The organism is Palleniella intestinalis (assembly GCF_013166595.1).
In the GTDB taxonomy this organism is placed as follows: domain Bacteria; phylum Bacteroidota; class Bacteroidia; order Bacteroidales; family Bacteroidaceae; genus Prevotella; species Prevotella intestinalis.
Genome location: NZ_JABKKG010000005.1, coordinates 230,686 through 319,247 on the forward strand (window position 1 = coordinate 230,686; position 88,562 = coordinate 319,247).

The following is an 88,562-nucleotide window of genomic DNA, read 5'->3' on the forward strand; positions in this document are numbered from 1 at the left end:
AAGTCCTTGAAGGACTCGAGTTGCACATCGAGGAAATCCGGATATGGCATCGGATTCTTCACACGGGCAAAATTTACTCTGTTATCAATAACTTTTGTAGCCATCTATCTGAAATTGTTGTTAGGATGTCTATTATCACCTATGAACCACTAATGGGCATAATGGAAAACATTCCACATTCATGCCTGCCCTCCAAGACAGCATGCGTGCCGTTGTCTTGTCAAGACTCGCGCCATAAAACACATTCCCGCAACATCGTCAGCGGAGACGCCAGCCATAGGAGACCAAGAATCAGGGGTGTAGAGATAAAGAAAGGTTAAGACCCCTCTATTTGAGAGATCTTAACCAAATGTTTTATATCAAGGAAATCGGAATAAAAATCCGGTTTCTGTCTTTGCAGCAAGTCGTATTACTTCAACTCAACCTTAGCACCAGACTCCTCGATAGCCTTCTTCAGGTTCTCAGCCTCTGCCTTAGCAAGACCTTCCTTCAGTGTTGAAGGAGCACCGTCAACGAGGTCTTTTGCCTCCTTCAGACCAAGACCGCAAGCCTCCTTGACAGCCTTAACGACTGCGAGCTTAGCGCCACCAACCTCAGTGAGGACAACATCGAAAGATGTCTTCTCCTCCACAGCCTCAGCTGCGCCAGCTGCTGGACCAGCAGCAACAGCTACAGCTGCTGCAGCAGGCTCAATACCATAAGTCTCCTTGAGCTCGTTAGCAAGCTCGTTTACTTCTGCAACAGTAAGGTTTACCAACTGTTCTGCAATTGCCTTAATATCTGCCATTTTCTTTAAATGTATTTAATTTATTAATAATCTTTGTGAGTTAATTTTCAGCAACACTTTAGGGCATGTCGCAAAATCCCATATTTAATTTTATGTATAGTATGATTATCCGCGCTCTTCGAGTGACTGGAGAAGACCGTGAATCTTGCCACCAGCATTTGACTGGAGTGCAGAGATAACGTTCTTTGCAGGGCTCTGGAGGAGAGCGACAACGTCTGCGATAAGCTCGTTCTTGCTCTTGATGTTAGCAAGCTGCTCAAGCTGGTCTGCGCCTACGAAGAAAGTCTCCTCAGCATAAGCAGACTTGAGGGCAGGGATTCCCGCCTTCTTGTACTCCTTGAGCATTTTGCCAGGAACATTAGCTGTCTCTGTGAAGAGGATAGCTGTGTTACCTACAAGAGAATCATACAATGGAGAGTAATCAATGTCAGATGCCTCGAAAGCCTTGTGAAGAAGATTGTTCTTAACAACGACCATCTTAATCTGACTCTTGAAGCACTTGCGACGAAGGTCGCTTGTGGCACCGGCATTCAGACCTGTTACGTCAACGAGGTAGAAATGAGGATATGCCTTGAGCTTCTCACCGAGTTCAGCGATGACAGTATCTTTTACTTCTTTTTTCATTTTACAAAACTTTTAGAGTTTATTCAACTGATTTTGGATCAATCTTGATACCCTTACTCATTGTGCTTGAAATAAAGATACTCTTGATATAAGTTCCCTTTGCAGCTGCAGGCTTGAGCTTGATAATGGTTTGGATGAACTCCTTGGCATTCTCGAAGATTTTTTCTGCAGGGAAAGAAATCTTACCAATAGAAGCGTGGACGATACCGGTCTTATCAACCTTGAAGTCGATCTTACCAGCCTTAACGTCCTTCACTGCCTTAGCGACATCCATTGTCACAGTGCCGCTCTTTGGGTTTGGCATAAGTCCGCGAGGACCGAGTACACGGCCGAGAGGACCAACCTTACCCATGCAAGAAGGCATAGTGATGATGACATCAATGTCAGTCCAACCATGCTTGATTTTCTCAACATACTCGTCAAGACCCACATAGTCAGCACCAGCCTCTTTGGCAGCAGCTTCCTGGTCAGGAGTACAGAGAGCGAGGACGCGCACAGTCTTACCAGTTCCGTTAGGCAATGTAACCACGCCACGAACCATCTGGTTAGCCTTGCGAGGATCAACACCAAGACGAACATCAATATCAAGAGACGCATCGAACTTTGTGGTGGTTATTTCCTTCACCAGTTCTGAAGCCTCTTTCAGAGTGTAAGCCTTGCCTATCTCAACCTTACCAGCAACAGCCTTTTGATTTTTTGTCAGTTTACTCATTTTTCTGAAATTTTTCGGTACAAGCGCCAAGCACAGAGGCTTGGCTCCCGGAATTGTTAATTACTTAAGCAGGAAAGTCACCCTTTACAGTGATACCCATACTACGTGCTGTTCCCGCAACAAGACGCATTGCAGCTTCAACAGTGAAGCAGTTCAAGTCAGCGAGCTTATCCTCTGCAATCGCACGAATCTGCTCCCAAGTGACCTCAGCAACCTTTTTACGGTTAGGCTGGTCAGAACCTGTCTTGATCTTTGCAATCTCCTTGAGCTGTACAGCTGCAGGAGAAGTCTTGATTACGAAATCAAATGACTTGTCAGCGTAGTAAGTGATAACGACTGGAAGTACCTTACCAGCCTTATCCTGAGTGCGTGCATTGAACTCCTTGCAGAATCCCATGATGTTGATACCCTTTGAACCGAGGGCAGGACCTACGGGAGGTGAAGGATTCGCAGCGCCACCCTTAATCTGTAACTTGAGTGTTCCAGCAACTTCTTTAGCCATTTTGTTTGTAATTTAATTTATTATATATAAAAAGAGGTGCATGTACGTAACTACACACTACTCTTTTTCCACTTGCATAAAACTAAGCTCCAACGGAGTCTTACGTCCGAAGATTTTCACCATCACCTTAAGCTTATGCTTTTCAGCATTAACTTCTTCTATCAATCCGTTAAAGCCACTGAAAGGACCGTCAATCACCTTCACTGTTTCATTAACCTCATAAGGAACATCAGTTTCCTCTACAATTGTGGTCTCTTCAGCAGTTCCCAGCATGCGGTTTATCTCAGCCTGGCGAATAGGAGTAGGCATGTCTGTACCTCCGAGGAAGCCAAGGACATTAGGCATAAATCGAATAAGAGAAGCCATATCACCGGCAAGATTCGCCTCCAGAAAAACATATCCCGGCAACGACACCTTTTCCTTGACAACTCGCTTACCGTTACGCACAGAAACATGTTTCTCAAGTGGAATAAGCACTTGTGAAACATTATTTGCGAGAAGGTCGTTATGCTTTTGCTCTGCTTCGATATACTCCTTAACCTTTACCTCTTTGCCGCTTACAGCTTTAAGGACATACCAATTCATACCTTTGTTAGCCATTTTTTAGTTCTCAAAAAAAAAGAAATGATTAATTAGGATAAACGGTAGTCATCACAAACTGAAACACAGTATCCATAGCGAATACTACAAGTGCAATGACAAGGGAAGCAGACAATACTACCACTGCACTGTGCGTCAGCTGCTTGTATGATGGCCAAGTAGTTTTATGCGCAAGCTCATCGTAACAAGCCTTGCAATAATTTACTATCTTATTCATATTTATTTCGTTTAGCACGGGAGGAAGGAATCGAACCCTCATTGACGGTTTTGGAGACCGCTTTCCTACCATTGAAAGACTCCCGTAGGTCGGTTTCCGTCACACTCGACGGAAACCGTTATCTGATTTTATAGATTTCAGAAGAATCTTGTTTATACGAGTATTAATCCTCGAAAACCTCTGTGATCTGACCGGAGCCCACTGTACGACCACCCTCACGGATAGCGAAGCGGAGACCTACGTTAAGTGCCACAGCATAGATAAGCTCGACATTAATCTCAACGTTATCACCAGGCATCACCATTTCTACACCTGCTGGGAGAGTGATTTCACCTGTACAGTCCATTGTACGGAGGTAGAACTGTGGACGATACTTGTTTCCGAATGGAGTATGACGACCACCCTCTTCCTTCTTCAGAACGTAGATAGAAGCCTTGAACTTCTTGAATGGCTTAACCTGTCCTGGGTGACAGAGAACCATACCACGCTTGATTTCTTTCTTATCAATACCACGGAGAAGGAGACCTACGTTATCACCAGCCTGACCCTCATCGAGGAGCTTGCGGAACATCTCAACGCCTGTAACGACAGACTTCTTATCCTCACCAAGACCAAGAAGCTCAACCTCATCACCAACGTGGATACGACCTGTCTCGATACGACCTGTAGCAACAGTACCACGACCTGTGATAGAGAACACATCCTCTACCGGCATAAGGAATGGTTTGTCGAGGTCACGTGGAGGATCCTGAATCCATGTATCACAAGCATCCATGAGCTCCATAACCTTGTCTTCCCACTTCTCAACTCCGTTAAGAGCACCGAGTGCAGAACCGCGGATAATAGGAGTATTGTCACCGTCGAACTCATACTGATCAAGGAGTTCACGCATTTCCATTTCAACGAGCTCAAGCATCTCCTCATCGTCAACCATATCACACTTGTTGAGGAACACAACGAGGCGAGGAACGTTCACCTGACGAGCGAGAAGCACGTGCTCACGTGTCTGAGGCATAGGACCGTCAGTTGCAGCAACTACGATGATAGCACCATCCATCTGAGCAGCACCAGTCACCATGTTCTTAACGTAGTCAGCGTGTCCAGGACAGTCAACGTGTGCATAGTGACGATTTTCTGTCTGATACTCAACGTGCGCAGTGTTAATAGTGATACCGCGCTCTTTCTCCTCAGGAGCGTTATCAATCTGGTCGAAAGACTTGAGCTCAGAGAGACCCTTCTTTGCGAGCACAGTTGTAATAGCAGCGGTCAGAGTTGTCTTACCATGGTCAACGTGACCGATAGTACCAATGTTAACGTGAGTTTTATCACGCTGGAAAGTCTCTTTTGCCATTGTTTTCTAATTTTATTATGTTAATTAATATTCTTTACAGAACGCAAGAATCCCTCCCAGAGACCCTCTCGTCTTTTGGAAGAGAGCTGTATCTGAGAGTTGAACTCAGGACCTCTTCCTTACCAAGGAAGCGCTCTACCACTGAGCTAATACAGCATTGTTGTTTTGCGTATTGGAGCGGAAGACGGGGCTCAAACCCGCGACCCCCAGCTTGGAAGGCTAGTGCTCTATCAACTGAGCTACTTCCGCATTTTCTTTGGTAGAGGCGTTTTTCTTACTAAAGGAACACGGTTGAAAAAACAAACCTCATCCGTGTCTTAGAGTGGGTGGTGATGGATTCGAACCACCGAAGGTAAAAACCAGCAGATTTACAGTCTGCCCCATTTGGCCACTCTGGTAACCACCCTTGCTTTCGAGCCTCTTGTCGGATTCGAACCAACGACCCCGAGATTACAAATCACGTGCTCTGGCCAACTGAGCTAAAGAGGCAAAACCTTTGCAGTCACTTAGACTTGCACTGTGCTTTGTTTTCGTAAGCGATTGCAAAGGTACGACTTTTTTTTGAATCACCAAAATTTTTCGGTGTTTTTTTTTGAATTTCCGCTATTTTTCTTGTTTTTTCGCCATTTTGGCACTATTTCACCTCTACTTTCCTTATATAATACGGTTTTTTTAGGCTTACCGTGGTTCTTCATTCTTTTTCTCAGTAACAGCCCTTGGATGGGCATCTCCATATGTTCTTCTCAGCTGTTCAAACGTGGTGTGGGTGTAAATTTCGGTAGTATTAAGACTTTGGTGTCCCATAATTTTCTTTATACTTTCGAGATTTGCATCGTGGTTAAGCATAGCTGTCGCGAAAGTGTGCCTCAACACATGCGGAGTGCATTTGTCAAGATTGCTGACAGCCTGAAGGTTTTCCTTAACAAGCCGGCGCACTTGCGCGTATGTCACGCGGACACCTTTCTCGGAAACGAAAAGAGCATCATCTTCTCTTTCCACAGACTCGTCACGCCGCTTCATATAATAGTAAAGGACTCTTTCAAGTTCTTCTCCGAACGGAATGACACGCTGTTTGTTTCGCTTTCCAGTCACTTTCATCTCACGGCTGACGAAATCAACCATGGAATCGTCAAGAGAAATCAGTTCCGAGACACGGATGCCGGTAAGATAGAACGTATATATAATAGTACGCGTGCGCACATTATAAAATGTTTCATCCTGCCCTTCCCCACCTGTCCACAGCAGTCCCACAAGACTATCCATCTCACTGTCCTTAAGAAACCGTGGCAGGCGTTTCGCCTTTTTCGGTCCCAGGACGCTGCGCGCCGGGTCAACACCTATTGTTCCTTTTGCAAAACAGAACTTATAGAATGTCCTCAGGGCAGCAAGGGAGCGGTTCACATAGGAAGAGGATTTCCCGTCCTCCATAAGTGCCTCCATCCAATCACGGATATTGTCACCGTCTGCCGTCTCAAGAGTCCTTGGCTCAGGCAGTGCTAAGAGAAAGGCTTCAAAAAGCCCCAACGACACTCCGTAAGCCATTACAGTCCCTTCGGAAAGCCGCCGTTCAACGGCAAGATGCTGCAGGAAGTTTTCTTTCACCACTTATTGTATGTGCTGACAAAGAACAATAAAACGAGGATTTTATTCCTCGTTTTGGCGGAGCTTCTGCACGTAAATCGCACGCTCCATCTTCAAGCGCTTAAGAACGGAAGGTTTGTCAAACTGCTGACGTGCACGGAGTTCCTTCACGACACCTGTCTTCTCAAACTTTCTCTTGAACTTCTTAAGAGCGCGCTCAATGTTCTCGCCCTCTTTAACTGGTACGATAATCATACTTTTGTTGTTTTTTGTTTAATGAATTAATTATAGTTATACATAACACTTTGCCACACACGACACATGCGGCGGCATAAAGCGGCTGCAAATTTACATATTTTTATTTAAATAATGGTGAACGCTGCAAACAAAAGCGAAAAGTTTTAAATAAATTAACTATATTTCCTAAACATGAGTTCAAAAGGCATTAAAATGGGCTCTTTTCAAACATGAATAAGCATTGTTATCCGTTTGTGTTTCATTCATTTATCTTTTCAGACAATCATGTCGTCAGAAACAACACAAAGAAACTCCTTTCCCATTATATGGATTCACTGCTTAAAAGAAATTCCTTCATATTCTTGTGTTTCTTAGAGCGACAGAGACACTTGTAAATAAAGCGACAAAACAATATATGCTGCAACAATGCAAACAATAAATTCCAAGGAAAAGCTATTCATGCACGTTCCCAAGTGAAAAACTCTTCACATATCTCCCATTCTGAAATAAGTGGCATGAACTTATTTGCCTGTTTTCGGAATCATCATTCGTCAAAGCGGAATAGAACTCGTCACCATATTTCTGATAATTGTCCGTATCATACGGTGTCAGGTCGATGACAAAAACAGGGAATGTAAAAGTCCGTGGTATGGGAAGAATCCCGTCATACACCGAAGAGATGACTATAAAATCCAAGCCATTCTTATCACAATACTCTTTCATTTCCGCAGGATTTTGGCTTGCTGGGCAGAACGGCAGATAACTGTAGACAAGAACCTTCGGCTTGCTTTTCACATACTCCTTGACTTGCTCCACCTTGACTGTGTACAGGTTGCCGTCATTGCTAACACTGTCCAAAGGACTTGTGCACACCTTCACATGCGACTTTTCCTCTTCCGTAAGCCGCAAATATCCCGAACCGTTAATCTCTATACATGAGCTGATAACGGCTCCGGATATTATACATAATATTATATGAAATAACTTATTCATGTTTTTGACACAACCAAGTGCTGGCACCTGAAAGCAAATAGCCGGGGAATATTAATTGATTTATATAATGTGTCTCCAAGTCTTTTGCTTTCATAAAAACAAGAGCAAATCCTCATGATTCCGCATAAGATCACCCATGGCTGAATCCTTTGTTTCAAGAGTTTCAGAGGCTCAGTAGGGAAACGAAAAACGGCACTAAAGGAGATCTAAATATATCCTTTAGCGCGTTTTTATGTATGCTTCTTTTACAGGTTCAGGGCTGATATGACAGCCTTTGTTGCTCCTGCTTTCGATTCAACGTAGTCATGTGCAGCCTTGGAGCATTCGGCGAGATATTCAGCGTCCGCGCTGAACCTGTCCATTACGGCAGAGAAAGTCCTGTAATCCGTAATCTCTATGCCGCCACCGCAGGCTTTCAGGCCCTGTGCTTCTGCAAATTTGCTGTTCTCTGGACCGAAGATTACAGGCTTGCCCCATACCGCCGCTTCCGGCAGATTGTGGATGCTTACACCGAAACCGCCACCAACATACGTCACATCGGCATAACGGTAGATTGAGGAAAGTAAGCCGAAACAGTTTATTATAATGGCGTTTTTGCCGTTATCCGACACAGCTGCCACCTTGCCCTCTGCAAGTTCGGTGTAGCGTTGGTGAGAATATCCGTTCCTTTCCAGCAGGGATTCTATCCGGCGTAGATGTTCCTCGCCGATGACATGAGGAGCAATGATCAGCGTCCAATTGTCATGCGACTTGAAATAAGGTATGAAAATCTCTTCATCAGGCAGCCATGAACTGCCGGCGACAAAGACCTTCTTCCCCTTGTTTGCTGCAAGGAACCGTTCGACAGCCTCAATCTTCTGTGCCTGTTCCGCTATGGCAATCACACGGTCGAAGCGTGTGTCGCCGGTGACAGAGACATTGTCAATGCCGAGAGTGGCGAGCAACTGCTTGCTTTGCTCATTCTGTACATAGAAATGCGTGAAGCATTTCAGCACCTTGCCATATCCTTTTCCGTACCATTTGAAGAATATCTGGTCAGGGCGGAAGATGCTTGCGACACTGTAAACTGGCACGCCACGATGCTTCAGAATATGCAGGTAGTTGTACCAGAACTCATACTTTATGAACAAGGCGCACACGGGATGTATGGCGTTCAGGAAGCGGCGTGCGTTGCGGAAAGTGTCAAGTGGCAGGTAGCATATTATGTCTGCGCCTTCATAATCCTTGCGAACCTCATAGCCGGAAGGGGAGAAGAACGTAAGCAGAACCTTGTATTGCGGATATTTCTGCTTGATATGCTCAATGATAGGCCTGCCCTGTTCAAACTCTCCGAGTGATGCGGCATGTACCCAGACATATTTTGCCTGAGGATCAAGTTTGCTCTTTATGGTGCCGATAGCCCGGCGCTCGCCACGCCACATTGCTCTTACCTTCCTGTCAAAGAGACTGAGCACTGCCACGGCGCACAAGTACATCCAAAGTCCTATTTGATACACGATTCGAGTATTACTGAGTTGTTGAAGGCTGCTGCCTTGCCGTCATGTCCGTGGATTGCACGGCAAACGGTCAAGGACTGTCCTTCGTTATAGGTTGCCACTGTGCCTTATGCTTCAGCGTTCAGTGCCGCTATGGCAGCGTCGATACGCTTTATGGTCTCTTCCTTGCCAAGGAAAGCGGAAATATCGAACATTCCCGGACCTTTTCCCTCTCCTACAAGGCAAAGGCGGAAAGCGTTCATTACATCACCGAGCTTGTACTCTTTCTCGCCAATCCATGCCATGACAGCCTTCTCCTGAGCCTCCACAGAGAAATCTTCAAGGGCTGCCAGCACATCTTTCAACTCTGTCATCTGCTGTGCTGAGTATTCTTTCCAGCGTTTCTTCACAGTCTTCTCATCATAGCTGTAAGGAGCGATGAAGAAGAAAGAGCAGAGTCCCCAAAGCTCGGAAACGAAGGTCACGCGGTCCTTCATCATCCTTACAACCTCGGTAATGCGCTCCATGGACTCGTCGATGCCGTTGTTTGCCACTGCCGGTGCAAAGAGTGCGGCTATCTCTTCGGCAGACTTCTGCAGCACATAGGCGTGGTTGAACCACTGGCACTTCTTGTAGTCGAACTTCGCTCCTGCCTTGGAACATTTCTCGAGGTTGAAGATTTCAACCATTTCGTCAAGGGTGAAAATCTCCTGTTCCGTACCCGGATTCCAGCCGAGGAGTGCAAGGAAATTGACTACAGCCTCAGGGAAATAGCCTGACTCACGATAGCCGGAGCTAACCTCGCCTGTCTTTGGATCGTGCCATTCGAGTGGGAAGACAGGGAATCCGAGACGGTCACCGTCGCGCTTTGACAGTTTTCCCTTTCCTTCCGGTTTGAGGAGCAGTGGCAGGTGGGCAAAGCGTGGCATGGTGTCCGCCCATCCGAAAGCCTTGTAGAGCAATACATGCAACGGTGCCGAAGGAAGCCATTCCTCGCCACGGATGACGTGTGTTATTTCCATCAGGTGGTCATCGACAATGTTTGCAAGGTGATAGGTCGGGAGTTCGTCGGCACTTTTGTAGAGCACCTTGTCATCCAGGATGTCACTCTTGATATGCACCTCTCCGCGGATGATGTCATCTACCATGACATCCTGTCCCGGTTCGATTTTGAATCGGACGACATACTGCTGTCCGTCCTCGATGAGAGCGTTCACCTCCTCCTTCGAAAGGGTGAGGGAGTTGCGCATCATGAGGCGTGTGTGTGCATCGTATTGGAAATTCTTTATCTCGTTGCGCTTCGCCTCAAGCTCTTCCGGAGTGTCGAACGCAATATATGCCTTGCCGGCATCAATCAGCCGGCGGACATACTCCTTGTATATCTCGCGACGCTCTGACTGGCGGTAAGGTCCCTTGTCGCCGCCGAAACTGACACCCTCGTCAAACTTTATGCCCAACCAGCGGAATGACTCGATGATGTATTCCTCTGCCCCCGGAACAAAGCGGTTGGAGTCAGTGTCCTCTATACGGAACACAAGGTCGCCACCATGCTGCTTGGCAAAGAGGTAATTGTACAATGCGGTGCGCACACCGCCGATATGCAGTGCACCGGTCGGTGACGGTGCGAAACGTACTCTGACTTTTCTTTCTGACATTTTGTTTTTAAGTTTTCTTTCTTTCAGGCACAGAGCACATTGCTCTGCCCCAATGGAATGAATTTCATAATTTTCTGCAAAATTACTATATTTATTGCACAAAACCGAATTTTTTTTCGTATTTTCGCACTCAGTTAGAAAACAAACGGTTGAAAATATGGCAAAATCCTACACTCAGAGTGGCATGTTCTGGAAGAACCTGTTGAAACGCTCTTGGCTCATAGTCGTCACGACAGTGCTTGTGGTACTTATAATGCCGCATGACCCGGGTGTGTCTTTCGTGTACGAACTGAACCACCCATGGCACTACGACCAGCTCATTGCCGAGACGGAAATCCCCATTTACAAAAGTGAGGAGGTGCTGAAGCAGGAGCGTGACTCTCTGCTGCAGGGGTTTGAACCGTATTACAGTGTATCGGTTACTGTGAGGGAGCGTGCGCTGAAGAAGTTCAACGAGGAGTTCCTGGATGGCATCCACGGCCTTTCGCGTTCCTATTCCGCCTATGTGGCAAAGAGGATAAGGAAGGCTTATGACATGGGAATCATCAATGCCGATGTGGCACAGTCTGCGGCAGGAGACAGCACACGAAGCATCCGCCTTGTCTCCGGGAACACGGCAACAAGTGTCCCCGTGCGCCGGTTCATGACGCCGCTGACAGCCTATGAATGGCTGTTCCAAGACCCTGCCATGCAGAAACAGCGGCAGGCTTTGCAGCAATGCAACCTCAATGAGTTTCTCGAACCGAACATCCTGCTTGACAAGGACAGGACGGAAATGGAGATGAACGACCTGCTGAGCAGTATTCCGACCGCTTCCGGCATCATACAGGTGGGTGAGGAGATAATAAACCGCGGCGTCGTTGTCGATGAGAAGGCTTATGCTGCCATAACATCGTATATCCGTGAATACCAGAAACAGAAAGCCACCCATGCGGAAATCCTTACTACCTACGGAGGGCAGGCACTCTTCGTGTTCATAGTGATAGCCCTCTTTACGCTTTATCTCCTGCTCTACCGCAGCGATTATTTCGAGAAGACAAGCTCCTATGTGATGCTGTACACGATAATCATCATCCTTACGGGCATAGTGTCACTCGTAATGCGCCATCATTTTTTCAGCGTCTATGTCATTCCTCTGTGCATGGCCCCTATGTTCGTCCGTGTGTTCCTTGACTCACGCACGGCATTCATAACACATGCAGCGGTGGTTATGCTGAGTGCTTTGGCGGTGCAGAAACAGTTTGACTTCATTGCGATAGAGCTTGCCGGCGGTCTGGCAGCTATCTACACACTCCGCGAACTTTCCCATCGCTCACAAGTGTTCACGGCAGCACTTACGGTGGTGACGACGGAATTCCTTGTGTTTGTCTCACTGCAACTGATTGAGGCAAAGGGTGTGGCGGATATAAATCTCGGACTTTTCCCGCATTTTGTTGCCAATGCGGTGCTTCTGCTCCTTGCCTATCCGCTGATGTTTGTTGTGGAAAAGGCTTTCGGCTTTGTCTCTGCGGTGACGCTCTTTGAACTTTCCGACACAAACAAGGCGGTCCTCCGCCACCTGTCGGAGGTCGCTCCGGGCACTTTCCAGCACTCCATCATGGTGAGCAACCTTGCGTCTGCGATTGCCTCACGCATTGGTGCACGCGCTCTATTGGTGCGTGTCGGCGGACTGTACCATGACATCGGCAAGATGCGACATCCTGTATTCTATACAGAGAACCAGGCAAGCATCAACCCTCATACGCGTATTTCGGAGCAGGAATCCGCACAAGTGATCATCAGCCATGTCACAGAAGGGCTGCGCCTGGCGGATAAAGAGGGACTGCCTGGTGTGATTCAGGACTTCATACGCACTCATCATGGCAACGGGCTTGTTTCCTATTTCTATGTCCAGTACAAGAACAAGCACCCTGACGAGGAGGTTGACGAGGCCCTCTTCCGCTATCCCGGTCCTAATCCATTCACGCGCGAGCAGGCTATCCTGATGATGGCTGACAGTGTTGAAGCTGCCTCACGCTCCTTGAAGGAGTACACGGAGGAGTCCATCGCAGGACTGGTCGACAAGATTATCGACTCGCAGGTGCAGAACGGATTCTTCCACGACTGTCCGATAACGTTCCGTGACATTCAGACGGCGAAGGATGTCCTCATCGAACGCCTGAAGGCTATTTACCACACCCGTATAGCTTACCCTGAACTCCATGCGCCTAAGAAGGACGAGGACTGATACAAAGGATGCCTTACCGGTAAAATGAATATAAGTTAGTCCACAAAAATAACAGCGCCGATAATGCGAAAGACAAATCCATACATAACGATTGAAAATAATGGCGTTTAATTTTGTGGACTAACTTATCTCCGCTTGTGCATGCAATGTCCGGATGTTTTTGTGCAGTAAGAGGGTGTGTCAAAACTCAAACCGATGTTTTCAAAGGTTACCATTTGCAAGTTTAGTACTATAAACTACCGCGTAGCGGTTGAAAAAAGGATTGGAATTATTACTGTCCGGTAAAACTCCACAAGTTGTTATGAAATCACATTTTCATAGGAAATATTTCTCATAAAATGTGGCGGAGCCACAGCCCTTACGGTAACCGCCGGCTTCAGCCGTGCGGACTAGAGATAATCTCTATTAGTTGTGTGGCAGCGCCACACTCCTTTCTGTTTCAATTCCTTACACCCACAATAAAAGAGTGTGGTTCCACCACACAAAGTGAGCTCCTCTGTTTATAGCCGCACGGCTGAAGCCGGCGGTTACCGTAAAGGCTGTGGCTCCGCCACACTTTACAGCGAAATCCTGTTGCTGTATGCGAGGATATGGGCTTGTCACAACTGAAACAGATGAATGATAATGTGTTGTATATGTTTACCGGACAGCAATAGATTGGAATAAGAGCATCTCCAACCGACCGATTTATCGGTAAAACAATAAGCGAATTTTTCCTTTGTTCGACCGATAAATCGGTTGTAATCAAACACTTACATTTATACTCCGTGGGTTGCGACCCACGGCTACTTTCTTCAACAGCTACGCGGTAGAGGCTGAATGCTTGATTGTTTGAGAATTGTTTTTCTACATTGCAGAGGCTGTACTTACAAATTGGAAGTCGGATTTTTGAAAATGGGCATTTTGGCACACCCTCTCACACGGCAAGCCATTTTGAAGAATAATTTTACAGACACCAATAATCTCTAATGCCCCATGCTACTATTGTCCAGGAGCTACTACCCTTTGTGTTCCTCTGCGTCCTCTGCAAGATAAATCTTGCTGTAATCGACATAATGCTGCGCGAAAGACTCCGCTTGGTTAGGGCGCGTCTTCTTGACCATCTTCGCCGGAACGCCTGCCCATATCTCGTGGTCACCCACATGAGTGCCGCCAAGCACAAGGGCTCCGGCAGCAATGACAGCACCTTCACCGATTACAGCCTTGTCAAGGACTGTCGCACCCATACCTATCAATGCACCTTTCCTCACATGACAGGCATGGAGAGTGGCGTTATGCCCTACCGTAACATCGTCCTCCAGCAGGCAGTCATGACCGTTCACAAACTCCTCCGCAGGGCGTTCCTCCCCACCAAAGTTCGTCACATGGACACAAGAACCGTCCTGCACGTTGCAACGGTCACCGATGATGATGCGCGCAACGTCGCCGCGCACGACGGCATTGAACCATATAGAGCATTCATCACCCAACCTCACATCGCCGACAAGAGTGGCATTCTCCGAGAAATAGCAGTCACGCCCCCATTTAGGAGTGACGCCTTTATATGATTTGATAAGAGCCATAGCTTTTAATCTGTATATTATTATTTTTGTTTATAATCAATTTCTCCCTGCCTCTCCTATACACACACGAATGTAAAACATTACATCCACGGATTCAAAACATACACACAGAGGTGCCTAAAAAGAAAAACTGAGTAACAAGTTTCACAACTTATTACTCAGGCTGGTCAACAAAACTGTCAACCTTAGAAAAAGAGAGAGAATTATATTACCAACTTTTGTTGGTCGAGAGTATCAATTCCATACAGTCCGTTTCCGGACTGCCAATCCTCAATTCTTACCAGCCGAAGCGGATTAGAGATTTGGATTGATTTTGCTCCACTCTGAGATAGCAGGAACGATGTTGAGAGTAACAAGCTCGTCACGCATCTTGCAGAGGTGCTCATAGCTTGCGTCAAGCTTAGCCATTTCCTCAGCTGTTCCCTGTGGCATCTTGTATGTGCAGCCATTCTCATCGAGAGTGGTGTCCATAGCCATCATGATGTGGTTGTACTTTTCGTTCTGTACGTAAGTACCTGCAGGCCAACGGAATTTCTCGCCACCCATTACTGAGCGAATCATCTCCACTGAGCAATATGCAGGAGACTGCCATGAAGAGCGTCCGCGAAGCTCGATAATCTTCGCACCACCCTTTGTAACGTCAACCTTCAGCTGCTCCCACTCCTCCTCAGAGCACTTGTCTGTGCCGATAAGGTCGTTAAGCGGTGTGCCATTGACTTTCACTGCAGAACCGAACACTGCCATCTGCTCGCCGTGACCGCCGTAAGTAGCGCAGCCTGTCACCTCATACTGCTTGCAGCCGAACTTCTTTGCGAGAGCTGACTGGAGGCGTGTAGAGTCAAGAGCGGCAAGAGTTGTCACCTGACCCGGTTTCAGACCTGAGTAGAGCAGTGTCACAAGACCTGTGAGGTCAGCAGGGTTGAAGATAACCACAACGTGCTTCACGTCCGGACAGTAAGTCTTGATGTTCTTGCCGAGTTCCTCAGCGATTTTGCAGTTGCCTGCGAGAAGGTCTTCGCGTGTCATGCCTGCCTTACGTGGCGCGCCACCTGAAGAGATGATATATTTAGCATCCTTGAATGCCTCCGCTACGTCTGTTGTGGCAGTAAGGTTCACACCGTCATAACCACAGTGGAACATTTCCTCCATAACGCCCTCCATTCCCGGAGCGTAAACGTCGTAAAGACATACATTAGGAGTCAGCTTCATTGTAAGAGCTGTCTGTACCATAGTAGAACCGATAGCGCCACCGGCACCAACGATTACAAGTTTGTCGTCTGTTAAAAATGCCATCGTTATATTATTGTTTAATCGTTTTTCCTCTGCAAAATTAAGAAAAAAAACATAGAACACAAAATATTTCCCCATAGAATCTTTGCCATTATAACATTTTTTCTTACTTTTGCATATATTAAGTGACTTTTTTGATGAAAAACATGCCTAAAACGACGTTTTTCAACATACACCACTATAAAACAAGGAACATGGAAAACATTGCAGAAAGACTTGCCGCATTGCGCAAAATAATGGCACGGGAGAAACTCTGTGCAGTAATAATCCCAAGCACCGACCCGCACAGCGGGGAGTATGTGCCTCAACATTGGGAGGGAAGAAAATGGATAAGCGGATTCACAGGCTCTGCCGGAACGGCTGTCGTCACCATGTATTCGGCTGCCCTTTGGACGGACTCCAGATACTTCATACAGGCTGACAACGAACTGGAGGGCACGGAATTCCAACTCATGAAGATGAAGATGCCGGGCACACCGTCCATACCAGAGTGGATTTCACAAGAGATTTTCAAGAAAGAGAGGTATGCCGGCGGCAACTCCACGGAGGTGTGCATCGACGGAACAGTGTGCTCTGCGGCGGAAGCTGAGGAACTTGCTGCGGAGCTCCGCACAAACGGAGGGCTGACTTTGCGCACGAACCTTGACGCGCTTGCCGAGATATGGCTTGACCGCCCACCACTCCCTACCGCGCAGGTGGAGGTGCAGCCTGCCGGATTTGCAGGCGAGAGTGCGCACGAAAAACTTTCACGCATACGCAAAGCACTGCGCAGCATGCACGCCGACGGCATGGTTGTGGCCGCCCTTGACGACATAGCATGGACACTGAACATCAGAAGCAGTGACGTCCACTGCACTCCTGTGGCTGTAGCCTACCTGCTCATCGCCTCCGAAAGTGCCACTCTATTTATAATAAAGGAGAAGATTTCCCCGGAAACCGCCGCTTACCTTGAGGGCGAAGGGGTGACGGTGGATGATTACAGGAACATAACAAAAGGACTGAAAAACTATCCGGAATACAACATTCTTGCCGACAAGAATGAGGTAAACCAAAGGCTTTACAAAAGCATAAAGTGCCATATTGTCAACGGAGCGTCCCCGATTCCGACAATGAAATCCGTAAAATCGGAAGCGGAAATCACAGGATTCCGCAATGCCATGCTGCGCGACGGCGTGGCATTGGTGAGGTTCACGAAATGGCTGAAAGGGAACATCGGCACTTTGCCTATGACGGAACTCTCTGCCAGTGCCAAACTTGAAGTTCTGCGCGCCGAGCAGGAACTGTTCCGCGGCGTGTCCTTTGACACCATAGCAGGCTATGGAGCGCATGGCGCAATAGTCCACTATGAGCCGACAGAGGCGACTGACATTCCGCTAAAGCCTGAAGGATTCCTGCTTCTTGACAGCGGAGCGCAATACCAGGACGGCACGACAGACATCACTCGCACCATACCTCTCGGACCGTTGACAGAGGAGGAACGGCTGGTTTACACACTCGTGCTGAAAGGGCACATCGCTCTCGAAAGGATAAAGTTCCCTGACGGGGCAAGCGGGACGCAGCTTGACGCCGTGGCACGCCAGTACCTTTGGCTGTACGGCTACAACTATCTCCACGGCACAGGGCATGGCGTGGGCTCATACCTCAGTGTGCATGAGGGACCCCACCAGATAAGGATGGAGTACCGCCCGGCACCTCTCCATGCCGGAATGACCGTCACCGACGAACCGGGAGTGTACCTCGAAGGGAAATTCGGAGTGCGGATCGAGAACACTCTGCTCACGCGCCACTACACCACACCTCTGCAGAAAGCCGGCAGGGGCTGCGAATCGCCCACGGCAACGTTCCTCGAATTCGAACCGCTGACGCTTTGTCCGATAGACAAGGAGCCTATAATCCTCGAAATGCTAAACAGCGAAGAGCGCGAATGGCTCAACGACTACCACCGCCATGTCTTCGACTCCCTCTCCCCTCTCCTCTCCCCTGACGAAAGGGAATGGCTGAGAGAGGAGTGTGCAGCGATATAGTCCTCTGTCATCATAAATGTTTGCTTTACGCATTTTTACTGTCAAACCGCATAAAGCAAACATTTATAATGACATCTTTAGAAATATCATTGCATTAAAATCCAATATTTCTCCTATTTAATATTATTGCTGTCCGGTAAACATATACAACACATTATCATTCATCTGTTTCAGTTATGACAAGCCCCTATCCTCGCATACAGCAACAGGATTTCGCTGTAAAGTGTGGCGGAGCCACATTTTATGAGAAACATTTCCTATGAAAATGTGATTTCACAACAACTTGTGGAGTTTTACCGGACAGTAATAATTTAATATATACACATTCAAAACACTGCATTTCTGTCTTGAATGTGTGTTCATCCGCATCATCATCCATTGAAAAACAAAAAAAATGGAGTTGGAAGGAATAAATGATATTCCGGCCAACTCCAATCCAAAGTAATGTCACATTATGCTTTGTTCTTGATAATCATTACCTCTATGATAGAGATAGCTGTGCTTTCAGGGATGTCCAGCGACTCCGCCAGCTGATTGATTATGTCCTTCTCTTCCTCTTCAAGAACGCCGTCTGCGAGAGCAATGTCCACGGCACAAGCAAAAGCCGTGAGCTTCAAATCGTCAGAAAGGTTGTCGGTTGAAGCCTTTACCAAAGCTCCTGCACCGTCTTTCTTCAGGATTTTGAACAGCTTGTCGAACAACTTGTCAAAAGCCGGGCCTGAGAAATTGTCGTACAGGCGCAAACGACGAATATAACTTACGATACCTGCCCATTCGGATTCGGCAATGCTGCCGTCCGCACCTGCCATTGCAATGGCGATTCCTGCAAAAGCCTCTTGCTGGGTCAGCTTTGTCTCTTCCGGTGCTGACTGAAAAATTTTGTCAAAAAGTCCCATAATTCTATGTCCTTGCTCTCAGTTCCGGTGAGCGTTTGAATTTAACATCGAAGCGTGGAACCGTACACCCTAATCTTAACACACAATGTCCGAGAAACCTTTGGAAACCGGTGTGGGAATGACTGTCTCACGCATGTGTATGGAGACATCCCCACCTTTCCTACTCCGTTGTTTGGCAGTTTATCAGGCTTTGCATGTACAAGACAAGCATAACGCCTCGAATTTTCTAAATATCTCTTGGAAAGAGTTGCCTCTATCCGGGTGCAAATATACGTATTTTTTCTGTATTAGCAATGATTTTTATCAAGAAATTTAGTGCATGACCTCAAAAAAAGATACAAACCGGACATGCCGGTCATTGTGCAGATCCGGTCATCCCACGACCCTCTTTTGTCCATATGAAAGCAAAACAAGCCGATTGCTTGCAAAACAGCAGGCATTCAAGCATTTTTCATAAACAGAGAATCCAATAAACATTGAAATACTGTTGAAACAGCAAAAGGTAACACTTGACCATGCAAAGTGTTACCTTTTGCACAGTCAAGTGTTACCTTTTACGGGATGAAAGGTTACCTTTCATATTGTCATTTGCAGTCTTCCGCTTTTTCATGTGCCGGCAGGCATGAGCAAAGGCTTTGGCACATTATGTTCCGGCTCTTACCGTACAGTGGTCAAACCGTCACGCGCTATAGTTTGCCTGTTGTCAGCTCATCATTAAGATAACAGTAGACATAGCCCGGATTCTGATACATCAGCCCTGTATGCTCATTGCACATTTTCTCGTATGTCTCTGAATTATACACTATGTCCAAAGCACTTTCCACATCAGTTGCCAAGCCTTCCTGAAGCACACGCTTTGCAAGATCTATCGTCATGGTCTCTATAAAATATGCCTTTTCCATAAAATGTAATTATTTGGTTTGCAATGCAAAAATACAATCTTTTACTGTAATGACCAAACTTTATGTGAAAAAAACGGAGAAATGCAGGGTACAGAAACAACAAAAGGTGACACTTCAATAATGAAATATCACCTTATTACAATGTGAAAGGTTGGCTTTTGCCATATATTGGCTTTTCATGTGCCGGCAGGCATTGGAAAATCCTATTATTGATAAGGATAGTCTGACAACTCTTCAAGTCCTGCCGTAGAGGGCGGGACGTCACCGGAAAGAGGGTCATTCTCACCTCCGCCGAGAGCTGAGCTTATAATCTCACCGTCCATAGGACCGACATTGTCTATCGGAGCATAACGCTCGTTCTTGTTGGCGAAGCGTGTGAACTCGCCACGGAACGACACAAGGACATCCTTTGTGGCACCCTTACGGTGCTTGGCAATGATAATCTGTGCCATGCCGCGAAGGTCTTGGCCTGTGGCACTGTCCTCCAAAATGTGGTAGTACTCCGGACGGTGGACGAACTGCACCATATCGGCGTCCTGCTCTATAGAGCCGGACTCGCGGAGGTCAGACAACTGCGGACGCTTGGAGTCTATGCCCTTGGCATCGCCATCGCCACGGCTTTCCACGGAACGGTTGAGCTGTGAGAGGGCAAGGACGGGGACATCAAGCTCTTTGGCAAGGCCTTTCAGCGAGCCGGAAATCTTTGAAACCTCCTCCTGTCGTGAGTTGAACTTCATGCCGTTGGCATTCATCAGCTGGAGGTAGTCAATCATGATTATCTTGACTCCTTTCTCCTTCACCAGTCGGCGTGCCTTGGTGCGGAGCTCAAAGACGGAGAGTCCGGGAGTGTCGTCTATATAAAGAGGTGCGCCATCAAGCTTGCGGAGGTTCTGGTCAAGGCGTGCCCACTCCTCATTGGTCAGCTGGCCGTTGAGAATCTTGTGTCCCGGAATCTCGCAGACATTGGAGATGAGTCGGTTGACAAGCTGCACGTTGCTCATTTCGAGAGAGAAGAACGCTATCGGAATGCGGTAGTCGACGGCAATGTTCTTAGCCACGGAGAGGGCGTAAGAGGTTTTTCCCATGGCAGGGCGTCCGGCGATGATGACAAGGTCGGAGGGCTGCCACCCTGAGGTGACGGCATCGAGGTCGTCAAGTCCTGACGGCACACCGGTCAGTCCGCCGCTGTTCGCCGCCGCTTTCTGCAGGATTTCGTAGGCTTTCTTCACCACAGGGTCAATCTGTGTGTAGTCCTGCTTCATGTTCTTCTGCGAGAGCTGGAACAGTGCGCCTTCCGCTTCCTGCATGAGCAGGTCGGTGTCGACAGTCTCGTCAAATGCCTTTGTCTCTATGTCACTGGCATAGCTTATGAGCTGGCGCGCCATGTATTTCTGTGCAAGGATACGGCTGTGGTACTCCACATTGGCAGAGGACGACACCTTTGCGGACAATTCCACGACATACGGAGCACCGCCCGCCTCATCAAGCGTGCCCATTTTCTTCAGTTCTTCCGACACGGTGATGATGTCGGCAGGTCGCTCGCTCATGTTCAGGGTCTGTATGGCAGTGAAGATTTGCTTATGGCGTGGGTCGTAGAACGTGTCAGGATGGAGCAGTTCGCTGACCACTCCGAATGCCTCAGCGTCTATCAGCAATGCTCCAAGCACCACCTGTTCCACATCCAATGCCTGTGGTGGCAAGTGTCCGTAAGTGTTGTCTATCGGCGCAGGCTGTTGCCTTCTCGTCCTGCTTCGCCGGCTTGTTTCTTCTGTTGATGGCATAATCGTGGTATAGTCTGTTTGTTTTTGTTTTCTGTCATTATCAGCAAAATGTCCTGACCTGCAATGTTTTCAGCACAATTGCAAGCCTGCCTGCTGTCTATTCGGCTACAAAGTTATAAAATTTAATTCAGAATCAAGAAGCAAGGATTTTATATTTTCATGTAACCTTTGAAAAATATCATTCTGCAAATAATATAATATACATATATTAAAAGGCTGATTCCATGTCTCAGGAACCAGCCTTTCAATACATATTCTGTTTACTTTCTGTCTGAAAGTTGTGCTATTACTTGTGCTTTTTTAGAACTCTGCGTTGTTCGGAGTACGTGGGAACGGAATGACATCACGGATGTTCTGCATACCTGTAACGAAGAGGATAAGTCGCTCGAAGCCAAGTCCGAAGCCTGCATGTGGGCATGAGCCGTACTTGCGTGTGTCAAGATACCATGACATGTCCTTCATAGGAATGTTGCGACGCTCTATCTCTCCCATCAGCTTATCATAGCTTTCCTCACGGACTGAGCCACCGATGATTTCGCCAATCTGTGGGAAGAGGACGTCGGTTCCCTGTACGGTCTCCTCCATTTCCTTGCCCATGCAGACAGGTTTCTCGGCGTCTATCTTCATGTAGAATGCCTTTATCTCCTTCGGATAGTTGGTCATGATGACAGGCTTCTTGAAGTATTCCTCGACGAGGTAACGCTCATGCTCGGAAGCAAGGTCATCGCCCCAATTGCAAGGATAGTCGAATTTCTTTCCGCCCTTGATTGCCTCTTGGAGTATTTCGATGCCCTTTGTGTAAGGCAGGCGCACGAATTCTGTGTTCACGACTCCCTGAAGACGCTCAAGAAGTCCCTTGTCTATCATCTTGTTGAGGAACTCAAGGTCGTCCTTGCAGTTGTCAAGAGCCCACTGCACGCAGTACTTGATGAACTCTTCCTCAAGGTCCATGAGCTCATCCAAGTCCATGAACGCTATTTCCGGCTCTATCATCCAGAACTCAGCAAGGTGGCGCGGAGTGTTGGAGTTCTCTGCTCGGAACGTAGGTCCGAAGGTGTAAATGCCTCCAAGAGCAGTAGCACCAAGCTCACCTTCCAGCTGTCCGGACACAGTAAGTGATGTCTGCTTGCCGAAGAAATCATCATCGTACATAATCTGTCCGTTCTCATCCTTCTTCAAGTTGTAGAGGTTCTTTGTCGTAACCTGGAACATCTGTCCTGCACCTTCACAGTCAGAGGCTGTGATGAGTGGAGTGTGGAAATAGAAATATCCCTTGTTATGGAAGAATGTATGGATGGCCATTGCCATGTTGTGGCGTATGCGCATGATTGCTCCGAAAGTGTTGGTACGCAGACGGAGGTGCGCATACTGGCGCATGTACTCAAATGTCTGTCCTTTCTTCTGCATAGGATAGTCAGCACCGCAAAGACCATAAATCTCAATGTTGCTGCATTGGATTTCAGATGTCTGACCTTTGCCTTGGCTTTCGACGAGAGTTCCTACGGCACAGATACATGCACCGGTGGTAATCTGCTTGAGCAATTCAGCGTCAAACTTGTCAGTGTCACAGACAAGCTGCACATTATTTATAGTAGAACCATCGTTAAGAGCGATGAAGTCAACAGCCTTGCTGCTGCGGTGGGTACGCACCCAACCCTTTACGCAAACATCCTTGCCGAACTCTGTGCTTTTAAGGATGTCTATAACTTTTGTTCTTTTCATAGATGAACGTTATTTATTATATGTATGTCTGGTAAAAAAACACCTTGCCTTTTCATTGGATGTCAGTCCTCGGAAAAGGCAAGGATTGCCATATTTTCATTGTGTACTGTCACTATTGTATGATGCCACACGTAATATTACGTTATTCGCAAGCACCCATGCGCAGCATGTCTACCTCTTTCTCTGTGAGGAATCGCCAGTCACCACGGCGGAGATTCTTCTTTGTAAGACCTGCAAACTGTACGCGGTCAAGCTTGATGACCCGGTAGCCGAGGCTCTCAAAGATACGGCGCACAATACGGTTCTTGCCGGAATGTATCTCTATGCCAACTTGCTTCTTGTCAGTAGGAGAAGCATAGTCCACAGCATCAGCCTTGATTAGTCCGTCCTCAAGTTCAATGCCTTCGGCTATCTTGTTTATGTCATGTGCCGTCACGTTCTTGTCACAGAAGACATGATAGACCTTCTTCTTAAGGAAGCGCGGATGTGTCAGTTTGGAAGCCATCTCACCATCATTGGTAAGCAGCAGCACACCTGTTGTGTTACGGTCAAGGCGTCCTACAGGGTAGATGCGTTCAGGACATGCGTCCTTTACGAGATCCATGACAGTCTTGCGGTTCTGCGGGTCATCGGAAGTGGTGACATAGTCCTTTGGCTTGTTGAGAAGGACATAAACCTTCTTCTCGATTGACACCGGTTGGTCGTGGAAGACAATCTTATCGGAACGGAGAACCCTTGTTCCCAGTTCTGTCACTACGTTGCCGTTGACAGTCACCAAGCCTGCCTGTATGAAGTCATCAGCTTCACGGCGGCTGCAGATACCTGCATTTGCAAGGTACTTGTTAAGACGTATAGGTGCATTCGGGTCAATGTGAGCCTCACTGTACTCTATACGCTTCTTGTGGCTGTATTTTGCATTCGGGTCATAATCAGAGGTACGTGGCCTGCGGAAGTTCCCTCCCTGCTGGTTGGTGTAGCCGCCACGGCTGAAGCCTCCCTGCTGACCATAACCACCGCGGTTATAGCCACCACGGTTATAACCGCCCTGCCGGTCATAGCCTCCATTATTGTTATAGCGAGGTCTTGGCTGGAAGCCGCCCTCTTTCATTTCCCCTTCATTATTGTTGTTATATCTTGGACGGTAGCCCCCCTGCTGGTTATTGTAGCTGTTCTGCTGGCCATAGCCGCCACGATTATAGCCATTTCGGTTATAATTGCTGCTGCCGCCATTGCCCCCGTTGAAACGTGGACGCTGTCCATACGGACGGCGCTCACCCTGCTGGGCATTGTCATGGAAAGCAGAGCCGAAACCTTCCGGACGGAAACTTCCCTCATTGTTATTACTGTAGCGCGGACGGTCTGAGCCATACTGTGGGCGAACGATACGCGTACGTGGTCGTTGTGGACGTCCTTCGCTGCTGTACTCTCTGTTGAATGCCGGCTTGCGGTAGCCCTCACGGCCACTTTCCTCAAAGCCCTTCTCTGTCTTGTCTTTATCAAATTCCTGGTTCATTTTTGTTTGAAGATTAAGTGATGATAGTTCTGTTCAATTACTTTTTCTCTGACTCTCGCGAGCCGTCTCTTGTCTGTTTTTTCTGTGTTTCTGTTATTGTTATTTAGTTTTTAAATTATAAAATTACTTGGTCATGCCCCCTTTCCGACACATTCCTGTTTATCAGATGCCGGTATAATTAGAAGGAGTTATAGCCATCAACTCTTCCTTTACCTTGTCGCTGACATCGAGAGTCTTCACAAACTCATGGATAGTCTCCTCAGTCATCTTTGTGTTTGTGCGTGTGAGAGCCTTAAGAGCCTCATAAGGATGAGGGTAAGCCTCACGGCGCAAGATTGTCTGTATAGCCTCAGCAACAACAGCCCAAGTGTTGTCAAGGTCATTCTGCAAAGCCTCTTCATTGAGAATCAGCTTGCGCAAGCCTTTCAGTGTGCTCTGTATGGCGATGACACCATGTCCGAGCGGAGTACCGATATTACGCAGTACTGTGGAGTCTGTAAGGTCACGCTGCAGACGGCTGACAGGGAGCTTTGCAGCAAGGAACTGCAGGATAGCGTTTGCAATGCCGAGGTTGCCTTCCGAGTTCTCGAAATCAATAGGGTTAACCTTATGCGGCATTGCAGAAGAGCCGACCTCGCCCGCCTTGATTTTCTGCTTGAAATACTCCATGGAGATGTACATCCAGAAGTCACGGTCAAGGTCAATGATTATAGTGTTTATGCGCCTGATGGCATCAAAGATTGCGCCAAGGTGGTCATAGTTGGAAATCTGTGTGGTGAACTGTTCGCGCTCAAGTCCGAGCTTCTCTGCCACGAACCTGTTGCCAAACTCACGCCAGTCATATTCCGGGTAAGCGACATGATGAGCATTGTAATTACCTGTTGCGCCGCCGAACTTGGCAGTGAACTTGCAGTTCTTAAGAAGAGCAAGCTGCTCCTCAAGACGGTAGACAAAGACCATCACCTCTTTGCCGAGGCGTGTAGGAGATGCAGGCTGTCCGTGAGTCTTTGCAAGCATTGAGACATTGTCCCACTCTGCGGCATAGTCACGCAGTTGCTGTATAAGTTCTTCCACCTGAGGATAATAAACCTCCTCAAGAGCCTCCTTTATGGAGAGAGGCACAGAAGTGTTGTTAATATCCTGAGATGTCAGTCCGAAATGGATAAACTCCTTGAATGGTTCAAAATACCCCTCAGCAACGACACCGTCGGCAGCCATAGAGTCCAGTTTCTCCTTTATGAAATACTCCACCGCCTTGACATCATGGTTAGTCACCTTCTCTATATCCTTCACGCGCTGTGCGTCAGCCACAGAGAAATCCCCATAGATGCTGCGCAATGCAGGGAAGAGGTTCTTGTCAAAACCCGCAAGCTGTGGAAGAGGGAGTTCACAAAGAGTGATGAAATACTCAATTTCCACTCTTACACGGTAACGTATGAGAGCGTATTCTGAGAAATAACCGGCGAGGCAGTCAGTCTTGCCACGATAGCGTCCATCGATTGGAGAGATAGCTGTAAGTAGTTCGAGATTCATTGCACCTTATTGAAAATACGTGTTTTCTTTAGTTCTGCGGTCCACAGCCATACGACTGTCCCGCCATTTAATAAAATTAAAGTGCAAATATACTTATTTTCCAAGAAATAAAAGAATTTCCACCACTACTTTTATTTACTGTTAAGTAATAATTAACAATAATCAACAACCTCAACCACCCATACCACAAAATAAAAAAAACTGCAACTCTTGGAAACATTCCGAAGAATCACAGAATCATATTCTCTTTACAACTTCTTATATTGTGCAGATATTGTATGTGTATGTGTACGTGATGTGGGCGCTGAGGGATTCGAACCCCCGACCCTCTGCTTGTAAGGCAGACGCTCTGAACCAACTGAGCTAAGCGCCCGTCGTCGCTGTGACGGTGTCAGGCAAACCATTTCTGAATTGCGAGTGCAAAGGTACACACTTTTTCCGAGCCCTGCAAGTTTTGAAGAAGTTTTTTGTATAGTAATGGAGAAAAAGTTTGGTTTGGTTGATTTAAATTAATACTGATAGTGGAGGTACATTATTATATTATGTGGGAGCATGAGGATTCATAAGGGAACGTGATAAAACATGAGGAAACATGATGCGCCATGGGGAAGCATGAAGGGAGAAGAGTGAAGGGGGAATCATGAAAGGGGGGGGGGGACATTAGAGAACATGATAAATAATTTATGTGGCGGTGGAGGTCACATCTTGTTGCAAGAGAAGATACCATTCACCCTATGCTTCTTCCAAAAAGTCCATGCAACGCACAATAATATTCTTCCAATGCCTGCGCATCCTCTGTCACATCGGTGAAGACTTCAAGCAACAAAGGGCGGTCAGAGGCCATGGAAACAAACGCCTTCATCTGCAGTTCAAGCTCTTCCGCATTACGGACAGAGAGATAGCCGACACCGTGGGCGTCACAGATACCGCGAGCATTTGCCGTATGAGCACCAGCAATATGAGTGCCACATACAGGCGAAGATTCAAGCCCCGGCAACCGGTGGAATATCCCGCCACAGTTGTTGTTCAGCAAAAGAATGCGGAAATTACCCTGCAAATTACTATTCCACAATGCATTACAATCATAGAAAAAACTAAGGTCGCCTATGACACAATACACCGGCGTGTCACAAACCGCAGCGAATCCGGCAGCCGCAGACAACGTCCCTTCTATGCCATTCACACCACGGTTGACATAGACATAACGGTCGGCATAAATATTCGCAAGGCGCACAGCAGAACTGTTGGCATAATGCACAATACAATTGTCACCAACAAGGCTCTCAAACCTCTTCACTGCCAGCATCTGCGAATAGCAAGGAACATGCTCCACAGCATGCTCTGACACACAATCAAGAGCAGTCTTCCACCTCGCAAAGAACGCCTTTGCACTGTTTTCCAAGTACTTGGCACTACCCTCCAACAATGAAGCAATACCACAGAAAACATCCTCTGGAGAGCTTTCGATGACAATAGTCTGATTCATGAATGTGTCATGCACCTCACCGTCTTCGCTCACAGCCCACGTCTCAACGTCCGAAAGCCTGCGAAAGAGTTTCCTCAGACGCTTGCTTACGATTGTGTCACCTGCATAAAGGATGAAATCAGGCATATAGCCAGCATTGTCCATGACACACGACAGCACCTCATCAAAATGTACCGCACCCAATCCAGGACTAAGCGGTTCCTGCAAGACTGTCACCCTTTCTGATACAGCACGCAACGCCTTTGCCAATTTCTCACTATACCTATGCTGCCCGACAACAACCATCGGACGTGACGAGGCACAGACCCTATTGACAATTCCCTCACAAGCCTCAGGCGCAAAGCCACTTACGCCCAACCTGCGAATAACCCTTTCGTCAGGAAGACTGCCGACATTGAACACAAACAAAGGCTCCGTTATCGGGACATTTATATGCACCGGGCAACCACCATTACTGTCTGCCGCAAGCAAAGCCTCATTGACAAGGCGGTTGCAATGCCAACGCTCATCACCACTCTGCGGTTCAGGCAATGCAACACACTTTGCCACAAAACCGCCAAAAGCATCAGGCTGCGGCAACGTCTGCCCATCAAGCTGTCCTATCCACGCCATCGGACGGTCGGCAGAAACAACAACCAACGGCACATGCCGATAGAATGCCTCTGCCACAGCAGGCGCAAGATTAAGCAATGCAGAGCCGGATGTCACACACACAGCTACCGGCCCGCCTGCAGCCAGAGCCACACCTATGGCATAGAACCCTGCCGAACGCTCATCAGTCACAGGATGACAGGTGATGTCATCGCACTCGTTCAGATTATGCACAATAGGAGCATTGCGCGAACCCGGGCACACAACGGCATGCCTTACCCCATGCTTCACAAGCAAAGATGTCAGTATGTTTATGTTTTCCTTGCAGCTATACATCTTATAATCAATGATTCAGAATCTTCCTCATAGTCTCCATTTTCGCCTCTGTCTCGTTCCATTCCTGTTCCTCCACACTGTCTTGCAGCAGTCCTCCTCCGGCATACAAATGGAAATTGCGTCTGTCCCTGATGTGCATGCAGCGCAGCGAGACATAGAGTTTGGTATGTCCGCAAACATCCAGCGGTCCGGCAAAACCACTGTAATATCCGCGCGGAGTGTGCTCATTCCTGACGATAAAGTCAAACGTCTCATTCTTAGGCAGTCCGCATACGGCAGGCGTAGGATGCAGCATGTCGAGCAATCTGCCAACGCCGGCACCCTCCTCAAAAGCGAAACGGAAATCACTGCGCAAATGAACAAGGTTACCGGCACGAGCCGTGCAAGGTCCCGCCTCCGACACATCATGGGAGAAACGCCCTATACATTCCTTTATATATGTCGCGACATACCGCTGTTCCTGTATGTTCTTATCACTCCAAGCCGGACAGTTGTCAGGTGAAAGGCTTCCGCAGCCATTGCCCAAAGGCACATCAAACAGCAAAGCGTCACCTTCAAGCTGCATTGTCCCGGCAAGCGCAATGGTGTGCCATGCGTCACCTTCTTGTTCCAAAAGGACTTCAGGCGTAGCCATAAGCCACGTGCCACTCAGGGGTGTTGAGAACAATGCCACAAACATGCGTGGATAAGTCTCACATGCCTTACGGAACAAGGCAAACGGACTTTTCTCGCAAGAGACTGTCTCTGCGGACATTCTTGCCAGCACAATCTTGCGGAACACACCCGAAACAAGGCGGTCATGGCAGTTCTTGAAATCGTGGGAGTAATGCTCTCGCTCTGCCCCGGATGCTTCTTCATCGGCGGAAGCATCATCAAGCACACTCATCTTGTCAATCAGTTCCGCCACATCCGCAGGGATTTCGCCAACACTACCATAAGTGTTGGTGGTCTCCGGCTGCAGCAGGACTATCGGCTTGTCATCACTAACGACAAAAGGAGCGATGACGAACCCACTGTGTCCGTCAAGTTCTTGGCATGATTCAAGGTGCAGAGGCACACTTTCCGCCTGCATCATGAAGGTGCATTTCTCTTCCTTCGGTAATCTGTAAACAGCATAGCCTGCCATATCAAACTTCCTTGGTATTAGTTTGTTTTGTCATTTCTTCTTCCGTCACAGCATGACGTCGCTTAAGGTAGTTCATCACATTAACCGTCGATATGAGATTCCCTGCAGAGTCCGTGACAGAGACATTCCACACATGCAGCCTCCTGCCTTTGTTCAACAGCCGTGCCCGTGCCGTCACCGTATCGCCTTCGGCAACAGACTTCAGATGATTGCCGCTGACACTCACTCCAACACACATATCGTCAGGACACAGGGCAATGGAACCGGCACCGGCAAGAGTCTCCGCCAATGCCATTGTCGCACCGCCACTGAGGATGCCGAACGGCTGCCTTGTGCGCTTGTCGACACTCATGACCGCTACACACTCGTCAATCTCCGGAGTGGAGACAAGTGTTATACCTAATGAAGTTGACAGACCGTCGATGCGTTCTGTCAACTCTTTCACACTGCTTAAATCCATAAATACACTTTAATTGCGGCAAGCATACTGTCACCGCAGCTTTGCGAACAGCCAGAGCACAACGACCGCACCGACTATGGCTGTTATCATCTCCCCTATCCAACTGTAAGCAGTCAGACCGAAAAGGCCGAAAACCCAACTTCCGACAACTCCGCCCAGTAGTCCCAAGAACAGATTTACAAGGCAACCACTGCCTTCTCCTTTCTGCAGCCGGCTTGCAATATATCCGGCAACGATTCCGCTGATTATTCCGCTGATCATGTTCGTAAAAGTTTTAAATTATTAATATGAATCACTAACTCTATCATGCCTGAAACGGCACAATTCCTTTTTACCTTAATATAATCATTCTATGCACTCCACCCTGTCCTCTTCCGTTATCTCACGCACGACACGGCATGGATTGCCGACGGCAAGAGTGTACGGCGGTATGTCATGCGTCACCACACTTCCTGCACCGATGACAGCACCGTCGCCGATTGTCACTCCGGGAAGGACAACCACATTGGCGGCAAGCCACACATCATTGCCAATGGTGACAGGAGCGGCCTTCATCACGCCCTCGTTCCTCTGGTCCGGCAGCAAGGCATGGGTAATGGTGTAGATGCCGCAGTTGGGACCGATGAACACGTTGTCGCCAATGGTCACCATGCCCTCGTCGAGTATGGTAAGGTTGAAATTCGAGATAAAATTCTTACCTATGGAAATGTTCTTCCCAAAATCGCACCGGAAAGGAGAATGGACACAGAAAGAGTCTCCTATGCTTCCCAAGATCCTGCGCACCAGTTCCTCACGCTCCTCCTTGTTCTCTGGAGGTGTGGCATTGAGCTTGAAGCACAAACTCTCCGTCGCATTCAGCATTTCCAGAATCTCCGGAGCAAAGCCGTAGACCCATTTCCCGGCATGCAAATCATCCATGAGTTTATTCATTGTCAGCAAGTCTAAGTAAACAATCCCTTTGTCGTGACATTCATTGTCAGGTGCAAAGATAATACTTTTTTCCCGTATCTCCGCCAACCTTCACAATTTTTCATTTCCTCTAACAAATCATGCTTTTTGCACAACTATTAAGCAAGCAAGAAATTGAGTGACGGCGCACCGCCTTGCGGCACTTTAGCAGCGTCAGCTTGTCCGCAAAGCAGCATACGGATTCCGATTCCCACCAAGCCGTGACTATGCCGGAAAGCCCCATTTCATGCAAACGTTTATCCTTCAAAAACACCCATTTATCCCATTTTACCCCCCCCATTTTTTCTAAAAAAAATATTACCTTTACAGCGTGTTTCAGAACTCATGCAATTTGAGAGAAATTATTAATCACACTATAAACCATAAATATTGACTAACTTCAAAAAGAATCAGGCATGAAAAAAGCATCTCTTTTATGCGGGCTCATTGTTCTGCTTGCTGCATTCGCCTTTCCTGTAGAAATGTTTGCAGACAATTACAAATCCGTGGTCTCCGTTTCTACGAATCAAACTGCTGACAACAGGAAATTTACAAAGAAACGTGGCGCAGCAGACACATTCTACAGAGACATCATTTTGTCAAATTACGAGGATGTTGACTATCTTGACATCAAATTCAAGGTAACAGACAGCAGTGACAATGTAACCGAACTTGGCTATTACGATACAGACCAGGCGGGTAATCCGAGTAATATTATTGACGATTTCAACGGAACTCCTGAGAAATATTGGTGTTCAACAAAAGGAGATATATACTTCAAATTGTCCATTAAGGAACTAAGAACGAAGTACACTCGATGTACACTTACACTGACTTTCAAAGAGATGGGAAAGGATAGCAATCCATATTGGTATGTTAGTGTCAAAGGAACAGAAATATCTCCTGACGCTGTCTTCAATGACGCCTATTATTTCATAAGCGACCTTTCCGATTGGAAACCACGTGAATGCTTCCGCTTTTCACCGTCACGCATAAGAGAAGGCGGAAATTTAAATGAGCAATATCAAAATTTCAATTTCCGTGATTTCTTGTTGGACGAGAAGCATGCAGACAAAGAATCCATAACTTACTGGATTGCGACAGGCGATGGTAAAGTTGTATACAGACCATATACGGATAATTACGTGTTGGGCAAGAATGCAGCTTATGAAACCAAGAAAGGTAATATCAAATTATATGAGTCTTACGGCTGCCTTAAGAATGGCGATAAAGCATTCAAACTGAACCGTGGAACAGCAGAGTCCTACACAATATTTATTAATACGCAAACCAATGAACTTGAGTTCATAGCCAATGACAAGTATGTCGGACGAGGAAATATTTCCGAGAAAGGCTACTATCTTGTAGGCAATTTCACACAAGCAGAAGCACATATCAATATTGACCCGACCAAGAGCGACAGCCGACGCGAGATGAGGAAGAGCTGGTACAAAGACGGCAGAGAACATCTTGAATGGAACAAGACAGATGAAGAAGCTGACAGCGTACTTTTCAGAGCCACCATCCCTAAGCCTGCGGAAGGCTGGAATCAACTTTACCTTATGGTATTTGACAAGAATGACATTGAAACTTGGAGCAATCTTACCTCAGACATTGAAAGATGGGGAAAGGCTATACGCCCACAATGTCAATGGGTTAAAACAAGCGTTGGTCTCGACTGCACAGCATTACACGGAGGATTGGTTTCACGAAACGAGGGAGGCGATGGCAATGGCTGGAGCGCAAGCCAGGCTCTCAACCCACAAGTTGACGATAGTTATACGTCCTACACGTTCTCAATGAACATCACGACGTCGACATATAACCTCGTGTTCAACAAAGGTATGTATATCATTGGACCGGCGGTCACCGACCAAAAAGACGAAGAAGATTACAGAGACGATGACGGCTGGAGCATATACGACCCTGACCACCAGACAAAACATGCGCTGCGCATGTACTATAACCGTGACTCACGTTGCTATACCTACCGTGGCAAACCGGAGGATGGAGCTACAACGGAAGACATGCTTGCAAAGGATGAGCAGCCTGTGCACTTCGAAGCCGGAGAAAAGTTCGCATTCGTCTACAACAAGGACTTTACGCAAACGTCATTCATGGGCGACCGCGTTTCACCAAAGTCTTTGATTAAAAAGAATGAAAAGGACGAATACGTATCCACTGAGACAGACGAATACAATCTGGCAGACAACGACTACTTGAACGACAACAAGGACACACAGTATGTCAACTATCTGCGTACCGGCAGCGCATCGAAGAAAAAATACAACGAGGAAAGCAAAGAAATCAGAGCATGCGATTTCGGTCTGCCTACGGGTAACTATTTCATCAGACTGTACATCCGCCAGGACGGCGACATGCAGAAAATCTACTATTTGCTGAACCGTGCATACACTTTCTACCGCCCGTACGCTGACAAAGTGGAGGGCTACGACACATTCAAGTCTTTCTGCGACTACCATGCTGTCATCGTTCCTGACGGCATCGACATCCTTTATGTCACAGAAGCCGACTTAAGCACCATGACGGCAAAGGTGGCAAAGTACGAGCCGGAAGTGATTGACAGCAAAAGGATTCTCCCTGCCAACACGCCTGTAATCCTTGCGCAGAAGACAAACAGCGTGAACAAGACTCTCGAGAAACCTGTCATAAGTATGGAGTACTACGAAGAGCCGAATTACAAAGAGGGACAGGATATTCCTGGAAACATGCTTAAAGGGCAGATTTCACGCAAGCATATCGAAATGACTGAGCAGATTGGAGGTGAATACTATACAAACTACCTCTTCGGCTACAAGAAGAGAAACGGCAGCGACAAGCCTGCAACAATAGGCTTCTACCAGCCTGGCGACGGCAATTGCTCTATAAACACAGCCTATCTGCAAGTCAAAGGCAAGATTCCTTCTTCCTCTGCAAGCAAGGGATGGACAATGGCATTCGATTTCGGGACGACAGCCATCGAGAGTGTGAAGGAGGACAATGTCATGACGGATGACAGCTACTACACCCTGCAAGGCATGAAAATAGCACGCCCGACAACAAAGGGCATATACATTCACAACAACAAAAAAATCATCATAAAATGAAAAAGGAGGAACAAAAAAGAATGAAAAAGAAGTATGTCAAGCCTGAAATAAGAATAATCCCCTTGGACATGGAGGAGCTCCTTGCGCCTATCATTTCAAGCACGATTCATCAGGGCGAAGGTGACGACAACGAAGGTCAGATGAGCAAAGGGGACGCGTTCGAGGACGATTGGGGGAACCCGTTCTCTGACAGTCCGTCTGAAGAGGGCTTCTGAGAAGGCTGCAAAAAAACGTCATGAGTTTTCTTATTCTCTATTTATCATAACAGTCAGAAACGAAGCTTTCACAAGCGAAAGGTGGCACTTGGCATTGCCCTCCGTCACCTTTCATGCCGCTGACGGTTACCGCTGACCATGCGAAAGGTTACCGTCTGTAGTGCGGAAGGATAGGAAAAGCACTGTGATTCATTACCAAAAACGTGCGAAAGGTAACGAATTGCAGTGCTTTTTTTGTCAGGACGTCACGGCTTTCCACAACAACGTACTGACATACAGCAACATAGCACAGACGCAAAATCCTGCGATATTTTCCCGTTTATTGTCCCTTGATTGTCTTCACGCGAAATACGGAGGGCAAAAACGCAATGAGTTTTCTTATTGGTGTCAGGTAAAATAACGTGAGTCCGATGAATTTGCGTTATTTGATGCTATCAAAAAGAATGCCATAAAAAGCATCGTGAAACGGTGACTCTTCGTTAACCCCGCATGGAGGCGCAGCCGAACATGCAGGGTGTCCCAGGGCAAGTAATTCTGCACCGTAAGACGGTGCCTCACACTGAAGGGGAGTGTTATGGGCGTATTTATGCATGAGACACCGTCTTACGGTGCAGGCTGACTCCATGCGGTGATTTTACAGCGTCAGCTTGCACGCTGAGCAGCATACGCTGATGTATGTGCCCGGTAAAGAAACAGTCAGGCTATTTGCCCATGCGCGACACTGCACCAGAGCCTGCGCCTGTGCCCTTATACTTGGACTTGGCGGCATTGAACACATAGCGGAGCGACATGCTTATGCGCTGACGGCTGTAACGGTTGTCAAGCGTGAGCGTGTAGTAGCCGCAATCCATTGCCGCAGACATCTTTGAACCCGTATGGAAGATGTCGGCAAACTTGAAGCGCAGGCTCAGGGCATCGTCCTTCAGCCAGCATTTTTGCACCGCTGCATCCATTGACCACATCGCTTTGGTGAGCGACATGTTCATCTGGTCGCCCTTTGACATCACCATACCGTTGAGCTCCAACTGCCATGAGTGCTTCAGGCGGAAAGCATTGTTAAGCTGTCCGAACCAGAATGGCTTTGTCTTTTCCACCAACCGCATGCCACTTTCCTCACGAGGGTCGGCGAGGAGTTGCTTCAATGAGGGTTTCATAAAGCCCACCGTCCAGTTTGGTGTGTAGCATCCGAAGGTAGGCATGGCGGTAATGAAGGCTGACAACTGCTTGTAAGGGTCTTTCAGGTTGACATGCTTCAGGAGGATGACTCCCTCGTCAAGTCCTTCTGCCGGTGTGCCTTCCATGCCTCCGATGTATGACCATTGTGTGATGACGTTCTTCTGATGTATGTACTGCAAGGCAAGATTCAGCCATTTCCAGCGGAAGTTCGCGCCGAGATCCTGCTTGGTGGAGTTCTTCAGCTTAGGGTCACCGGTAACCATGCAGTAGCGGTTCATGTAGGTAACAGCATCGGAAAGCGTGCCATACCATGGGCGTTCAGTCTTCATGCTGTAAGAGAGTGCCGCCTGGACAGGGCCGAGCTGTGTGGAGAACGACGCTGAAGGGAAGAAATCATCGGTATAGCGTGTCATGTTGTTCTTGGAGTCAAGGCAGTCCGTATAGTCAAAACCGACATGCTCATAGCGCAGTCCGACACTGGCAGAACCCACCTTCGGAATCTGGAAACCATACTCCAAGAAGGCTGCGATGTTCTTGTCGCTGACCTCCATTTCGGACGAAGGGACGGTGGTTTTCGTGATAGTGTACTTTGAATCGCGGTTGACGAATGACATCTCCGTGCCGACATTCAGTTCACCTTTCCACACCGGGTAAGAGAAGACGAGCTTTGTGGCAAACATACGGTTCTTGTTCATCTTCTCAGTGGCGATGTTTTCAGCCTCTGTCTCAAGCTCTTCGAGCTGTGCGGTGGTGCTGGTTGTCTTGTTGCGGTAGAGGTCAATGTTCCAGTCGATGCCCAGTTTGCCCACCTTTCCGTTGTAGTAAGCGTTGGCAGACCAGTTGAATGGTTCGTTTTCTTTCTCTGCCGAGTTGGAGAAGATATGCTCCGTGACGACATTATTCGTCAGAATATCCTCATCAAGAGCACTCCATGAAGTGCCATAAAGCTGACTTTTCATGTCTATGCGCATACCGACGGAATGGTTGTCGGCTATCTGCCAGTTGAAACCAACGTTGTAGCTCAGACCGTAATAGTTGGTGTTATTATACGTGTCTCCTTCTTGTGAGACTGTTGCCGCTTTATAGTAACTGTCCTGGCGGAGGGTCTGCGTGTGCTCGTTCCGCCACTGCCAATAGTTGAGTTTGCCGAAAACGTCAACGGAGTTGTGACGGTAGTTGACCTTCACTGTTGACGAAGGGTTGAATGTTTCGTTCTGAACATCGTAGTTGCCATCGGCGAAAGCGTTGAATCCGAAGCCTTCTCCCTGACGTTTCTTGGTGCGTATGCGCACTACGGCCGTCACCGTGGCGTCGTATTGTGCGCCGGGATTGTGGATGACATCGACGTCGAGAATCTCCTCGGAGCGTATGGTCTTGAACTCGTTGATGTCCTGCACCTTGCGCCCGTTGATGTAATAAACCGGCTGTCCTTTGCCTATCACCTCGAGGTCATCGCCGTTTTTCGTCATGCCCGGAACCTTCGCGAGCATCTCTTCCAATGTGCCCGACTGGGAGAGTACCGAGCCTTCAATCTTTGTGAGCATGGAGTTGCCCTTCAGTTTTGTCTTCGGTGCCGTGCCTTTCACCACCACCGCACTGAGTTCCGCCTCTTTGTAGATGCTGTCAAGGGCTGCTGCCTGATCCTGTGCGGTGGCTGTTATGGAAAGAAGAAGTCCTGCTGTTATGAGTGATTTTGTCTTCATTGTTCGTAATTTTTGTATTGCGTAAAGGGAAAATAAATGTGTTTGTGTTGTTATGTTGTTGTGTCTGTGTTGTAAGGTTGATGACTTTTCAGGCTTCATTCACGGCACTGTGAAGGCATTAACTGCCGGAGACATCAGGAGTCTCCGTGCTACCCCCCCCATTTTTTTTCGGCTTCTGCGAAGCGTGATACTCCTTGACGACATCGTCAATGGAGATGCCGAGGAGGCTCATCTGGCGGAACATTTCCGCGAGAGTCTTATGGATGAAAGTCTCTTTGCGCTGCCGGCGGATTGCGCTTTTCGCACCGGCGGTGACAAAATAGCCCATGCCACGGCGCTGGTAGATAATCTCCGAGCGTGACAATTCCTCGTAAGTCTTCATGACTGTGTTGATGTTCACCTGCATGAGTGTGGCGTAGTCGCGCACCGACGGTATGCGTTGGTCTTCGGCATAAGCACCGGAGAGTATCTCGTCACATATTCGGTCGGATATCTGCAGATATATCGGCCGGTCTTTATTGAACATTTCCATAAGCTTATTTGTTGAAGAAACGGTTGTTGATAATCTGGCTGCGGCTGAAGAGACGGAAGGAATACCAGTAGCAGAAGCTGATGAACGCAAGTTCGACAAGCAGCACCACGCATTTCGCAAAGTCCTCTCCGACATACCATTCTATTTCAAGCGCACAGTCATTGGCATCAAGAATCTCGTTGAGCACCCATCCTGCACCTGTCAGCAACGTACCTACGACAAACGGAACGACTATACACCAAAAGACGCAAGTAAAGATAAACTGGTGCTTGCGGAACAGTGTGCCGCCCAGAATGAAGGCTGCGTGCGCAGAGACAAGTCCGAAAATGAAAGCCGTCACGCCCCATATCACGCCCAAATTTGTTATCTCCAAGGCATCTGCCAATATGCCAAGGGCGGCCCATGTGACAGAGGAACTTATGCCATAGACACCTTCAGAGACAATCCTCTGTACGCCGTCACCGGCAATGAGTCCTGCGATACAAGTCCCACCGAGCACCAATGTGACATAAATCCAGTTTGCCACATATTTCTCCAGATTAGTGGCAGGAAGCATGGCATAGTTAAGGAACGCTGTCTTTGTCTTTGTGTTGAAGCTCACTCCTGTAGCATATTTAAGCATTATCACGCTGATGCAGATGAGCATCACCACTGCCATGGACGACACTTCGCCATAGTCGGCAGCCTCATCCGAAAACCAGAACCCGTTAGCCACGCTCATTGCAAAGAGCATTCCTATAAGTCCGCCGATGAAAGTGCGCAGGAGTTCCCCTTTTCTGCCTATGACATTCCAGCGTACTACTTGTAGAAGTCTGTCTGTTTTCATATTCTTCATGTGTTTTGTTTTATTGTATTCAGACTGCTTGTTGCATCTGAAGGAATTCTTACTTTGTGGTTGTTTCTTTCGCTTTCTTGCCTGTCAGCTGCAATTCCTTTGTCTCTATGTCTCCCGAACCGGCAACGCTTTGTGTGAAAGTTCCGAGAGTACCTTTGAGCTTCACATCTCCCGAGCCGGCAATGCTGACAGATGCTTCGCCACAATCATGGAAGTTCAAATCCATGTCTCCTGAGCCGGCAATGCTGAATCCGCTCCAAGCGACGTCCATAAGGCTTGCCTTTATGTCGCCGGAACCTGCTATGTCAAATTCCACGCTGCTTGCCCTTACTCCGGCAAGTTTCACATCTCCGCTACCGGCGATGGACACTTCAAACTTCTTAACCTCAATGGTGTCCTTGCAGATGAAGTCCACCGACCCTGCAATATTCACGTCCTTGAGGTATGGAGCGGTGATGTGGATAATGCGCGTTCCTGTTTTCAAGTAGTTGATGTGCCATATCCTTTTTCTATTAACTATTTGGTCTTTGGTTCCAATGCACAGCGCACCACCTTTCTTTTCCACACCAAGGGTCTTCCAGTCGCCTTCATTAGCTGCCACACGGACGGAGAAACTGTCACCGACAGTATAATAAACATGACCGTAATCAGCGATTTCCAACTCGTCAAAATCCTTGATGTCTAAGGTTTTTTCAACCATTTCACCGTTGATTTCCTTGTTGTCTATGACGCGGACGGAGCACGCTCCCAAGGCAAGCAGTGCCACAGCGGCCATTGTGAGTATATTTATTTTCATTGTTTTCATTACTTTTTGGGGGATTAAAGATTGAACATGCGGTTGTTGATAATCTGAGAGCGGCAGAAGAGACGATAGGAAAGCCAATAGAAGAAGCTGACAACTACTGCTCCAATGGCGAGAACCGCCCATTTCACGAAGGTTTCTCCTACATACCATTCAATGATGATGACAGTGTCAGTACTGTCCAGCCATGTTTTCCCGAGATACACCAAGCCACCTAACAACAAGGACAAGACAAAGGGAATCACTATGACAAGGAGGATACATGTGTAGATGAACTGATGCTTGCGGAACAGTGTGCCACCGAAAATGAACTTGCTGTGGATTGATATTGCCACATACACTCCCAGTGCGATGTTAAGCAAACTTTCCGCTGACTCTGCATGCAGTGTATTATATAATGTGTGCAACGCAGCCCAAGTAAGTGAGGAAGCCTTTCCATATCTCACCACTGTCACTGCCATTTGTGCGAAATCGCCTACAACGAAACTTGCAATCAGGAGCGCACCAAGGACAAGAGTGACATAAATCCAATTGGCAATGAACTTTTCAAGGTTTGTTGCAGGAATCATGGCGTAGCTGATGAAGCCTGTCTTTGTGGAGTTGTTGAAGCTGATTTGTGTGGCATATTTCAGCATTATCACAGCCATTACAACAAGAAACAGTCCTGCCATTGCCCTATAAGTGCCATGTCCTGCGAAATGTTTGCCTAACAATAAGTTGTTGGCACACACTGCCGCAAAAAGGATTCCTATCACTCCACCAAAGAAACCGCGTACCATTTTGCCTTTCCGGCTGATGATGTTCCAGCGTATAAGCTGTAAAAGTCTGCTTGTTTTCATAACCTTTTCTCCTATTCTTTATCGTCTTTGCTGCTGTATTTCTTGCCTGTAAGCGTGAGCTTATCGGTATTTATCTTGCCGACTCCCGCCACTTTCTGCTGCAGAGTGCCGAGAACGCCGCGGAGCTTGATGCTTCCCACACCGGCAACTTGTGCACGTGACTCAACGCAATCGTGGAAACCAATGTCCATTGTTCCGGCTCCTGCCATGCCCAGTTCGGTCCAAGCAGCATCCTGAATGTCGGCCGTTATGCTTGCCGCACCGGCTATTGACAGGTCTACATCATGGGCTTTCACACAAGCGAAATGTGCTTTTCCCGCACCGGCTATACTCACACAGAAGTCCTCGGTGACAATAGTGTCGTTGCAGATGATGTCGGCTGCGCCCGCAACGCTTATGTTCTTGAGGTAAGGGGCGGTGACATAGACCTTGCGCTCATTCCAAGTCCTATTGTTTAATCGCCAGATTCTGCTGTTTATGTCCGCATCAGGGACATTGCCAATCAGCAAGGTGCTGTCACTGTTTTCCACCTTTATTTTCTTCATGTCGCCCTCCGCAGTGCTGACACGGACAGAGAATGTGTCGCCCACGGTGTAGTAGACCTTGGCATAACCGCCTAATTCCAGGCTGTTGAAGTCCTTGATGTCGAAGGTTTTCTCTATGATTTTGCCGTTTTCTTCCTTATTGGTTGAAAAGCGGAGTGAGCACGCTGACAGTGCGGATGCCACCAAAACTGCCATGATGAATAACTTTATTTTCATTGCTTTCCGTTTGATTGATTTTTTTATACGGTAACTTTTGCTTTACATCCGAGTTTGCAAGTCGCTGTGAGGATAACTGCGTAGCGGTTGAAGATAGTAGCCGTGGGTCGCAACCCACGGGATTTGCAAGTATATCGCTGTTAACGACCGATTTATCGGTCGAATACTGACCAACGGTTTCTCTTTATTCGACCGATAAATCGGTCGTGTGTTTGTGCTTCTTTTGATTCCGTGGGTTGCGCCCCTCGGCTACTTTCTTGTCACCGCTAACGCGGTTCTTTTCACTGTTCACCGGTTTGTGACCGAGTGCTTACTTGCCTTGCGTCATGGCGTTGAAGAGAATCTCGAGGTTCAGAGGTGTCTCCGGACGGTCGCCGCGTGGTGCCATGACGAGGTTTCCCATTAGAGATGGCTCGCCATAAATGGCGTCGCCCATGTCCTGCGGCAGGCGAGTCTCGAAGACATATTCGTCACAAATCTCCTGCGTTGACTTGTCAAGAAGGATGCCTTCGTTGGACATGATGATGACATGGTCAAGCAACTGCTCCACATCATGCACCTGATGGGTGGAGATGATGATAATCCTGTCGTCCGACATCGAAGCGGAAACAGCCTTGCGGAACTGTGCTTTGGAAGGGATGTCGAGGCCGTTTGTCGGTTCGTCCATGAGGAGTATCTTTGTCCTTGTCGCCAAAGCAAAGCTCATGAACACTTTTTTCTTCTGACCCATGGACAGCTCGGAGAGCTTCAAGTCGGACTCCAGACCGAACTCTGCAAGGCATTTTTCGAGAAGCTCCTGTGAGAAACGTGGGTAGAACGGTGCGTTCATCTTCACATAGTCGGCAAGGCGGACGGAAGGGAGCTCGAACTCTTCGCTGACGAAAAACATTTCGCTGAGCATCTCGGGCTTACGGTCAGCACTGTCCATGTCGTCAACTGTGACCATGCCCTTTGTGGGACGAAGAAGTCCCGCGATAAGGTAAAGGAGGGTGGACTTGCCCACTCCGTTCTTGCCAAGCAGTCCGCAGATGCGGTTCTCCTGCAATTCAAGATACATGTTGCTGAGCACCTGGCGCTTAGAACCCTTGTATTTGAAATTCACATTCTGTACTTTTATTTCCATAGCTTTGTTATTTATATGTTTTCTTTCTTTGTTTTTATCTGTATCAGAATCTCTGCAAAATGCCATAAGACTCACTTTTCATAACCAGAGATGAACTGTCCTGACCTCCTGTTATGGTGTACTACTTTAATATTACACCGCAAAGGTATAGTAAACGTTTTATATCTGCAAGTTTTTCGTGACTTTTTTGTAAAAAAATATATCAAAAACTTGTTTTCAAGCTCTCACAAGCCGTATTTCACCTTATAATAATAAACCAAGTGGTTTTTCAGAAAACACTGCTACATCATGTTCCTTTTGCTTTGCCATACTACGTCACACAATCTGTAAAGGAAAAGAGCGTCAAAAATGAGATGCCACCTTTCATGGTATGACGGATGACATTTTATAAATTAAGAGGTGACCTTTTGCTGAACAAAAAGCCACCTCTTGATTCGCCTCTTTACACAAACTTTACAGCGAAACCATAAAGTCTTGTTTTTGAAGCACTAACACTGCGACGGTAATGCCGCTGATTATAATTTTCAGGTAATAATATAATTATCTTCTCTTTCATTAGAACTCGATGTCGCATCCCACACCGATGACGTCATTGGAGCGTGTGAACTCGTTCATGCCGTCCTGAGTCTTGTACTTGTCGTAGAAGGTCTTGAAGTATGCAGCCTGGAGTGAAACATTCTCATTGACCTTGTACTTGCAGCCGAAACCGAAGGAGGTGGAGTTTGTGACAAAGGATATATCGGACATGTAGGCGTCGGTAAGACCGTAGCGTGTCACCTGGAAACCTGCAGAGACAGTCACCTTTTCAGTTGTGTTCCATTCCACACCGCCAAGGTACTCGTTGGTGCCGCCTGAGAGCAGTTCCTGCTTGTTGCCGGCCTTCTTTGACTGCTTGTCGTAGAAATGGTGGTAGCCGGCATTGATGCGGACATTAGGCAGCACGCTCCACTGTGCGCCAAGGGCGAGCAAAGCAGGAGAGTCCTCACGGACAGAAGTGCCGTCGACAAACTGCTCTACAGCTGACATCATGCCTGCCTGTGCAAGGTTGGACTTGTTTTTCATGGACATGCGTGTGCGGAACTCGTACTTGCCGGCGAAATTGAATGTGCCGAGCTTCCAGTCGACACCGATGATTGGAGCTATGCCGAAGCCTGTCTGGTCGGATTCAAGGTCAACACCGTTCTTGTAGGCATCGACAGCGGCGAGCTGTTCTGTGACCGCAGGAGGAAGGGTTATGCCCAATTGTCCAAGCTGTCCAAGCTTCGATGTCAGACCATCAACATACTGATTCAGATGTTGGTTGCCATTTACAATAATGTCAGAGATTCTTGCCTGATATTTTGCAGTGCCATAAAGAGCACGAATACCACCGTAAACAGAGAAATTGTCTGTAACCTTATAGGCTGTACCGAGAGTAAAGCCGAAATAGTACTGCTTACCCTGCATGTAGCCTTCCATGTCATAACTGTTTACAGTAGGCAGAGCCATGCTGGCAGGCAGACTGGGCATTTGATTGAATTGGTTGATTAATCCGGCAACACCTGTTGCCATACCGCCAAGGGTGCTCTCGAAAGAGCCAAGACCCTTGTCAAACTCACATGTGCCACCGCCACCGGAGATAGCGAAGTTGAACTGGAAGGACCATTTTCCTGTGTTGTAGGCAGCCTGTATGGATGGGATGAAAGGCACCTGAGCATTGCCCTTGTAGCGCTTTGTCTTATTCTCGCCGGAGAGAGTGTGGTCGAGGAACGGGCTTGTCGTAAAGACAGTACGTGTCTGGAAAGCCGCCTGCCAGTTAAGGGAGAGGTGCATACCGTCATTGAGGAACGCCACGCCGGCCGGGTTTGAGTAGACTCCGTCAATGCCGATGGCTGCCTCACGAGCAGGGTTTCTGAGGAATGCAATGTTCTGATTCGTGTTGGTGAGCATGCCGCCGGCATACGCACCGCTGACGCTTGCCACTGAAAGGAGTGTAAGACAAGCCTTTTTGATAAATTTCATAAAATACTTATTGAATTATTCTTAAAACCTTAACAATACCAAATTAAATTCGTTGCAAAGTTACATATTTTGTTCCATATTTCCATAAAAGATGATACTTAGTTATATTTTATTAACACTACCTATCTTTACAGATAACTATTAAGCGAATAAGAATCATAATTATAACACACTGCAAGGCGGTACATTTCCGTTAACCACAAGACAATCTTCTGAATCCGCATGAATCTACATGAGCACCTATTGCAAAGAGAATCACATGGCGGGAACGCACAGAGACAAAGGGCATAAAGATTAAGATTTTTTTGCCCGACAACATACATTAGAAATAGGAGTATAAGAAAATAGTGCTAATCACGTTTATATCCGCAATTAGCACTATTATTGATTATGTCTTTAACGATAGTTGGCAAAAATGGAGCATGTGGCACATCTTGCCATTACAAAATGCTATCAATGTATGCTTTCAACAGCATCAAGCGAAAGGTTCATTATCTTCGCTATCTGTTCAGATGACATTCCGGACTGCTTCATCATACGGATAGCCTCTGCACGACCTTCTGCTCTACCCTCTGCTCTACCCTCTGCTCTACCCTCTGCTCTACCCTCTGCACGCCCTTCTGCACGCCCTTCTGCCCTTTCGGTATTGATGTTGTCTTTAAGTATTACTATATTGTCAAGATGGCGGTAATAGGCTTTGAGCTCGTCTTTCGACATGCGGTCAAGGATAAGATGCCGGCGAGCTTCTTCCAAGCCAGGGGCACTCGTGCTGTCAGATATCTCACCGGTGTTGAGATAGTAGAGCCACTCCTCCAAAGGAGTTGTGGCGAGTTTGTTGAAGTCGTTCACACGAAGGATATAGTATTCCGGGAACAAGTCCTTGACATCCTCCGCCTTGAACTTCTCCATCTGGAATGGGCTGAGCTTAAGGACATCGCCGTTGTGGATGCCGCGGAACTCCGTCGTGCCGTGGTAGACATAGTCCGTCCCTGCGCCAAGACCGAAATACACTATATTAATACTGTATACCTTCCTCACCTTCTCATAGCCTTCCCCACGCTTTATGTACTCCGTGACAAGTTTCGATGTTCCGAAAAGCATACGTTGGAAATAGGCAAACTCATTGTTGTTCTGCACCTCAACGAGAATCAGCTCCCCTTTGGAGTTCTCGGCAAGCATATCGACGCGGTTATACTTGTCGTACTCGTCCTCCTGGTTGCTCTCGCTTTCAAGCATGCGTACAATCGTTATCTTCTCATCAAGCAGCGTTGTGAGAAGGCCTTCAAGGACTGCAAAGTCCGCTTTGTTGCGCAGCATGCGCTTCATTGCCCAGTCAAATCGGATGTAGTTTGCCATAATAGGTGATGTTAAATTACTGTATGCAAAGATAATACAAAAATACTGTCAGTCAAGCAGTCGCTGCTGCAATTTAATCATTTTTATAAGTAATCGCCTAACAATGACCCTACAAACGCAAAAATGGAGAAGCCATCACAGCTTCTCCATTCATATAGATTGCGAATAGTACTATCTTATTCGCCTTTCTGGAAAAAATGTTTCGAAGATTACTTCACACGCTGACCGGCGATGTTGAAGTCACCAATCATAATCTGACCGTTCTTCACAACCTTCTTAGGAGCAACCTTTGCAGCCTCAGCATTCTCTACATTCTGGATGCCAGCGCCCTCAGTTGGAGTGAACTCGATTGAAGAAACGTGGATGTTACCTGTTCCACTGTACTTCTGGAATGTGTGGATACCGGCTTCCATGTCGAATTCGATGATATTGCCGTTCTCAACTGTAATGTCTTCATTACCGTATACTGTACCGTCAACATTTACATAAGTCTTCTTCTCATCAACCTTATCAGATGTGATGTTCTTGCAAGAGTTCTTAGAAACAACAACCTTCACATGTACAGTCTCGCCCTCAGCAACCTTGAATGTAAGGTTAGGTTTGTCCATCTGGAGGTAAACCTGCTGCTCGCCAATCTGGTATGCAGCATCTACTATGCAGCTGAACTTTGCGTCAGGAACAAGGTAGAAGCATGGATCGTTGTCCTTACCGTTAACCAACAACTGTGCATCCTGTGCCTCATAGATTGGGAGTCCTGTTGTTTCGTCATATTCACCGCTCTCAACAGCAGTACCTGTAATAGTCAGCACCTTCTTCTCATTGATTGGATCGATAACATAGATTGGCTTGGAAACAGGGTTAGACTTCCAAGTAGCATAATCACCATTCTTGATTTCTGTGTAAGCAGTGAATGTACCTGAAGTTGTTGCAGTGAATGTGTTGCCTGCTACAGCTTCTGCGCCACCGAATGTATAGTAGTTTGTAGCGTTCTTGTATTCTGTTGCGATAGTAGCTGTTGCACCATCAACTGTCAATGTAGGAGCATTGAACTTGAACTCAGCAGTAGCCTCGTTGGTTGCACCTTCGCATATTTCACCTTCAAAATATGCCTGGAACTTAACCGTCATGTCCTTGTAGCACTTGATCGGCTCAGTGTACTTTGTGCTTGCAGTTGTTGGCTCTGAACCGTCAGTTGTATAATAAACATCAGTTACACCAAGATATGATCCTGGGTCAGTTGGATCAAGCAAGAAATCAGCCGGTGTACATACAATCTCCTTATAGTAGAGCTTATTAGCCTCATCATACAGGAGGTCTCCAACTTCTACGGAAGGAGTTCCGGCAGGTTCGTTAGCCTCAACAATAATATAGCTAAAGAATGCGTCACCATTGTATGTGCCGATATAAAGAGGTGTCTCGCCCTCAAAGTCAGAAGGAACCTCAAACTTGTAGACATAGAGATTCATTGTTGTCCAGTCTCCTGTAGGACCTGCATTAAGAGGATTGGACATGTCTGCGCTCTTTGAGAACTTAGGAACACGGCAAGCTGTACCGGACTTGTTGTTACCCTGTCCAAACACATAAATCTTAGAACCTGCAGTAGGCTTGATAGCGATAACGTCCTGCTTATCCTTCAGACGAAGGGAGTTGATGTGTGTGCCATACTTGCCATACTTTGCCTGCAAAGCCTCTATCTCAGCAGGAGTGATGTTGTCGGCCTGATACTCAAGAGGAGTCATGGTGCCCTTGTTGTCATAGCTCATAGTAGCAAGGTTAATGCTTCCCTTGTTTGTAGCTATTGAACCACCATTCAAGTCAAGCACATAGTTGCTTGCAAAAAGGGAGCCTTTGACACGATCAACAGTGCCATTGCCTGTGTAGTTGTCAAACACAATCACCTGGCTGTGAAGCATAGGCTTGATGTCGTCAACGGTAGACTGTGCATTAACAGCCACTGTCATACCCAGAAGAGCGAACAATGTTGTAAAAATTTTCTTCATAAGAATAAAATTTTAAGAATTAGTAATTAAGTGAATCATTATAATGTTGTTGTAGTATGGTGTCCCTAACCATATTTAGGGACACCATACTGTTTGTTTTATTTACGGACAAGGTATGTCTGAACAGGGGTATCACCATAGTGAGCCAGTGTAATCATGTCACCATACTTGGTACCTGATACAACAACTCCCTCGAAGATGGTTTTCTTGGAGTGGTTACCCTTGTCATCCACATATTCCTTCTTAATCTTCAACGAGCCTGTTTCTTTGACATATTCACACTCGTATGGATTATCAGCCGTATTAGTCTCGTCAGCACCCATTGTGCCCTCAGTCTTGCCTTGGCTCATCTTGACTACGACAGCGTTGTCTGCAACGAACTCCAGGCTCTCTACAAAGCCTTGGATTTCCTCGCCATAGGCATTGAACTTGATTCCTTCGCCACGCAGCCAGATTGTGCCACCCAGAGATTCCGGATGAGCAACTTCTCCTGAATTTGCCCATGAAGGATTGTTTGTCCATGCGTCCTCATACTCATTGGCATCTTCACACGCGGTGAATCCTAAAGCAAGAGTCAGCATTGCAGCACCGGCAAGGATTGTTTTATCGAACAATTTCATATCTTTTGTTTTAATATTGCTTAATAACTTATTAGAATTACTGACGCCAGTAAGGGGCACCCGCATTGTTCTTGTAAATCTCGTTGTCCTTGTTCTTGAAGAACAGGTTTACGCCGTACTCTGTGGTTGCTGTTCCGTCCAATGCATCGGCACGGTGCATGTTAGGGTCGCTTGATGTCTTGGCAACATGAGGAGGACATGGCTGGTTCATCAAATCCGTAGAAGAGATTTTTGCGACATTCACCTCAAGCGTGCCATTAAGAACTGCCTTGTTCTCCTTGACAAGCTTACCGAAGTTGTTGCTTGTGGCTGTCCAAGGGTTGCCTGAGAATATCTGTCCATTGGTCAAGTTGTCGTTTGTCGACCAGTTGTTATTGAAATTCAAAGTCACCACGCCAGATGTGCCGTCAGCCAATGGCATTGTCTCACGGATGTCAGCTCCATAGAACTCAAGGACACGCAAGTCACCAGGCTTCTTGGTCAGAACGAAGAGGTTGTTCTCCACATTGAACACTGAGCCGTTTGGCAGGTTTCTCATCTTGAAGATAGAGCCATTGCCACGAGTGTTGAAGTTCACCAATGTGTTGTTAGAGAAGGTGATGTTCCAAACGATGTCAGCATCCCATGTATTGCTCTTCTCTTCCTTGAAGAAAGCCGGGAATGGAGAGTCATAGAATGTGTTGCCAATCACCTCCATCTTCTTATACAGGTTGGAAGAGTTGTTTGCACCCGAACCATCAATCCAGCAATAACCACCAGCACCGTTGCTGTAATAGCCACAGTCAAAGAACTGGTTGTCCTTAATCAGAACGTGGTTCCACTTCTTATAGTTAACACCCTGCTCACGGATGAATCCACGCACGAGACGCTTGAAAGTACAGTTCTCGATGATAAGATCCTCAAGTGTCACAGCCATACCGTTGGAGTACATGTTGAAGAAGTAGTTACCGCAAGCAGAACCCTTTCCTGCAACATTGTCACCATAGTTGTAAGCCAGTGGGTTATCGAAATCGATGTCATAGAATGCAAGTGTCTTCATATAGATTTCACCACCCTCGCCTGCCTCAGGCTGACGACCGAATGTGAATATTGAATATGAACCCTGCCACTGCTCGCCGTTAGGGTTGTTGTTGTAGTACTGGCTGCTCTTGCCTATACCGCAAATTACACGTGCACGCAATCCCTTAGCTACATCCTCAGGATTTGTACGGAGAACGAATCCCTTACATGTGATGTTGTTACCGTCAATATAGTATGTCTTGCCACCTTCAAGAAGGAATGTCTGTCCCTCTGCATAGTTGGTGTTTGAGATGAAGTCGTCAAGCACAGGAGAGATAGGAGCAGCATCATATTTAGCAGCCATTTCACCATAAACATCAACACGCTTGTATGTAGAAGTCGGATTAATCATCATATCAGGTGTATGATAAGTGCTGATCATCTCGTCATGTTTGAGAAGGATAGGCTCACCCGGCTTGCCGTCAGAACGTGCAGTGCAAGTGTTGTACTTGGCGTCTATTTCAACAGGCACAGTAGGGTCGATTACATCAATCACATAAACAGAGTTTGGAGACAATCCGTCAACAACCACATATCCCTTCTCACGGTCAGCGTCGGTAATCACATAATTGCGCCACTTATCATTGACCTGAGAATTAGGGTTGTTGGGAGATGGCTTCACAGTAAGGATCTTATACCCGAAGTTGCCTTCCTCATCGATGTTGAAGTTCTCACGATAGCTCTTTTCGTTTTCTGCATCAACAGCAGCATCACCTGTGGCAACATCCTTAAGATTGGTGTTCAGGTAGATAGTCAGAGTGGTCTCTGTTGTCTCTGCCTGGTTAGCATAGACTACGAAAGGAGTCGGATAGCGGTCTCGTGTGGAAATACCCATCCACTCCTGCCACTGGCGTCCGTTGCCATGACCATACCACTTTGAGGCATGGGAGAAATCTGTCACATTGTCATCCAAAGGAGACAGTGCACGAATAGCGAAACGATAATCTGTAGAGTACTGGAGGTCCTTGATTACCATGTCAAGCTGGTCCGGACCTACGATTTCGTTAAGCAACAGATCGTCAGTTCCCTGGATTGCATTCCAAGCGTCTGCACCACCGGAAACTTTAGGCTGCAAAGCCATCTGAATCTGATAGCCTGCACAATCCTTCACGCCATACCAATAAAGGTGGATGGTGTTTCCATGAGGGTAAGCTGCATCCAAGCCGCAGTTGTAAGGATAGTCGTCACCCTTTCCTCGTGTATAATCTGTAATGAACATGGTCATGAATTCGCGGTCAACGCTTGTGCCTGTGATGTCATCATCATCGCTACAAGATGTGAATGTCAACGCAGAGAGTCCCGCCAGTATCAAAGCCATGAAACTGAATATTTTTTTCATGTTCTGTTATCGTTTTTATTATTTATAACCGTAATAATTCTTATATACGCCTGAAGAGCGCTGTATGGCTTCCTGTGGATAAGGCAAAATGTATCTTACTACAGGCAAGTTCTCGATGGCTGCGACATTAGAAGGAAGGCTCTCCAGAATTCCGTTTCTTACGAGCCAGACATTGCCGTTAATGTCACCACGGATAAATCCATAGAATGAATAGAGACACTGGTCCTTTGGAATGCCATTGTTTGTATCACCCCACTGGTAGAAGTCAGCCTTCTCCCAAGCAGGAGCAGTGAAGCCACCGATTGTGATAAGAGACTTGGTCGGCTCACGTTGTGCACGTGCATAAGCATTGTAGATACGCAAGCTCTTCAGGCTCTGGTTCGGATATGTCTTGAGAACGGTTGTTCCTGAAATCTGATAGCCATAGAATTGTGCTGTAAATCCACGCAATGCGTTATTGTTAGCTTCCTCGATTTTGTAAGAATGGTAGTAGATACGCTCAGGAAGGTTGTCAATGTACTGCTTGCCATCATGTGTGTTGATAGCATCCTCATAACCACTGCCACCACCTGCATTCTGCATTCCGGCAGAATAGTAGCGCAGGAAACTGTAAACGAGCTCACGGCTGTAAGTGTTGGTGCGGACAAGGTCACGCCAGCGTGAGTTCTCACCTGCAAACTCCCATTTGCGCTCATCGAGCACGGCCTTCAAGAATGCGTCCTTGCTTGTCTTTGCCTCTGCGATGAATGTAGGGTCACCGTCAGCGAAAGCACGTTTGTGAACTGTTTCAAGACACTCAACAGCCTTATCTGTAGGACCACCATTCAACTCGTTGGCTGCCTCAGCATACATCAGCAACACATCAGCATAACGCATGTAAGGGAAGTTGATGCCGGTTGAGCCGGATGTCTTTGAGCCCAATGCATTGCCTTCTGCAGTCCAGAGCTTTGACCACTTGTTGTTGTGGACTGTATAGTCGTTGCGGACATAAACAGAGTCAACGAAAGCACCGTCACTGTTCTGGAAATAAGAATAATACCACAAACCGTTCACGAATTCACGACGCAAGTCCTTGTCACGGAACAGGAAACGATAGAACGCGTTAAGGCGTCCGTTGCCTTTAGCCTCACCCCAAGGGCCGACTGTGCTTCCTTCATAAGCGGAATAGGTAGGTCCCTGAATATAACCGGTGTTACCTGTTGATTCCTTTGCAAACGGCAGTTCGAAGATTACGTCATCACCATTAACTACCTGATAGTTACACTCGTTGACAAACACATCCTGATAAGGTTGCATGAGTTTGTGAGTGCCGGCGGAGATCACTTCGTAAGCATTTTCCATTGCAATCTTATAGAACTCCTCATAATTGTCAGGACGCTTCATCTCACCATAGCTGTTTGCATCGTTCTTGTTCGGATAAAGTGAATATCCTCCCGCAGTCAAAGCGATACGTGCGATAAGTGCATATGCGAACTCCTTAGAGCAGTGTTCTACTGTCACCGAACCACTTGATGCCATAGTCGGAGCAGCAACCTTCAAATCATTGATAAGTGCCTTCTGGATTTCCAGACGGTCAGCCACCGGTGGAACATACTCCGAGCCATGCTCTGAAGCAGGAGCAAAGAAGAAAGGAACATCTCCGAACATCACAACAAGGTCATGGTAAGCCATAGCGCGGAGACATTTTGCCTCACCCACCTGCTGCACTACGTCAGAATCGCCATTCTTGTAGAAAGTGCTCTGCTCTGCCGAAGCGATGAATTTGTTGGCATATTCTATAAGGTTATAGGCTGCCTTCCAGAATTTGTTGATGTCGCCTGCAGTATAGTCGCAGTCAAAACGTGCAAACGAGCCTGCCTCATGAGCACTGTTGGAGCTTATCTGCATATCAACATCACTATTGTAAGCGAATTTCAATTGATAAGCATCACCATAAAGGTCGCCTACGATTGCTTGGGCGTACACTCCATTAAGGGCACGGGTAATCTCCGACTTCTGGGAGAAGACAAATTCTTCTGTCGCAGATGAAGGCGCATCGACATCCAGGAAGTCATTGCAAGATGACAATGCCAGAACAGAGATACCTGCCAGTAAAATATTCTTTAGTTTCATATCTGTGCTTGTTGATTAGAATGTAATGTTAGTACCGAATACGAAGCTGCGATTACGTGGGTAACGGTTGTAATCGATACATGGTGTAAGACCTGACTGGATGTCAACCTCAGGGTCATAGCCGGAATAGCCTGTAATGATAAAGAGGTTTGTCGCAGATACGTAGAAACGTGCCTTTGTTACACCCCATTTCTTGGTGAGATTAGCAGGAAGCGTGTAACCAATGGTAAGGTCGTTACAACGAAGGAATGAACCATCCTCAATGAAGTAAGAGTGAGTAAGGTTGTTCACAACGTCCGTAGGGTTCCACAATGTGCGACCCATGTTGGCTCTTTCGTAAATCGCGTTGCCATTCTCCACATAGTAGAGCTTATAGAGAATATCTCCAGGAGTTCCTGTAAGTTCACCGCTGATGTCGTTGTACTGCCATCCGTCAGAGAACTTTGACAGCACATTGTAGAACTTGTTCTTGTTGCCCTTTGATGATGACAGCGTGTATGCAGTAGCATTGTTGATGTCAAAATCAAGCATGTAAGTGAAGTTTGTAACGAAATCGAAGTTCTTCCACTGTCCGCTGAAACCGAAGCCACCCTGGAAACGTGGAGTAGTCCTACCGATTACGGTACGGTCCTCGGCTGTGATACGACCGTCACCATTCAAATCCTTGAACTTCACTTTGCCCGGCAATGTTGCGATACCTGAGTTAGATGTACCTGACACTTCATTAATGATTGTCACATAGCCATCCTCACGTGGAGCCTGGTTCTTGGAAGTTCCGTTGTCTGCGGCAGAAGAGCCCCAAGGCACTGCCTGATAGTTGTTGGTTGGGTCGAAATAGAATTCGTCAAAGCCATAAAGACCGTCATAGACGAAACCGTAGATGAGACCAACCTCACCACCCTCTTTCAGCATATAGTCGTTGAGACCGGAATCCCACTGTCCACCTGCGATAGCCTTTTCTGTGAAAGAGCCATTCAGACGGTCAACCTTCATCTTGTTCATGCCGAAATTGAAGTTAGCGCTCAATACATAGTCAGAACCTCTGAGAATGTCGCCACTGACAGAGAGCTCAACACCCTTGTTGGTCACCTGACCGATATTCTGCTGCTGGCTTGTGTATCCAAGCACAGATGCGATGTCTGCATCATAGAGCATGTCCTTTGTAGTATTCCAGTAGAACTCCGGTGTGATTGTCACTCTGCCGTCAAACAACTGGATGTCTGCTGCCAGGTTTCGAGTCACGACTGTCTCCCACTTGATGTCTCTGTTGAAGAACTTGTTGCCGGAAGCATTGGCATAATACTTGTCACCATACTGTGTCATCTCGCCAAAGCCAGGACCTCCTGTTGACTGGATAGCATACAACTGACGCCAAAGGTCATCCTTGATACCATTGTTACCGGTAAGACCAAAGGCTGCACGAATCTTCAACTGGTTCATCCATTTAACCTTCCACCATGATTCTTCCGAGATTGTCCATGCACCGGAAACTGATGGGAAGTAGCCCCACTGGTGGCCCGGAGCGAACTTTGTACTGCCATCGGCACGGAGAGTGGCAGACAGCAAGTAACGATGCTTGTAATTGTAGTTTGCCTGTCCGAAGAAAGAGGCTGTTCTGTTAGGAGTGGAAAGTGTTGACTTAATCTCCTTTGGAGTACCGTCAGACATGTGGTTCCATGCATCGCGGGAAGTGAATGCTACAGGGAAATGAATCGCCTTAACCAAATCCACACGCTTGTCATTATGGTAGATTTCCTGACCGAGAAGGAATGACATGTTGTGTGTGTCATTGATGGAAAGGCTGTAGTTTGCAGTATTTGTCCATACGTAGTTCATACTGCGCTCATTCTCAATCTGAGCAACAGGAAGATTGTCGTTCTTACTACCTTCATCAGTCAGACCACCCCAGAAGCGGCTGTTGTCCAGCCATTTCAGGCTGATAGTACCCTCAGAGCGAAGTGTCAGGTTCTTGATAGGCTTCCACTCTACAGAGAACGCATTTGTTGAAGTATATGAGTGCTTCAACAATTCGTTCAGCATGATGTCGTTCTTTGGGTTTGTATACTTGAACAATTCTTCTTCAAGAGGGTCTGCATAAGAAGGGTCAAGATAGCCGAACTCTCTGAGACCGTTTGTAGGACGATACTTCAACACATCGATGATACCGCCTGTACCAATGTTCTTACCACCGGCACCCATATCACGACGATATGTGAACTTAGGGTTAATCTGGATGGTAAGTTTGTCGTTCACCTTAATTAATGACTTGATGTTCATGTTTGTACGACGAACACCGGAGCCCATGATGATACCCTTATCCTCACTCTGTGTGAGAGAAGCATTGAAACGGACTTTCTCCGAACCACCGCTGATGTTCACATTGGCAGAGTAGTTCAACGGAGTCTCGCCCATAACTTCGTCCTGCCAGTCATGCGACGGCAGTGTGGAGTACATGTCAAGGTCGTATGGGTTGCCGAAGTTTGCACGGAAGAACTTGCCGTTGCTTGAACGTGTACCGTTGCAGGAGTGCCACTGGTACTGGTATTTCGCAAACTCTGCCGCATCCATCAAATCAAGTTTCTTTGACAACTTGCTTATGCTCATGTTGGCATTAAAAGAGACGCTGACCTTGCCCTGTCCGGCACTTTTTGTTGTCACGACAACAACACCGTTACCACCCTTTGAACCATAGATGGCAGTGAGGGAAGCGTCCTTCAGCACATCGATGCTGGCAATGTCAGTAGCAGGAATATCGTTGATGTTGCTCACCTGGAAGCCGTCAACGATGTAAAGAGGTTCGTTGGTCTGTGTCACAGAAGAACCACCTCGGATACGGATGTTGACATCAGCACCCGGCTGACCGTCGACCGTTGTTACCTGCACACCGGAGATTTTACCCTGAAGAGCCACGGCTGCCGATGACACCGGCACCTGCTGAAGCTTGGCACCAGAGATAGAACCTACAGAACCGGTGAGATCTTTACGTGCACGTGAGGTATAGCCCAACACAACCACCTCTTCCACTGTGGCAGCGTCATCCTGGAGCTTGATTTGCAGACCTGTGCCTGCATCAACTTCCTGTGTCACCATACCGATGTACGAAACAACGATTTTCTTACCATTGGCAACCTTTATCTTGAAGTTGCCGTCGATGTCTGTAATGGCAGCATTCTTGGTGTTGCCTTTTTCCACAACAGTAGCACCGATGACAGGCTCATTGGATGAGTCAGTCACAGTACCGGTACATTCCACCTGTGCCCAAAGGGCAGATGGAAGTGCTGTGAAAAGCATTACCAACATGCATACCTTGCAAAAGAGTTTCTTTGCTTTACTCATGTTTTGGTTTTGTTTTGTTTTGATTTAGTTATTTGTTAAGTATGTATGGACGAAATTGATGACATTACGTCATAGTCTTCATGAAATCTATTTTTAGTTACATCAAGTCGTATCTGCTTTGTATATCAAAAACCACCCATTTCATCGTGATATTCAACTCCATGAATATCTTGGAAGACATGAACCTCTTTGCAAGAGGAATGCACAGGGGAACACTTTATGGATGGTCTCAAACAGTGAAGAAACAATCTACTGTTAGGTTTATTTCAACAGTTCTCGCTCTGAATGTGTCTGGCAATCAGAAAGATGATGAGTTCTGTGCCAATTTGTTTATAGTATATACTGTCGTTAAGCATCTTTCACAAAAGTACCAACTTATTTGTAATCATAGATAATATATGTCAAAATTTTTGGCAAAATTAAATATTTTTATTGATATATCAAAATTTTTCCATTGATTTTCTTGATAAAAGTTATCAAATACAACAAAAAATACCCTATAAGCGAACATTTATTATCCTAAAAAGATATTACCCCACGTATTCCTTTTGCAAAGAGTTCCACACCTTCCAATATATCCATAGAGTTGAATGTCACGATGAAATGGGCATTTTTTGATACACGAAGCAAATATGACTTTTAATGTTTAACTAAAAATATTTTCACAAAACTATGACTGTAAAACTATTACGCATTGCGTTCATAGCTCTGTTCACGTGCATCGTGACAACGCTTTCAGCGCAGACCATTACAGGTAATGTGAAGGATTCCAGTGGTGAGCCGATACTCGGCGCGACCATCATGGAGACTGGCACAAAGAATGGTACCGTTACCGACATTGACGGTAACTTCACCATCAAGCTGCAGTCTGCTGGCAACCTCAGCATATCTTATATAGGTATGAAAAGCCAGGTTGTCAAGACAGCAGGCAAGACAACCATCAACGTGGTTCTTCAGGATGACAATACCACTCTTGGTGAAATCGTTGTTGTAGGCTACGGTACAATGAAGAAATCCGACCTCACTGGTTCTGTAAGCTCCATCGGCACAGAAGACCTCAATGCGAAGGGTGCGGCATCCGTAATGGAAGGTCTGCAGGGAAGCGTTCCAGGCGTGAACATTACCAAAACTTCCGGTCGTGCGGGTGGTGATTTCAACATCGAAATCCGTGGCAAATCATCTCATAACAGTAGCACAAAGCCTATTTATGTAGTAGATGGTGTTATCTGTGATGATATACAGTTCCTTAACCCTCAGGACATTGAGCGTATCGATGTTCAGAAGGATGCCTCTTCTACAGCGATTTACGGCTCACGCGCTACAGCAGGTGTTGTTATCGTTACCACAAAGAGCGGTGCAAATATCGGTAAAAAAGTATCCAAGCCTTCTATCTCTTATGATGGATACTATGGTGTTTCGAAGATTGCTCGTATGCCGGACTTCATGACAGGTCAGGATTTCTACAACTTCCGTTTCATGAAATTCCTTTCTCCTATTGACGCAACAGCGGTGAACGGAAACCCAAGTTACTTTATGGGAAACTATAATCAGATGGCTCTTGTGGCAACTGATGACAATGGCGAGAACCCATACTCTGTGCTCAAGCAGATTATAACCAATGGGCAGTCTACTGACTGGGCTGATATGGTCACACGTGACGGCTCACAGCAGAACCACTACCTTGCGGTTAGTGGTGGCAGTCAGGATATCCACTACCACATGGGCTTCGGCTATAATCAGGAAAAAGGCATCTACGAAGGTGACCAGAAAGATCAGATTACAGTCAAGGCTTCTTTGGATGCGAAGATCAACAAATACATCTCTGCCGGTTTCTCTACAAACATGGCTTACATCAAGAACGAATATGCCAACGACAAGGGCGTAGAGCTCGCCTACCGTCTAAACCCGTTCTGCCAGCCTTATTCCAAGGCTCCTGATGCAAGAAACGGATACATCTATGATGCAAACGGCAATATTCCTGACGAAGGATACAACGGATACTACTACAATGCAAATGGTCAGATTATGAAGAACTATCGTCCGGGCGACAAGTATGCCATGGGGACAACTTCCACAGGAAACCAGTTCTCTGACCAGTTCAACCCGATGTACCTGATGGACGCTTATGCACGTGAGCGTCAGACATGGCGTCTGCTCGGCAGTTTCTATCTCCAGGTGGAACCTATCAAGGATTTGACAATCAAGACTGTGTACCAGCCTTCCTACACATACTATCGTGACGGCACATTTCAGGATATCGTTCTTGACGACAAGGGCGCACTTCTTGACAAGAGCTTCGGCACAACAGATGCTGACGGTAATCCAATGAACTATGCCCTGCGTAAGACACAGCGCTCTTTCAGCTGGACATGGGATAATATCGTCAACTACAACAAAACATTCGCTGATATTCACAGCGTCAACCTTATGGGACTGTTCTCTATGTTGCGCAATGAATCAGAAAACGACCAGATACGTTCCCTTGGTGTACTTGCCGGCTCACTATGGCATAACATGAACAGCGGAACTGTTGACCCTACAGAAACAACAACCGGTTATGGCGACAGTTCTATGATTTCTTATGCCTTCCGTGCAAACTACACATTGATGGACAGATATATGCTGACAGCCACAATGCGCTGGGACGGCTCTTCCAAGCTTGCTCTTGGTCATCGTTGGAGCTCATTCCCTTCTGTTGCCGTGGCGTGGCGTGCTTCTGAAGAAAAGTTCCTAAAGAATGTTGATTGGCTCTCCAATTTGAAACTCCGTGTGTCTTATGGTGAAACTGGCAACAATGGCGGTATAGGCAACTATGACTATATGGTTGGTTTCAGTAATCCTGTTTATTACCCATTCGGCGGAATATATGAGACAGGACGTTATCCAAACGGTATTGTTGACAAGACTCTCTCATGGGAGCGTTCTCGCGAATGGAACTTCGGCATTGACTTCGGTTTCCTCAACAACCGCATCAACGGTAGCATCGACTACTATGAGAAAAACTCTGAAGACCTTCTCTATAAGGTTAAGCTCCCACTTGAGGCAGGTGGCGTCACTATGAGTACTAATGTCGGCAAGGTACGCAACCGAGGTATTGAAGTTGCATTAAATGCAGTCCCTGTACGCACAAAGGACTGGAACTGGGAAATTACAGCAAGCTTCTCTCACAATACGAACAAATTGCGCGAGATTAACGGTTCTGGCACAGACCTTCCTTCCGACCAGCTCTTCATCGGCAAGTCAATCAACAACGTATATAACTACGATTGGCTTGGCATCGTCTCTGATCGTTACATGACAGTTCCTGATAATGAAATTGCACGCAGCATGATGCCAGACCAAATTGGTCAGCAGGTACGTGAGTATGAGTACTACAACAAGTGCTACGGACTTTACGAGGGACAGCCAATCATTGACGATGTCAATGGTGACGGACAGTTCAACGATGCGGACAAGAAGGTTTGGAGCGCAGACCCTGACTGGATTGGCAGCCTTTCAACTTCTGTGTCATGGAAGAGTTGGGACTTCTCAACTTCTCTTTACACACGTCAGGGAGGTAAGATGAATTCCGGCTTCTACAGCAACTATCTTGACTATAAAGACCGTGGATGGATGCACCTTAATGTGGATTATTACATACCGGCAGGTACGCTCATCGACTGCGATGGCATAAACCCTGACGGCACATACATCAACCCGGTTTACCAGCAACAGACACAGTACGGCGAATATCCTTTCCCTAACGATGGCCTTAACGGTGGTCTTAACGGTTCTTCAACTTATGCGTTCAACCGCGACGGTGCACAGTGCCAGCAGGTTACAGACGCTTCATTCGTGAAGATTAAGCATATAACCCTTGGCTACACATTCCCTAAGCAGTGGCTCAACAAGGTTGGTATCAACCACCTCCGCCTCTATTGCACAGTGACCAACCCATTCGTATGGTCTGACTATAAGGGCTTTGACCCAGAGTGGGGCGGAAATGGTCTGAAGAACGACGGTCCAAGTACTGTTACATGGGAGTTCGGTGCAAGTCTCAAGTTCTAATCAAATAATACTGTAACAATAATGAAAAAGATAACATATTTCATAGCAGCGTTTGCAATGCTCACAGCCACAAGCTGTTCCGATTTCCTTGATCCGGAGAACAAAGGGGCAGGTGAATACCCAGACGCATCAGAGTACTTCGAAACTCCGGAGGGACTCAAAGCATTCCATGCCAATGCTTTCACATATCTGAGGAGTCTGGCAACTGCCCACGAAATTAATGACGACGGCACTGACCTTTACGAGCCATGCCGTGGACAGTCTCCATCCGTGTTCCATAATTTCTCACTCTCATCAGAGACCAGTGGTGTGGAGAGCTACTATACCGCTTGTACAAAACTCATCAACAACGCTAACGGACTTATCAAGTATGCTGCCGGCAAGAACGATACATACGTTGCGGAAGGTAAGTTCCTCCGTGCTCTTGGTTACTATTATATGACACAGCACTTCGGTCCTGTGCCTTATGTAGGTGCCTACATCGAGAGTTCTACACGTGAGTATCCGAAAACTCCGCTGGAGGAGATATACACAAATGTTGAGAAAGACCTGACAGAGGTTATCGCCTCAAGCGTTCCTGAGAGCTCCACAGATGGAACTGTTAACAAAAGAGCTGCAAGAGCGCTCCTTGCAAAAGTATATCTTGCTCACGGATGGGATATCAACACGACCGTTACCGATGCGGCTGCCGGTACTTACTCGGTGACAAGCAAAGAATATTTTAGCAAAGCAGCTGCGATGGCAGAAGAGGCTCTCAACGGTATGACCCTCACACAGAGTTTTACCCAGAAATGGAATCCTTCCAATGATGCTACTAATCCGGAGACTTTCTTTGCAGTGCAGTACAACCGCGCGACATATCCGGGTGACCTGACAGAAGGCGGGCACGAGCTTTGCAATTATTATTGCCACTACTATGGTTCAGGCATGAAGACTTCCACTTCCAACAAATCGCTGAACACACGTTCTCTCGCTATGTGGGAGAAGGGTGATGAGCGTTGGGATGGCACATTCATGACCACCGTCTACAACTTTGACAAAGCAGTGGCAGACTGGTCTAAGGCCGGCTACTACGCTTACTACAATAACGAGGTAAACAAGAACAACCTCCATGTCTGGATGTACTTTGCCCCTACTTATGTTACAAGAGCAGAGTTCGAGGCATACCTTACAGCACACAAGGCTCAGTTCGTGAAGAGTGCTGACGACGCGAATGTTCCTCATGCAAACCTTCTGCTCAACGGGCAGATTCTCAAATACGAGTTCACTGCTGACGGTTCATTCAAACAGCCGACAATAACAAACCAGGATCTTTCCACCAACAACAAAGGAACAACTCTTGAGGTCACTCCGTGCGTGAAGAAATATGACGACCCTGCAACTCCTAATGCGGGTAAAACGAACTCTTACACCAACATACCTCTGCTCCATGCTTCTGAGGTTTACCTTACAGCGGCAGAAGCTTACTATATGGCAGGTGAAGAGGGGAAAGCTTGGGAGAAAATCAATGCAGTACGTAACCGTGCAAAGGCTCCTAACCTGAACAACAATCTTGCTAATTACGATGTGGATGTCAAGTTCTCCAGTAATTTCACACTGCTTAACCTCATTCTTGATGAACGTGCACGTGAGACTTATGCAGAACTTACACGCTGGATTGACCTCCGTCGTACAAAGCAGCTTGTACGTTACAATGTGGCTTACAATCAATTTATTCACAGTGTTGCTGACATGTCAAACCTTGAAGGCGAGATTAAGTGGTATCGTCCGATTCCAGAAACAGAGATTTCATCCAACACAGCTTTAAGTCAGGAAGACCAAAACCCTGGTTATTAATTCATGAATCAAAAATAAAGATATTATGACAATGAAAAAGATAATGTATTCTTTGATGGCACTCTTTGTGGCATTCGCTTTCACCGCATGTGATGACGACCCTGATATGGGAGCTGCCATGCCGTCTAATCCTGCAACAGACATAGCAGGGACATATTCCGGCGGTTGGCATCAGGTGCTTACGAACTCTTCCGGTGAGGTGCAGGATGAGAAAGACGGTGTCGGCTCTATCGAAATTACTGCTGTCGAGGAAAAGACAGACCAGGTGACAGTGACCATCAAGACTGTTGATGGGCTTATTGCCAATGAGCTGTCTGACATAGCTAACTGTGGTGCTCACATGGTTGAGAATGATGTCTACTACTTTGTATTCAATACAGACGCCGCTAAGAACATTGGCAAGTTCTCCGCTAAGATAGAGAAGGGACAGTTGTCATTCTCATTCGTGACAACTGTGAAGGTTGGACGCAAGACATACACAAGTACAAATACTTTCTCTGGAGGCAAATAACCCTGAAAAGAAACATGGCTGGCATTGCGGATTTCCTATAGTCCGCAAGCCTGCTGCCACTAAACATTTTTATTAACCTATTTACAAACAATTAAAAAACTAAAGACAATTATGAAAAAGTTTTTACTTTCTACATTGGCATTCGCAGCTGTAATGACAGTAAACGCACAAGTTGCACAGATTGATGGTAAAGCATGGGCTACAGCTAATGGCTCGGCTGATGAGGGTTCTACAGCATGGCCTGTCGCAGCAGGTGTGGTTATTTGCGAGAATGACGGTGCCGTTATGGCAAATGGTGCTGATACAAATTTCAAGATTGCAGGCAGCGAGGCAAACGGATATGATGCTATCGATGCTGACGGCATGATTGTGGACGCTTCGCTGCAGGCCGTTCAGGGGCAGGACAATCCAAGAGATGCTGACGGAGGAAATGGCTGGGAGACATTCAAGGCTCCTGCAACAGGTGCTTTCCTGACAATCACAGCAAAGAAGGACGGTTATCTCGCAGTCGTGGCTAAGTACTCTTCCAACAAGAATTACACAGTGTTTGAGGAAGGTACATGTATTCCTTACACACTCTCTATGGAGTGGGGTGACGGTGTTAAGAATGGCGCTCCGGCAACTACAAACCCTCTTACCTATACTCTTCCTGGTGTGGATGCAGGTGACGGTGTTATTGTTTATGACCAGGAGGCTGGCTCTATTAAGTGGCCTGAGCAGATTGTTCTTGGTGCTGAGTCTGCAATAAAGAAGAATGGTCTTGGCGTAATCATCTTCCCTGTTTTTGCTGATTGTGTTTATAACGTTAACGCATGGGGTTCAAAGATTGCTCCTCAGGGTATGATTTTCTCAGAAACTCCATTCCAGACAATCAAGGCTGTTGACGCTCAGGGTGACACAGGAAATGCTCCTGTGGTTCTCTACTCTGCAACAGGTGCCGGCATCCAGAATGTTCAGGGTGCAGAGAACACAACTGTTGCTCCTAAGAAGGTTGTGAAGAACGGTCAGATCATGATTGGCGACTTCAACATCGCAGGTCAGCGTGTAAAGTAATCTTCAACGTTTTCGTTAAGCAAAATCGGCAGAGCTAAACTTGTTTCGACTTTGCCATAGCGAAAAAAGCAGGATAAAATCCAACAAAGATTTGCAGAAGAATGAATAGAACAAACGCTATATATAATGGAGAGGAACGCAAGGACTTCTCCATTATATGTTTTTGTCGTTTAGCGACTATTTGGCAGTTACACTATTCGGTTCGCATTATCTTTGTAATCAGCAATTTAATGTTACATCCGATTGGATCGGGCGATGAAGCGCATGTTGCGAAACAGAGCACCAAACCATAGCTTCGATATTGTCCTTAAATAAGTTAGTCCACAAAAATAACAGCGCCGAGAAGGCGAAAGACAAATCCATACATAACAATGGAAAACAATGGCTTTTAATTTTGTGGACTAACTTATCTTTTAATGTTTAACTAAAAAATAAATTTCACAAAACTATGACTGTAAAACTATTTCGCATTGCGTTCATAGCTCTGTTCACGTGCATCGTGACAACGCTCTCGGCGCAGACCGTTACAGGTAATGTGAAGGACTCCGGTGGCGAACCTATCATTGGTGCCACAGTCCAGGAGAAAGGCGGCAAGGGTGGTGCTGTCACTGACCTTGACGGAAATTTCTCCATCAATCTTTCCGGTGGGAACCAGTTGGTGATTTCGTACATCGGCATGAAGACAAAGACTGTCAGTGTTGCCGGCAAGAGCAACATCAATGTAGTCCTTGAGGATGATGCCACAGGACTTGAGGACGTTGTTGTCATCGGTTACGGTACTGTGAGGAAGAAAGACCTTACAGGTGCTGTCGCTTCAGTAAACGCCAAACAAATTGAGAATGTTCCTGTTGCCAATGTCAGTGAGGCTCTGACAGGCAAGATGGCGGGTGTGAACATCACTACTACTGAAGGTTCTCCTGACGCGGACGTGAAGATTCGTGTCCGCGGTGGCGGTTCACTCTCTCAGGACAATTCACCTCTTTATATTGTGGACGGTTTCCCTGTTGAGAGCATCAGCGACATTGCCCCAAGTGAGATTCAGACTATCGACGTGCTGAAGGATGCCTCTTCCACCGCTATCTATGGTGCTCGTGGTGCAAACGGTGTCATCATCGTGACAACAAAGAGTGGCTCAGAAGGCAAGATGCAGGTGAACTTCAACGCCTCTGTAGGCTGGAAGAAGATCACCAAGGAAGTGAAGGTCATGGATCCATTCAATTATGTGGCTTACCAGCATGAACTTGGCAGTGAGGACTATGGAAACTATAATGACCTTGAAATATGGAAATCCATTGAAGGTGACAACTTCCAAGACCAGATTTTCGGCAGAACAGGTGTCCAGAAGCAGTATAACGTGAATGTCAGCGGTGGCAGCAAGGATGTCAAATTCAATGTTGGTTTCAACCACAATGACGAGGAGAGCATCATGGCAGGCTCCGGATACTCAAAGAACAACATCAATGCAAAAATCAATGCCACTCTGAACAAATGGCTGACAATGGACTTCAATGCCCGTCTTGCATTCACAAAACTTGACGGTCTGAGCGGTGGTGCCGACACCAACGAAAGCAATGCAGCAAACTCATTGGTGGCAAACACTGTGGCATGGCAGCCTGTACAACAGTTGTCAGCAAACCTTGATGATGACGAGGAGAACTCCGGTGCGACACGCCGCACACCATGGCAGCGTCTTAACTCCACATACAAATACCAGGAGCGCTTCCAGCAGAACTACAATGCAGGATTGAACTGGAAACCATTCAAGAACATCACTTTCCGTACTGAGTTCGGATACCAGTGGAGATACAACAACACTGACCAGGCATGGGGCAGCGATGCCACACAGAACTCAAACCTTGGCATGAATGGTTATCCACAGGCAAGTTTCACAACTTTGAAATACCAAAACTGGCGCAATGCCAACACTGTCACTTACGACAACAGGAAACTCTTCGGCGGGCGCGACCATATCAATGTGATGATCGGTCAAGAGTGGAGCTCCACAAAGCAGACACAGCGCGAAAGCACTTCCATAGGCTTCCCACTCAACTTTACCATCGACGAGGTGCTTAATTTCCCTTCCAACGGCACTGCACTTCCTAACGCGGGCACAATACCGGCAAAGGAAAACATGCTGTCATATTTCGGACGTATCAACTATACAATGGCAGACAAGTATCTGCTCACATTCACAATGCGTGCCGACGGCTCCTCAAAATTCGGCAAGGACAACCGCTGGGGCATCTTCCCTTCATTGGCATTGGCATGGCGCATAACTGACGAGAAGTTCATGCATGGAGCAGAGAACTGGCTCTCGAACCTCAAACTGAGACTCAGTTTTGGTACAGCGGGCAACAACCGTATTCCTGCCAATCTCCTGGAACCTACATACAAGATGTCAAGCTCTACAGGCAAGGGACCTTTCTATGATGAGAACCGCGCACCTATGCTGGAGCACCTCTCCACACTCTACAACCCTAACCTGAAGTGGGAGACTACGGTGACACGAAACATTGGCATCGACTACGGTTTCCTAAAAGGACGCATCAACGGTACTTTGGACTTCTACTGGAACACAACAAAAGACCTGCTCATGCAGTCCGGCATTCCTACAAACACAGGATACAGCGCACAGTATCAGAATTTCGGCAAGACCTCAAACAAAGGTGTCGAGCTTGCGTTCAATGCTGTTGCCATTGACAAAAAGAAGTTTGGCCTGAATTTCACATTCAACATCTCTTACAACAGGAACAAGATTGAGGACCTTAATCTTGACAACCCATGGCAGAGCTCAAACTGGTCAGGCAGCACAATCTCAAAATATGAGGATTTCCGCATCGAAAAGGGTGGAAGACTTGGAGAAATATGGGGATTCAAGCAGACCGGCTACTTTACGGTTTATGACCCTGCAACAGGAACCGGTGATCTCGTGCTGAATGCAAAAGGACAGTGGCAGCTGGTTGACGGCCATGCTCCCGACAAGAGCCAGACTCTGTTCGGTGGCAATCTCTATCCTGGTGTGCCAAAGGTTGAGGTTGACGAGAACGGCGACCCTGTCAAGCAGCGTCTTGGCAACACCATCGCTCCTACAACAGGTGGTTTCGGATTTGACGGGCGTGTCGGCAACTTCGATTTCAATGTGTTCTTCAATTACTCACTCGGCAACAAGATTGTCAATGGCACAAAACTGGCTAACGCATTCTATCATGGCTCAGCACGCAACTACAACCTTGTCGATGATTTCAATCTTGACAACCGCTACACATGGATTGACCCATCCACAGGCATGAACCTTGGCAGACCGTCCACAGGCACTATTGAGGCATACGAAGGTGTGGAGAACATAATGGCACGCCTTAATGAGCTCAACCAGGGCAAGAGCATGTACAACCCTGCCGGAGTGACAGCTATGCAGCTTACAGACTACGCCGTAGAGGACGCTTCATTCCTGAGACTGCAGAATGTGACCATCGGATACACACTGCCAAAGAAATGGCTTAAGCATGTGTTCCTGTCCAATGTCCGCATCTACTTCACAGGATACAACTTGTTGTGCTTCACCGGTTACGATGGATATGACCCTGAGGTGGACACATCTTCAAAGAAGAATCCTATGTGCCCGGGCATCGACTATGCAGCTTATCCTAAGAGCCGTTCATTCGTTGCCGGAATAAACGTTACTTTCTAAAACATCAAAACACTGAAAAAAGATATGAAAAAGACAATATCATCCATCGCACTGATGGCAGGCATACTTGCTATGTCCTCATGCTCGGACTTCCTTGACCAGGAGTCACCGTCATCGATGGGACAGAATAATGTGTACAACTCCGCATACTTCACTGAACTGCGTATAAACAGGATCGTGGGCGACCTTATGCAGGACCGCAGCTACTCACAGGACTTGGCGATTGTCTGGAACATGAATAGCGATGTAGAGCTTGTTGACGGCCTTGGAGACAACGCGTCAAATACCGGTAGCGAGCGTGGAAACATGAACTACAACCTCAGCCCTAACTGGACACGACTTAATGACACATGGAAGCAGCTCTATGCTACAGTGGAGGACTGTAATGATGCCATAGCAGGAATCAGAAGCAGCGAACTGCTGAACAGCGAAAAGAACAGTGACCGATTGGCTATGAGACGCTATCTTGGTGAAGCATTGACGTTGCGTGCACTGACATATCGCGACCTTACAAAGTTCTGGGGCGATGTCCCTATGAAGCTTGAGCCGTCTCAGCCAGGCCTCAGCAACGCTTATCTTGAGAAGACTGACCGCGACGTTATCCTTGACCAGATGATGAAAGACCTTGAAGAGGCGACAGAGTACCTGCCATGGGCTGACGAGGTGTCAGGCTATACCACCGAGCGTCCTACAAAGGGATTCGCTCACGCCCTCTTGGCACAGCTTGCTTTGACACGCGCCGGATATGCCATCCGCGAGCAGGCAAAGGAAGGATACGAGACAAAGCCTGGCTATTCTGACCCGGCTTACCCGACACAACGTCCTGACGCTGCTACACGCAACGCGCTCTACAAGAAGGCGGCAGAACATTGCTATGCAGTGATTTCTGACAACCACCACAGCCTGAACCCTTCATTCGAGAATGAGTGGCATCTCATCAACCAACTGGCTCTTGACAAGAACTACCATGAGAATCTGTATGAGATTCCTATGGGACTGAACTTTGCATCAGAGCTTGGTTACACTGTCGGTGTCCGCCTGAATGGTGTGACATCCAAATACGGCTATGGCAACTCGTCAGGCAAGATGAAGGTGACTGCACCGCTGTTGTACTCTTATGACAAGAACGACACACGACGCGACATCACATGTGCAAACTTTGAAATCAAAGAGGATGCCGGCGTTACAAAAGAAATGATGCTTAAGAATTCACCTTTCGGCATCTATGTCGGCAAGTGGGACCCACGCAAGGAAAACGCAGAATGGCTCCAGCAGAACCTCAAGACAACATCAAAGCACATGACTGGCATCAATCCTGTCATCATGCGCTACTCTCAGGTGCTGCTCTACTATGCTGAGGCATTGAACGAGCTTGCAGGTCCTGACGGGACTTTTGAAGAATGCACCCTCACAGCACGTCAGGCACTTGCATTGGTACACACTCGTGCTTTTGCTGATGCCCACAAGGCTGATGCTCAGGCATACGTAGACAATATTCCTGCCAACAAGGACGCTTTCTTCAACGCTATCGTTGATGAGAACGCATGGGAGTTTGCAGGCGAAGGCTACCGTAAGTTCGACCTCATACGCTGGGGCATTCTCGCAGAAAAGATTTGGGAGATGAAGCAGAGCTACATCAATGCACTCTCTGCCGGCGAATATCCTGAGACTCTTTATTGGAAATGGGCTGACGCTGCACAGACACAGATTGACATGAGCTCTGTAACTTTCTATGAGATAGGACTCACTGACGATGACGCTCTGGCTCTCGGCTACTGCACAGTGAAGACCAACGAGACTACCGGTGAGCAGACCAAGACAGTCAATAAGGTTGACGGTTTCGGAAAATCCTCTGTCGACAAGACTGACGACACTCAGGTCTACACCAACCTCCCATCCATCAGTTCCGGTCTTGTGGGCAAAGGCAATCCATACATGGGCGACAACATGGGTGACGGTGTGGCTGTCAAGAACAGATACATCATGCCTATCGGTGCTTCAACCATATCTGCATCCAACGGCAAGTTACATAATTCATACGGTTATTCCGATTAACAAACAACAACGAATATGAAGATTAATAACATATTTTTCAAAAAAGCAGCATTCGTGCTACTGGCAGCCCTCACAGCAGTCAGTTGTACCGACGACAACGACTGGGCTACAGACTCTTCCCTATCTCGCCTTTTTGGTGTGAAGGACAATATCTCTGTAACATCAGGTGACACTTATGCTGAGATCACGTTCAACTACGTGCCTGAGGCTACCCACTATATAGTAGAGTTGTCTACAGACCCTCTGTCAGACGATGTGCCGATGGGAGGACCTAATGCTTTGGTGTATGGAGAGGACGAATCCATAAAGCCACAGTCAGGCTATACAGGAGTGGAACTCACTGTCCATGGGCTGCAAGGGGCTACCGAGTACTACCTCCGAGTGAAGGCGCGCTCTGACCATAAGACAGAGTCAAGATGGGTGTATTACAAAGAGGGACAAACTTTCAAGACACTCGCAGAGCAGGTGTTCAACATCCCGGCTTCAACAGACATCAGTGATGAATGGGTGCGCCTCTCATGGAATACTGACGAAGTGACAAACATCCTTGTGCAAGTTCCTACAGACCAGGTTGACGATGAGGGCGAAACTATCTTGAACACTGTCCGGAACATTACACTCACCGACGAGATAAAGGCTGCACGCGAATATACTATTACGGGGCTGACAGGCTCAACTTCCTACATTTTCACTATCATGAACGGAGATGTGAAGCGCGGCACACTGAACATCAGCACCGCAGCACCTATGCCGGCAGGAAACCTGAAGTATGAACTGCCTGCTATGGTTACCAAGATTGACAATGCTCTGCTGGAGGAACTCTTTGAACAGGCCAAGGAATTGGCAGGTTCTGACAACGCTTCTGTAACTATCGGCTTGCAAGGCGGTTCCACTATCGAACTGGCAACTCTTAGCGAAACCAATGAAACTGCGGGAGTGAAGATTCCGGAAGGAATGTCGGTGACATTCTTCGGCATGCCGGGCGAGACTCCTACTTTGGTGGTGCCAAAGAGCATGAATATCGATGGCTCACACAACTTCATTAATTTCGAGAACCTGAAGATTACCGAGCGGAGTGGTGCTAATTATCTCATTAATCAGGGAAAGGCATGCAATATCAATAATATCACATTCAAGGGATGTGAACTCTTCGGATTCGGAAACACACCATTCCGTCTACAAGGTTCAGACATCAAGACTATTGGCAATCTGACAATGGACAACTGCCTGATACACGACATTTCACACGCCGGAGGCTACAGCTTGATTCATATTGATGCCGGAGGCGGAAAAGGATATGTCAACAATATCCTTATTCAGAACTCCACAATCTATAATGTGAAAGCTGCTAACGCACGTTGCATCGTTCAGGTGAAGGACACTGACATGGAGTCATGCAAGTTTGTCAACTGTACTTTCCGCAACATCTTGGGTGGTGGACGTTACTTCTTTGACTCTAACGGCACAAGCAAGGGCACATCCACTCCTGTGGTCATAGAGAACTGTCTGTTTGGGCACATGAATACAAAGGACACTCGAGGCGGACGCAACAAGACAGGCTTTGATGTGGCAAATTCCTATGTGACATACGAACAGGACGGCTGTTTCTGGCATGAACAGGCAGAAACAATCAATGGCACAGAGTTCCCTAAGACAGCTAACGCCATCCCTGGATTCGATAATCTTGGAAAGGCTGACACTGACATATTCGCAGACCCGGACAACAATGATTTCACAATCAAGGACGAGAAGGTCAAGAACATGAAGATTGGTGACCCACGCTGGCGCAACTAAAATGGCTTGACGCCTATTCGGTGGAAATAATCATGACCGGCATTCAAATGACAGAATGCCGGTCATTTTCAAAAAAAGAGATGTCTTAAAGGGTGCAGAACAATTAGGAGAAGGTGCAGACGGATGGGCTGTACTGTGCATGAATACAAGTAAGAGAATACAGAACAGGCTTTATCCTGCATCCTTTTTGAAACACAATACTATCACATTGTTTTTCAGCGTGTTACAACCACCATAACAAAAGGTTACCTTTTACAGTGCAAACCGTAACCTTTTACAAAGGAAAAGGCTACCTTTCGCAGTGCAAAAGGTAGCCTTTTAAAATGCAGTGGAATGGATTACTTGAACAGCTCGTCAAGATAGGTGTAGAAAGCAGGGTCTTCACCGATGACAGTCTTCACTATCTTGCCCTGCGGGTCTATGACAATCTTTGTCGGGAAGCCCTGGATGCCGTAGTTCTTCATGATGTCCGTGCCCTTAGGGTTATAGACATGCTTCCATGGGAGGTCAAGCTCTTTGACGGCAGACTTCCATTTTTCCTCGGTGTCACCGCAGTCCACGCCGAGAATCTCAAACTTGCCGGCATACTTCTTGTAATAGTTCTTCATCTCCGGCATGCCCTTTATGCACCAGCCGCACCATGTTCCCCAGAAGTCAAGGACAACATACTTGCCACGGAGGGAACTCAACGCCAATGGTTTTCCGTCAATGTCGTTCAGCGTAAAGTCAGGAGCGAGGGTGGCATCGTCAGCCTGCGCCTTGGCCTTTTGGCTCGCCTGAGTCTCCACAGCAGCAGAGTTTGTGCCTTTATCCGAGTTTGAGTTCGCGTTGCATGCGCAGAACATTGCTGCACAAGCAAAAGTAAGGATTGTTTTTCTCATTTTGATTTCATGTTTATTTGTTAGTACTTTTATTGTTCCACATTCACTAATGCAGGTCTCAATGATGCTGCAATTTTTCCCGATTTCATCGGAAAAACACCTTTATTGAGGGTCTACATCATAATAGACTTGCAGACTTGCATAGCGTTTGTCCTGCATGATGATTTGGCGTATCTGACGCAGGCACAGGCGCACCCTCGGCAAGTCTATCCCCGGTTCAAGTTTCAGGACTATCTTTCGTATGTTCATCGATTTCACACGTGCTACGGAGGGGCGGTCGGGTCCTAACACACGTGAGCCGAAAATCTGTCTCATCCTGCCTGCCATCTCTATGCCTGCCGTCTCGACTACGGGGTCTTTGGCATGGCGGAGATAGACATAGATAAGCCGGTAAAATGGGGGATATTTGAACATCTGACGCTCTTCGCACTGCGTTTTGTAGAATGTCCGATAATCGTTTCTTACCACCTGCCCGATGACCGGCACATCGGGCTGCTTCGTTTGCAGTATGACAAGTCCCTGCCCCTCTTTCCTGCCTGCCCTGCCCGACACCTGCGAGAGCATTTGGAAACCTCGTTCATAGGCGCGGAAGTCGGGAGTGTTGAGGATAGAGTCGGCATTCACTATGCCGACAACGCTCACATTGCCGAAATCAAGCCCCTTGCTGACCATCTGAGTGCCTATCAGCACATTCGTTTTTCCTGCGGAGAAATCGGCTATTATGCGTGCATGGGCGTTCTTTGTGCGTGTTGTGTCGAGGTCCATCCTTGCCACTTTGACCTCAGGAAACAGTTCCATGAGTTTCTCCTCGACCTTCTCCGTTCCGTAACCGTGGTCACGCACATCGGTACAGAAGCACGACGGGCATTTTTTCGGTATCTGATAGGTGTATCCGCAGTAATGGCATGTCAGCCGGTCTGTTGTCTTGTGCATCGTCAGCGAGACATCGCAGTTCTCGCATTTGGGCACCCAGCCACAGTCACGGCATTCGACAATGGGCGCGAAACCTCGGCGGTTAAGGAACAGGATGACCTGTTTTCCGTCGGAAATCGCCGATTTCATCGCTTCAACAAGCCTTGGCGAGAATGGTCCGTACATCATTTTCCGACGTTGCATGTCAGCCGTGTTGACAATCTCTATCTTCGGCAGCTGCAGCCCACGATACCTTTCCGTAAGCTGAACAAGGCGGAATTTGCCGGAAAGTGCATTGTTGAACGATTCCATCGAGGGTGTTGCAGTGCCAAGAACCACTTTCGCGCCATGCTTTTTCGCCAGCATCATCGCCACACTGCGTGCATGATAGCGTGGTGCAGGGTCTTGCTGCTTGAACGAAGGGTCATGCTCCTCGTCGATGATTATCAGCCCAAGGTTAGTGAAAGGCAGCAGTACGGCACTGCGTGCGCCAAGGATAATCTTGTATGGATTATCGGAGAGTTGCTTCTGCCATATCTCCACGCGCTCCGCATCACTGTATTTTGAGTGATAAATGCCCATTTCATCGCCAAAAACACATTGCAACCTCTGCATTATCTGGACAGTAAGGGCTATTTCAGGAAGTATGTAAAGCACCTGCTTTCCTGCCTTGACAGCATCCCTGATAAGGTGGATGTATATCTCTGTCTTGCCGGAGCCTGTTACCCCTTGCAGCAGTACAGGGATTGTTCCAGCAGCATTCACTTCGTCATAAGCCTTCGTCTGTGCTTCCGACAGTGGCTTTATGCGCTCCATGTGGTTATCGCCACCTGTGCTAAGCCTGCCGACAGGCACTTCGTAAGTCTCGAGTATGCCACGGTCGATGAGAGCCTTCACGACGGCAGATGTGGCATGTGCCGTGTTCATAAGTTCTTCCTTGGTGACACCTTCGTTTTCCCCGATTAAATCGGCAAAAACTGCAAGCACCTGCGACTGTTTCGCTGCACGCCGCACCATCTCCTTGGCTATGGCTTGCTCCTTAGCTCCTTGGTAGCTTCTTGTGAAGCGAATCCATGTTTCTGTCTTAGCCCTGTAGCCGTCCTCCTGCTTCAGTCCGGCGGGCATTGCTGCACGATAGATGTCGCCGATAGGGCAGATATAGTACTCCGCCATCCATTTCCATATATCATACTGTGACGTTAGCAGCACAGGCTTTTCGTCCAAGACATCGATGACCGCCTTCACTTCCACGCCTTTCGGCTCCTCATCATGAATCCGTACAGCAAGGGCGGTGTATGTCTTCGACTTACCCAGTGGGACAAGGAGGCGCACAAAGGGACAGACACGCTGCTCCATTCCCTCCGGAATGGAATAGGTCAGGAGCCCTTCCACTCCCAATGGCAATATGCAGTCAATGTATTTCAAAAATATTATTGTATTACTTTCGCTTTATCTGTCATACAAAAGTAAGCAAAAAAAAGCAGACTTCTTATGCTGAAGTCTGCTTTTTATATTGTGTTATGATATTTTTAGAAATACACAGCCAAGCCTATCTGCCATGCGCCTGTCTTTATATTGCTCACGGCATCGCCTATACTGGCTTCGGCAGTCTTGCCGCATGGGATATTATAGTTTGCCTTTACCTCAAGGTGGTTGAGAAGCATTGCACCGAGACCGACATTCACACTGAACTGGCTTGATTTCATTGTCCAGTCCTGAATCTTCTCATCGCCGACACGGAAGGCAAACTGTGGACCTGCGAAGACGAACACGCTTGCCTTGTCACCGAAGCCGAACCCTTTGCGGACGTTCAGTGGTATGGCAATACTCTTTGATGTAATGCTGAAAGATTCATTGTCATCCACATCAGTGAGCTTGCCTTTGCGCTGGTCATAAACAGCGGAAGCATCAATGTCAAATCCGAGAGGAAGGCCGATTTTCACTGTCGGTCCGACATAGAAGCCGTTACGGTTGGATGCGTCAAGCACACTATTGTCCAAAGACATGTGAGTGATGTTCATACCACCACGAAGACCGAACTTAACTTTTGCCTGTGAGTTTGCCACGAAAGCAAGCATCACAATGGCGATAGCTATAAACTTTTTCATTTCCACTAAATGTTATTATGTTTTCAATTGTTTAATGACATCCATACCTTCTCTTTAATGACGCTCACGCCTTACCGAAACTCTTGCCGAGCCGGAAGAGGATGCAGAGCTGCGCTTTGTTGAAGGTTTTGCCGATGAAACCGATGTTTTTTTGCCACCACGGCGGTTATTTGAGCGACGCAATTTCTTGGAAGCCTTCTTGTCAAGGTTAGCCTTTGCGATACTGTCAAGAGAGTCTTTCCGTGCCGGATCGCCATAGACATTTGTCTCGAAAGCCTTCAGTTCCGCCTCAATCTTCATCTGTTCCTTCTTCATTGCAGAGTCATTAGGGCAGTACTGTGCCAAGGTTCTGCCAAGCATGTTGTTGGTCTTGTAAATCTGTCCTTGGTACATGTTCTGCGTAAAGTAGTCGTCGGCAGACATTGTCGCCGCATTGTTGAGGTCGCTTGTCATGACAACCTGCTTGGAAAGATGAGAAGCGAGGTCGTCATACTTCACCCAGAACAGCGGATATTTGGCGGTTCCATCGCCGAAATCGTCCTCGCGTGACATGATAGGACAGAGGGCAAGCACTTTCTTTCGGAACGAAGAGTTCGCCTGGTCGTAATACGCTGCTTCCTTGACATAATAGGATTTCACCTCACGTGAAGGAATATCCGCGTTCTCTATATGCAGGCGTCCGTTGTCATCGCGCGTATAATATATATGGTAATTGTCAAGGACAGACAATGGCTTCACCCTTGCAGCGTCATTGAACACCTCATTGCCGTCAATGCGATACTCATAAGCAGGGACACGACCGGAGAGCACAAGTTTGAAGATGTATGTGAACAGGTTCATCTGACTGCCCACAGGCTCCACCGGATAGTACAGTCCTGCATTGGCACTCTCCATCAGGTTCAGTTCCCGATAGATGTCCCTGCGCCAGACAACATCCTCGTCCATCGCCGCCGATGTCGGGAAAGAAATCTGCGCACGAGTGGTGAGATTGTTGGCGTTTGACGCCGCCTGCTGTTTCTGCTGGTTGCGTCGTGCCTGCGGCTGTGCACCTGCCGTAAGGGCAAACAGCAGCATTGCCATAAATATAAGTGACTTATTCATATTCTGAATGTTGATAGCCCCGTAATCATTCGCTTTCGGGGAAGGTTCTGTTTGTATTATTCAAAGAGGCCTGCACCGCTTTCCCATTGCAGGAAACGTGTCACATCCTCCATACCTTTACTTGATAATCACCTCCATAGAGGCAGGGAGCTTGCGTGAGATTCCGTCCGGTCCTACCGCTGTTATGCGTGAGATGTAGAACCGCTTGTTACGTGAGAGCTTGCGGAACGTGTCAATCTGCCGTGCGGAGAATGACGCACCGGAACTTACCATTGGCACTGCGTTGCCCATATTGTCGAAGAAGACAGCCTCAAAACTTGTGACCTTGAACTCAATGTCAAGCAGTCCGTCGTCTATCGCGGCACGGATTCCGCCGGCATTCATGAGCGTTGCTTTTGGCAATCCTCCTCCGCGGAAGCGGTCAGTGCCAAGAGGGATGTATGCAGTCGGGTCAGGCAGCTTACGGACATGGAACGTGTACTGCCCCATCTGCTGCGGTTTGCCTGTCTGCATGGAAGACACAGTGATTGTGACATCCTTGCCTACGCTTGCCGGGCGTGCTATGTACTTGCCTGGTCCTGTAGGCTGGAGCGTGCCGCCTGTCATGGTTGCAGTGACTTTGTTGAGGGGTACACCCGGAACGGATATGCTTATAGGGTTGGAATATCCGGCATAGAGCACGTTCATGAGGTCGGCACTGACAGTTGCCGACGGGTCTACGACGGTGTATTTCTGCTCAAAATCACGGCGTATGGTCTCGCCATTGCCGTTAAGCATTGTAAGATAGCCCGAGAGAGTGAAGTCGCCTGTCTTTCCGGCAACGAACTCATAGGTGTTGTTCGGCAGGTTCATCTCCCGTCCGCCGATAAAGATGCGCGGCTGTTGTGTGGTGTCCACCGCCGCCATGACTATCTTTGCCGAGAACTTGTCGCCACGGACAACGGTCTGAGCGTTAGGGATTACGAATGCCGAGAGCTTGTTGACGCGGATGTCCTTGACATCAATGTTGCTGACAAGTGTGTGGAGCACCTCACCCTCCGCATAGCGGATGTCGTTCTGCAGCTTGCTTAGCATGGTCACGGCGGCAGCGACAGGCATGCCTTCGAAGGTGTATTCCTCCCATGACTTGTTATAAGGATTGGACTTGCCGGTAATCTTTGTGGCAAAGTTCCCGCTTATAATCCTGCGCTGGTTATCATCGGTTATGAGCTTGAGGATGCGCTCGCGATAAGCGTCGATTGCTTTCCGAAGTGCCGGTCCCTTGCCGCTTCCGGGGGAAAGCATCACCTGATTGGCAGCCTCAAGGTCATCCACGCGCTCAATGTTGTCCACATCTCCGTCGTCACCGTCAGCCTCTTTGACAATAGCCACCTTAAGATCCTGCGCCATATTGTACAAAGAGTCACTCATCTGCTTCACCCAATGGGCTTTCGCAAACCACTCCTTGACCTTCTGAGGGTTAGCCTTCATCTGCTCCTCAAAGTCCTTATAGATGGCGAGGTTCTGCTTCTGGGCATTCTCTGTGGTACGGTTAAGGCTCTCATCGACAAGGCTGAACCCCTCAAGCACCTCATTGGAGATGTTCATCGCCAACATAGCCATGAGGACGACGTACATGAGGTTAATCATCTTCTGGCGAGGAGAGGTGTAATTCTTCTTTATAGCCATTGTCTTTACTTAGCTTGTACATTCATATTCACAGACATTGCCTCAATCATTCTCGCATAGATAGTGTTAAGGTCGGCTATCTGCTGAGCAAGCCTGCGTGTCTGATCGTTTATTTCATCCTGTGTGGTAATCTGCTGTGAAGCCGACTTCAGCTGCATCTCATAGACACGCGCGATGCCTGTCAGTGTGCGGTTAAGGTTCTCCATCTCCTCAGAGTCGGTGGTGAGACGCTCACTCTGCGCACCCACTTTCAGCAGGAGTCCGTTGAGTTCGTTCAGACGGTCAACATAGGTTGTCGTAGCCTCTTCCATCGCCTCGGCAGTCTCACGGGTCACCGCCGGTGCCGGTGCGCCGACCACTCCGCCGCCGACAATGACAGGAGATGCGCCAGGCTGCTGGACATTTGCAGGAGTTTCGGCTGCCAATGGCTGTCCCACCACTGTTCCACCGACAGTGCCACCACCGAAGATGATAGTGCCGCCTGCCACCGAAGGCGCTGTCTCAACGGAACTTTCTTCCTCACCGCCATTCTCCTCCTCGGCAAGTTCAGCCGCAAGTTGTGAGTCAGTGGCGAGGTCACGGCCTTCCGCTGTCTTGTCAAACGGACGGTCGAAGGCTGCGATGAAGAACACAAACACCTCGGTTCCCATACCGATGAACAACATGAGATTGGCTCCCGGCAAGTGGGTGAGCTTGAACAAGGTTCCGAGGATAACGATAGACGCGCCCCATGAGTAAGCGTAATTCATGAATGTCTGTCCTGCCACGCTGTCCATCCATTTCTGCAGCCGGTAAACTATGTTAAATTGACTGTACTTTGCCATTTTCGTTTCTATTCTATCCGTCACGGGATGCCATGCAAACCGTGGCGCAGGTTTCTGTTATGATATGTCTGTTCTCTGATTACGGATGTCTCCGCACATTATCTCTTATACTTTTTCTGCTGTTTCCTTGTAGCATTCGTACTGCTTGCAAGTGAGCGTACGCAACGGAAACCGACATACGAACGCGGCTGGTTCTGGTATTCCCAAGAGCGCCATGCCGAGCGTATGAACGACTCTGGGTCTTTCCATGAGCCGCCGCGGACGGACTTTTTCTTCAGACGGTACGGGTCTTCCTTCGCCGCATTGTACTCAAGCTGCGGATTAAGGTCGTTCATGGCCGTCACACCTGCCTCGGTATAGACCGTGGAAGTCCACTCCGCAACATTGCCCGCCATATCGAACAGTCCGTGACTGTTGGCACCATAGCTGCCTACACGTGATGTTATAAGGTTGCCATCCTCAACATAATTGCCCTTTTCAGGCTTGAAATTGGCATAGAAGCATCCGCTTTCGCTCTTTGTGTCCGCCTCGTTCCAAGGGAATTCCGTACCGTCCTTGCCACGTGCGGCATACTCCCATTCTGCCTCTGTCGGCAGACGGTAGCGCTGGACATAACGTGCCTGAGGACCAAGACCCTTCAGAAGGTACTCCGTGCGCCATGCACAGAAAGCGTTTGCCTGCTCCCATGTCACTCCGACGACAGGATAATCGTTGTAAGTCGGGTTGGAGAAATAGTTGCGGAGATAGATTTCGTTGTCCGCATTCTTGAAATCGTTGACCCAACAGGTTGTGTCCGGGTAAATGTTCACAATGTATGTGTTGAGGAAATCCCACGGACCTGTCAGCTGACGGTTGATGGTCTCGCGGACAATGCGTCCTTCATCATCGATATAGGCTGTATCCTTGGAAATCATGACCACCTCGTCCGGGTTGACAGTGATGTCAGTGTTCAGATTGCGCTCTGCCGGATTAAGACGGTTACGGCGCAGTGCGGCAGCCGTATAGTCATAGATCTCATAGCGATAGTTCATCTGGCTTGCGTCAAGCATCTTCTCCCCCGTCACCGGATTGTATGTGTACAGAGACTCTATGGCACGCTGCTCATCCTCGTTAGGCTTTCTCGGCAACTGCTTCTTCCAGTTCAGATGCGGCGTAACGGCATTGCCCTCCTTGTCCTCGGTAATCATATAGCTCTCGTCACCTCCGTATGCAGGGTCGGCAAGGCGTGTGCGCAGAATGGAGTCGCGCACCCACTGCACAAACTGCTTGTACTTGGAATTGCTCACCTCCGTCTCATCCATCCAGAAACCGTCGACACTGATTTCCTTCACCGGCATCTTCTTTCCCCACAGACTGTCCTGCTTCTCAAGACCCATCTTAAGGAATCCTCGCTTAACAAGCGTCATGCCGTAAGGCACCGGCTCAGAGAACGGACGCCCTCCGCCGACACCAATGACTTCTCCGCCTTGTCCTGCGGATGACATCTTCTTGCTGCCCATACAGGCGGAAAGAAGCACCGCCATGGCACAACACATTAATATATATAGTCTTTTCATAATCTATTGTTTTTGTTCCTTGTTCATTTGCCGCATCAAAGTATGCGGACTGCCTTGTGCAGGTTCTTGCCTTTCTTGCCGAGATTGAGGTCCATCCGGTAGCCGACGAACAGTTCGTGGGAGCCGTTGCCGGGGTTTATGCCATTCGTGTAATACTCATAGCTGTAGCCGACATTCACCCCGCGCAGCTGCATGCCGAGGAGTGCCGTCACGGAGTTTGTCGGACTGTAGGACAGACCGCCATAGAAGCTGCGTTTCTCACTGGTGTAAACCAAACGTGCGGTGACATCCGCGCGGTACATAACACCGTCAGTCCTGCCTATGGCGGAGGTTTTCAGGCACAGCAAAGGGTTGCGCAGCCGGAAGGTGTAGCCTGCCGTGGCATAGTAGGAGCGGTCTATCTTCAATTCGTTGGTCTCCCCGAGATGCACCGTTGGTGCTGTCAGATGCAGTGCCGAGACACCGACATAGAAACTCTTCAGCGTGTAGTACAATCCAGCGGACACATCCACACCTGAGCCGTTGGCATCATTTGTCGGAAAAGCGGGGTCGGCACTCTCCTCGAGGTCAAGCCCGTCACGCGAAAATTTCTCGGAAAGCAGCCCTCCCTGCACGCCGATGCTCAGTTCGCCGCCGAAGAGTTTGTGCTTGTAGGCATACTGGGCGGAGATGCGCATGTGGTTGAACAATCCGAGTTTGTCGTTCATAAACTGCACCCCGACACCGTGCTTGCTCCTTCCGATGAGGAACGGCATGTCGGCAGCGACATAGGCTGTCTGCGGATTATGCTCAAATCCTGCCATGTCCATGGCGTAGGCCGCTGTGATGTTCAGCTTCGTCTCCTTGCCTGCAGCAGCAGGGTTGAAACTCGTCTCCATGTCGTAGTAATGGCTGAAAAGCACGTCATACTGCGCTCTGGCTCCCACCGGGAAAGCCATTGCCACAAGAATCATTGCTATTTTCAGACGATACACCACAACATTATAACGAAGTATTATATTGATTATTGTCTTCTTGCCCATATTTTTGTTCGTATAATCGCATCTTGACTGCATTTTCCTTGCCTTGGGAAAACAGAAAAACGACTCAGGAAAGTGTCACGGAATGACGCTCTATGCACAACAGACAGATACACAGCTACAAACATTTGATTATCAACAATATAGCCACAAATAACAGAAAAGGCAAAAAGGCGTTCTGCAAATCGTTACCTTTTGCCATACGAAAGGTAACGATTGACATGGTAAAAGGTTACCTTTTATGGTGTGAAATGTTACCTTTTGCATAGCCAAAGGCAACATTTTGTAAAACCAATTCTATACATTTGATTTTCAAATACATACAAAAAGATAATACAAGACCACTTTATACAAACAAAAAAGTCCGCAAATATACAAACTTTGCGGACTTTTTCGTATAATAATGGATTACATTTCTATTCCATTTTGATAAATGTTGCAAAAGCATGATGAAACAAATCTGCCAAAAAGCAGTTGTCTCTCAGCAATATACTAATTGGGAAAAAATAATATGAATAACCTTGTTGACACACTCATTTCCCGTCACAAAAATGCCGACCGGAGACTTTATGCACAATTCTTAAAGGCACACACCTAACGGTACTGGCAATACAGACAGAAGCCAGCCAAGGGCTTTCTCGGGAAAGCGGACATTAGGGGTGCTCCAGATGTAGTTTGTGCTTTCAGGGAAAGCAGTCTTCCATGTCCGCACGGCATCTTCCGTAGCACTGAACATAAGCCCTAACCTGGACTTCACTTTCATGTACTTTATCAGCTCCTCCGTTCCCTCTATGCCTTTCTCCTTGAAGAATGCCTCCAGCATCCTTGTTCCGGCAATCCTGTCTTTGTACGTTGACAAGGAGAATGTCTTCGTCATGGAAGTGTTATTGATGTTGTTGTAGTGATAGAGTGCATCCTTGATGACAACTATCTTATGTGCCATCACACGAAGTCGTGTCGTGAGAAACACATCTTCCCAAGCAGATATTCCCTGCCATGGCATGATTCCATTGTCTTTGTATACGGAAGCACGCACCAATTTATTGCACGTTGTTTCTTTTACCACACTGATATTTTTCGGCGAAAGCGTATCTTTAATTGTCTCATATTCATAGTCATACGTGGCTTTGCCACTGTCCCCCCCCCCATTCCATTATGACGTTGCAGCAGGCAATGTCGGCATTTTCCGCCACAGCGGCATTATAGAGCTTCTCGCAATAATCAGGTTCCACCCAGTCATCACTGTCGCAATGTATCCAATATTCACCGGTGGCATTGTCCATTGCTGTCCGGCGCGCGCAGAACAGTCCCTTGTTCGTCGCATGGTCGACAATGCGCGCATTGACATCAGGGTACTCACGCATGACCTCTCTCAACACTTCAATGCTCTTGTCCGGAGTGCAATCGTTGACAAAAACAAACTCCACATCTGCCATTGTCTGGCAGAACAACGAGCGGGCACATCTCTCTATATACTTTTCAACTCCATATACCGGAACGAGTACTGATACTGCCGGTCGTGTTCTCTTCTCTGTTTCCTTCATCGCAATGTGTCTTTTATAAGTCCTTTCAAATAACGCATGTAAGCTATGGTTACCATTTTCGCCCGATAGTAGTTGCGGACGAGAAACGGGAAATCGTATGGTATAGAAGTAACATTATGCACGCCTGTATAGCGGTACAATGCAAGATGCTCGGAAGTGAAGGACAATTTCCCACGGAATGCAGCCATCAGTGTTATGAAATTGTCATGATGCGGAATGTCAGGCATAGGCAGGAAAAGTTCAAGTTCCCGTCGTGTGAAACCGCAACTGAAACCATAGATTTTATTTTTGCGGTTAAGCCGCCACCGTAGCTCTTTATGATACTCTACAGAACCAAATTTCTTCAGTTTGTCGGAGACTACATCGAAGGCGGTCGCCGCTACCCCCCCCTTATTTTCTTGAAGCAAGTCAAGTGTTTTGGAGACCTTCAACGGCAGCCAGACATCATCCTGGTCGGACAGAAAGACATAGTCTCCCGTGGCTTTGGACATGGCATGCCCGAAATTCGCTGTACAGAGAAAGAACGGTCGCACATACTTATGCCTGTGCTTGTCCTTATCCGTATGGTGGTAGATTTTTATCCTGCTGTCATTGTATGACTCAAGGATTTTAACCGTATCGTCAGTGGAAAGGTCATCGGAAACCACCAGCTCCAGTTCTGCATCAGGATACTTTGTCAGGTCCTGATTCAGTATGGAGTCCACCTGTTCCTTTATGTACTTGGCACCATTATAGGTTGCCATGCAGACAGATATTTTCATTTCATTCGTCTGAGATTAGTTTTCATACAAGAAAAGCAGCTGCTGCATATTAAGCTATAATGAACGTTGTGCCCGGTAACTGTATCTTTATACAGAAACATTCTACAACTGTCATTTATAGATTAATTTGCAACAGCCACTTTTCATGACTTTTATTTCAATCCACGCTTACGGAGCAGACCGTCAATCTTAGGGTCGGCACCACGGAAGTTGCGGTACATGGTCATGCCGTCGTCAATGCCACCCGGGGTGAGGATGTACTTGCGGAAGCGGGCTGCCACGTCCTGATTGAAGATGTCGCCGGTCTCGAGGAAAGCGTCGAAGGCGTCACAGTCAAGGACTTCCGCCCAAATGTAGCTGTAATAGCCGGCTGTGTAGCCGCCACCCATGGTGTGCTTGAAGTTTGTCACACTGTAGCGTGGGCGAATCTGACGTGGTATGCCGCGCTCGGAGAGCTTCTTCGCCTCGAACGCCATAACATCGAGGTCAGCAGGAACATCCTCAAGGACGTGGAGGTCCATGTCGACGTAGGACGCTGCAAGATACTCCACTGTGGCGAATCCCTGACCGTACTTGCTGCAGGAGTTATACTTGTCAAGGAGTTCCTTAGGCATTGGCTCGCCGGTCTTGTAGTGCTTGGCATAGACGGCAAGCACTTCCGGTGCGAACGCCCAGTGCTCGTTGATCTGGGAAGGGAGCTCGACAAAGTCGCGCTCCACACCGCTCACGGCGTTATAGTGGACATCGCGCATGAAGGAATGGAGGGCATGGCCGAACTCATGGAACATTGTCTCCACGTTGTCTATGGACTGGAGCGCAGGGCGGTCGGCTGACGGAGGTGTCATGCTGCACACATTGACCACGATAGGTTCAACGCGCTTGTCGCCGTCATACTGCTGTCCGCGGAATGATGTGCACCATGCGCCTGCACCTTTGCCGTCGCGCGGATAGTAGTCGCTGTAGAACACGGCAAGGAGTGTGGAGTCGCGGTCGTAGACTTCCCATGCGTTGGCGGTCTTTTCGTAGACAGGCAGCTCGGCCGTAACATCCTTGAAGGTTACGCCATAGAGCTTGTTGGCTGTGTAGAACACACCTTTCAGCACGTTGTTTATCTCAAGATATTCGGAGAGTTTCTCCTCGTCAAAGTTGAACTTTGCCTTTCTCGCACGCTCGCTGTAGTACATGTAGTCCCAGCCTTCAGGCTCACAAGTGAGACCATCCTTCTTCATCTCGGTGCGGATGTCCTCGATTTCCTCATTGGCTTTCTTCACTGCAGGAGTCCAAATCTGGTCAAGGAGATTGTAGACAGCCTCCGGAGTCTTTGCCATGCGTGTGTCAAGAATCTGTGCGGCACTTGTCTTGAAGCCCATGAGGCGTGCACGCTCAAGGCGGAGGCGCACAAGTTCGGCGGAGATTTCTTTATTGTTGCGGTCGTTAGCCTGGTTGCCACGATTACAATATGCCTCATAGACCTTGCGGCGCAGGTCACGGTTCTTGCAGTACTGGAGCACAGGATTGCATGATGCGCGCTGCATGTTGAACATCCATTTGCCTTTTGCACCCTGCTCTTCCGCCATCTGTGCGGCACGCTGGATGTTAGCTTCCGGCAGTCCTTCGAGGTCGGAAAGGCGGTCAACGGTAACGTATGTGTTGTTGGTTTCCGCAAGAAGGTTCTGTGAGAACTGTATCTGCAGGGCGGAGATTTTCTGGTTCAGCTCACGCAGTTTCTGCTGGTCGGCATCCGAAAGGTTGGCACCGCTGCGGAGGAATGCCTTGTAGATTTTCTCCGTTGCTTTCATCTGCTCGTGAGTCAAGGCTGTGGAATCCATGTTGTCATAGACCTTCTTCACCTTCTCAAAGAGTTGGCGGTTCATGTAGATATCGTCGCTGTGTGCGGAGAGCAACGGTGAAAGTTCCTTTTGGAGGTCACGCAATTCGGCTGTGGAGTTGCTGCTGGAAAGCGGACTGAACGTCATCAGTGCGCGGTCAAGCTCAGCACCGGCTTTGTCCATGGCGTTGATTGTGTTCTCGAAAGTCGGCGCAGCTGTGTTTGTGACTATGGCATTGATGCGCTCTTTCTCCTTGCGCATGCCGGCATTGGCAGCTGTGCGGTAGTCGTTGGTGGTGATTTTGTCAAACGACTCGATGCCGTGCTTGTTTCCGCTCTTCTTCATCAGCGGATTGTTCTGTACGTCTGCGGTCATCTCCTCAGTGGTTTTGATGTCCTCGGCTGTCTCCTGTGACTTGCATCCCGGCAGGACCGCCGCTGTCGCAAGCATAAGAAATACTGCTGTTTTCTTCATTAATGATGTTGTTTTCTGTTGTGGTTTGTCTGTTAATCTTTATTCCATAAAAGGTTTGCGACTTGGTAATGATGTGCCCAAGCCACGAAGAGATGGACAAAGGTTCACTACCCGATTAGACAGTAGTATTGTTCAAGGAAGGCAATTCACCATAAACACGGTGGTACACATCAATAGCTCTTTGTGTACGCATCTTGCCTGTACCGTCATCAGTATGAACCAACTCTCCCAAGCGTGCCTTGCGTTCCAGCATCTTGCGATAGGTATCGCTCAGTATTTTCATGAGTCTGTCTTCATTTTCCATAATGTTCAATTAATTTGTTAAACAAAACATTGTCTGTGACCTCTATATCGTCATTCTTCCGTGCGATGGTTGTTGGTGGAGTTTTAATGTTGTTTACAAGTCTCCACTTGTCAACAATAGGCAGATAAATTTGAAACAAATTCACTAATCCACGCTCATACCTTCGACAAATAACATCTTTTGGTATATTGTGACCTCCGGAGAGCACACGAAGCCTTACGCGCTCTATAGCGTCTTCTGCTGATGGCAGGTAGAAATACAACAGTTCCACTTCATAACCGTTTTCCTTTGCCCGTAATATAAGGTTGCGGTAACTTTTGGTTGACAGTGTTGTTTCCACTGAGAATGTTGTGTCTGCTTTCAAGAGTTGGTTTATACGCTCCAACTGGATTCGTCCGGCCTCTATTGCGACGTCTTCAGGATTGAATGGCGACAGCCCTTTTGCTATCTCGTCAGCATTAACGAACTCCTGGCACTGCCATAATTCTGGCAGTATCTGATACGAAGCCGTGGTTTTCCCGGCTCCATTAGGTCCTGCTATAAAATAGAGTTTCTTCATCTGATCTATTTTCCATTCTACGGCAAAGGTAAGGAATTATTCTGAGAAACACAAATTTTGTCATTATAATTTGTTGAAAGTAGTAAAAGTACTCATATTATATACAAAGGAAGAGAAATCAAACTTTGACATTGAAAAAAAATATAAACGGGAAATTGCAACTCTTTATTGGAGACTTTCTTCCTATATAGTAAAAGTGGTGAGTGTTCATTGTGACACTCACCACTTTTATTTCACTCTAATAACATATTTGAAGCCAAGTGCTTTTTCCAGTCCAGAATACAAATGGCGTAGATTCTTGAATAAAGGTGTCAAGCTCTTCCTAGTTAAAAGTTCTCTAATCAAGCCCAAATCGTGTATTGCACATAATGAAGAGTTTACAGACTTCGTATATCCAGAAACAGATCTCGCCCCTGTTTTTTCTATAAACATACGGACAACATCTTCTGTACCAAGCAGTGTCCTACAACTACCAAAATGAACATACTTGTCTTCAAAACAGCCTTCGCAAATTCCAGACAATTCATTCATGTCATAAGTTCCACTACCCTCAAAACAAATAGAGTGAGTATCACCATGAAAACTGAAATATACGATATTATACTTCTGGTATTCTTTCTTCTTAAATTGTTTGATATAGTATTTAAATTCTTCTATTGTCGCAACTCTACGATAAATATATGGAATGCCAAATTCTTCACTTATATATTTCGTTAAGTGCTCACTATTTGTGTTGAGTTTGTTTTTGGATTTAGTAACTTCAAACTCTGTTTCTACACATATTATTCCTGCCATATCTCTTATCAATATTCAAATTCACAGGCTATATATTTGGATAGCATATACTTTAAAATGAATAAATCCACATTCTAACAACGTGGATTTATTCAAAGTTTGTTGGCTCCAACAACTTTTTAATGAAAACCTTTATTAATATTCTTCTTCATCCCAAAGGAAATCATCCTTCTGTGGGTAGTCAGGCCAAAGGTCTTCGATGGTGTCATAGACATCACCTTCGTCTTCTATTTCTTCAAGGTTCTCGATGACCTCTAAAGGCAATCCTGTACGTGTAGCATAGTCAAGGAGCTCATCCTTTGTTGCCGGCCATGGTGCGTCCTCAAGTTTTGACGCGAGTTCAAGTGTCCAATACATATCTTACATATTTATTAGGTTTGACAATATAAATGATTACTTGCTATGACGGATTCATGAAGCATTTCCACTGACAATGAATAGAGACTGCTTTTTTTAGTCCTATATTCAGAAGAGAGATTCTGCAACCGTTTTTCGCGCGCAAAAATACTATTATTATTCGAATCCTGCAAACATTGTTACACTTTTTATCAAAAAAAGTTCAGTTTGTAATGTTGTTTATATATTTTCCTGTCCAGAAAGCATATTCCGAAGTAATAACAATCGAATGTAACACCTATACGGTCATCCTCCTTGACCCATGTCCAAAGTTCTTTTGCGCCCTCACTGTCATTTATACCTTCGATGATGATTACACCCTTATTTGTGGCTTTTTCTACCGCAGGTGAGAGCTCTTTCTCGACATTATACACATCCATAAGTTCCATGGAAGCAGGATATACAGAGTTGCTTATACGCAAAAGGAGCTTCTGGTACTTCCTCTCGCGCTTTGTATGGTATCTCCTGTCTATCTCTTCATAAGCATAATAAGGCCATCGCTCTCCGATAACCTCGGTCACGAACCTGTAAGCCCAAGGCGACTGTATGCCAAAGCCACGGGACTTTCCAACTCTGCTTATGTATTCCTTTATCGTCACGGGTCTGTCTCTTTGTTTGATGACAACGCAAAAGAATTCCCCCGCCGACCTTTCAGTCAGCGGGGGAACATGTCTCAAAGAAGGCGGCCTCCTACTCTCCCGCATTGCAGTGCAGTACCATCGGCGCAGGCGGGCTTAACTTCTCTGTTCGGAATGGGAAGAGGTGGAACCCCGCCGCAATAGCCACCTGATATGTCTTCT

Annotated in this window: 67 protein-coding genes, 6 tRNA genes, 1 rRNA gene and 1 pseudogene (1 of these 75 running past the window's edge); 11 read left to right on the top strand and 64 right to left on the bottom strand. The window is 47.4% G+C overall.

What is annotated here, in order from left to right:
• The 18 genes from rpoB to gltX all read right to left on the bottom strand — a co-directional run.
• Nucleotides 1-104, bottom strand: partial view of a DNA-directed RNA polymerase subunit beta gene (rpoB, locus tag HPS57_RS08810; RefSeq protein WP_172182255.1) — the beginning only. Its footprint begins 3,709 nt before the window's first position; only the first 104 of its 3,813 coding nucleotides appear in the window; its start codon is at nt 102-104; its stop codon lies beyond the left edge, outside the window.
• Between the two features lie 305 nt (nt 105-409).
• Nucleotides 410-787 (bottom strand): 50S ribosomal protein L7/L12, encoded by a 378-nt coding sequence (rplL, locus tag HPS57_RS08815; RefSeq protein WP_135940141.1) that lies wholly within the window; start codon nt 785-787, stop codon nt 410-412.
• Between the two features lie 105 nt (nt 788-892).
• Nucleotides 893-1,411: a 50S ribosomal protein L10 gene (rplJ, locus tag HPS57_RS08820; protein ID WP_172182257.1), complete on the bottom strand. Its 519-nt coding sequence runs from the start codon at nt 1,409-1,411 to the stop codon at nt 893-895.
• 19 nt (nt 1,412-1,430) lie between these two features.
• Nucleotides 1,431-2,123, bottom strand: a complete 693-nt coding sequence (rplA, locus tag HPS57_RS08825) for a 50S ribosomal protein L1 (protein ID WP_135940143.1) — start codon at nt 2,121-2,123, stop codon at nt 1,431-1,433.
• A gap of 64 nt (nt 2,124-2,187) precedes the next feature.
• On the bottom strand, nt 2,188-2,625 hold the full coding sequence (gene rplK / locus HPS57_RS08830; RefSeq protein WP_135940144.1) for a 50S ribosomal protein L11: 438 nt from the start codon (nt 2,623-2,625) through the stop codon (nt 2,188-2,190).
• Between the two features lie 57 nt (nt 2,626-2,682).
• Nucleotides 2,683-3,225 carry a transcription termination/antitermination protein NusG gene (gene nusG / locus HPS57_RS08835; protein ID WP_172182259.1) on the bottom strand — a complete coding sequence of 181 codons (543 nt, stop codon included), beginning with the start codon at nt 3,223-3,225 and terminating at the stop codon, nt 2,683-2,685.
• A gap of 28 nt (nt 3,226-3,253) precedes the next feature.
• Complete coding sequence (gene secE / locus HPS57_RS08840) at nt 3,254-3,442, bottom strand: preprotein translocase subunit SecE (RefSeq protein ID WP_172182261.1); 189 nt, start codon at nt 3,440-3,442, stop codon at nt 3,254-3,256.
• 15 nt (nt 3,443-3,457) lie between these two features.
• Nucleotides 3,458-3,528 (bottom strand) — tRNA-Trp (locus HPS57_RS08845).
• A 77-nt stretch (nt 3,529-3,605) separates the two neighbouring features.
• Complete coding sequence (tuf, locus tag HPS57_RS08850) at nt 3,606-4,793, bottom strand: elongation factor Tu (RefSeq protein ID WP_172182263.1); 1,188 nt, start codon at nt 4,791-4,793, stop codon at nt 3,606-3,608.
• 84 nt (nt 4,794-4,877) lie between these two features.
• A tRNA-Thr gene (locus tag HPS57_RS08855) sits at nt 4,878-4,949 on the bottom strand.
• 17 nt (nt 4,950-4,966) lie between these two features.
• Nucleotides 4,967-5,042, bottom strand: a tRNA-Gly gene (locus HPS57_RS08860).
• Between the two features lie 74 nt (nt 5,043-5,116).
• A tRNA-Tyr gene (locus tag HPS57_RS08865) sits at nt 5,117-5,199 on the bottom strand.
• Between the two features lie 9 nt (nt 5,200-5,208).
• A tRNA-Thr gene (locus tag HPS57_RS08870) sits at nt 5,209-5,282 on the bottom strand.
• A 189-nt stretch (nt 5,283-5,471) separates the two neighbouring features.
• Complete coding sequence (locus HPS57_RS08875) at nt 5,472-6,395, bottom strand: tyrosine-type recombinase/integrase (protein WP_369811492.1); 924 nt, start codon at nt 6,393-6,395, stop codon at nt 5,472-5,474.
• Between the two features lie 42 nt (nt 6,396-6,437).
• A complete protein-coding gene (gene rpsU / locus HPS57_RS08880) occupies nt 6,438-6,629 on the bottom strand; it encodes a 30S ribosomal protein S21 (RefSeq protein ID WP_135940149.1) in 192 nt (63 codons plus the stop codon).
• 435 nt (nt 6,630-7,064) lie between these two features.
• A complete protein-coding gene (locus HPS57_RS08885) occupies nt 7,065-7,604 on the bottom strand; it encodes a hypothetical protein (protein ID WP_172182267.1) in 540 nt (179 codons plus the stop codon).
• A gap of 245 nt (nt 7,605-7,849) precedes the next feature.
• Entirely contained in the window at nt 7,850-9,100 is a 1,251-nt protein-coding gene (locus tag HPS57_RS08890; protein ID WP_369811493.1) for a 3-deoxy-D-manno-octulosonic acid transferase, read from the bottom strand.
• 107 nt (nt 9,101-9,207) lie between these two features.
• Nucleotides 9,208-10,734, bottom strand: a complete 1,527-nt coding sequence (gene gltX / locus HPS57_RS08895) for a glutamate--tRNA ligase (protein WP_172182269.1) — start codon at nt 10,732-10,734, stop codon at nt 9,208-9,210.
• Nucleotides 10,735-10,891: 157 nt separating this feature from the next.
• Here gltX and HPS57_RS08900 point away from each other — a divergent pair, with 157 nt between their 5' ends.
• Nucleotides 10,892-12,961 (top strand): HD family phosphohydrolase, encoded by a 2,070-nt coding sequence (locus HPS57_RS08900; RefSeq protein WP_172182271.1) that lies wholly within the window; start codon nt 10,892-10,894, stop codon nt 12,959-12,961.
• A 998-nt stretch (nt 12,962-13,959) separates the two neighbouring features.
• Here HPS57_RS08900 and HPS57_RS08905 read toward each other — a convergent pair.
• A complete protein-coding gene (locus HPS57_RS08905; RefSeq protein WP_172182273.1) occupies nt 13,960-14,523 on the bottom strand; it encodes a gamma carbonic anhydrase family protein in 564 nt (187 codons plus the stop codon).
• Nucleotides 14,524-14,817: 294 nt separating this feature from the next.
• The gene (locus tag HPS57_RS08910; RefSeq protein ID WP_135940783.1) at nt 14,818-15,816 is read right to left on the bottom strand and encodes a malate dehydrogenase; all 999 of its coding nucleotides are present in this window, start codon (nt 15,814-15,816) and stop codon (nt 14,818-14,820) included.
• Nucleotides 15,817-16,007: 191 nt separating this feature from the next.
• On the opposite strand from HPS57_RS08910, the gene HPS57_RS08915 reads away from it, so the two are divergent.
• On the top strand, nt 16,008-17,837 hold the full coding sequence (locus HPS57_RS08915; RefSeq protein WP_172182275.1) for an aminopeptidase P family protein: 1,830 nt from the start codon (nt 16,008-16,010) through the stop codon (nt 17,835-17,837).
• A gap of 452 nt (nt 17,838-18,289) precedes the next feature.
• Here HPS57_RS08915 and HPS57_RS08920 read toward each other — a convergent pair whose 3' ends face one another.
• The 12 genes from HPS57_RS08920 to HPS57_RS08975 all read right to left on the bottom strand — a co-directional run bounded on the left by HPS57_RS08920 (nt 18,290) and on the right by HPS57_RS08975 (nt 31,113).
• On the bottom strand, nt 18,290-18,733 hold the full coding sequence (locus HPS57_RS08920) for a tellurite resistance TerB family protein (protein WP_172182277.1): 444 nt from the start codon (nt 18,731-18,733) through the stop codon (nt 18,290-18,292).
• Nucleotides 18,734-19,419: 686 nt separating this feature from the next.
• Nucleotides 19,420-19,635, bottom strand: a complete 216-nt coding sequence (locus tag HPS57_RS08925) for a hypothetical protein (protein WP_253946520.1) — start codon at nt 19,633-19,635, stop codon at nt 19,420-19,422.
• A 206-nt stretch (nt 19,636-19,841) separates the two neighbouring features.
• Nucleotides 19,842-21,416 carry a replicative DNA helicase gene (gene dnaB, locus HPS57_RS08930; protein WP_172182279.1) on the bottom strand — a complete coding sequence of 525 codons (1,575 nt, stop codon included), beginning with the start codon at nt 21,414-21,416 and terminating at the stop codon, nt 19,842-19,844.
• Between the two features lie 300 nt (nt 21,417-21,716).
• Nucleotides 21,717-23,138, bottom strand: coding sequence for an asparagine--tRNA ligase (asnS, locus tag HPS57_RS08935; RefSeq protein WP_172182281.1), 1,422 nt, complete (start codon nt 23,136-23,138; stop codon nt 21,717-21,719).
• Between the two features lie 142 nt (nt 23,139-23,280).
• A complete protein-coding gene (locus HPS57_RS08940; protein ID WP_172182283.1) occupies nt 23,281-24,651 on the bottom strand; it encodes a pseudouridine synthase in 1,371 nt (456 codons plus the stop codon).
• 162 nt (nt 24,652-24,813) lie between these two features.
• Nucleotides 24,814-26,184 carry an adenylosuccinate lyase gene (gene purB / locus HPS57_RS08945; protein ID WP_172182285.1) on the bottom strand — a complete coding sequence of 457 codons (1,371 nt, stop codon included), beginning with the start codon at nt 26,182-26,184 and terminating at the stop codon, nt 24,814-24,816.
• A 298-nt stretch (nt 26,185-26,482) separates the two neighbouring features.
• Nucleotides 26,483-26,557 (bottom strand) — tRNA-Val (locus tag HPS57_RS08950).
• Between the two features lie 354 nt (nt 26,558-26,911).
• Nucleotides 26,912-28,597 carry a 2-succinyl-5-enolpyruvyl-6-hydroxy-3-cyclohexene-1-carboxylic-acid synthase gene (gene menD, locus HPS57_RS08955; protein ID WP_172182287.1) on the bottom strand — a complete coding sequence of 562 codons (1,686 nt, stop codon included), beginning with the start codon at nt 28,595-28,597 and terminating at the stop codon, nt 26,912-26,914.
• Nucleotides 28,598-28,604: 7 nt separating this feature from the next.
• Complete coding sequence (locus HPS57_RS08960; protein WP_172182289.1) at nt 28,605-29,723, bottom strand: chorismate-binding protein; 1,119 nt, start codon at nt 29,721-29,723, stop codon at nt 28,605-28,607.
• Between the two features lies 1 nt (nt 29,724).
• On the bottom strand, nt 29,725-30,183 hold the full coding sequence (locus HPS57_RS08965) for a PaaI family thioesterase (protein ID WP_172182291.1): 459 nt from the start codon (nt 30,181-30,183) through the stop codon (nt 29,725-29,727).
• A gap of 30 nt (nt 30,184-30,213) precedes the next feature.
• Entirely contained in the window at nt 30,214-30,444 is a 231-nt protein-coding gene (locus tag HPS57_RS08970) for a GlsB/YeaQ/YmgE family stress response membrane protein (protein ID WP_172182293.1), read from the bottom strand.
• 84 nt (nt 30,445-30,528) lie between these two features.
• A complete protein-coding gene (locus tag HPS57_RS08975; protein ID WP_253946521.1) occupies nt 30,529-31,113 on the bottom strand; it encodes a sugar O-acetyltransferase in 585 nt (194 codons plus the stop codon).
• Nucleotides 31,114-31,547: 434 nt separating this feature from the next.
• Between HPS57_RS08975 and HPS57_RS08980 the strand changes: the two genes are divergently transcribed.
• Nucleotides 31,548-34,238: a hypothetical protein gene (locus tag HPS57_RS08980; RefSeq protein WP_172182295.1), complete on the top strand. Its 2,691-nt coding sequence runs from the start codon at nt 31,548-31,550 to the stop codon at nt 34,236-34,238.
• Between the two features lie 20 nt (nt 34,239-34,258).
• Nucleotides 34,259-34,453: a hypothetical protein gene (locus tag HPS57_RS08985; protein WP_172182297.1), complete on the top strand. Its 195-nt coding sequence runs from the start codon at nt 34,259-34,261 to the stop codon at nt 34,451-34,453.
• Nucleotides 34,454-35,154: 701 nt separating this feature from the next.
• Here HPS57_RS08985 and HPS57_RS08990 read toward each other — a convergent pair.
• The 14 genes from HPS57_RS08990 to HPS57_RS09055 all read right to left on the bottom strand — a co-directional run bounded on the left by HPS57_RS08990 (nt 35,155) and on the right by HPS57_RS09055 (nt 56,047).
• Nucleotides 35,155-37,332: a TonB-dependent receptor domain-containing protein gene (locus HPS57_RS08990; protein ID WP_172182299.1), complete on the bottom strand. Its 2,178-nt coding sequence runs from the start codon at nt 37,330-37,332 to the stop codon at nt 35,155-35,157.
• Nucleotides 37,333-37,450: 118 nt separating this feature from the next.
• Nucleotides 37,451-37,864, bottom strand: a complete 414-nt coding sequence (locus tag HPS57_RS08995; RefSeq protein ID WP_172182301.1) for a GntR family transcriptional regulator — start codon at nt 37,862-37,864, stop codon at nt 37,451-37,453.
• A 4-nt stretch (nt 37,865-37,868) separates the two neighbouring features.
• Nucleotides 37,869-38,690: a hypothetical protein gene (locus tag HPS57_RS09000; RefSeq protein WP_172182303.1), complete on the bottom strand. Its 822-nt coding sequence runs from the start codon at nt 38,688-38,690 to the stop codon at nt 37,869-37,871.
• A gap of 58 nt (nt 38,691-38,748) precedes the next feature.
• Nucleotides 38,749-39,495: a GIN domain-containing protein gene (locus HPS57_RS09005; protein WP_172182305.1), complete on the bottom strand. Its 747-nt coding sequence runs from the start codon at nt 39,493-39,495 to the stop codon at nt 38,749-38,751.
• 23 nt (nt 39,496-39,518) lie between these two features.
• Nucleotides 39,519-40,340: a hypothetical protein gene (locus HPS57_RS09010; protein ID WP_172182307.1), complete on the bottom strand. Its 822-nt coding sequence runs from the start codon at nt 40,338-40,340 to the stop codon at nt 39,519-39,521.
• An 11-nt stretch (nt 40,341-40,351) separates the two neighbouring features.
• On the bottom strand, nt 40,352-41,101 hold the full coding sequence (locus HPS57_RS09015) for a GIN domain-containing protein (protein ID WP_172182309.1): 750 nt from the start codon (nt 41,099-41,101) through the stop codon (nt 40,352-40,354).
• 310 nt (nt 41,102-41,411) lie between these two features.
• Nucleotides 41,412-42,224 (bottom strand): ABC transporter ATP-binding protein, encoded by an 813-nt coding sequence (locus tag HPS57_RS09020; RefSeq protein ID WP_172182311.1) that lies wholly within the window; start codon nt 42,222-42,224, stop codon nt 41,412-41,414.
• A gap of 555 nt (nt 42,225-42,779) precedes the next feature.
• The gene (locus HPS57_RS09025; RefSeq protein ID WP_216653395.1) at nt 42,780-44,225 is read right to left on the bottom strand and encodes an OmpP1/FadL family transporter; all 1,446 of its coding nucleotides are present in this window, start codon (nt 44,223-44,225) and stop codon (nt 42,780-42,782) included.
• A 453-nt stretch (nt 44,226-44,678) separates the two neighbouring features.
• Nucleotides 44,679-45,581 carry an Rpn family recombination-promoting nuclease/putative transposase gene (locus HPS57_RS09030; protein WP_172182313.1) on the bottom strand — a complete coding sequence of 301 codons (903 nt, stop codon included), beginning with the start codon at nt 45,579-45,581 and terminating at the stop codon, nt 44,679-44,681.
• A gap of 209 nt (nt 45,582-45,790) precedes the next feature.
• Nucleotides 45,791-47,581 (bottom strand): chitobiase/beta-hexosaminidase C-terminal domain-containing protein, encoded by a 1,791-nt coding sequence (locus HPS57_RS09035; RefSeq protein WP_172182315.1) that lies wholly within the window; start codon nt 47,579-47,581, stop codon nt 45,791-45,793.
• A 98-nt stretch (nt 47,582-47,679) separates the two neighbouring features.
• Nucleotides 47,680-48,201, bottom strand: coding sequence for a hypothetical protein (locus HPS57_RS09040; RefSeq protein WP_172182317.1), 522 nt, complete (start codon nt 48,199-48,201; stop codon nt 47,680-47,682).
• Nucleotides 48,202-48,238: 37 nt separating this feature from the next.
• The gene (locus HPS57_RS09045) at nt 48,239-50,599 is read right to left on the bottom strand and encodes a hypothetical protein (protein WP_172182319.1); all 2,361 of its coding nucleotides are present in this window, start codon (nt 50,597-50,599) and stop codon (nt 48,239-48,241) included.
• Between the two features lie 18 nt (nt 50,600-50,617).
• Entirely contained in the window at nt 50,618-52,711 is a 2,094-nt protein-coding gene (locus HPS57_RS09050) for a RagB/SusD family nutrient uptake outer membrane protein (RefSeq protein ID WP_172182321.1), read from the bottom strand.
• A 15-nt stretch (nt 52,712-52,726) separates the two neighbouring features.
• The gene (locus HPS57_RS09055) at nt 52,727-56,047 is read right to left on the bottom strand and encodes a SusC/RagA family TonB-linked outer membrane protein (protein WP_172182323.1); all 3,321 of its coding nucleotides are present in this window, start codon (nt 56,045-56,047) and stop codon (nt 52,727-52,729) included.
• A gap of 672 nt (nt 56,048-56,719) precedes the next feature.
• On the opposite strand from HPS57_RS09055, the gene HPS57_RS09060 reads away from it, so the two are divergent.
• The 7 genes from HPS57_RS09060 (at nt 56,720) to HPS57_RS09090 (ending at nt 71,031) form a co-directional block, all read left to right on the top strand.
• Nucleotides 56,720-60,094: a SusC/RagA family TonB-linked outer membrane protein gene (locus HPS57_RS09060; protein WP_172182327.1), complete on the top strand. Its 3,375-nt coding sequence runs from the start codon at nt 56,720-56,722 to the stop codon at nt 60,092-60,094.
• Nucleotides 60,095-60,115: 21 nt separating this feature from the next.
• The gene (locus tag HPS57_RS09065) at nt 60,116-61,930 is read left to right on the top strand and encodes a RagB/SusD family nutrient uptake outer membrane protein (protein WP_172182328.1); all 1,815 of its coding nucleotides are present in this window, start codon (nt 60,116-60,118) and stop codon (nt 61,928-61,930) included.
• Between the two features lie 31 nt (nt 61,931-61,961).
• The gene (locus HPS57_RS09070) at nt 61,962-62,441 is read left to right on the top strand and encodes a hypothetical protein (protein WP_172182331.1); all 480 of its coding nucleotides are present in this window, start codon (nt 61,962-61,964) and stop codon (nt 62,439-62,441) included.
• 111 nt (nt 62,442-62,552) lie between these two features.
• Complete coding sequence (locus HPS57_RS09075; protein ID WP_172182334.1) at nt 62,553-63,494, top strand: hypothetical protein; 942 nt, start codon at nt 62,553-62,555, stop codon at nt 63,492-63,494.
• A 448-nt stretch (nt 63,495-63,942) separates the two neighbouring features.
• The gene (locus HPS57_RS09080) at nt 63,943-67,182 is read left to right on the top strand and encodes a SusC/RagA family TonB-linked outer membrane protein (RefSeq protein ID WP_172182337.1); all 3,240 of its coding nucleotides are present in this window, start codon (nt 63,943-63,945) and stop codon (nt 67,180-67,182) included.
• A 24-nt stretch (nt 67,183-67,206) separates the two neighbouring features.
• Complete coding sequence (locus HPS57_RS09085) at nt 67,207-69,237, top strand: RagB/SusD family nutrient uptake outer membrane protein (RefSeq protein WP_172182340.1); 2,031 nt, start codon at nt 67,207-67,209, stop codon at nt 69,235-69,237.
• A 15-nt stretch (nt 69,238-69,252) separates the two neighbouring features.
• On the top strand, nt 69,253-71,031 hold the full coding sequence (locus HPS57_RS09090; protein ID WP_172182343.1) for a DUF5123 domain-containing protein: 1,779 nt from the start codon (nt 69,253-69,255) through the stop codon (nt 71,029-71,031).
• Nucleotides 71,032-71,369: 338 nt separating this feature from the next.
• Here HPS57_RS09090 and HPS57_RS09095 read toward each other — a convergent pair.
• The 18 genes and pseudogenes from HPS57_RS09095 to rrf all read right to left on the bottom strand — a co-directional run.
• Nucleotides 71,370-71,816: pseudogene (locus HPS57_RS09095) on the bottom strand (TlpA family protein disulfide reductase); the annotation flags it as partial.
• 198 nt (nt 71,817-72,014) lie between these two features.
• Nucleotides 72,015-74,249, bottom strand: coding sequence for a replication restart helicase PriA (gene priA / locus HPS57_RS09100; RefSeq protein ID WP_172182349.1), 2,235 nt, complete (start codon nt 74,247-74,249; stop codon nt 72,015-72,017).
• Between the two features lie 104 nt (nt 74,250-74,353).
• On the bottom strand, nt 74,354-74,932 hold the full coding sequence (locus tag HPS57_RS09105) for a porin family protein (RefSeq protein WP_172182351.1): 579 nt from the start codon (nt 74,930-74,932) through the stop codon (nt 74,354-74,356).
• A 54-nt stretch (nt 74,933-74,986) separates the two neighbouring features.
• Nucleotides 74,987-76,033: a type IX secretion system ring subunit PorN/GldN gene (gene porN, locus HPS57_RS09110; RefSeq protein WP_172182354.1), complete on the bottom strand. Its 1,047-nt coding sequence runs from the start codon at nt 76,031-76,033 to the stop codon at nt 74,987-74,989.
• A 117-nt stretch (nt 76,034-76,150) separates the two neighbouring features.
• A complete protein-coding gene (porM, locus tag HPS57_RS09115) occupies nt 76,151-77,701 on the bottom strand; it encodes a type IX secretion system motor protein PorM/GldM (RefSeq protein WP_172182357.1) in 1,551 nt (516 codons plus the stop codon).
• Nucleotides 77,702-77,706: 5 nt separating this feature from the next.
• Nucleotides 77,707-78,525 (bottom strand): type IX secretion system motor protein PorL/GldL, encoded by an 819-nt coding sequence (gene porL, locus HPS57_RS09120; protein WP_172182359.1) that lies wholly within the window; start codon nt 78,523-78,525, stop codon nt 77,707-77,709.
• Between the two features lie 98 nt (nt 78,526-78,623).
• Entirely contained in the window at nt 78,624-80,081 is a 1,458-nt protein-coding gene (porK, locus tag HPS57_RS09125; protein ID WP_172182368.1) for a T9SS ring complex lipoprotein PorK/GldK, read from the bottom strand.
• Nucleotides 80,082-80,116: 35 nt separating this feature from the next.
• Nucleotides 80,117-81,103, bottom strand: a complete 987-nt coding sequence (locus tag HPS57_RS09130) for a PorP/SprF family type IX secretion system membrane protein (RefSeq protein ID WP_369811496.1) — start codon at nt 81,101-81,103, stop codon at nt 80,117-80,119.
• 577 nt (nt 81,104-81,680) lie between these two features.
• Nucleotides 81,681-82,166 (bottom strand): hypothetical protein, encoded by a 486-nt coding sequence (locus tag HPS57_RS09135; protein WP_172182370.1) that lies wholly within the window; start codon nt 82,164-82,166, stop codon nt 81,681-81,683.
• A gap of 49 nt (nt 82,167-82,215) precedes the next feature.
• The gene (locus HPS57_RS09140; RefSeq protein ID WP_172182372.1) at nt 82,216-82,644 is read right to left on the bottom strand and encodes a glycosyltransferase family 2 protein; all 429 of its coding nucleotides are present in this window, start codon (nt 82,642-82,644) and stop codon (nt 82,216-82,218) included.
• Nucleotides 82,641-83,387: a glycosyltransferase gene (locus HPS57_RS09145; protein ID WP_172182374.1), complete on the bottom strand. Its 747-nt coding sequence runs from the start codon at nt 83,385-83,387 to the stop codon at nt 82,641-82,643. Before HPS57_RS09145 ends, HPS57_RS09140 begins: the two co-directional genes overlap by 4 nt.
• Nucleotides 83,388-83,557: 170 nt before the next feature.
• Nucleotides 83,558-85,708, bottom strand: a complete 2,151-nt coding sequence (locus HPS57_RS09150) for a M3 family metallopeptidase (protein ID WP_172182376.1) — start codon at nt 85,706-85,708, stop codon at nt 83,558-83,560.
• Between the two features lie 115 nt (nt 85,709-85,823).
• Entirely contained in the window at nt 85,824-86,012 is a 189-nt protein-coding gene (locus HPS57_RS09155; protein ID WP_172182378.1) for a hypothetical protein, read from the bottom strand.
• Nucleotides 86,002-86,571 carry an ATPase gene (locus HPS57_RS09160; RefSeq protein WP_172182380.1) on the bottom strand — a complete coding sequence of 190 codons (570 nt, stop codon included), beginning with the start codon at nt 86,569-86,571 and terminating at the stop codon, nt 86,002-86,004. The genes HPS57_RS09155 and HPS57_RS09160 overlap by 11 nt, the downstream gene beginning before the upstream one ends.
• Nucleotides 86,572-86,799: 228 nt before the next feature.
• A complete protein-coding gene (locus HPS57_RS09165) occupies nt 86,800-87,366 on the bottom strand; it encodes a DUF6642 family protein (protein ID WP_172182382.1) in 567 nt (188 codons plus the stop codon).
• A gap of 135 nt (nt 87,367-87,501) precedes the next feature.
• Entirely contained in the window at nt 87,502-87,723 is a 222-nt protein-coding gene (locus HPS57_RS09170; RefSeq protein WP_135940677.1) for a DUF2795 domain-containing protein, read from the bottom strand.
• A gap of 191 nt (nt 87,724-87,914) precedes the next feature.
• Nucleotides 87,915-88,361, bottom strand: a complete 447-nt coding sequence (locus HPS57_RS09175; protein WP_172182384.1) for a hypothetical protein — start codon at nt 88,359-88,361, stop codon at nt 87,915-87,917.
• A 78-nt stretch (nt 88,362-88,439) separates the two neighbouring features.
• Nucleotides 88,440-88,552, bottom strand: a 5S ribosomal RNA gene (rrf, locus tag HPS57_RS09180).
• Nucleotides 88,553-88,562 lie beyond the last annotated feature (10 nt).

What these genes read in the sequence shown, in the direction of transcription:
- rplL (WP_135940141.1), bottom strand. Translation starts at nt 787, where the DNA reads ATGGCAGATATTAAGGCAATTGCAGAACAGTTGGTAAACCTTACTGTT.
- rplJ (WP_172182257.1), bottom strand. Translation starts at nt 1,411, where the DNA reads ATGAAAAAAGAAGTAAAAGATACTGTCATCGCTGAACTCGGTGAGAAG.
- rplA (WP_135940143.1), bottom strand. Translation starts at nt 2,123, where the DNA reads ATGAGTAAACTGACAAAAAATCAAAAGGCTGTTGCTGGTAAGGTTGAG.
- rplK (WP_135940144.1), bottom strand. Translation starts at nt 2,625, where the DNA reads ATGGCTAAAGAAGTTGCTGGAACACTCAAGTTACAGATTAAGGGTGGC.
- nusG (WP_172182259.1), bottom strand. Translation starts at nt 3,225, where the DNA reads ATGGCTAACAAAGGTATGAATTGGTATGTCCTTAAAGCTGTAAGCGGC.
- secE (WP_172182261.1), bottom strand. Translation starts at nt 3,442, where the DNA reads ATGAATAAGATAGTAAATTATTGCAAGGCTTGTTACGATGAGCTTGCG.
- tuf (WP_172182263.1), bottom strand. Translation starts at nt 4,793, where the DNA reads ATGGCAAAAGAGACTTTCCAGCGTGATAAAACTCACGTTAACATTGGT.
- rpsU (WP_135940149.1), bottom strand. Translation starts at nt 6,629, where the DNA reads ATGATTATCGTACCAGTTAAAGAGGGCGAGAACATTGAGCGCGCTCTT.
- HPS57_RS08885 (WP_172182267.1), bottom strand. Translation starts at nt 7,604, where the DNA reads ATGAATAAGTTATTTCATATAATATTATGTATAATATCCGGAGCCGTT.
- gltX (WP_172182269.1), bottom strand. Translation starts at nt 10,734, where the DNA reads ATGTCAGAAAGAAAAGTCAGAGTACGTTTCGCACCGTCACCGACCGGT.
- HPS57_RS08900 (WP_172182271.1), top strand. Translation starts at nt 10,892, where the DNA reads ATGGCAAAATCCTACACTCAGAGTGGCATGTTCTGGAAGAACCTGTTG.
- HPS57_RS08905 (WP_172182273.1), bottom strand. Translation starts at nt 14,523, where the DNA reads ATGGCTCTTATCAAATCATATAAAGGCGTCACTCCTAAATGGGGGCGT.
- HPS57_RS08910 (WP_135940783.1), bottom strand. Translation starts at nt 15,816, where the DNA reads ATGGCATTTTTAACAGACGACAAACTTGTAATCGTTGGTGCCGGTGGC.
- HPS57_RS08915 (WP_172182275.1), top strand. Translation starts at nt 16,008, where the DNA reads ATGGAAAACATTGCAGAAAGACTTGCCGCATTGCGCAAAATAATGGCA.
- HPS57_RS08920 (WP_172182277.1), bottom strand. Translation starts at nt 18,733, where the DNA reads ATGGGACTTTTTGACAAAATTTTTCAGTCAGCACCGGAAGAGACAAAG.
- HPS57_RS08925 (WP_253946520.1), bottom strand. Translation starts at nt 19,635, where the DNA reads ATGGAAAAGGCATATTTTATAGAGACCATGACGATAGATCTTGCAAAG.
- dnaB (WP_172182279.1), bottom strand. Translation starts at nt 21,416, where the DNA reads ATGCCATCAACAGAAGAAACAAGCCGGCGAAGCAGGACGAGAAGGCAA.
- asnS (WP_172182281.1), bottom strand. Translation starts at nt 23,138, where the DNA reads ATGAAAAGAACAAAAGTTATAGACATCCTTAAAAGCACAGAGTTCGGC.
- HPS57_RS08940 (WP_172182283.1), bottom strand. Translation starts at nt 24,651, where the DNA reads ATGAACCAGGAATTTGATAAAGACAAGACAGAGAAGGGCTTTGAGGAA.
- purB (WP_172182285.1), bottom strand. Translation starts at nt 26,184, where the DNA reads ATGAATCTCGAACTACTTACAGCTATCTCTCCAATCGATGGACGCTAT.
- menD (WP_172182287.1), bottom strand. Translation starts at nt 28,597, where the DNA reads ATGTATAGCTGCAAGGAAAACATAAACATACTGACATCTTTGCTTGTG.
- HPS57_RS08960 (WP_172182289.1), bottom strand. Translation starts at nt 29,723, where the DNA reads ATGGCAGGCTATGCTGTTTACAGATTACCGAAGGAAGAGAAATGCACC.
- HPS57_RS08965 (WP_172182291.1), bottom strand. Translation starts at nt 30,183, where the DNA reads ATGGATTTAAGCAGTGTGAAAGAGTTGACAGAACGCATCGACGGTCTG.
- HPS57_RS08970 (WP_172182293.1), bottom strand. Translation starts at nt 30,444, where the DNA reads ATGATCAGCGGAATAATCAGCGGAATCGTTGCCGGATATATTGCAAGC.
- HPS57_RS08975 (WP_253946521.1), bottom strand. Translation starts at nt 31,113, where the DNA reads ATGAATAAACTCATGGATGATTTGCATGCCGGGAAATGGGTCTACGGC.
- HPS57_RS08980 (WP_172182295.1), top strand. Translation starts at nt 31,548, where the DNA reads ATGAAAAAAGCATCTCTTTTATGCGGGCTCATTGTTCTGCTTGCTGCA.
- HPS57_RS08985 (WP_172182297.1), top strand. Translation starts at nt 34,259, where the DNA reads ATGAAAAAGAAGTATGTCAAGCCTGAAATAAGAATAATCCCCTTGGAC.
- HPS57_RS08990 (WP_172182299.1), bottom strand. Translation starts at nt 37,332, where the DNA reads ATGAAGACAAAATCACTCATAACAGCAGGACTTCTTCTTTCCATAACA.
- HPS57_RS08995 (WP_172182301.1), bottom strand. Translation starts at nt 37,864, where the DNA reads ATGGAAATGTTCAATAAAGACCGGCCGATATATCTGCAGATATCCGAC.
- HPS57_RS09000 (WP_172182303.1), bottom strand. Translation starts at nt 38,690, where the DNA reads ATGAAAACAGACAGACTTCTACAAGTAGTACGCTGGAATGTCATAGGC.
- HPS57_RS09005 (WP_172182305.1), bottom strand. Translation starts at nt 39,495, where the DNA reads ATGAAAATAAATATACTCACAATGGCCGCTGTGGCACTGCTTGCCTTG.
- HPS57_RS09010 (WP_172182307.1), bottom strand. Translation starts at nt 40,340, where the DNA reads ATGAAAACAAGCAGACTTTTACAGCTTATACGCTGGAACATCATCAGC.
- HPS57_RS09015 (WP_172182309.1), bottom strand. Translation starts at nt 41,101, where the DNA reads ATGAAAATAAAGTTATTCATCATGGCAGTTTTGGTGGCATCCGCACTG.
- HPS57_RS09020 (WP_172182311.1), bottom strand. Translation starts at nt 42,224, where the DNA reads ATGGAAATAAAAGTACAGAATGTGAATTTCAAATACAAGGGTTCTAAG.
- HPS57_RS09025 (WP_216653395.1), bottom strand. Translation starts at nt 44,225, where the DNA reads ATGAAATTTATCAAAAAGGCTTGTCTTACACTCCTTTCAGTGGCAAGC.
- HPS57_RS09030 (WP_172182313.1), bottom strand. Translation starts at nt 45,581, where the DNA reads ATGGCAAACTACATCCGATTTGACTGGGCAATGAAGCGCATGCTGCGC.
- HPS57_RS09035 (WP_172182315.1), bottom strand. Translation starts at nt 47,581, where the DNA reads ATGAAGAAAATTTTTACAACATTGTTCGCTCTTCTGGGTATGACAGTG.
- HPS57_RS09040 (WP_172182317.1), bottom strand. Translation starts at nt 48,201, where the DNA reads ATGAAATTGTTCGATAAAACAATCCTTGCCGGTGCTGCAATGCTGACT.
- HPS57_RS09045 (WP_172182319.1), bottom strand. Translation starts at nt 50,599, where the DNA reads ATGAAAAAAATATTCAGTTTCATGGCTTTGATACTGGCGGGACTCTCT.
- HPS57_RS09050 (WP_172182321.1), bottom strand. Translation starts at nt 52,711, where the DNA reads ATGAAACTAAAGAATATTTTACTGGCAGGTATCTCTGTTCTGGCATTG.
- HPS57_RS09055 (WP_172182323.1), bottom strand. Translation starts at nt 56,047, where the DNA reads ATGAGTAAAGCAAAGAAACTCTTTTGCAAGGTATGCATGTTGGTAATG.
- HPS57_RS09060 (WP_172182327.1), top strand. Translation starts at nt 56,720, where the DNA reads ATGACTGTAAAACTATTACGCATTGCGTTCATAGCTCTGTTCACGTGC.
- HPS57_RS09065 (WP_172182328.1), top strand. Translation starts at nt 60,116, where the DNA reads ATGAAAAAGATAACATATTTCATAGCAGCGTTTGCAATGCTCACAGCC.
- HPS57_RS09070 (WP_172182331.1), top strand. Translation starts at nt 61,962, where the DNA reads ATGAAAAAGATAATGTATTCTTTGATGGCACTCTTTGTGGCATTCGCT.
- HPS57_RS09075 (WP_172182334.1), top strand. Translation starts at nt 62,553, where the DNA reads ATGAAAAAGTTTTTACTTTCTACATTGGCATTCGCAGCTGTAATGACA.
- HPS57_RS09080 (WP_172182337.1), top strand. Translation starts at nt 63,943, where the DNA reads ATGACTGTAAAACTATTTCGCATTGCGTTCATAGCTCTGTTCACGTGC.
- HPS57_RS09085 (WP_172182340.1), top strand. Translation starts at nt 67,207, where the DNA reads ATGAAAAAGACAATATCATCCATCGCACTGATGGCAGGCATACTTGCT.
- HPS57_RS09090 (WP_172182343.1), top strand. Translation starts at nt 69,253, where the DNA reads ATGAAGATTAATAACATATTTTTCAAAAAAGCAGCATTCGTGCTACTG.
- HPS57_RS09105 (WP_172182351.1), bottom strand. Translation starts at nt 74,932, where the DNA reads ATGAAAAAGTTTATAGCTATCGCCATTGTGATGCTTGCTTTCGTGGCA.
- porN (WP_172182354.1), bottom strand. Translation starts at nt 76,033, where the DNA reads ATGAATAAGTCACTTATATTTATGGCAATGCTGCTGTTTGCCCTTACG.
- porM (WP_172182357.1), bottom strand. Translation starts at nt 77,701, where the DNA reads ATGGCTATAAAGAAGAATTACACCTCTCCTCGCCAGAAGATGATTAAC.
- porL (WP_172182359.1), bottom strand. Translation starts at nt 78,525, where the DNA reads ATGGCAAAGTACAGTCAATTTAACATAGTTTACCGGCTGCAGAAATGG.
- porK (WP_172182368.1), bottom strand. Translation starts at nt 80,081, where the DNA reads ATGAAAAGACTATATATATTAATGTGTTGTGCCATGGCGGTGCTTCTT.
- HPS57_RS09130 (WP_369811496.1), bottom strand. Translation starts at nt 81,103, where the DNA reads ATGGGCAAGAAGACAATAATCAATATAATACTTCGTTATAATGTTGTG.
- HPS57_RS09140 (WP_172182372.1), bottom strand. Translation starts at nt 82,644, where the DNA reads ATGAAGGAAACAGAGAAGAGAACACGACCGGCAGTATCAGTACTCGTT.
- HPS57_RS09145 (WP_172182374.1), bottom strand. Translation starts at nt 83,387, where the DNA reads ATGGCAACCTATAATGGTGCCAAGTACATAAAGGAACAGGTGGACTCC.
- HPS57_RS09150 (WP_172182376.1), bottom strand. Translation starts at nt 85,708, where the DNA reads ATGAAGAAAACAGCAGTATTTCTTATGCTTGCGACAGCGGCGGTCCTG.
- HPS57_RS09155 (WP_172182378.1), bottom strand. Translation starts at nt 86,012, where the DNA reads ATGGAAAATGAAGACAGACTCATGAAAATACTGAGCGATACCTATCGC.
- HPS57_RS09160 (WP_172182380.1), bottom strand. Translation starts at nt 86,571, where the DNA reads ATGAAGAAACTCTATTTTATAGCAGGACCTAATGGAGCCGGGAAAACC.
- HPS57_RS09165 (WP_172182382.1), bottom strand. Translation starts at nt 87,366, where the DNA reads ATGGCAGGAATAATATGTGTAGAAACAGAGTTTGAAGTTACTAAATCC.
- HPS57_RS09170 (WP_135940677.1), bottom strand. Translation starts at nt 87,723, where the DNA reads ATGTATTGGACACTTGAACTCGCGTCAAAACTTGAGGACGCACCATGG.